This window comes from Dokdonella sp. (assembly GCF_035511235.1).
GTDB lineage: Bacteria > Pseudomonadota > Gammaproteobacteria > Xanthomonadales > Rhodanobacteraceae > Dokdonella.
In genome coordinates this window covers 1-115,343 of record NZ_DATKFQ010000025.1, presented here as the reverse complement: position 1 = coordinate 115,343, position 115,343 = coordinate 1, and the positions used below count along the sequence as shown (strand labels likewise).

General features: G+C 70.5%; 75 protein-coding genes, 1 tRNA gene and 2 pseudogenes (1 of these 78 running past the window's edge). 50 read left to right on the top strand and 28 right to left on the bottom strand.

What is annotated here, in order from left to right:
• Positions 1-390: the 3' end of a protein translocase subunit SecF gene (secF, locus tag VMR06_RS11305; protein WP_325376315.1), read on the top strand. Its footprint begins 585 nt before the window's first position; 390 of the gene's 975 nt are visible here — the last part of the coding sequence; the start codon falls outside the window, past its left edge; the stop codon is at positions 388-390.
• A 130-nt stretch (positions 391-520) separates the two neighbouring features.
• Here secF and VMR06_RS11300 read toward each other — a convergent pair whose 3' ends face one another.
• The 4 genes from VMR06_RS11300 to VMR06_RS11285 form a co-directional block, all read right to left on the bottom strand.
• Positions 521-937 (bottom strand): plastocyanin/azurin family copper-binding protein, encoded by a 417-nt coding sequence (locus VMR06_RS11300; RefSeq protein WP_325376313.1) that lies wholly within the window; start codon positions 935-937, stop codon positions 521-523.
• Between the two features lie 226 nt (positions 938-1,163).
• Positions 1,164-2,516 carry a S8 family peptidase gene (locus tag VMR06_RS11295; protein ID WP_325376312.1) on the bottom strand — a complete coding sequence of 451 codons (1,353 nt, stop codon included), beginning with the start codon at positions 2,514-2,516 and terminating at the stop codon, positions 1,164-1,166.
• Positions 2,516-3,175 (bottom strand): zf-HC2 domain-containing protein, encoded by a 660-nt coding sequence (locus VMR06_RS11290; protein ID WP_325376310.1) that lies wholly within the window; start codon positions 3,173-3,175, stop codon positions 2,516-2,518. The genes VMR06_RS11295 and VMR06_RS11290 overlap by 1 nt, the downstream gene beginning before the upstream one ends.
• Positions 3,176-3,179: 4 nt before the next feature.
• Positions 3,180-3,791, bottom strand: a complete 612-nt coding sequence (locus tag VMR06_RS11285; RefSeq protein ID WP_325376308.1) for an RNA polymerase sigma factor — start codon at positions 3,789-3,791, stop codon at positions 3,180-3,182.
• 38 nt (positions 3,792-3,829) lie between these two features.
• Here VMR06_RS11285 and VMR06_RS11280 point away from each other — a divergent pair, with 38 nt between their 5' ends.
• Positions 3,830-4,630, top strand: a complete 801-nt coding sequence (locus tag VMR06_RS11280; RefSeq protein ID WP_325376306.1) for a hypothetical protein — start codon at positions 3,830-3,832, stop codon at positions 4,628-4,630.
• Between the two features lie 483 nt (positions 4,631-5,113).
• The gene (locus tag VMR06_RS11275) at positions 5,114-7,732 is read left to right on the top strand and encodes a S8 family serine peptidase (protein ID WP_325376304.1); all 2,619 of its coding nucleotides are present in this window, start codon (positions 5,114-5,116) and stop codon (positions 7,730-7,732) included.
• A 162-nt stretch (positions 7,733-7,894) separates the two neighbouring features.
• Here the strand turns inward: VMR06_RS11275 and VMR06_RS11270 are convergent.
• The 13 genes and pseudogenes from VMR06_RS11270 to VMR06_RS11220 all read right to left on the bottom strand — a co-directional run bounded on the left by VMR06_RS11270 (position 7,895) and on the right by VMR06_RS11220 (position 32,614).
• Positions 7,895-7,969 (bottom strand) — tRNA-Lys (locus VMR06_RS11270).
• A 10-nt stretch (positions 7,970-7,979) separates the two neighbouring features.
• Positions 7,980-8,270, bottom strand: coding sequence for a tyrosine-type recombinase/integrase (locus tag VMR06_RS18200; protein WP_414648116.1), 291 nt, complete (start codon positions 8,268-8,270; stop codon positions 7,980-7,982).
• A protein-coding gene (locus VMR06_RS11265) for an IS3 family transposase (protein ID WP_325376302.1) occupies positions 8,271-9,310 on the bottom strand; the annotation gives its coding sequence in 2 pieces (ribosomal slippage) (positions 8,271-9,121 and positions 9,121-9,310; 1,041 coding nt in all).
• A gap of 171 nt (positions 9,311-9,481) precedes the next feature.
• Positions 9,482-11,614, bottom strand: coding sequence for a hypothetical protein (locus tag VMR06_RS11260; RefSeq protein WP_325376300.1), 2,133 nt, complete (start codon positions 11,612-11,614; stop codon positions 9,482-9,484).
• A 158-nt stretch (positions 11,615-11,772) separates the two neighbouring features.
• Complete coding sequence (locus VMR06_RS11255) at positions 11,773-13,806, bottom strand: hypothetical protein (protein ID WP_325376298.1); 2,034 nt, start codon at positions 13,804-13,806, stop codon at positions 11,773-11,775.
• The gene (locus VMR06_RS11250; protein ID WP_325376296.1) at positions 13,803-14,501 is read right to left on the bottom strand and encodes a hypothetical protein; all 699 of its coding nucleotides are present in this window, start codon (positions 14,499-14,501) and stop codon (positions 13,803-13,805) included. Before VMR06_RS11250 ends, VMR06_RS11255 begins: the two co-directional genes overlap by 4 nt.
• 151 nt (positions 14,502-14,652) lie before the next feature.
• Entirely contained in the window at positions 14,653-17,049 is a 2,397-nt protein-coding gene (locus VMR06_RS11245; protein ID WP_325376294.1) for a winged helix-turn-helix domain-containing protein, read from the bottom strand.
• Positions 17,050-17,293: 244 nt separating this feature from the next.
• Positions 17,294-19,432, bottom strand: coding sequence for a hypothetical protein (locus VMR06_RS11240; protein ID WP_325376292.1), 2,139 nt, complete (start codon positions 19,430-19,432; stop codon positions 17,294-17,296).
• Positions 19,433-19,772: 340 nt separating this feature from the next.
• Positions 19,773-20,183 (bottom strand): DDE-type integrase/transposase/recombinase, encoded by a 411-nt coding sequence (locus tag VMR06_RS11235; RefSeq protein ID WP_325376576.1) that lies wholly within the window; start codon positions 20,181-20,183, stop codon positions 19,773-19,775.
• 167 nt (positions 20,184-20,350) lie between these two features.
• Positions 20,351-20,797 (bottom strand): annotated as a pseudogene (locus VMR06_RS18195) (IS3 family transposase); the annotation flags it as partial.
• 35 nt (positions 20,798-20,832) lie between these two features.
• Positions 20,833-22,989: a VCBS repeat-containing protein gene (locus VMR06_RS11230; RefSeq protein WP_325376290.1), complete on the bottom strand. Its 2,157-nt coding sequence runs from the start codon at positions 22,987-22,989 to the stop codon at positions 20,833-20,835.
• Between the two features lie 184 nt (positions 22,990-23,173).
• Positions 23,174-29,515, bottom strand: a complete 6,342-nt coding sequence (locus VMR06_RS11225; protein ID WP_325376288.1) for a S8 family serine peptidase — start codon at positions 29,513-29,515, stop codon at positions 23,174-23,176.
• 699 nt (positions 29,516-30,214) lie between these two features.
• Complete coding sequence (locus VMR06_RS11220; protein ID WP_325376286.1) at positions 30,215-32,614, bottom strand: winged helix-turn-helix domain-containing protein; 2,400 nt, start codon at positions 32,612-32,614, stop codon at positions 30,215-30,217.
• Positions 32,615-32,861: 247 nt separating this feature from the next.
• Between VMR06_RS11220 and VMR06_RS11215 the strand changes: the two genes are divergently transcribed.
• Positions 32,862-33,416: an ECF-type sigma factor gene (locus VMR06_RS11215; protein ID WP_325376284.1), complete on the top strand. Its 555-nt coding sequence runs from the start codon at positions 32,862-32,864 to the stop codon at positions 33,414-33,416.
• 39 nt (positions 33,417-33,455) lie between these two features.
• On the opposite strand, the gene VMR06_RS11210 is transcribed toward VMR06_RS11215, so the two are convergent.
• The gene (locus VMR06_RS11210) at positions 33,456-35,252 is read right to left on the bottom strand and encodes a hypothetical protein (RefSeq protein ID WP_325376282.1); all 1,797 of its coding nucleotides are present in this window, start codon (positions 35,250-35,252) and stop codon (positions 33,456-33,458) included.
• 236 nt (positions 35,253-35,488) lie between these two features.
• Here VMR06_RS11210 and VMR06_RS11205 point away from each other — a divergent pair, with 236 nt between their 5' ends.
• From VMR06_RS11205 to VMR06_RS11180, 6 genes are all read left to right on the top strand, one after another.
• Positions 35,489-38,059, top strand: a complete 2,571-nt coding sequence (locus tag VMR06_RS11205; RefSeq protein WP_325376280.1) for a serine/threonine-protein kinase — start codon at positions 35,489-35,491, stop codon at positions 38,057-38,059.
• 447 nt (positions 38,060-38,506) lie between these two features.
• Positions 38,507-38,917: a GntR family transcriptional regulator gene (locus tag VMR06_RS11200; RefSeq protein ID WP_325376278.1), complete on the top strand. Its 411-nt coding sequence runs from the start codon at positions 38,507-38,509 to the stop codon at positions 38,915-38,917.
• Positions 38,918-38,948: 31 nt separating this feature from the next.
• On the top strand, positions 38,949-39,860 hold the full coding sequence (locus VMR06_RS11195) for an ATP-binding cassette domain-containing protein (RefSeq protein ID WP_325376276.1): 912 nt from the start codon (positions 38,949-38,951) through the stop codon (positions 39,858-39,860).
• Positions 39,861-39,887: 27 nt separating this feature from the next.
• Complete coding sequence (locus tag VMR06_RS11190; RefSeq protein WP_325376274.1) at positions 39,888-41,732, top strand: hypothetical protein; 1,845 nt, start codon at positions 39,888-39,890, stop codon at positions 41,730-41,732.
• Between the two features lie 75 nt (positions 41,733-41,807).
• On the top strand, positions 41,808-43,868 hold the full coding sequence (locus VMR06_RS11185; RefSeq protein WP_325376272.1) for an alpha/beta hydrolase family protein: 2,061 nt from the start codon (positions 41,808-41,810) through the stop codon (positions 43,866-43,868).
• Between the two features lie 81 nt (positions 43,869-43,949).
• On the top strand, positions 43,950-44,321 hold the full coding sequence (locus tag VMR06_RS11180) for a hypothetical protein (RefSeq protein ID WP_325376270.1): 372 nt from the start codon (positions 43,950-43,952) through the stop codon (positions 44,319-44,321).
• A 66-nt stretch (positions 44,322-44,387) separates the two neighbouring features.
• Here the strand turns inward: VMR06_RS11180 and VMR06_RS11175 are convergent, their stop codons facing one another.
• Entirely contained in the window at positions 44,388-44,615 is a 228-nt protein-coding gene (locus tag VMR06_RS11175) for a hypothetical protein (RefSeq protein ID WP_325376267.1), read from the bottom strand.
• Between the two features lie 319 nt (positions 44,616-44,934).
• On the opposite strand from VMR06_RS11175, the gene VMR06_RS11170 reads away from it, so the two are divergent.
• Positions 44,935-45,276, top strand: a complete 342-nt coding sequence (locus VMR06_RS11170; RefSeq protein ID WP_325376265.1) for a hypothetical protein — start codon at positions 44,935-44,937, stop codon at positions 45,274-45,276.
• A gap of 407 nt (positions 45,277-45,683) precedes the next feature.
• Here the strand turns inward: VMR06_RS11170 and VMR06_RS11165 are convergent, their stop codons facing one another.
• The 3 genes from VMR06_RS11165 to VMR06_RS11155 all read right to left on the bottom strand — a co-directional run bounded on the left by VMR06_RS11165 (position 45,684) and on the right by VMR06_RS11155 (position 50,852).
• Positions 45,684-47,798, bottom strand: coding sequence for a discoidin domain-containing protein (locus VMR06_RS11165; RefSeq protein WP_325376263.1), 2,115 nt, complete (start codon positions 47,796-47,798; stop codon positions 45,684-45,686).
• A gap of 1,040 nt (positions 47,799-48,838) precedes the next feature.
• Positions 48,839-50,413 (bottom strand): choice-of-anchor Q domain-containing protein, encoded by a 1,575-nt coding sequence (locus tag VMR06_RS11160; RefSeq protein WP_325376261.1) that lies wholly within the window; start codon positions 50,411-50,413, stop codon positions 48,839-48,841.
• Positions 50,414-50,567: 154 nt separating this feature from the next.
• Positions 50,568-50,852: an EF-hand domain-containing protein gene (locus VMR06_RS11155; protein ID WP_325376259.1), complete on the bottom strand. Its 285-nt coding sequence runs from the start codon at positions 50,850-50,852 to the stop codon at positions 50,568-50,570.
• A 358-nt stretch (positions 50,853-51,210) separates the two neighbouring features.
• On the opposite strand from VMR06_RS11155, the gene VMR06_RS11150 reads away from it, so the two are divergent.
• From VMR06_RS11150 to VMR06_RS11135, 4 genes are all read left to right on the top strand, one after another.
• A complete protein-coding gene (locus VMR06_RS11150) occupies positions 51,211-51,363 on the top strand; it encodes a DUF3309 family protein (RefSeq protein WP_325376574.1) in 153 nt (50 codons plus the stop codon).
• 134 nt (positions 51,364-51,497) lie between these two features.
• Positions 51,498-51,854 (top strand): SdpI family protein, encoded by a 357-nt coding sequence (locus VMR06_RS11145; protein ID WP_325376257.1) that lies wholly within the window; start codon positions 51,498-51,500, stop codon positions 51,852-51,854.
• A 65-nt stretch (positions 51,855-51,919) separates the two neighbouring features.
• A complete protein-coding gene (locus tag VMR06_RS11140) occupies positions 51,920-54,340 on the top strand; it encodes a winged helix-turn-helix domain-containing protein (RefSeq protein WP_325376255.1) in 2,421 nt (806 codons plus the stop codon).
• Positions 54,341-54,605: 265 nt separating this feature from the next.
• A complete protein-coding gene (locus tag VMR06_RS11135; protein WP_325376253.1) occupies positions 54,606-56,078 on the top strand; it encodes a choice-of-anchor J domain-containing protein in 1,473 nt (490 codons plus the stop codon).
• 310 nt (positions 56,079-56,388) lie between these two features.
• Here the strand turns inward: VMR06_RS11135 and VMR06_RS11130 are convergent, their stop codons facing one another.
• On the bottom strand, positions 56,389-56,928 hold the full coding sequence (locus VMR06_RS11130) for a hypothetical protein (protein ID WP_325376250.1): 540 nt from the start codon (positions 56,926-56,928) through the stop codon (positions 56,389-56,391).
• 736 nt (positions 56,929-57,664) lie between these two features.
• Between VMR06_RS11130 and VMR06_RS11125 the strand changes: the two genes are divergently transcribed.
• The 5 genes from VMR06_RS11125 to VMR06_RS11105 all read left to right on the top strand — a co-directional run bounded on the left by VMR06_RS11125 (position 57,665) and on the right by VMR06_RS11105 (position 68,456).
• Positions 57,665-62,956, top strand: a complete 5,292-nt coding sequence (locus VMR06_RS11125; RefSeq protein ID WP_325376248.1) for a proprotein convertase P-domain-containing protein — start codon at positions 57,665-57,667, stop codon at positions 62,954-62,956.
• A gap of 258 nt (positions 62,957-63,214) precedes the next feature.
• Positions 63,215-64,507: an MFS transporter gene (locus tag VMR06_RS11120; RefSeq protein ID WP_325376246.1), complete on the top strand. Its 1,293-nt coding sequence runs from the start codon at positions 63,215-63,217 to the stop codon at positions 64,505-64,507.
• Positions 64,508-64,575: 68 nt separating this feature from the next.
• The gene (locus VMR06_RS11115; protein WP_325376244.1) at positions 64,576-65,409 is read left to right on the top strand and encodes a DUF72 domain-containing protein; all 834 of its coding nucleotides are present in this window, start codon (positions 64,576-64,578) and stop codon (positions 65,407-65,409) included.
• A gap of 187 nt (positions 65,410-65,596) precedes the next feature.
• The gene (locus VMR06_RS11110; RefSeq protein WP_325376242.1) at positions 65,597-65,875 is read left to right on the top strand and encodes a SymE family type I addiction module toxin; all 279 of its coding nucleotides are present in this window, start codon (positions 65,597-65,599) and stop codon (positions 65,873-65,875) included.
• 916 nt (positions 65,876-66,791) lie between these two features.
• Positions 66,792-68,456: a hypothetical protein gene (locus VMR06_RS11105; protein ID WP_325376240.1), complete on the top strand. Its 1,665-nt coding sequence runs from the start codon at positions 66,792-66,794 to the stop codon at positions 68,454-68,456.
• A gap of 368 nt (positions 68,457-68,824) precedes the next feature.
• On the opposite strand, the gene VMR06_RS11100 is transcribed toward VMR06_RS11105, so the two are convergent.
• Positions 68,825-69,979 carry a Kelch repeat-containing protein gene (locus VMR06_RS11100; protein WP_325376237.1) on the bottom strand — a complete coding sequence of 385 codons (1,155 nt, stop codon included), beginning with the start codon at positions 69,977-69,979 and terminating at the stop codon, positions 68,825-68,827.
• A 245-nt stretch (positions 69,980-70,224) separates the two neighbouring features.
• Positions 70,225-72,666, bottom strand: coding sequence for a winged helix-turn-helix domain-containing protein (locus VMR06_RS11095; protein WP_325376235.1), 2,442 nt, complete (start codon positions 72,664-72,666; stop codon positions 70,225-70,227).
• Positions 72,667-73,411: 745 nt separating this feature from the next.
• Here VMR06_RS11095 and prpE point away from each other — a divergent pair.
• The 23 genes and pseudogenes from prpE (at position 73,412) to VMR06_RS10980 (ending at position 98,926) form a co-directional block, all read left to right on the top strand.
• Complete coding sequence (gene prpE, locus VMR06_RS11090) at positions 73,412-75,328, top strand: propionate--CoA ligase (protein ID WP_325376572.1); 1,917 nt, start codon at positions 73,412-73,414, stop codon at positions 75,326-75,328.
• Between the two features lie 122 nt (positions 75,329-75,450).
• Positions 75,451-76,659, top strand: coding sequence for an NAD(P)/FAD-dependent oxidoreductase (locus VMR06_RS11085; protein WP_325376233.1), 1,209 nt, complete (start codon positions 75,451-75,453; stop codon positions 76,657-76,659).
• A 31-nt stretch (positions 76,660-76,690) separates the two neighbouring features.
• Positions 76,691-78,001: an aromatic ring-hydroxylating dioxygenase subunit alpha gene (locus VMR06_RS11080; RefSeq protein WP_325376231.1), complete on the top strand. Its 1,311-nt coding sequence runs from the start codon at positions 76,691-76,693 to the stop codon at positions 77,999-78,001.
• A 76-nt stretch (positions 78,002-78,077) separates the two neighbouring features.
• Positions 78,078-78,554 carry an aromatic-ring-hydroxylating dioxygenase subunit beta gene (locus tag VMR06_RS11075; RefSeq protein WP_325376228.1) on the top strand — a complete coding sequence of 159 codons (477 nt, stop codon included), beginning with the start codon at positions 78,078-78,080 and terminating at the stop codon, positions 78,552-78,554.
• Positions 78,555-78,564: 10 nt separating this feature from the next.
• On the top strand, positions 78,565-79,536 hold the full coding sequence (locus tag VMR06_RS11070; RefSeq protein WP_325376570.1) for a VOC family protein: 972 nt from the start codon (positions 78,565-78,567) through the stop codon (positions 79,534-79,536).
• Positions 79,533-80,312, top strand: a complete 780-nt coding sequence (locus VMR06_RS11065; protein WP_325376226.1) for an SDR family oxidoreductase — start codon at positions 79,533-79,535, stop codon at positions 80,310-80,312. The genes VMR06_RS11070 and VMR06_RS11065 overlap by 4 nt, the downstream gene beginning before the upstream one ends.
• A gap of 8 nt (positions 80,313-80,320) precedes the next feature.
• Positions 80,321-80,653 carry a non-heme iron oxygenase ferredoxin subunit gene (locus VMR06_RS11060; RefSeq protein WP_325376224.1) on the top strand — a complete coding sequence of 111 codons (333 nt, stop codon included), beginning with the start codon at positions 80,321-80,323 and terminating at the stop codon, positions 80,651-80,653.
• Positions 80,650-81,384, top strand: a complete 735-nt coding sequence (locus tag VMR06_RS11055; RefSeq protein ID WP_325376222.1) for a class II aldolase/adducin family protein — start codon at positions 80,650-80,652, stop codon at positions 81,382-81,384. The genes VMR06_RS11060 and VMR06_RS11055 overlap by 4 nt, the downstream gene beginning before the upstream one ends.
• 81 nt (positions 81,385-81,465) lie before the next feature.
• A complete protein-coding gene (locus tag VMR06_RS11050; RefSeq protein ID WP_325376220.1) occupies positions 81,466-82,125 on the top strand; it encodes a TetR/AcrR family transcriptional regulator in 660 nt (219 codons plus the stop codon).
• A 103-nt stretch (positions 82,126-82,228) separates the two neighbouring features.
• On the top strand, positions 82,229-83,095 hold the full coding sequence (locus tag VMR06_RS11045) for an alpha/beta fold hydrolase (RefSeq protein ID WP_325376218.1): 867 nt from the start codon (positions 82,229-82,231) through the stop codon (positions 83,093-83,095).
• Positions 83,096-83,104: 9 nt separating this feature from the next.
• On the top strand, positions 83,105-83,908 hold the full coding sequence (locus tag VMR06_RS11040; protein ID WP_325376217.1) for a fumarylacetoacetate hydrolase family protein: 804 nt from the start codon (positions 83,105-83,107) through the stop codon (positions 83,906-83,908).
• Positions 83,905-84,858, top strand: coding sequence for an acetaldehyde dehydrogenase (acetylating) (locus tag VMR06_RS11035; RefSeq protein WP_325376215.1), 954 nt, complete (start codon positions 83,905-83,907; stop codon positions 84,856-84,858). Before VMR06_RS11040 ends, VMR06_RS11035 begins: the two co-directional genes overlap by 4 nt.
• A complete protein-coding gene (gene dmpG / locus VMR06_RS11030; protein WP_325376213.1) occupies positions 84,855-85,910 on the top strand; it encodes a 4-hydroxy-2-oxovalerate aldolase in 1,056 nt (351 codons plus the stop codon). Before VMR06_RS11035 ends, dmpG begins: the two co-directional genes overlap by 4 nt.
• A gap of 53 nt (positions 85,911-85,963) precedes the next feature.
• The gene (locus tag VMR06_RS11025) at positions 85,964-86,608 is read left to right on the top strand and encodes a nucleotidyltransferase family protein (protein ID WP_325376211.1); all 645 of its coding nucleotides are present in this window, start codon (positions 85,964-85,966) and stop codon (positions 86,606-86,608) included.
• A 236-nt stretch (positions 86,609-86,844) separates the two neighbouring features.
• Positions 86,845-88,716, top strand: a complete 1,872-nt coding sequence (locus VMR06_RS11020) for a DUF1302 domain-containing protein (RefSeq protein ID WP_325376209.1) — start codon at positions 86,845-86,847, stop codon at positions 88,714-88,716.
• A 22-nt stretch (positions 88,717-88,738) separates the two neighbouring features.
• On the top strand, positions 88,739-90,094 hold the full coding sequence (locus VMR06_RS11015; protein WP_325376207.1) for a DUF1329 domain-containing protein: 1,356 nt from the start codon (positions 88,739-88,741) through the stop codon (positions 90,092-90,094).
• 105 nt (positions 90,095-90,199) lie between these two features.
• Positions 90,200-91,348, top strand: coding sequence for a WD40/YVTN/BNR-like repeat-containing protein (locus VMR06_RS11010; RefSeq protein WP_325376205.1), 1,149 nt, complete (start codon positions 90,200-90,202; stop codon positions 91,346-91,348).
• The gene (locus VMR06_RS11005; RefSeq protein ID WP_325376203.1) at positions 91,345-93,750 is read left to right on the top strand and encodes an efflux RND transporter permease subunit; all 2,406 of its coding nucleotides are present in this window, start codon (positions 91,345-91,347) and stop codon (positions 93,748-93,750) included. The genes VMR06_RS11010 and VMR06_RS11005 overlap by 4 nt, the downstream gene beginning before the upstream one ends.
• Before the next feature lie 44 nt (positions 93,751-93,794).
• Complete coding sequence (locus tag VMR06_RS11000) at positions 93,795-95,138, top strand: MFS transporter (protein ID WP_325376202.1); 1,344 nt, start codon at positions 93,795-93,797, stop codon at positions 95,136-95,138.
• The gene (locus tag VMR06_RS10995) at positions 95,135-96,325 is read left to right on the top strand and encodes an FAD-dependent oxidoreductase (protein WP_325376201.1); all 1,191 of its coding nucleotides are present in this window, start codon (positions 95,135-95,137) and stop codon (positions 96,323-96,325) included. The genes VMR06_RS11000 and VMR06_RS10995 overlap by 4 nt, the downstream gene beginning before the upstream one ends.
• Positions 96,326-96,517: 192 nt before the next feature.
• Positions 96,518-96,838, top strand: a pseudogene (locus VMR06_RS10990) (HigA family addiction module antitoxin).
• A gap of 88 nt (positions 96,839-96,926) precedes the next feature.
• Positions 96,927-97,610 carry a DUF2461 domain-containing protein gene (locus VMR06_RS10985; RefSeq protein WP_325376197.1) on the top strand — a complete coding sequence of 228 codons (684 nt, stop codon included), beginning with the start codon at positions 96,927-96,929 and terminating at the stop codon, positions 97,608-97,610.
• Positions 97,611-97,930: 320 nt separating this feature from the next.
• Positions 97,931-98,926 (top strand): DNA methyltransferase, encoded by a 996-nt coding sequence (locus VMR06_RS10980; RefSeq protein WP_325376193.1) that lies wholly within the window; start codon positions 97,931-97,933, stop codon positions 98,924-98,926.
• On the opposite strand, the gene VMR06_RS10975 is transcribed toward VMR06_RS10980, so the two are convergent.
• From VMR06_RS10975 to VMR06_RS10965, 3 genes are all read right to left on the bottom strand, one after another.
• Positions 98,923-99,843, bottom strand: a complete 921-nt coding sequence (locus VMR06_RS10975; protein WP_325376190.1) for a hypothetical protein — start codon at positions 99,841-99,843, stop codon at positions 98,923-98,925. The genes VMR06_RS10980 and VMR06_RS10975 overlap by 4 nt on opposite strands.
• The gene (locus VMR06_RS10970) at positions 99,840-100,082 is read right to left on the bottom strand and encodes a helix-turn-helix transcriptional regulator (RefSeq protein ID WP_325376188.1); all 243 of its coding nucleotides are present in this window, start codon (positions 100,080-100,082) and stop codon (positions 99,840-99,842) included. Before VMR06_RS10970 ends, VMR06_RS10975 begins: the two co-directional genes overlap by 4 nt.
• A gap of 379 nt (positions 100,083-100,461) precedes the next feature.
• The gene (locus tag VMR06_RS10965; protein ID WP_325376186.1) at positions 100,462-101,748 is read right to left on the bottom strand and encodes a hypothetical protein; all 1,287 of its coding nucleotides are present in this window, start codon (positions 101,746-101,748) and stop codon (positions 100,462-100,464) included.
• Positions 101,749-102,159: 411 nt separating this feature from the next.
• Between VMR06_RS10965 and VMR06_RS10960 the strand changes: the two genes are divergently transcribed.
• The 7 genes from VMR06_RS10960 to VMR06_RS10930 all read left to right on the top strand — a co-directional run.
• Positions 102,160-103,413 (top strand): efflux RND transporter periplasmic adaptor subunit, encoded by a 1,254-nt coding sequence (locus VMR06_RS10960; protein WP_325376184.1) that lies wholly within the window; start codon positions 102,160-102,162, stop codon positions 103,411-103,413.
• Positions 103,414-103,480: 67 nt separating this feature from the next.
• Positions 103,481-104,269, top strand: a complete 789-nt coding sequence (locus VMR06_RS10955) for an ABC transporter ATP-binding protein (RefSeq protein ID WP_325376182.1) — start codon at positions 103,481-103,483, stop codon at positions 104,267-104,269.
• A 26-nt stretch (positions 104,270-104,295) separates the two neighbouring features.
• Positions 104,296-106,698, top strand: a complete 2,403-nt coding sequence (locus VMR06_RS10950; protein ID WP_325376180.1) for an ABC transporter permease — start codon at positions 104,296-104,298, stop codon at positions 106,696-106,698.
• Positions 106,695-109,172: an ABC transporter permease gene (locus VMR06_RS10945; protein WP_325376178.1), complete on the top strand. Its 2,478-nt coding sequence runs from the start codon at positions 106,695-106,697 to the stop codon at positions 109,170-109,172. The genes VMR06_RS10950 and VMR06_RS10945 overlap by 4 nt, the downstream gene beginning before the upstream one ends.
• A 96-nt stretch (positions 109,173-109,268) precedes the next feature.
• Complete coding sequence (locus VMR06_RS10940) at positions 109,269-111,767, top strand: ABC transporter permease (protein WP_325376176.1); 2,499 nt, start codon at positions 109,269-109,271, stop codon at positions 111,765-111,767.
• A 96-nt stretch (positions 111,768-111,863) separates the two neighbouring features.
• Complete coding sequence (locus VMR06_RS10935) at positions 111,864-114,263, top strand: ADOP family duplicated permease (protein WP_325376174.1); 2,400 nt, start codon at positions 111,864-111,866, stop codon at positions 114,261-114,263.
• Positions 114,264-114,306: 43 nt separating this feature from the next.
• Positions 114,307-115,343, top strand: a 1,037-nt coding sequence (locus VMR06_RS10930) for an ABC transporter permease (protein WP_325376172.1), incomplete at its 3' end; no start/stop codon positions are given.

The following is a 115,343-nucleotide window of genomic DNA, read 5'->3' as shown; positions in this document are numbered from 1 at the left end:
CAGCGCGAGTTCGACCTGCCGGCGCTGGCCGCGGTGCTGTCGGTGGTCGGCTATTCGATCAACGACAAGATCGTCGTCTTCGACCGTGTCCGCGAGATCTTCCGCTCCACGCGCAAGGCCGAGCCGATCGAGGTGTTGAACCGGTCGATCAACTCGACGATGTCGCGCACGATCATGACCGGCGTCACCACGGGTCTGGCGGTCGGCACGCTGTACTTCCTCGGTGGTCCGGTGCTCGAGAACTTCGGCCTGATCATGCTGATCGGCATCTTCATCGGCATCCTGTCCTCGATCTTCTTCGCCAACCCGATCCTGCTGCTGCTCGGCGTGTCGAAGAAGGACCTGATGCCGGTGACGCGCGAGGATCCGGAGCTGGCGCGGCGTCCTTGATCTGGCCGTGCATGGATAAGAAAAACGCCCCGAAAGGGGCGTTTTTCTTTGGGGGGCGGATCGAAAGCGAGGCCGGTATCGCAACGGCAACCGGGCGCCGTCGTTCGCGGGCGACCGGGACGTACCGGTCTCAGGCGCCCGGCGGATTCTCGAAATCGCTCGCGAAGATCACGTCGGACCCCTCGACGATGATGATGCCGGCCATGCCGACGCCGCCGGGGCCGCCGTGCTGGCTGCAGAAGTAGCGTGCCGTTCCGGCGTCGGGAAACGTCACGGTCGCCTGCCAGATCGCGCTGCTCGGATCGCCGATCGGGCTCGCGCCGCAGGCCGTGGAGCAATGGAAGGGTGTCACTGCATCCGGATCGGATTCGACGTTGTGAAAGCCGCCAGCGTTGACGAAGGTGACCGTGTCGCCGGGCGCGATCGTCAGCGATGGCGGGTCGAAGGTCATGTTCGGTCGTGCCGTCACCGTATGGTCGGCGGCGAACGCGGTGACGGTGGTGGCGAGCGCGAAGGCGCCGGTCATGAGCAAGGCGTAGCGACGCATCGATGATCTCCTGAAGGACGAAGGTCCATGCTCTGAGTACCGCCGGAGGGCCGGCGGGTTGCCTCGACGAACCGCGCAGGCAGGCGACCCTTCGCCGACCGGTCCAGCGCACGGCCCTTCGAGGTCTGGTGGAGGGTGACGGCCGTGGTTGCGCATGGTCGATATCGGCCCGGACCGCTCGTGGTCAGCCGGCTGCACCCATCGCGCCGTTATGTGACGGGTGCCGTCAGCGCCGGGCGTGCTGCGGCAGGCCCGGCTCTGCGCTCTGGCAGCGCTCTTCGGACCCCTGCAAGGCCTGGGCGGCGGCACAGACGTCGATCGATGCCGCCGCACCGCCCACCTTGCCGAGGAGCCGGATGGCGTCGGATCCCCGCAGACGCGGGTTGAGCTGCAGCAGCAACGCGATCGCGCCACTGACGTGGGCTGCCGCCAGCGAGCTGCCCGAGGCGTAGTCGTAGCGGCCGCCGGGTTCGAGTGTCAGGATCTCGCGACCCGGCGCGCCCAGCGTCCGTTCCGAGGTCGGCGGAGCGTCGGTGTCGGCGACCGCTATGACGCCGGGGACGTTCAGCGGAAAACCGTCCAGTCGCCCGCTGCCCGGCAAGGCGCCGATCACGATCGCGCCTCGATCGATGGCCTGGCGCACCAGCTGCTCGAGCAGCGGATCGGCCGGGCCGCCGAGACTGAGATTGATGATCCGTGCGTCGACGTCAATCGCCGCATCCAGCGCTAGGGCCAGCGTGAAGGAGTTGCAGCGCGCCGTCGTGCTGTCGGCCATGCTCCAACATGCGCGATACGCGTACAGCCGTGCGCCCGGTGCGATACCGGCGATGCCGATACGGTTGTTGGCGACCGCGGCGATCACGCCGGCCACCTGGGTTCCGTGCCGGTCTTCCGCGGCGACGGCCTGATTGGCACCGACGAAGTCGCGCGTCAGTGCGATCCGGCCGCGCAGGTCCGGATGCGCGACGTCGACGCCGCTGTCGATCAGCGCGACGCGCACGCCCGAACCGCTGCTCCAGCGCTGCGCCTGGTCCGCCCCGATCGCGGTGAACCCGCGCTGCAGGCCGATGTAAGGATCGTTGTAGCGCGTGGCGGTCGCTGCCGCTGCCGGGTCCGGTATCGCGTCCACCGCCGGGGTGGTCAAGGTGTCGAAGCTCTGCAACGGCTGCACCAGGCGCACACGATCGTCGCGGCGCAGCCGTGTGAGCATTTCTTCGTGGTCGGCCTTGGAAGGGAGCTCGTAGAGCATGCAGCGCAGTCGCAGCGACTTGATCGTCCAGGCCGAGACCTCGCGCAGGCCGTAGTCCTTGGCCAGCCGCGCCGCGCCGGCGATGCTGCGAAGGCTGCCGTTGTAGTTTGGCAGTCCGCCATAGCCGCGCGGGGTCGAGCCGACGATCGGCGGCGGGTCGGGTTTTTCGGCGATCGCGACGATCAGCAGGCGCTCGGGCTCGAGCTGGTTCTGTGGCGTGGCCGCCGGCGCCGAGGCGGCGGCGACCAGCAGGGGGAGGAGGCACAGGAGGAGGCCCCGGCCACGAAGCCGTCCCCAGCCTGTCGACGAACGGGTGCGCAGTTGGTCCATCAGCGTGACGCGGCGCTGCCGATCGGCTCGGCTAGAAGGACGCCGCGATACGCACGCAGGCGTTCGACGGTACGTGTGGCGTCCGCGGCGCCGCCGGACTCGAACGCCAGACCGTAGATCGATCCCCCGGCGTTGCTCTCGACGATCCGCAGGTCTTCGGCGCCGAGCATGGCCTGCAGTTCGGCGAGCGTCAGCGTCGGCGCGGGTACCAGTCGGATCACCGCGCTGGAGGGTTGCGTGGGCGTGCTGGTCAGGGTCCGGTATTCGGTGCGCGGATCTTCACGTTGCAACAGCAGCGGGGCCAGCACGGCCAAGCCGATTCCCTGCACGAGGACGGCCGCGATCAGCACGCGTTGGAGCAGGTGCTGCCTGCGCGGCGCACGTGCACCGGTCCGGTCGGACCGATCGGTGTCGCTCTCCAGATCGATGCGTGCGAGCAGTCGGCGCAAACCGTCCTGGGCCTGGCGTTCGTCGCCGTCCACGCCGTCCTCCGCGATGCCGGCCCGCAGCCGGCTCTGGAACGCGTACTCGTCGCGGCAGTCGGCGCACTGTCGCAGGTGATCTTCGACGGTCTGCCGCTCGGCGGTCCCGGCGCTGCCGTTGACGAACCAGGGGATCAGTTCCCAGATCTGGCGGTGGGGCAGGGTGGAGGTATTCATCGCTTCATCCTCGCGCCGCATCGGCATGTACGGAATCCTCGCCGCCCAGGGCCGGCAGTGTATTGCGCAAGCGCAGGCGAGCGTGAAACAGGCGCGCCTTCACGGTACCGACGGCGACATCCATGATCGCGGCGATCTCTTCGCAGGACTGGCCGAGGTAATAGGCCAGCTCCATCGTCATCCGCTGCTCGGGTGGCAACGCGAGCAGGCCGCGGCGCACCCAGTCGCTCCGCTCGACCTGTTCGGCGTCGTCGCTCGTGCCCTCGCTCAGGGCGGTGCTCGGTTCCGACGCAACGGGGCGGTCGCGCAGCGTCTTCATCAGGCAGCGATAGGCGATGCCGAATATCCAGGTTGCGACTTTGGCATCGCCGCGGAACTGGTTGGCGTCGCGCCAGACCACCCACATGGTCTCGTTCACGATCTCGTCGACCAGGTCGCGTCGTGCGGTATGCCGTGCCAGGAAGCGTGCAAGCCGGTGATAATGGTGAAGATACAGCCGCTCGAAAGCGGCACGGTCGCCCTGGCCGGCGCGGCGCAGCCATTGCAGGTCACGCGCGGCGGGCTCCTTGCCGCCTTCCACGTCGGGCTCGGTATCGGGGCGACCTTCGCGCGGCACCTTCGCGCCTCCATTCGTCGATTCGGGGTCTTGGCCGTATGTACCACGAGAGAGCCGGAAGGTTGTATGGCGCCGCGATCGCGCCGCCGCGCCCGCTGGGCAGCCTGCCGCTATGCTGCGCCGCGCTGTGCGCAGCCTGCGGCGCGCTCGCCTCGGCGCCGGTCCAGGGACAGGCCTGGAGCGGCTCGATCGGTGCAGCCAGCAACAACCTCTATCGCGGCTTGAGCCTCAGCAGCGACCGGCCGGCCTGGCTGGCGGATGTGCGTTACCAGTTCGGCGGCGAATGGACCGTCGGCCTGGGTGTCGGCGGCACGCTCGGCGAGCGGCGTCAGGGATACGATTCGGCGGTGGAGCAGGTCGTGCTGCGCGTCGATCGTCATTGGCAGATCGATGCGGACTGGGCCGCGCAGCTCGGCATTGCGCACTACGAAGAGCCGTGGAGCTTCTGGCACAGCCAGCTGCGCTACGACGAGATCAGCGCCGCAATCGGCTACCGGGGGCGCTGGAGCGTGAGCGTGGCGCTGGCGCCGGACCGCACGGCTGTCTATGCCTGGTCGCGTTACGAAAGCAGTGGCATCGCCACCTGGGCCGAAGCCTCGTTCCGGCAGCCGCTGTTCGATCGGCTCGCCGCCGACGTCGGCCTGGGTTACGCCGGACTCTCCCACAGCGGAGATCGCGACTACGGCTACATCAGCGCCGGGTTGAGCTATGGTATCGACGATGTCGATCTGTACCTGTCACGCGTCTGGACCAACACCACGGCACCCCACTACTGGTGGGACGAGGATGGTCGCCCGGAGCGCTCGCGCTGGCTGGCCTCGCTGATCTGGAACTTCTAGGGCATGGCATCGAAGAGCGCACGAGGGCGCCGGCGGTGTGGCTCCGCGGAGGCAGCTGCCGATCGTGCGGGGTGTCCGGCCAGGACCGCGTCACCGCGCCGCGTCCCCGATGCATCCGGGCTCGCCGGTTGAGTCATTTCCAGGATTTGTACAGGTGACGCGTCCCGCTGAAAGGCCTAGTCTGCATCGCCGCCATCTCGAACGGCACGCGCGGGGGAGGGGGCGCGGCACCCTGCGGTTTCGGTAAGCCATGCGTCGCCCAACGCCGATCGCACGGGGCACTTTGCGTCGGCGCACGGCGGCATTGCCGCATGCCCCGTCCTGGCCGGCGCGTATGGGAGTGACGTCGCTGCCTGTTTCGTTTTTTCCCGACTGCCCTGACCGGCAGTCCCGACACGCCGGCCGCGCCGGGACCGCGCGGCGTGGATACCTTCATCAGCGGCCCGATCGCCCTTGGCCGCCTCATTTCCAGGAGTCCGTTTCATGCTGACTTTGCCATCGCGCACCGCGCTCGCGGCCGCACTTGCTCTCGCACTGGCCGGCGCCACGAGTGCACAGGCCACCTCTTCCACGGTCGCGGCCGAGCGTCCGGCGATCGCCGCGCTCGACCGTGCACGGACCGATCCGGCCCTGCTGATCCTGCAGGTCGGCATCTTCGATCCGGCCGTGCAGCAGCTCGACGCGAGCGCGGCCGGCGCAGCGAGGACGCAGACCAGCGCGTATGCGATCGTGCAGTTCGAGGCCGGCCGTCTCGGCGAGCGCAAGGCGCTGGCGGCGCGTGGCGTCGAGTTTCTCGGCTACCTGCCGAACAACGCCTACTACGTGCGCCTGCAGGGCATCGCGCTGGACCAGCTCAATGCACAGCCCGGCGTGCGCTGGGCCGGCGCACTGCAGCCGGCGATGAAGCTCGATCCGCAGCTGTGGACCGCCTCGCGCCGCGATTCGGCCGCGCGCCGCGACGACGGACGCTACGAGATCCTCGTGCGCGGCTTCGCCGGCGTGTCGTCCGTCCACATCGCCGACGCGCTGCGCCAGGCAGTGCCGGACGCGAACGTGACCGAGCGCAGCGTGCGCGCCGACGCCGAGCCGTACCTGCGCGTCGAGATCGATGCGACGCAACTGGATGCGCTGCTGGTCGCGGCGACCGCGATCGAAGGCGTCAGCTACGTCACGCCGTGGATTCCGCCGCAGTGGGCCAACAGCGGCTCGGTCGGCGCGATCCAGGGCAATGCGATGGGGGCGTGCACCGGCTCGGGCACGGTCTGCGGGCCGGCGCCGCTCTGGGATCACGGCCTGCTCGGCAGCGGTCAGATCGTCGCCGTGGCCGACTCGGGCACCACGCCGAACATGGCCTGGTTCGCGACGCTCGACAAGGGCGAGGGTCCGCATACCGCGGTCACGTTCGCCGAGCAGCCGGCACTGCCGAACGTCGGCACGCTGCATCCGGACAACAAGATCATCGGCTACTGGACCCAGCCCGGCGCGATCGACTACGACTTCACGATCGGCCACGGCACGCACGTGACCGGTACCGTGGTCGGCGACGTCGCCGGTACGTTCGGGAAGACCACCTATCTGGCCTCGACGCCGCTGCTGCCGAACCACGATCTCGCCGACGGCATGGCGCCCAACGCGCAGCTGCTGATGCAGGACAACGGCAACAACAACAGCCCGGTCGTGCAGGATTTCGCCGGCACGCTCGAGCAGGCCTATGCCGGCGGCGCGCGCGTGCACAGCAACAGCTGGGGCGCGCCGACCGGCGGTCAGTACAACGGCAACGATGCGGCGGTCGACGCGACCACGCGCCGCAACGAAGGCCTGCTGGTGCTCGTCGCGGCCGGCAACGACCGTTCCGGTCCGAGCCAGACCAATTCCCCCGGCAACGCCAAGAACGCGATCAGCGTCGGCGCGCTCGGTCATGCCGGCAGCACGCAGCACGCCGGTTATTCGAACCTGGGCCCGGCCGCCGACGGCCGCGTCAAACCCGACATCGCCGCGCCCGGCAGCAGCATCGTCTCGGCATCGGTGGTCGGCTCGCAGGTCACCGACACGATCACCGCGCCGCAGACGCGCAGCCTCTCGGGCACGTCGATGGCGACGCCGACGCTGGCCGGCAATGCGGTACTGCTGCGCCAGTTCTTCGCCGACGGCTTCTACCCGCGTGGCGAGAAGACCGCTTCGGATGTGCTGCATCCGACCGGCGCGATGATGAAGGCGGTGCTGTTGAACGGCACGCACCCGCTGACCGCCGAAGCCAACGGCCACCTGTGGCCGACCACCGCCGACGGCTGGGGCCGGGCCTGGCTCGACGGCAATCTGTGGTTCAAGGACACGCTGCCCGGCGGCGACGACAGCCGCCGCCTGCGCCTGTTCGAGCGGACCAATCCGGCCGGCCTCGAGACCGGCGACGTCAACACCTACACGATCGAGAACGTCGCCGCCGGCATCGAGCTGCGCGCGACGCTGACCTGGTTCGACGTCGAGGCCGCACCGTCCGCCGCTTCGGTCCTGGTCAACAATCTCGATCTCGAGGTCGAAGGCCCGGAGGGCAGCGTCTTCCTCGGCAGCGCCAGCATTCCCGGCGGCGTCTCCGCGCCGGGCGGCACCGCCGATGCGAAGGACACCGTCGAGCAGGTGCGGCTGACGACGCCGGTAGCCGGCCGCTACACGTTCCGCGTCAAGGCGACCGCGGTGCCCGGCAACGGCAGCGACGGCAGCGACCGCCAGGGCTATGCGCTGGCGGTATCGGGCGCGTTCGCGCTGCCGGACACGGCCGCGCTGCCGGCGCCGACCGAACTGGCCGAGGTCGAGGTCGCCGGCATGCGCGACGGCATTGCGATCGGATTCTCCGGTGCCGACGAGGCGCAGGGCTACCAGCTCTATCGCGCCGACGGCAGCTGCGCGGAAGCCGCACCGGGCGATTTCCATCTGGTCGCCACCGGCACCGAGTCACCGCTGGTCGACGCACGCGCATCGGCCGGTGGCCGCTACGCCTACACGCTGCGCGGCATCCACAACGACGTCGAAGGCGAAGTGTCCGCCTGCCTGAGCCTCGACGAGATCTTCACCGACGGCTTCGAGGCGCCCGAAACCGACGACTGAGGTTTGCTGCGATCGGCCCCGAAGGGCGGCGTCGCAAGGCGCCGCCCTTCGTCGTCGATGCATATGGGAAATCATGACGGACGCTGCACGAATGGAGCATGCGCGCGCGATCGCCTTCCGAGCCGATGCGTTTCGATCGGCGACGCAGGACAGCGTCGGAGATGGTGGGCCGTGATGGGATCGAACCATCGACCAATGGATTAAAAGTCCACTGCTCTACCGCTGAGCTAACGGCCCAATCAAAGACTTACGTGCGTTTCTCGGGAGGCCGTTGCAATTCTGGTGCAATCGTGCGGCCCTGCAGACGCGATTGGACGGCCTCCATCGCTGTCGCCAGCCTGGCCGCATGCGTGTATCGCTCGGCCATAGCGCGGGTCTTCCAGCCGCCCAAGCCCTGAATTGTAGCCGCATCGAGCCCTGCATGGGCAGCGTTGCTCGCCATCGTGTGGCGCAATGTGTGGGGCGTGATCGACCGCGGGAGCCCGGCGCGATCGGCGACGCGGCGGAAGATTGACCTGCGTGCGAATTTTGTAGCCAATCAGGCGGTGAGTCCGGATTGAATGGTATCGGGTTCCTGCCACGCCTGGCGAACACTGGCCGGAGTCTTGTAGCGATGCGTGCTGTGCGGTCGCTGCTCGTTGTAGAACTGCCGCCAGCGCTCGATCAGCACCTTCGCCTCGGTGCGGCTGCGGAACCATTCGCGATTGAGCAGCTCGTCGCGCAGCTTGCCGTTGAAGCTTTCGACGAAACCGTTCTGCCAAGGGCTGCCCGGCGCGATGAAGGCCGGGCCGATCGCCGCGTCGCGCAGCCAGCGCATGACTCTGGCCGCAGTGAACTCGGCACCGTTATCCGAGCGCACGAACGCCGGCTTGCCGTAGAGCCGCATCAGCCGCGACAGCGTCAGGATCACGTCCTGCGCCCGCAGACTGGCGCCGACCTCGATCGCCAAGCACTCGCGCGTGTACTCGTCGATCACGCACAGCAGCTTCAACGCGCGGCCGTCGACCATCGGGTCGTGCACGAAATCGTAGCTCCAGACCGCGTTGGGTCGCACGGCGCCCGGCAGCCGGATGTCGCTGCCCGAACGCCGACGACGCGGCCGGCGCCGCGGGATGTTCAGACCCAACGCGCGCCATTGCCGAAGCACGCGAGCCTCGCCGAGCGCCAGCCATGCCGCCATCCGCCGATACCCGAACCGCGGCACCTGCGGCGAGGCCGTCAGCAGCTTCTCGGCCACGGCCCGGTCCTTCTCGGGCTGCGTCGGCTCATAGCTGCTGATGCGCCGGCTCAGGCCCAGATACCGGCACGCCTTGCGCTCCGAAACTCCCCGACGGACCAGCACCTGGACCGACTCGCGCCGCGTCGTCGGGGTCGTCATTTTTTTCGGACGATCTCCTTCATCCCGTCGATCACCAGCATCTGTTCGGCGACCAAGCGTTTGAGCCGACTGTTCTCGGACTCGAGATCCTTGAGCCGCCGCGCGTCCGGCACGTCCATACCGCCAAACTTGTTGCGCCAGCGGAAAAAGGTCTGCTCGGTCAGGTTGTGCTTCTTGCACAGCACCTTGATGGGCATCACGCCGGCCTAGGCCTCGCGCAGGATGTCGATGATCTGCTCGTCGCTGAAACGCTTCTTCATGAGTTCTCCTTGCCTGTTGAGGGTAGAGAACTCACCATCCGCATGGCTACAAGATTCGTCTCAGGTCAGTGCATCTCACGCTGTATGAGACTGCCTGACCATCCTCGGGCGTCAATGATCGAAACCGTCGTCGAACAGCACGTCCGAGAGCTCCAGACGATGACGATACAGCGCCAACGTCGTTCCACTGGCGACTTGCCAGGCACCATCACCGAGCGGAACGACCGACAGATATGTACCGGTTTCCGGAAAGTCGTCGAGCGATTGCGGCACAGTCAGAAGAGAGCCCGTTGAACCATCGATCAACATGAGCTGGTTCTGAGTCGCGATCAACGACTGCCGCAGGTCGCCACCCACCGCATGGAGCGCGCGTGGCGCTCCCGGCAGCGCGAATCGGCGCAACTCGACACGTGTCGCCAGATCGTAAAAGTGCGTCTCACCGGTAGAAGAGAACACAGCGAGCTCGGCGCCCGATACACCGGAAGCGATGTGGCTGATCCCGGTATTGGGTATCGGAATCACCCAATCGAGCAGGCCGGTCGCTCGATTGTACGCGCGTACGCTGTCGCTGAGCGCGGCAACCAGCAGGCCCTTTCCGGGCGTCGTCGGATCCTCGATGGAAACGACTTGGTAAATCGCCGCCGTATGGTCTCCCATCGCGGGGGAGCGCCACAAAGGCGCTCCACTCGTCCCGGAGAGGACCAGTAGAGCGGCGCTCTGATGCGAAGTGTCGTACACGGCGAGCGCGAAATCCTCGACGCCGTCGCCGTCGTAGTGCACCAGGGCGATGTCCTTGATCACCAGGTTGTTCAAAGCGGGGGTCGAGAACGAAAAGAGATTGAGCCCGACCTCCTTGGTTACGCCGTCGAGAACGAGGATGCGGCCCATTCCCCTGTCTTCCCCGGCCAGGACGATGTCCATGCCGTTTCCGCTGGCTTGCGCACGCAGTACGGCCTTGCTGCGCGACATGCGCCAGACGCCGGACGCGGCTGCCGACTCGAACCAGCGGCTGTCCCAGGTGCGCTGCCCATCGGACAGATCGAACATTGCCAGCGTGGCGATGTTCGATCTGTCCGATGCATCGACTGCGACCAGCTCTATGCGCCCGTCGCCGTCAACGTCTCCATAGCCGGTTCCCAGGAAGGGACCCGCGGACATGCGGATGCGCGCGCGCGTTTGCCCGTCCACGCCCGACGCAATGGTGATCATCGAACTGCCGCCGTTGAATGCCAGCTCGGCTGCCTGGTCCGCGTCGAGATCCGCCGTGACGATCGAGTTGACGCTGGGCTCGATATTCTGCACGGCGAATCGCTCTTCACCGGATGCGCCGTCAATCACATGCACCGAACCCCACTGCGCGTCCCCAATCAGGACCATGTCGTGAGCGGAACCCGGCAGCTGACCCGCTGCCACCGCGCCGATGTCATGAGTGCTCTTGCCGCTCCACAGCGGAGACCACGGCGCGCCGCGAAACACCGTATAGGAATACCACCTCTGGGCTCCTACCCACTGGTGGGAGGCGGCTTCGCCGAAGCGGCCGGCGGCCAGCTGGATTCCGAAGCCGTCGATATAGCTCCAGTCCGTGGCATGGGTGGCACCGTCGAGTACGAGGCCCGGCATGCACGCCAGGACGATCTCCAGCGCCGGATCGGCGTCGAGTGGCGCGAGTGCCAGATCGGAGCAGTCGGAGACGGCATACGTGTTCACGAGTCTGCCATCGGACAGCGCGTACATATGCAATCCGGTGGCGGTTAGCACGACGACGTCCTCGTGCCCGTCCGCGTCGACGTCGCCGATCGCCGCAGTTTGAGCACCGGCGGCGATCGGAAAAGCGTTGACCTGTTCGAAATCCCAGCCCCGATACTCGCGCAGCATCCCTTCGTGGTCGACGACTACGACGTGATCCACACCGTCGACACGATGCGCGAGCAGGCGTGCTGTCGGCGCAAAAGCGCTCAATACGCGGGCCGGTGCGACGTCATAGCCGGCAGCCGTATGTCTGAGCGTGGCGAGGACGGCCGGGCCTCCCGTTGGAAGAGCCGCCGGCCAGGGCGATCCGTCCAGTATCAGCTCGCTGACGCCGTCGCCGTCCAGGTCGGCTGCGAGCAGCTGACCGTTGCCGGGCTGCGGCATGAAATCCATGCGCCGATCGATCGGCTCGAGTCGTGGAAACGCGGCTTCGGCGCACGCGGCCAGCCCCATCAGCAGCCACGAAACATGGCGTAATCTGCTCAATCGTCCCATCGCGTGCGCTCCGAAGGCGGGAGCGAACGTCGAAGCGGAGCCCCCATGCCGCGCGCATTTTACCGGATGCGTCGTACGGACAGGGTATCGACGTTCTCCTCCGGCTGTTCGCCGAACTCGAGCGCGCCGTCACTCCGGCGCGCTCGAGTTCGGGAGAGTCAGCGCGCGCGGCCGACGATCAGATTGTCGAACACGCCCCAGGCGTAATCACCGTCGGGCAGGGCCACCGGCGCGGCGATCGTCAGGCGGCGGATCGGCCGCGTCGCGACGAAGCCGCGGAAGTCGCGCTGGCTCGTCGCGGTGAACGTCTCGACGCTGCCGTCGTCGAGCGTCAGCACGATCGGCGTCGGCAGCTGCAGGTTCTCCTCGATGCTGGTCGAGACGAAGAACAGCTGGCCCCAGAAGTGGCCGCCGAGCGCGGTCACCGGCGCGCCGGTGAAGTCGATCGTCAGCCGGCTGTCCGGACCCGGCCCCATCGGCGCGAGCATGCCGGCACCGGCGAACAGGAACAGATTGCCGAAGAAGCCGGGCGGCGAGCCGGTGACCTGATACGTGTAGGCGCCGTCGCCGAACGCGAGCGGACCGTGCACGTAGCCGCTGCGCAGGCCGGTGAACGTATTGCGATCAGCGCCGGGCGCGACCGCGGCGCGAAACGCCTCGGCGTCGTCGTAGGTGCGCAGCGCAGCGCCGCAGACGCCGTCGCTCGCGTCGTCGAAGCCGTTCGCGAACAGACGGTCGGCCGCGGTGCACGGCTCGGCGCCGACCTGCAGCTGCAGCGCGATCGCGCGCAGCGCGTCGGTATCGTTGCCGGCCACGCACAGTTGCGCGGTGTAGTCGCCGGCGGTGAGGCCGGATGCATCGATCGTCAGCTCGACCGCTTCCTGCGCGCCGCCGGCGATCTGGCCGCTGACGTTGCCGAGCTGCAGCCACGACGGGCCGCCCGGTGCTGCGCAGTCGTCATCGGCGGCCGTCACCGCATAGCCGAGCAGGCCGCCGCCGGCATTGCCGATCGCCAGCGTCCGGGTGTGCGTCGCATCGGCGCCGACCGAGACCGCGAGCCGCACCGGCGCCGCGACGCGCGGCATCGTATCGCTGATGCGCACGTCGTCGATCCACCAGCCGCCGGCGCCGTCGACCGTCCCGGCACAGTCGGTCGCCAGGCGCCAGCGCAGCTGCACGCTGCGGCCGGCGGCGGCCATCGGCAATGCGACGGCCACCGGCGCGAATGCCGCCTGCGTGCCGCTCCAGGCCATCCGGCCGGCCAGCGGATGCGCGCTGCCGCCGCAGACCGGTGCGGCCGCGAGCATGCCGGTGTAGCCGCCGGTCGTGAACTGGCCGCCGGCCGCGATCACGTCGGCGAACGCGCCGCCGTCGATCGCGATCTCGAGCACGCCGCCGTCGGCACCGGCCTCGGTCGCCAGGCGCTGGCGGAACTGCACCTCGCCGCCGGCGGATGGCACCGCGATCGGCGCGCTGGTCAGGGTCGCCTCGCCGGACGCACCCGGCGCCGGCGTGTGCACGGCATTGGGCGAGGTATCGGCGGCCTCGGTCTGCGTGACCCACGGCGATCCGGCGCCGCTGGCGCTCGTCGTCCAGCCGGCCGGCAGCGCCGGCGCGGTCAGCGCGTCGAAGTGCCAGGCCTGCGCGGCGCTGCCGTCGTCGGCGAGGTTCAGCGTGATGCTGGCCTCGTTCGGCGGCTTGCCGGTGCCGTCGCCGATCAGATGGATCTCCAGCGGCAGATCACCGGCATAGTCGGCCGGCACGTCCAGATCGACGATGACGACCTGCAGCTCGCCCGGCGCCGGGGAGCCGGACAGGCTGCCGCAGCCGGCCGGCTGCGGATAGCCGCGCTGATACCAGCCGCCTTCGCGCGTGCCCATGCCGAGCACGAGCACGTCGACGTCGCTGCACCAGGTGAAGGTGTTGCGCTCGCGGATCGCCGACAGCGTCACGCCCTCGGGCACGCGGAAGATCGTCGTGTCGGCGCCGGCGTAGGCCTCGGAGATCAGACGCAGATCGATCACGTAGCTGTTGATCTGGCCGCGCGTATAGGTGGTCGGGCTGGCGCTTGCGGTCAGCGCGATGTCGGCCTGCGCGAGCGGCGCGGCGAGGAGCGCTGCGAGCAGTGCGAACGGGCGTACGAGAGCTGCGCTCGATGCGCTGCGGCGGCTTCGGATGGAGGGAACGCTCACTGCACACCTCCGACGACCAGGTTGTCGAGCGTCGGCCAGCGGTCCGGCGTGGTGCCGGCCGGCGGATCGACGATGTCCGGTGCCTCGATCAGCAGATAGGCGATCGGCTCGCCGTGGCTGACGAAGCCGACGAAGCTGTCCGGGTCGGCCGCCTCGAGGATCGCGGTGGCGCCGAGCGTGCCATCCTGCAGGATCACGTCGACGCCGATCCGGCCGTCGGTCGGCCGCAGCGAGAAATCCGACGGCCAGACCTGGCCGCCGATCGCGCCGATCGGCCGGTCCTCGAGCGTGGTCCAGACCATCAGCGGCTCGTCGACCTGGTCGGTCGAGACGAAGCCGGGGCCGTTGTAGAGGCCGTGATGCGTGCCGGGCGGTGTGAACAGCCACAGACTGAAACCCTGATCGGTGTAGTGCAGCGGCGGGCTGTGGCCGGGCATGACCTCGTCGAACGCCAGCTCGACCCGGCCGGGTGCGAGCGCGGCCAGAAACGCGGCGCGGTCGGTGTAGACGCTCACGCTGCTGCCGCGGCGGTCGAATGCGTCGGCGAAGACCGGATCGGCCGTGGCGATGCGTGTCGCGCTGCCGCTGCCGGCGGCGCCCGAGCGCGTCGTCGGCGTGGCGTAGGCCGGCGCGGCGGCGAGCGCGAGCGCGAGCAGGGCGGCGCTCGGTGGGAGGAAGGCGGATCGTCTGGTCATGGGCTCGTCGTGCACGGATGAAGAGAGGGCGGCGCGGCGGACGCGAAGCGCGCGCCGGCCGGATGCCGCGCAGACTGTGATGACGGCCGCTGGCGCCGGTCCATTCCAGCGGCCTTACGACCGCCTTACGAACGTCTTCACACCTTTGCGATCAAGGACGTAAAGCGGCCGGCGGGACTGTCAGCGCGGCCGGCAGGCGGCGCTCGCCGGCGCAGCGCCGGGCCGCGTCCAGCGCCGCCTGCCAGGCCGGTGCTGCGCCGAGTACGTGCGCGACGCGCAGCCGGACCACGGCGCTGTCGTAGTCCTCCTCGGCCCAGGTGCCGACGCGTCCGGCCAGCTCGGCGGCCTCGGCGATGCGTCCGGCCTCGAGCAGGAACGGCACGTACGAGGCGACGACCGCGGCGATCGTCGACGGCAGTCCGATCGCGTCGGCCTCGGCCAGTGCCCGCCGGTACGCGGCGTCGGCCGCGCCGGCATCGCCGCGATGGGCGGCGCGTTCGGCCTCGGCCAGCCGTCGGTACGGCGAGGCATGGCGGCTGCCGGGGCTGTCGTCGGTGATCTCGGGACTCGCCGCGCCGTCGCCGCCGAGTGCGCGCTGGCGCGTCAGCGCCGACCGCGCGCGCAGCACGTCGTCGCCGCCGCCGGCCAGTGGTTCGGCCGGCAGCGCCAGGGCGGCCTGTCGCGCCGCGTCGCTGCGGTCCTCGGCCAGCGCCAGCTCGACCTCGAGCAGGCGCAGCCGCTCCTCGTCGCGCGAGGCGGCCAGATAGTCCAGATTGCCGGCCGCCAGCATCTGCAGCAGGTCGTGCAGCTCGCGCAGGCGGCCGACCGCGAACAGGCTGCGCGCGCGCTGCAGGCCGAGCACGCGGCGCAGCAGCGGATCGCCGCTGGCCGTCGTGATCGACCAGGCGCGCTCGTTGGTCGCCATCGCCGCGCGCAGTTCGAGCAGGTCGAGCTGGACGTCCTGCAGACCGATCAGTGCGCTCTTCAACGGCCGCTGTGCGCCGAGCGCCTCGAACGCGCGCGCGGCCCGTTCGAAACGCGGCCCGGCCTCGGCGAACGCGCCGCGGCCGGCGTCGAGCACGGCCCAGCTGAGGTCGACGCGCGCCACGCCGAGCGCGTCGCCGCTCTGATCGAGCAGCACGCGCGCGCGGCCGAGATCGGCCAGCGCCGCGGCGGTGTCGGCGCGCATCGACGCGGTGATGCCGCGGCCGAGAGTGGCCTCGCCGAGCGTATGCGGAAACGTCGCCGCGCCCGGCACCGCCAGCGCGGCGTCGAAATCGGCGCGCGCCGGCCCGGCCTGGTCGAGCGGAATGCGCGCGGCGCCGCGCGTGATCAGGATGCGCATGCGCAAGTACGGATCGTCCGCGCCGGAAGCCCGATCGAGCAGCTGCGTCGCGCGCTCGATCGCGGCCTCGAAACGGCCCAGGCGCGCCTCGACGCGCGCGGCCAGCAGGCCGGTCTCCGGATCGTCGCGCAGCGCCGGCGGCGCGGCCTCGAGCAACGCCTGTGCGCGCGGCGCATCGTCCTCGAGCAGGGCGGCGCGCGCCTGCTGCAGCAGGCCGGCCAGATCGGCGCCGAGGCTGCGGTCCGGCGGCGCGCGGCCGAGCGCGGTCAGCAATCGGTCGCCGGCCTGCTGCAGCGCAGTCATGGCGTCGGCATCGGTCGCGACGATGCGGATCGGCGCCGTGGCCGACGGCGTCGCGGTCAGCGTCACCGCCCAGGCCGATTCCTGCCGCGCGACCGCGCCCTCGACGACGGTGTCGATGCCATCGGCGCGCAGCCGCCGCGGTGCATCGGCGTTCGCGGCGACCAGGCCGAGCGTGACCTCGGCCGGCTGCACATGGAGACCGGCGCGGGTCAGGCGGTCGGCGAGCAGATCCATGCCGCCGAGCCGCACCCAGGCCAGGCCGTCGGCGGTCTCGACCGCGAACGGCAGCACCGCGTAGCGACGCTGGCTGGCCGTCGGCGCCGGCGGATCGTTCGCGCGTTGCGAGGTGCCGGGCCGGTGCACGTAGCCGACGATGCCGGCCGTCAGCACCAGCGCGGCCAGCGCGCCGAACGCGGCGATAGGCAGCAGCCGCCGGCGTCTCGGGCCTGGAACCGGAGTGGATACGACAGCGTGGGCCGCTGGGCGCTTTACGACCGGCGTGTCCGTCCGTGCGGGGGCGATCGTCTCCGCCGGCGCGCCGATCGGCTCCGGCGTCGCTGGCGGCCGCGCTGCGTCATCGCGCTCGACCCCGGTCTCCGCGACCCAGCGATAGCCGTAGCCGACGATCGTGCGGATGCAGCGCTGCTGTTCGGCATCGTCGTCGATCACGCGGCGCGCGCGCAGGATCAGCTGGAACAGCTGCGTCTCCGAGACGTTGTCGCGGCGCCACACGGCCGCGATCAGCTCGGCGCGCGTCACCGCGCGCTCGCGCTGCTCGATCAGGTGGACCAGCCCGGCGAACACGCGCGGCGGCACCTCGATCAGCGCATCGCCGCGCCGCAGCTCGCGGCGCGCGGGATCGAGTCGGAACGCGCCGAAGCGGTAGACGGAGCCGGTCATCCGCGCACTATGGGTGATCGCGCGGGGGAGTCAACGGCGCTTGGTCAGGGGGATTGCCGGCCTCGGAGCGAATCTCGCGCGTTCGCGCCGGCTCGGTCCCGCACGTCCATCCGCGGGAATGCCACCCTCTCGATCAGCGTCACCGTCGTGCAACGGCGCGGGAGATGAGGTTCGCACCGTTCGGCCGCGATCGCGATGCCGTGGCGGAATGCGCATGCTGCGGAAATGGCGCCGCACCGTTCGGTCAGGGTATCTCGAAACCGTCTTCGAAGATTGCCTCGGTCAAGATCAGCTTGTAGCGATACGTCGTCACCTTCGTGGCAGGCGCGAGGTGCCAGACGCCGCCGCCTTGATAGGAAACGCCGACCTGCAATATGTCCGTGTCGAATGGGCCCAGATATGGCGTGGAGGCGCGGACGATCCCGGTCCGGCCGTCGAGCAACAGCAGACGGTCGCTCGACACCGCTAGCAGGGCATCCGCCCTGCCAAGCGGGATCACGTCGAGCAGCGTCAGTCCCGTCGCGAAGGTTCGCACTGGTGCCTGCGTGGCCGCAGCGAAGAATTGCAGCTCGCCCGTGCGCGTGAACGAGACGATTTCCGCACCGGCGACGCCCTCGGCCAGATAAGCGGCGCCGTCATTGGCCACGGTCAGCTGCCAGACCGCAGCGCTGGACGGAGGCCGGAACGCGAAGAGTCCGGTGCTCGTCGCGGTAATGAAGAGGTCGTCTGCCGACGTGGCGCCGGGAGCGACGAACACGCGCTTGATGGCCGCGAACGGACCGCCCAGATCGCCGGATGTCCACAGCACGGTACCGTCAAGCAGGGAAAGCACGCGCAGGCGCGGCCAGTACACGCCCGAGGTGGTCCTGGTCTCGGCCGAGATCAAGTCGTCGTTGCCGTCGTGGTCGAAGTCATACGGTACCGCGTGAAGTATTCCGCCGAAAGAATCTTGCGGCATGCCGCCGATCGTCAGAGACGGCGCCATTTCGGGAGGATCGGTGACCACGATCCGACCCATACCGTGCACCATCGTGGTCCTGGCCGTGCCCGACAGGACGACACGCAGCCGGTCGTCGGAATTCCGTTGCGCCAGACCGATGGTGCGCGTCTCGATGCGGAACGCGTCGCCCAGCGATCCGGAGCTGCCTGGAGACGTCCAGCGGACCGTTCCGGTCGCTGAGTCGGTCATCGTCACCGCACCTGGACTCATCGTGTTGGCCGCCGACAGCAGTTCTTCTCGACCGTCGTCGTCGACGTCGGCGATGGAAGTCATCGAGTAGGGCAGTTGGGTGGGACTGAAAGACCAGCGGGTCGCGCCGCTCTGTCCGTCGGCGACCAGCAGGGCCACACCCGAGCCTTGTGTCGCCGTGAGCACGATCTCGGCTGTGCCGTCACCATCGATGTCCGCCGTCGTCACGGCCTCGACTTTCGAATTTCCGTTGGTAAGCCCGAATCGTTCCGACTGCGTCGCCGTATCGAAAACCGTGACGCTTCCATCGACGCTACCGATCAGGAGCAGGTTCGCTGCCGAACCGGTATCCGCCGCCATCGCGATCGAAGCGATCGACCGGTCGGTCGGTCGATGCCAGTTCTGCTGCCAGGGTTGAGAACCGAACAGGTCGAAACCGGTGCTGCCCGCCGCGGCACTGGCCCAGTTCTGGACGCCGCCCATCGGGCTCGGGCCGACGGCCAGAAGCGAGCCGAAGCCGCCCGGATACGACCAATCCGTCGCGAACGTCGTGCCGTCGAGCACGAGGCCGGGCGCGGAGCCGCCCAGGATGATCTCCAGGGCCGGATCGCCGTCCAGTTGCGCCAAGGCGACGGCCGTACTCCCAGGCGTTGCGTGCTCGCGCAGCAGATTTCCGGTCGCGAGGGAGTAAATCTGAAATCCGTTCGGGTCGGCAATGATCAGCTCGGCGACACCGTCGTTGTCGATGTCGCCGATGTCGCCACTGTTCACGGTGTCGCGCGTGGAGAAATGCCGCAGCTCCCGTAGGGGCCATTGCCCGTAGATGCGCGCCATTCCGTTGTGGCCGATCGTGACGATGCGCGCCTCACCGTTCTCGGACCAGGCAAGGACACGAACTAGGCCGCTGCCTCGAGGCCAGTTTCCGGCATCGTCGGGGACGATACTTTGCTGTTTGAAGCGCAGGGCGCCATCGGCATCGCGGCCGAGCGCAAGGAGCAGCGAATCCTCGCGAAAGGCGCCGAACACGACGTCCTGGACACCGTCCGCGTCGACATCGGCGACGGCGAATCCCCCTACACCGGTCTTTCCGAAACTATAGACGTAACGGTTGAGTTCAACGAAATCTGCGGCGTTCGCAGCGCAGACGAAGGCGAGCGATCCCAACATGAAGCTCAACTTGCGAAACGGATTCACGGTTACCTCGACCGGTGCGTAGGGGCCGCTTAGAAGTGACCCTTGGAGACTGGTTCATCATCACCCCGGTACGAATTGCGGGCAAGTGCTGGGCCGATCCGGCAAAGCGACGTGCTGGCCCGGTTTAGCCCCGGTCTCAAGGGAATGCTTCGAAGCAGTCGAGGAAAATGGCATCGGTCGACACGAACTGGTCGCGATAGGTCCCACGTCGGTCGCAACGGCGATGTGGCATGTCCCCTTCCCTGACAGGTGGCGCCGATCTGGGTGGTTTGAAAAGCGCCCGCTTGACCGGCGATCAACTGAACCTGCTTCCCAGGAACGGACGCCAAGAAATGCCGTTCTAGCCGGCTTGCTTCAACTTCTTGGCATAGTCGTTGGGCGACACGTAGCCGAGCGAAGAATGCAGGCGGGTAGGATTGTAGAAGCCGTGTATGTAGCCAGCGATGGCGGCATGTGCGGCCGCCTTGGTGGCGTACACGCCGATAGCCTCTTCGTTCTTGAGCGTGGCAAAGAAGCTCTCAGCCACCGCGTTGTCCCAATAGTTGCCCTTGCGGCTCATGCTCGGCACGAAGCCATGCGCGGCCAGCGTTTTGCTGAATTCGCCGCTGGCATATTGGCCACCGCGATCGGAGCGAAACAGTACGCCAGGCCCCGCCGGCGAAGCCGACCAGGCATTGAGAAACGCTTGCCGCACCAGGTCCTCGGGCATTCGATCGGACAGGCTGTAACCCAGCACTTGTCGGGTGCGCAGGTCATCACTGCGGCCAGATACAGCCAGTCCTCGCGCGTTGGCAAATAGGTGATATCCCCGACCCAGACCGGTAGCGAATGATCCACTGCGAACTGCCGATCCAGGCGATTATCGGCCACCGCCCGGCCATGCCGGCTGTCAGTGGTGCGCGGCTTGAAGCGGCCCTTGACCTTGCCCCGCAAGCCTTCTTGGCGCATCAGTGGGGCCACTGGCTTGTGTCCCACGGTATGGGCACGGTCTCGAAGCGCCTGGGCCAGACGCGGACGGCCATAGGTGCCGCGACTGTCCGCGTGAAGCGAGCGCAGTGCGACACGCACGGCTGCCTCCGGATCAGGACGACCTTGGCGATGCAGCCAGTCGTGGAAGCCGGAAACCGAAGCCGACAGTACGCGGCACAGCACCCGGAGCGGATAGTGAGCCCGTTCACGCGCGACAAAGGCGTACCTCACTTGGACTCCTTGGCGAAGAACGCCGTCGCAAGGGTGGAGGGGCGATTGCGGCTCGGTGCGCGTACGACCAGCCGATCCTCCGCATTGCCGCCTCCACCGGCTGAGGTCTAGGCTCGGAGAAGGTGCGCAGGCTCTGCTTGCGCCGTTCGCTTGAGGGTGTTGCATCAAGAACGGGCAGGAGCCCGTTTTTCGACACCCTGCTAGAGGCCGTCGAAGCCGTCGCCGAAGATGGCTTCCCGCAGTTCCAGACGGTGTCGATAGAGGGCGACCTGGGTGCCACTGGCGATCTGCCATGAACCGTCTCCCTGCGAGTGGACCGCCAGCCGCCCACCGGTTTCCGGGAAAGGAGTGAGCGAATCGGACGTCACGCGCGTCAGGCCGGTGGTTCCGTCGAACACCCTCAGCGCGCCTCCGGAAGCTGCCAGCATCGAGCGGGCGTCGTCGTCGAGCAGGGTCATCGCACGCAGCGGCGACGGCAGTGAATACTGGCGCAATGGGGCGAGCGTCGCCGCGCTGAAGAATTGCAGGTATCCGCCGCTCGAAAAAACCGCGATCTCCGGGCCTTCGACTCCCGACGGGACATACAGGGCACCGTCGCTGTAGACGGGAAGGATCCAGTTCAACAGGCCAGTGGAAGCGCTGAAACTGCGCAGGCTGTTCGACATGACCGCGACCAACTGCGTATCCGCACCGGCCGACGTGCCGTCAATGAAAAAAACGCCGATCAGCGCGCTGGTGCCGCCGCTCCCCATGGCGGCGGACGTCCACAACGTACTTCCATCCACGCCAGACAAGACCGTCAAGGCGCCGGTGTTTCCCTGCAAGGCCAACAGGAAATCGGCTGTTCCGTCCTGATCGTAGTCGAGCAGGGCCATGTCCCGGATGGCGCGTGATTGCAGCGTGCCGCCCAGATAGCCGGAGACATCCAGGCGAACCTCCTTCGTCTTGCCGTCGACGACCAGAAGCTTGCCGCTGTGGTACAGCGATCCCGCCAATACGATGTCCATCCCGCCCATCGAGGGGCGAGCAACCAGCTCGATCCGAGATGTCGATATCGCAAGTGGATAACCGGGCGGAAGCTGGCCTTCTGCGGTACGCCACTTTCGCTGCCCTGTCTCGGCGTCGAAGATCGAGATCGCCCCCGTGCCGCCACCGTCGTGACGCGCGGCGGCGACCAGCTCGATGCGGCCGTCGCCGTCGACGTCACCAAGTGCAGTAGACGTATAGGGGGTCTCGTTTGGATAGAACGTCCAGCGAAGGCTGCCGGTCTGACCATCGGCTACCGCCAGTGCGTGATTGAATCCGGAAACGTAGCTTGCCGCGAAGACGATGTCGTCCAGGCCGTCGCGATCGAAATCGACGCCCGCAACCGCCCCGACGCCGCCGCCGCCGTTGGAGATCTGAAGCCGCTCTTGTTGGTCGACGCCGTCGAATGCGCGGAGCGAACCCCAACTCGCGTCGCCGATCAGCAGCCAGTCGCGACCGCTGGCATCGAGGGTGGCGGCGCCTACGGTGTCGATACTTTGTGCCAAGGTTTTGCTCCACAGAGTCGACCAGGGCGACGAACCGAACAGCGTGAAACTGGAGGGGGCCTGGGTGCCCACCCACTGGTCGGCGGGATCTGCGCCGAAGCGGCCAACTGCCAAGTGATAACCGAAGCCGTCGGCGTACTGCCAGTCGATCGCATGGGTTGCTCCATCCAGAATCAGACCCGGTGTGCCTCCGCCCAGAATGATCTCGAGTGCAGGATCCGCGTCCAACTGGGCCAGCGCCACCGCCTCGTTGCCGGAGACGGCCAGACTGCGCAGCAACTGGCCGCTGGCCAGCGCGTAGGTATGGAGGCCTGTCTGGGTTACGACGACCAGATCATCGTTGCCGTCCGCATCGACGTCGCCGATGGCGGCGGAGAACGCATTTTCGACAATGGGGAACGTCCGTCGCTCGCGAAGCGGAACATCGGCGTACTCGCCAACGATACCGCCCGCGTCGACGGCGATGATTCGCGGATCGCCGGCCTGCGACCAAGCCAGCATCCGGACAGTTCGGGTCGGCGATTCGAGGATCGTCTCGTTGTCGAGTATGCCGAAGGAGCCGTCCGGTTGGCGTTTGAGAATCGCGATGACCGACTTTTGGCTCGGAAAAGGAGAAAAACCGACATAGCCCTGAAACACCACTTCCTGGACGCCGTCCCCGTCCAGGTCCGTGATGGCGAGATGCCCTGCTCCGAGCTGAGAGATCGTGTCGACACGGTGCCCTTGCTCGATGAGGCGAGGTTGTGTGGCGGAGACCGCGAACGCCGTTGTCCCCCACATCAGGTTCAACAGCGCGGTGGTGCCGAGCAGTCTTGCTGCCGTCATCTGGATGGTCCGATGTTTCCTGGCGGACCATTATGCCGTAGCGGTGCAGGCCAACGCAGAAAGCCGCGGCATCGGCCCGTACCTGGCAGAGACCACAGCGAACGACGCGCCACCTTCGCGCGTCAATTCGATAAGCTCCGCATGCCGCGACAAGGGGTGATGCGCGGGGCATCGCTCGGCCTTCTCACCGCGCGCTATCGCCACGCATCGATTGCGCTTGCCCATTCGCTTCCGTGCCCGCCTCGAACCCATCCGCAAACACCCGCTCGCCGTCTGCGTAGTCGAGCATCAGCCGCAGCGTCGCGCGATCGTTGGCCGGATTCGGATCGTCCTGCGCGGATGTCACCTCCAGCAGCGTCTCGACCGGGCCCGGCCGTGTGTCGCCGCGGACGCGGACCTCGACGTCGAGCATCGCCGCGAAGGCATGCACCGGCAGGCTCGCGCCGCTCAGCATGCAGCGCACCGTGCTGCCGGTCGGCGTGCACGCCCAGTCGCCGGCGCCGCGCGGCACGCCGTCGATCCAGCGGCCGGCGACGAAGCCGAGCACCGGCGGCAGCTCGAACGTGACCGTGGCGGCCTCGGCCGCGTCGGGTCCGAAGTTGCCGACCGTGGCGAGCAAGTGCGCGCTGCCGCCGATCTCCGCGCTTGGCGGCAGGGCCAGGCCGCTCAGGCCGAGATCGGCGCTGCCGCTGCTGCAGCCGGCGCAGCGCAGGTCGAGCGTCAGCGGCAGCGCCGGCAGCGTCAGCGGTCCGGCCAGCCGGACCGAGGCGGTGTAGCGGCCCGGCTCGGTGAGCTCGGCGCTGTCGATGCGCACCGTGAAGGACGCACTGCCACCGGCCGGCACGGACAGCTGTGCCGGCGTCACGCTGGCCCAGCCGGCGCCGTAGCCGGCGGCGCTGCCGGCGATCAGGTTTACCCACAGCTCGGCCGCGTCGGGCAGGCCGTCGCCGTCGAGGTCGGCACTGTGGCTGCCGTCGTTGAAACCCTTGAGCACGCTGCGGCCGTCGTTGCCGATCAGCAATGCCGCTTCGCCGGCGGCGGCGCCGGACGCCGTGTAGCCGGCGACCGCGGCGACGCCCGGTGCCGCCGTGAAGCGGTAGCCGTTGATCGCGTAGATGCCGCCGGCCGGCGCGAGCAGGGCCGGCACGCTCTGCGGCCGGTTGAACACGCCGTGGGTCGGCTCCCACCAGTGCACCGCGGCCGGCGGGTCGTAGATCGTCGTGAAGTCGGCGACGCCGAGCGTGGTCCACAGCGGCGCGGCATCGATGCCGTTGGAGTGGATCACCAGCCGGCCGCCGCCGCGCACGTAGGCGTCGAGCGCGACCGGCACGTTCGGCGCCAGCGGCATCGTCTCGTGCCCGACCAGGACCAGATCCCAGGGCTGGCCGGTCAGTGCCGCGACGAAGCCCGGGAAGTCGCCGTCGTAGTGCGCGGTATAGCCCCAGCCGAGCAGGCGCAGCGCACGGTCGAGGTAGGTGTCGGGTGCGCGGTGGACGACGTCGTCGGCATAGATCAGCACGCGCGGCGCGCCGTCCGGCTGCGCTTGCGGCGTCCAGCGGTACGCGCCCGGGTACATCCTCGCCGTGCCGTTGGGCGCCGGCATGCCGTGCGCGTCGCGGTACCGCCATTCGCCGTGGCCGGCAGCCGCTTCGGTCGCCATCGTCGAGGTCGCGAGCGGGCCGGCATAGCCGCCGACCGAGAGCGCGAGCGCCAGCGGCTCGGTGCCGGTATTGGTCACGGTGACCGTGCGCTCGTCGGCGGCGCCGGCCGGCAGCGAGGCGTCGATCGCCGTCGGCGTGTAGCTGGCAGTGCTGGTCCGGCGCAGCAGCGCGAAGTCGGTCACCACCTCGGCACCGGCGGAGAGCGTGACCGTGGCGGTCGCATCGGCGTAGCCGGGTGCGGCGACGTCGAGCCGGTACGGACCGGCCGGCCGATCGAGGGCGTAGTCGCTGCCGGTGACCGCGGTCGCGCTGCCGCCGGCCGGCGTCGCGCGCAGGCTGGCGACGACCGGGCCGCCGCTCTCGGCGTCGCGGATCGTGCCGCTGAGGCGGCCGCAGCTCGAACAGGCCAGCTGCATCGTCACCGGCAGCGGCGCCACCGGCTCGGCGGCATTGCTGATGAAGCGCAGCTGCGCCGTATAGGTGCCGGGTTGCTGCAGGTGGCGCGCATCGAATGCCAGCGTCAGCGGCATCGATTCGCCGGCGCCGAGCAGGTGCTCGCGCTCGTCGACGCGCAGCCATGGCGTCTCGGCGAAACAGGCTTCGGCCGGCCGGTAGCGGTTGGCGCTCAGGAAGGCCAGTCCGGCGTCGACGCCGCCGACCGCCCAGACCTCGCCACCGCTCACGGCCTGCGTGCAGTAGCCGCCGCCGAACGCGGTCAGCGGCGTCAGCGGCGTGCCGAGATCGCGCCACTCGCCGAGCGGCCAGGCAAGGTGGTCGAGCGACTCGACGCGACCGCTCGGCTCGTACAGGTCGCCACCGCTGCCGTCGCCGCCGATCGCGTAGAGCCGCGTCGCGGTCGCCGCCAGCGCGAAGTCGGCGCGTGCCGACACGAACGCCGGTCCGGTCTCCCAGGTGCCGGTCACGAGATCGTAGCGCTGCGTGCGGTCGATGTTGGCCGCCGGCGAGCCGACGCCCCAGCCGCCGACGACGTAGAGATGGCGGCCGACCTGCGCGTAACCGGCTGCGGCCGTGCCGACCGGCATCGGCGTGCCGCTGCTCCAGCTGCCCGATGCGATGTCGAAGACCTCGACCGCGCGGCTGACGTCGCCGAATGCGAAGCCCGGTGCACCGCCGGCGACGTGGATGCGGCCGTCGTAGGCGCCGATCGCGGCACCCCAGACACCGCGCGGCAGCGCCGGGCCGGCGCTCCAGGCGTCGGCGGCGATGTCGTAGATCAGGAAGCGGTTGGTGCCGTCGCCGCCGGCCGCATACAGATAGCCGTCGTGACAGGTCACCGCGATGCCTTCGCCGCCGCCGGCCTGCGACGGCAGCGGCGCCAGCGTGGTCCAGGCGTCGGTGGCGGCGTCGTAGCGGCGCACGGCGCGGCTGTAGTCGCCGTTCTCGATGCCGCCGACGACGTAGTAGCGGTCCGGATCGCCGGGGCATTGCGCATGGCCGTAGCGTGCGAGGCCGGCCGGCAGCGCGGTCGCGGCGAGCCAGCCGCCGGCGGCCGCGGCCGCGGCCGCCGTGCCGGCACCGAGCAGCGATGCCGGGCCGATGGCGGCCGGCGCGCTGAACGCCGCGGTGTCGACCGCTTGCATCGGCGGCACGCGGCGCGGCCCTTCGAGCGCGCCGACGCGCGCACGAAACTGCAGCGGCACCGTCCCGGCGTTGCGGACCTCGACGATCGCCTCGCCCTGCTGGCCGATGTCGAGCGGCTGCACGATCTGGGCCGGGTCGTACGCGAGCAATGCCTCCTCGCGCAGCAGCGCGAAGTCGGCGACGACCGCGCCGCCGGCGGCCACCGCGACCGTGCGCGTCTGCGTGAAATAGCCCGGCGCGGCGACGCTCGCCGTGTAGCTGCCGGCCGGCAGATCGATCGCGAACGTGCTGCCGGTGCTCTCGAACACGGTCTGGCCGTCGTCGAGCCGGATCGTCGCGGTCACCGCGAAACCCTGGCGCGCATCGGTCACCTGGCCGCCGGCGTGGCCGCAGGCCTCGCAGCCGATCCGCATCGTCAGCGGCAGCGGCGCCGGTCCGGCGGCGAACGCGCCGCCGACCTCGAGCACGGCCGTGTACGGGCCGGGCGGATCGGCCAGACGCGCGTCGAAGCGCAGCTCGACCGTGGCGCTGCCGCCGGCCGGCACCTGGCCGCGCGGCGGATGCGCCGTTACCCAGGGGCCGGCGCCGTCGTTCTCGAACGCGAGCACGCCGACCAGCACGTCGTCGGGAAATGCACCGATCGGCGCGCTGGCGCCGGTCGTCGTGTCGATCACGCGCAGCTGGCCGCCGCCGCCGACATAGGCGGCCCAGTACAGCACGCCGCTGGCGTGGTGGAACGCGATGCCCTGCGAGAAGTTGGCATCGACGCCGAGTGCGCCGACCCAGGTCGCCTCCGCGGTCGCCGGGTCGAGCGTGTACAGCGCATCGCTGACGATGTCCACCGCATACAGCGTGCCGTCCGGCGCGAATGCGATGTCGATGATGGCCAGGGCGGCACGCGTGTTGCCGATACGCGTCGCCGCCGCGGTGAGCGGATCGATCGTGTACAGCGTCGATTCGAAGCCGTGCGCGCCGGTGCCGGTCGATACCGCGTAGAGCCGCCCGTCCGGCGTGCTCGACAGGCCGGTCCAGTTGCCGAGCGGCGTCGCCACGCCGATCGTCGTGCGCGCGCCGGTCGCGACGTCGATCGTGCGCAGCGCGTTGTCGTTGTAGTCCAGCGTGTACAGGCGCGTGAAGTCGTGGCCGCGGAAGTCGCCCGCGTACGGCGCGCCGGTCAGGTTGGCGAGGACGTTCCACTGGCCGGGACGGTCGATGTCCGGGATCTCGACCAGGCGCTGCTGCGGATAGACGTTGAGTCCGATCGCGCGCGCGCCGGTCGGCGGCCAGTCGAAGGCGGCTTCGGCGGCGCCGGCGGCCGGCCGCGTACCCGGCGGCGGTGCGGCGGTCGATGGCGCCTCGGACGACGGCGCGAGCGTGCCGGTGTAGCGCGGGATCGACACGCCGGCGGTGCGCGGCGCGCCGTGGCCGTCGATGCGGATCGCGAACTCGGCCGGCGCCGGGCCGGCATTGGTCAGCGTCAGCGATCGCCTTGCGATCGTGCCCGGCGCGACGGTCGCGTCGAACGCCGCGGGACTGGCGCTCAGCTGCGCACCGTCGAGCGCGAAGTCGAGCGTCGTCGTCGCATCGGCGGCCACGTTCGCGTCCTCCACGGTCTGCGCCGCATAGCCGGTGCGCGTCGCCGTGGCCGCGTAGACGCCGGCGTTCGGCGTCAGACGATAGGCGCCGCTGTCGTCGGTACGGACGACGAACGGGCCGAGCGCGATCGAGGCCTGCGCCAGCGGCGCACCCGACGCGGCATCGCGCACCGTGCCCTGCAGCGTGCCGGTCGGTCCGCCGATCGCGATCGCGGCCTGCACCGCGGCCAGCGCGTCGAGCGTGCCGTGTCCCCAGTCGTGGTTCGGGCCGGTGCCGTAGTCGCCGCCGCAGCTCGAGCCGGTCTGGCCGGTCAGCGGCACCGCGGTCGCGTAGATCAGCTGCTCGGTCCGCGCGACATCGCCGCGCAGGGCCGGCTGCGCCTGCCACATCAGACCGGCCGCGGCGCTGACGTGCGGGCCGGCCATGCTGGTGCCGCTCAGACGCGTATAGCTGCCGCCCGGAATCGCCGAGCGGATCGCCTCGCCGGGCGCCATCACGCCGGGCCGGTAGACGCCGGCGGCCAGCGCCGACGGACCGCGGCTGCTGCCGCGCGTCAGCAGGCCCGGCAGGCCGGCGCCGAGCCCGACCGAACCGGTCGTCAGCACGTCCGGGTAGTCGCCGGGCGATCCGAGCGAGCCGCAGTTGGGGCCGTCGTTGCCGGCCGAGACCTCGACCAGGATGCCGGCTGCGCGCAATGCGGAGACCGCCTGCCGGAACAGCGGCTGTTGGCCGCCGGGATAGCCCCAGGAGTTGTTGAGGATGTCCGGCGCCAGGTCCGGGCGCGGATCGGCACCGGCGAGATTCCACGGTGCCAGCATGAACTCGAAACAGGTCAGGAACGCCAGATCGCTGCCGCTGCCGGCGTCGCTCATGCCCTTGCAATGGATCGTGCGTGCCTGCGGCGCGACGCCGATGCGGTCGCCGCGGCCGTCGTCGCCGACCAGGGTGCCGGTGGTATGCGTGCCGTGGCCATGGCCGTCGCCGGGCGCGGCCGGATAGGTGCCGGTCGCGTCCCACCAGTGGTGGGCGTGATCGGCACTGACGCCGTTCCAGCCGCGATACTGCTGAAGGATCGCCGGATGCTGCCAGTCCAGGCCGGTGTCGATGCTGCCGATCACGATGCCGTCGCCCTCGACGCCGAGCGCCCAGGCCTGATCGGCATGAACGAAGGCGAGGTTCGAGGCGATGCCGCGCGGTGCCTCGGCGGCGTCCGCCGCGTCGACCGGCGGCTCGTCCAGATGCATCGTGCCGTTCGGCAGCAGCGCGGCCACGCCGGCGCTGGCGGCCAGCCGTTCGGCCAGCGCGCGATCGCCGCGCGCGACGTAGATCGCGTTGGCGATGTGGAACGGCCGGTACTCGACGCCGGCGGCCGAGAGCTGCGCGCGCAGCGCCTGCTGGCTCGCGTCGGCGCGCCGTCGCAGCGCCTCAAGCACGTAGCGTCCCTTGGCGGCCTTGGTGGTCTGCCGCGCGGCCGCGCCGAGATCGGCCTGCTCGGCCAGCACGACGAAGAAGTCGGTGCTGCCGTCGCGATCGAGACGCTCGGCCAGCCATGGATCGATCGATGCGCCGTTCGCGCTGCCGGCGGCGATCGCCAGCGCCGCCAGCAGCCGCGCCGGCCGGCCGGCGCGCCGGCGCGGCGCCGGTGCCTTGTGTTCGAGATCGTTCATACGGATTCCAGACGGGAGGAAACGGGTGCTGCGCCGCGAGGCACCGCGCGCGGCGGGGCAGGCGTGCACGACGGGGGTCGCGGCGCAGCGGCCCCTGTTGTGCCCGGTGGCCGCCGGCGGACTCATGTCCGATCGCTTATCGACGGCTTTGGAAGGTCTGAACGCGCGATCTGACCGCGCGATGTATGCCGCGTGCCGGCCTGTCGCGCCGGGAAGCGGCTGGCTCGGCGGGGACGCGCGCCTGCGCGCGACCGCTCCGGCACGGGCGCGGCCGCCGCGAACGACGATGCGGGCACGCGCCGCGCGCAGGTCCGCTCCCGCCGCGAGCGGCAGCGCAAGCGGCAAGCTGCGGCCCGGCCCCGTGCTCGTTTCCCGGTTGCGGGCGCAGGCGCGCTCCGCCGCGCCACGAGGTCGGCGGGGTCGCCAGGGAAGTGAGCACGGGCCGCCATGGAATCGACGACGGCCGACGCGCCGATGCGGCCAGGGTCGGGAGGCGCCTGCGCAGGCCGTATCCGCCGACGATGCCGTAGCGAAGGCCGCCGGCCGCTGCGCGGGACGATCGGTCCCGGCGTGATCCTGTCGCGCGCGACCGTGCCGGTCGCCGCTGTAGGCCTTTCGCATCGCGCACGCCGCAGGATGTGCGCCGCCCGTCGTTGCGCGGCCGCACGGGCCGGCTTCCGCCGCGTGGTGCGGCGCGCGTCAGCGCCCGGCCAGTGCCTCGCCCGGTGCCGCCAGCAGTTCCGCCGGGATCGTGCGCTCGCCGGCCAGGGCCAGCGCGCGCGTCCGCGCCAGCCGCCAGGCGCCGGCGTCGGCCAGTGCGTGATAGAGGCGCAGCTGCAGCAGCGAGGCCTCGTAGGACTGCAGAGCCCAGCCGGCGCTGCGCCCGGCCACGGCGGCCGCGCGATCGAGGTCGCCGCGTGCGATCAGCTGGTCGGCATGCGCGGCCGACGCGCGCAGGATCAGCGCCGGCACGCGGCCGCGCTCGGCGCGGCTCAATGCCTGTTCGAACGCGACGTCGGCGCGCGCCTCGTCGCCGTCGAGCGCAGCCTGCTCGGCCGCGATCAGCAGCGGCAGCACCGCGACCTCGGGCGCGGCCTCGGCGTCGGCCGGCCAGCGCGCAGCGGCTGCGGCGATCGCGGCGGCCGCGCTGCGATCGCCGCGGCGGCGCTCGGCCGTGAACAGCACGTACTGGCCCCAGGCGTACTGGTTCGGTGCGGTCGTCCGCAACGCGTCGGTCAGCGCCGGCGCCGCGAGCGCCGCGGCCTGCGCCGGCCGGTCGGCTTCGAGCGCGTGCGCGGCCGCGACGATGCGCATCCAGGCGTCCAGCGCCGCGCTGCGGCCTTCGGCCGGCTGCGCGCGCAGGTCCTCGAGCAGCGCACCGGCCTCGCGCAGGCGGCCGTTCGCGGTCAGCACCTGCACGCGATTGGCATTGACCAGCTCGCGCGTGCCGGCATGGCCGACCTGCTCGAGCAGGGTCGCGATGCGCGGCTCCTGCGCCAGCGCGGCGGCCGGCTCGAGCAGGCCGAGCAGGCTGCCGGCGATGTTGATGCGCGCGCCGAGCTCGGGCTGCAGCGCGTGGAATGCGGCGGCGCGCTCGGCGGCGCGGCGGAAGTACGGCAGCGCCTCGGCCGGCCGGCCGCGCAGCTCGTCGAGCACGCCGAGGTTGTTGTCGAGCTGGGCCAGCGCGAGCTGATCGCCGCTGCTCTCGAGCGCGATGCGCGCGCGCACGTAGTCGGCCTCGGCCTCGCCGTAGCGGCGCAGCCAGGCGCGCGCCTGGCCGCGTCCGCTCAACGCCACGCCGAGCTGGTTGCGCGCTTCGCCGCCGGCGACGCCGTCGAGGCCGCGCACCGCGGCGTCGAAATGCCGCTCGGCGGCTTCGAAATCGGTCAGGCGCACGCAGGTGTAGCCGAGCCCGTGCCGAACCTTGGCGTGCAGCACCGGGTCGAGCGCGAGCCGCGGCTCGGCCAGCAGCGCCTCGAACGCCGCCTGCGCACGGTGCGCATGGCCGGCCAGGTGATCGATCTCGGCATGCCAGTAGCGCACCTCGAGTGCCGCGCCGTGCCGCGCCGCCGCGGCCTGCAGCAGGGTGCGCGCCTGGTCGTGCTGCTCGGCCCAGGCCGCTGCCTTGACCTGCTGCAGCAGGCGCGCGCGGTCGTGCGCTTCGCTGCCGGTGGCGGGCGCCGGCGGCGCCAGCGCGAGCCGGCGCGCCAGATCGTCGGCGGCCAGATAGGCCGCCGCGAGCGGATCGGCCGCACTGCCGTGGCCGGCCGGACGCGGCTCGGGGCCGTGCAGGCCGTGCACGCGCACGGTCCAGCCCTGATCACCCGGCTCGGCGCGCACGCCGAAGATCCACGACGGCGCGACCGCGGCCGCCAGCGCGTCGGCGACCGCCGCCTCGGCGATGTCGTCGGGGTCGTAGCGGCGTGCCAGCGCGACCACGTTGTCGCTCGGCAGCACCGGCAGACCGGCCGCGCGCAGCCGCTCGGCGATCGCGTCCATCAGGCCGAGCCGCATCCAGGCCTGGCCGTGGCCGGGCGCGAACTGCACCGGCAGCACGATCGCCTTCGGCCCGACCGCCGGATGCGCCGGCGGCGGCAGCGGCGTGGCGCCGCCGATCAGCAGGCCCAGGCTCGCCAGCAGCGCGACCGGCCAGCGCGGCCTGCGGCCCGGCGCGGCGATCCGGCGCAGCGCCTGTACGAGCGGCGCGGCCGCGGCGCGGCGCGGCGGTGCTGCCGCAATCGCGGATGGCCGCGCCGCGCCGCCGGCCCTCGCGCGCGACGGCGCCGCCGGGGCACTGACCTCGGCGATCCAGGCATAGCCGAAGCGCGGCACCGTGCGGATCGCGTAGCGCTGCGGCCCGGTATCGCCGATCGCGCGGCGGCAGCGCAGGATGATCTGGTCGACCAGGTTGTCGGTCGCGTCGACGCGGCCCCAGACCGCGGCGATCAGCTCGTCGCGGCCGATCGCGCGGCCGCGCTGTTCGATCAGGTAGGCCAGGCAGTCGAACGCGCGCGGCGGCAGCGCCACGCGCTCGTCGCGATGCCACAGTTCGCGCAGCGCGGGGTCGAGCTGGTAGTCGCCGAAGCGGATCGTCTCCATGGCCCTTCGATACCTGTCGCGGCGAGGCTGCGCTCCGGCAGGCCTCCCGCGTCACTGTGCCGTCAGCGGCGCAGCGATGCAAGTATCGGTTTCATGAAAGTGAAAATAAAGGTTTCATCGAGCCGCCGGCGGCAGCGTGCGGGCCGCAGGATCGCGGCCGCGCGACGCATGCGCTGCGACGCGTTCGGCGCAGCTCGCCGCGGCGGGTTGCTATGCTGCCGGGCCGGTACGCGCGTTCGATCGATCGATGTCCCAGCCCCTCTCGGAAGACAGCATTGGCGATCTGCTCGCCCGCAGCGGCGATGCCGGCACGGCCGAGCGCATCACGCCGCTGATCTACGCCGAGCTCAAGACGCTGGCCGCGCGCGCGCTGCGCGGCGAGCGCGCCGACCATACGCTGCAGACCACGGCCCTGGTCAACGAGGCCTGCCTGCGTCTGCTCGGCCAGCGCAACGTCGATCCGGGCAACCGCGCGCAGCTGGCCGCGCTGGCGGCGCAGGCGATGCGGCGCGTGCTGGTCGACTATGCGCGGATGCGCCAGGCCGGCAAGCGGCCGCCGTCCGAGCAGCGTCTGCAGATCGACGAGATCGACCTGCCGGCGGCCGAGGCCGATCTGATCGGCCTCGATGCGGCGCTGGAGCGGCTGGCCACGCTGAGTCCGCGCCAGGCGCGCGTGGTCGACCTCAAGTTCTTCGCCGGGCTCGAACTCGACGAGATCGCCGCGGTTCTGGCGGTCGCGCGGCCCACGGTCGTGCGCGACTGGCGCATGGCGCGCGCCTGGCTGCAGCGCGAACTGGGCTGAGCGCGGGGTTCGCCGCGCACTGCCGCGCGGGCAGGGCGCTCACTCGAAGTCGTCGGCGAACAAGCGGTCGTCGCCGATCACCGTGAAGCTGACGCGCTGCGCGTGGTAGCCGACGATGCCGATCGACGGCGCCGCGATCACCTTCGCGAAGCGTCCGCTGACGCTCGCGGCCGTCGCGATCGTGCAGGTGGCGCCGAGCATCGGCTTGCCGTCGAACCGCACCTCGAGCGTGCCGCCGAGCGCGAGCGTGCCGGATACGGCGACGGCCGCGCAGGCGCCGCCGCCGTCGCTGCCGATCGCCAGCACCGCGGCCGGCGGCAATGCGACGTCGCCGCGGACGGCCAGCGTGCCGAGCGGGTCCGCGTCGTCGCCCGGGGCCAGCGTGCCGCCGGCGTCGACCGCGACCGTGCCGACCGCGCCGGTACCGGCCAGCGCCGCGCCGGCGCGTACCGCGACCGATCCGGTCGCCCCCGGGCCGCTGACGGCCGGCAGCGCATTGGCGACCAGCACGCCGTCCTCGACGGTCCAGTGCTGCGCCACGCCCCAGGCAGCGCCGAGCGCCGAACCGGTCAGCGTCCAGCGGCCCGTCCCCTGCTTGGCGAACGCACCGAAGCCGCGGAACGGTGCCGTGCTGCGCGGATCGAGCGCGCTCAGCAGGCCGACATCGAAGGTGGCACCGCCGTCGCCGCCGAGTGCCAGCACGTCCGGCGTCGAGCCGGCGACCGCGATCACGTCTCCATCGAAGCGCGCGTCCGCTTCGATCACCAGCCGGTTGCCGCCGCCGAAGAACTCGACCGCCGCCGAGACGCGCGGCGTGCCGCTGGACGGCGCCTGCACGCCCGGCGCGATGCGGCCGGAGGTGACGACCGTGGCGTCGCCGATCGCGACCACGCCGGCACCGCCGGCACCGGCCTGCTCGGGCCGCCGGCCGCCGCTACCGTCGCCGCCGGCGATCTCGCCGCGGTTGATCAGCGTCGCGCCGGCGAGGACCACGCCGGCACCGCCGCCACCGCCGCCGCCGTCGGAGAGGCGATAGATCGAGGTATCGAGGCCCGGCTGGCCACCGGCGCCGCCGCTGAGCGTGCTGGTGTGGATCAGCGTGGCGCCGCCGTACGCGACGACGCCTGCACCGCCCCCGCCGCCACCCCCGCCGCCGGTGATGTACGGACCGGTCGCGCCGCCGTCGCCGCCGCGACCGCCGGCGACCGGCGTGTCCAGCACGGTGTCGACGTCGATCACCCGGCCCGGCGCGCCGCCGCCCCCGCCACCGCCGCCGCCGCCGCCGGCGTCGAGTCCGCCGCCCCCGCCGCTGCCGCCGCCGCCCCCACCTCCGCCGATGCCGTCGTTGTAGCCGCCGCCGCCAGCGCCGCCGCCGCCGCCGGCGCCGCTCCACAGGCCGGAGTTGCCGATGTCCGGCCCGGCCCCGCCACGTCCGGCGTGCTCGCCGGGCGATGGCGCATTGACGCCGCCGGCGCCGCCGCGCGCCAGCGTGCCGGGTACCGTGGTCGTGCTGGTATTGACGCCGCCGCCGCCGCCGGCACTGACGACCGTCGCGCTTGGATTGCCGCCGGCCGTGCCGGGCTGGCCGGGCGTGTTCGGCACGTTGCCTGCGCTGCCGCCGGCACCGCCGCCGTTGGGGCGCGTGGCGCTGCCGGCGAGTCCGCCTTCACCGCCCGTATGGCGGTCGGTCGACGGCACCCCGCCGTCGCCGCCATCGGCGCCGCAGACGCTGCCGGCCGCGCAGGCATGGGCCGGCGCCGGCGCGGCCGCCGCCAGCATCAGCAGCAGCGCGCCGGTCACGGCGGCTGCGCGTCGATCGGAATGCCGTGCGCTCATGTCCACCTCGTCGATCGTGCCGTCCAGCGGCGTGTGTCTCTTACGCGGCGAGTCGCCGCGGCGCGGATCATCGACGCGCCGTTCGCCGCCGCGCCCTGCGTGGACGCGGCATGCAGGCGGCTGCTGCCGGACCGCTGCTATGCTCGCCGCGTGCGCTCCGATTCGTGTTGCCAGCCGTTCGCCGCGCGTGCGCGGCCGTCGCCGTCGCGCCGTCGCCGCAGGCCGGGGCCGTCGCGATGAGCGAGGCTGCTGCCGAGCGCTACCGGCGCGCGCAGGCGATCGCCCACGATCTGCTCGACCGGCCGCCGGCCGAGCGCGCCGGTCGTCTGGCCGCAGCCTGCGGCGCCGACGCGGCGCTGCGGCGCGAGGTCGACTGGCTGATCGCGGCGGCCGAGGACGAGGACGCCGGCGAGGCGCTGGCCGGTCTCGATGATCCGGCGCGTGCGCTGTTCGCGCAGGCGCGCATCGAATCGGCCGCGCCGCGCCGCTACCGGCTGATCGAGCGGCTCGGCAGCGGCGGCATGGGCCAGGTCTGGCTGGCCGAGCGCGACGACGGCGGTCCGCCGCAGCGCGTCGCGCTCAAGCGCCTGCGGACCGTGGACGCACCGAGCAGTGGCGAGCTGGCGCGCTTTCTCGCCGAGGGGCGCATTCTGGCCGCGCTGCAGCACCCGAACATCGCCCATCTGATCGATGCCGGCGTCGACGCCGACGGTCATCCGTTCCTGGCGATGGAAGCCGTCGACGGCCAGCCGCTGGACCGCTGGAGCGGCGCGCGCGAGCGCTCGATGCGCGAACGCGTCGAGCTGTTCGTGCGGATCTGCGGCGCGGTCGAGTACGCCCACGCGCAGCTGGTGATCCATCGCGACCTGAAGCCGGCCAACGTGCTGGTCGGTGCCGACGGCGTGCCGAAGCTGCTCGATTTCGGCATCGCGCGCCTGCTCGACCGCGATGCGGCCGTCGCGCCGGCGACGACCGCGCAGCGCGCGATGACGCCGGCCTACGCGAGTCCCGAGCAGATCCAGGGCCAGCCGCTCGGCACCGCGACCGACGTCTACTCGCTCGGCGTCGTGCTGTACGAGCTGATCGCCGGCGTGCGGCCGTTCGATCATCTGGACACCGAGCTCTCGCGCGCCAACGCGATCGTCGCCGGCACGTTTCCGCCGCCGTCGCGCGCGCCGGGCGCGCGGCCGCGGCTGCCGGCCGATCTGGAGGCGATCGTGCTCAAGGCGATGCGGCGCGAGCCGGCGCAGCGCTACGCCTCGGTCGCCGAACTGGCCGAGGACCTGCGCCGCCATCTGGCCGCGCGGCCGGTGCTCGCGCGGCGCGGCCAATGGGGCTATCGCGCGCAACGCTATCTGGCGCGCAACCGCTGGGCGATCGCGGCTGCGGCGATCGCGGCCGCCGCGGCGATCGGCTTCACCGCGCGCACGCTGCAGGCCGAACGCGAGGCGCGCCTGCAGGCGCAGATCTCCGATCGCGTCGCCGAATTCCTGGTCTCGGTGTTCGCCGCGGCCGATTCCAATCTCCACGTCGGCCTGCGCGCCGACCTGAGCGCGCGCGACGTGCTCGACGCCGGCACCGCGCGCATCGCGACCGAGCTGGCCGACCAGCCGCGCATCCGCGCGCGCCTGCTCGAGGCGGTCGGCAACGCCTATCGCCACATGAACGCCAATGCCACCGCCGCCGCGCTGATGCGCGAGGCGGCCGACCTCAACCTCGACCCCGCGGTCGATCAGCCGCTGGCGGCCGCGCGCGCGCTGTCGGCGCTCGCCAACATCATGGCCAACGGCGAGTTCCCGGCGCGCGAGGCCGAGCGTGCGGCGCGCGACTCGCTGGCGCTGGCCGAGCGGCTGACGCCGCCCGGCTCGCAGGCGATCGCCAATGCCTGGATGGTGCTGTCGCTGGCGCTCAACCGCAGCGGTCAGCTGGCGGCCGCCGAGCAGGCCGCGCAGACCGCGCTGGCGATGAACCAGGCCCTGCCGCGCGGCGGCGACAACCGGATCGGTGCGGCGTTCCACAATCTGTGCTTCATCCGCGCCGCGCGCGGCGAAGCGGCGGCCGCGCTGGCCGACTGCGAGGCCGGCATCGCCGAGCTGCCGCCGGGCGATTCGCTGTCACGCACGCAGCGGATGAGCCGCTACGCGCAGGTGCTCGGCCAGGCCGGCGAACCTGCGCGCGCGATCGCGGTCGCCGAGGCGGGCCTGGCGATGGCCGAGCGGCTCGAAGGCGGACAGGGCCTGTTCGCGTCTCTGTACCGGCTGCGCCTCGCGCCGATCCTCGACGATGCCGGCCGCCATGCCGAGGCATGGCAGCGCCTGGATGCGGCGCGCGAGGCGCAGGCGCGCCTCAACGGCCGCGACAGCGGCGAGTACGCCGCGGTGCTGCTGGCGATCGGCGAGCACGAGGCGCGCGTCGGCCGCCACGAGGCGGCACGCGCATCGCTGCGCGAGGCGCACGACGCGATCGCGGCGCACTACGAGGCCGACGATCCGCGCGTGCTGCAGGCCAAGACCGCGCTCGCGCAGAATCTGATCGACCGCGGCGAGGCCGGCGCCGAGGCGCGCGCCTTGCTCGACGCCGCCGCTGCCGGCTGGGCCGCCAAGGACGATCCGGGCCTGCTGCAGGCGCCGTATACGGCGCTCGCGCTGGCCGACTGGTATCGGCGCAACGGCGATCGCGCCGCCGCGGCCGCCTGGCTCGACCGCGTCGACGGTCCCGATGCGCGCACCGACGCGCGGCAGCGCGCGCGCGCCGCGGCGCTGCGCGCGGCGCTCGCGGAGCCGATGGACGCTACCGCGGCGCCCTGACCGCATCGCGGGCCCGCCTGCCGGCGCGTCCTGCTGGAACGATGGCGCGATCGTCGGGCCCGCAGCAGGACCGCACCCGGTTCGCGGGTCCGCATCCGCGGCCGGATGACGTCCGTTTCGGTGGTCAGGCTTTCGCGGCAATCGCTTCGCCTGGTGCGTGCCGGCGAGCGGCAGCAGCGGGCATCGCGCCGCTGCGGCAGCGCTCGGCCGGCCGGCAGCGCGGCCTCCTGCCGGCGCTGGGGCCGACGCCGGCCGCGGCGAAGTCGAACGCACCGCCGCATCGCGCGCGATGGTCCAGCCCGTGGCCGGCCGCGTCCTCGAGCGGACGGAAGCGCAGCCCGGCCGCGCGCGTCTTGGCATGACGCATCGTCTGTCCGCGTGCCGTTGACATCTGCCGTACCATCTGTACCATGTCAACTAGTACAGTTGATCGAACGAGGCGACACGATGGCCCGGACCCGCGCATTGATGATCCAGATCGCCACCGGCGATCCGCGTCCGATCGGCCGCCAGATCGTCGAGGCGGTGCGCATGAAGATCGCGACCGGCGAGCTCGAACCCGGCGACCAGCTGCCGAGCGTGCGCGGCCTGGCCCAGCAGCTGACCATCAACCCGAACACGGTCGCCAAGGCCTATGCCGAGCTGACCGCCGAGGGCTGGCTCGAGGCGCGCCAGGGACTGGGCCTGTACGTCGCGCCGCCGCGCCAGCGCCTCAGCGACGCCGAGCGCGCGCGGCGCCTGGACGAGGCGGTCGACCGCTTCGTGCACGAGGTCGTTCCGCTCGACTACCCCGCCGAGACGATCCAGGCGCGCCTGCTGCGTGCGCTCGGCGCGCTGGTGCCGCGCAAGCGCGCCTGATCCACCCCCTTTTTCAGACGGAGCGATCGGCATGGCCGAATCCGAATACGTGATCGAGACCGTCGCGCTCAGCAAGCGCTACGGACGCAAGTGGGCGCTGGACGGCCTGGATCTGGCGATCCCGCGCGGGCGCATCCACGCCATCGTCGGCGCCAACGGCGCCGGCAAGTCGACGCTGTTCCGCGTGCTGCTCGGCTTCACGCCGCCGACCGCCGGCAGCGCGCGCATCCTCGGCCGCGACAGCCGGTGCCTGACGCCGGCCGACCGCGGCCGCGTCGGCTTCGTCAACGAAGAACACACGCTGCCCGGATGGGTGCGCGTCGAGGCGGTCGTGCGCATGCAGCGCCGGCTCTACGCGCGCTGGAACGAGGGCGCGTTCGCCGAGGTGATCGGTCACTATCACGTGCTGCCCGAACAGAAGATCGGCCAGCTCTCGCGCGGCGAGCGCGCCGGCCTCAATCTGGCGCTGGCCCTGGCACAATCGCCGGAGCTGCTGGTGCTCGACGAGCCGACGCTCGGCCTCGACGTGGTCGCCAAGCGCGCGTTCCTCGAGTCGCTGATGTATTCGAGCGCCGCCGCGCGCTGCACGGTGATCTACTGCTCGCACCAGATGGAGGAGATCGAGCGCGTCGCCGACAACCTCGTGATCCTCGAGCGCGGCCGCCTCGCCCACATGTCGGCGCCGGAGGACTTCTGCGCGCGCGTCAGCCACTGGGTCGCCGACGTGCCGTTCAAGGGGCCGCAGCCGAACAGCGTGCCCGGCTTGCTGCAGCTGCAGCGTCTGGACGGCCTGCACCACTACCTGGTGCTCGATCAGGACGAGCGCTTCGCCGATTTCCTGCGTGGCTGCGGCGCACGTTCGGTGCAGTGCATGCCGGTCAGCCTCGACCGCGCGGTCAACGGCTTCCTCGCCAAGAACCATGCCGCGCCGGCCGCCGCCTGAGCGGCCCGCGCAACGGAGACAGTCATCATGTGGGATCTGTTCAAGGCCGAGCTGGTGCGCCTGCGCTGGTGGACCGCCGCGTATGCGCTGGCGCATCTGGGTGTGCTGACGTTCCTGGCGCGCCTGGTCGATCTGGCGCAGCAGCCGCTGATCGTCTATCGCGCGTTCGGCGGTGTCTATGCGCTCAGCGGCCTGCTGCTGGGCCTCTACCAGATGGCGACCTACCGGCGGCCGGCAACCTGGCTGCAGCTGCTGCACCGGCCGCTGGCGCCGTGGCGGATCGCCCTGGCCCTGCATGGTGCCGGCGCGGTGCTGGTGCTGGCCGGCATCGGTCTGCCGACGCTGCTGACCGCGTTCGGCCAGGCGCTGCTGACCGCGCGCGTGGTCGACCTCCGCCACTGGCTGCTGCCGGTGTCGGCGTCGCTGATCGCGTTCGGGCTGTATCTGGCCGGCTCGTACGCGATGCTGGGCCTGCGCCGCGCCGCGCTGGCCGCGCTCGTGCTGCCGCTGATCTGGGTGGTCGGCCAGGCCAGCGGTGCGGCGGCGATCGCGATGCAGGGCCTGATCGTCGCCTGGCTGGCGGCGATGGTGCTGATCGCGTTCAAGCCTGATCTGGAGGCGCCGCCGCGCCGGCCGCTGGCGGTCGCCGCCCTCGCGTTGCCGCTGCAGTTCGGCGTCTACGTGGCGTTCCTGGTGCTGTGCTTCGCGGTCGAGATGCTGTGGATCGTGCAGGGCTCGCATCCGCTCAATGCGTCGACGGCGCCGGCCGGCGGCGCGATCGAGACCGACCGCATGGACGGCCGCCAGCGGATGCTGGCCGGCCTCGCCGCCAGCGACGACGCGCAGGCGGCGCTCTGGCGCGAGCAGGTCGCGCTCGCCGACGTGCTCTCGGTCGGCGCCCGGATCGACCGCGTGCTGCCGCGGCAGGCGCTGACCAATCGCGCGCCGATGGAATTCGATGATGCCGAGCGCCGCGTGCGCTGGGTATTCAGCCATGACCGCATGCGCCTGGAAGGCTATCGGCTGACCGACGGCGGCCGCGTCGGCGAGCTCGGCATCGGCGCCGACCACGCCGCCTTCGCGGCGCCGGCCCTGCCGGCCGGTGCGCTGCCGGGGCTGCCGCGCGGCGACGCCCTGCTGATCGCCGGCGACACGCTGTATCAGTACGGCAGCGAGACCGGCCGGGTGTCGCCGCGGCTGCGCCTGGATGCGGGCGAGCCGCTGGCCGGCGTGCAGCCGCTCGGCGAGGCGGTCGCCGCGCTCGGCGCGCGCCATCTGTACGTCTACGACGGCCGCGACGCTGCCGACGCCACGATCGTGCTGACGCCGCGTCTGCGCATCGCGCTGCCGGGCGCCTATGGCGACCTCGGCGCGATCGACGTGGTCGAGCGCGTCGACGGCTATCTCATCTCGTTCGCGTTCACGGCGCAGCAGAGCCGTCCGCGCGGCGCGTTGCCGTATCAGGTCGTGCTGGCTGTCGACGACGACGGCAGCGCCCGCACGGTCGCGCGTCGCACGATCGCGCCGGATTTCCCGGCGCTGTATCGCTACCGCAGCTGGTGGATCTCGCCGGCGCTCCATGCGCTGCGTACGGCGGCGACCGAGGGCCTGACCGTGCCGGATCCGCTCCAGGCCACCGAGGCCGCGCCGGTGCCGCGCGCGATCGTCGCGCTGGCCGGCGCGCTCGCCGTGCTGTCCGCGCTCGCCGGCTGGGTGCTGATGCGCGATCGCCTCTCCTCGCCGGCGGCCCGCGCCGGCTGGCTGCTCGCCTGCGCGCTGATCGGCGTGCCGGCGCTGGCCGCGCTCTGGCTGCTGTACCGGCCGCGCGAGCGGTCCGATCCGGCAGTGGCGCCGCGTGCTGCGCCGGCCTGATCGCAGCGCTGCCGGCGCATCGATGCACGCCGTGTGCCGATGCGTTCGCGCCCGCCCCTCGTCCTCGGAGGTCTCATGCATCGTGTCAGTCTGATCCTGGCCGGCGTCCTGGCGCTGGTCGCTGCGCCGTCCGCCGTCGCAGTCACGGCCGAAACGGCCGACGCCGCGCTGCGCGCCGCGGCGGCACGGCCGCGCGTGCAGGCGGCGCCCCGGCCGCGTAGCGATTTCCTGCTGCGCTCGCGGCTGCGCAGCGTCACGCTCGCGCCGAACGGTCGTCACGTCGCCTGGCTGCTCGACGACGGCCGCACGCGCAGCGTCTGGCTGCTGCCGGCCGACGCGGCCGCGCCGACGCGCTTGCTGCCGGCGACCGACGCCGACCGCCTGCTGTGGACGCGCGACGGCCATCTGCTGCTGGTCGCCGAGCGCACGCTGTTCGTGCTGTCGACCGATGGCGCCGGCCGCTTGATGACGCCGCTCGGTGGCTCCGACGAGCGCAGCCTGCTTGCGGTCGATCCGGTCCATCCCGCGGCCGTCCTGGTGGTCGAGCGCAGTCCGGCGGCCGCCGCCGCGCCGCGCGGATGGCGCCTGCTGCGCGTGGACGGGCAGGGCAGGCGCACGGTGCTGCACGAAGACGCGCAGCAGGTGACCGATGCCGCGTTCGCGGCCGACGGCACGCTGGCCTATCTGCAGCGCGTCGAGGGCGAGCGTCTGGCGATCCTGCACGCCGAGGGCCGCGCCTGGCGCGAGGTCATGCGCTGCGAACCTCTGCAGCGCTGCACGCTGCTGCCGCGCGTCGGCGCCGACGGCACGCTGTGGATCCGCGGCGACCCCGGTATCGACCGGGTCGGCCTGATCGCGCTGTCGCCCGACGGCACGCGCCGGCTGATCCACGAGGATCCGCTCGGCGAGGCCGACCTCGACGCGCTCAGCCTCGATCCGGACGACGGCCGTCCGCTGATCGCGAGCTACCGCAGCGCGGCGCCGGCCGACTACGCGGTCGCAAGCGCCGTCGAGGCGCCGCTCGCGGCGCTGCACGACCGGCTGCCGCAGCGCGAGCTTGCCGTCACGATCGGATCGGCGCTCTGGCTGGTCGGCGAACGCGCCAGCACGCTGCCCGACACGCGCTGGCATCTGTACGACCCGGCCAGCGGTGCGCTGCGTCGCATCCTCGACGAGGCGCCGCGTCCGGCGCGTGGCGGAGGCGGCGCCGCAGCCGCGCAGTGGCCGGCCGAAGACACGCTGGCGGCGAAGATCCCGATCGACTGGATCGCCTCGGACGGCCTGCGCCTGCACGGCTTCCTGACGCTGCCGGCCGGTATCGATGCGGCGCGCGCGCCGCTGCTGGTGCATCCGCACGGCGGGCCGTGGAGCCGCAGCCGGCCCGACTACAGCGGCTTCGTCCAGTTCCTCGCCGATCGCGGCTACGCGGTGTTCGAACCGAACTTCCGCGGTTCGACCGGCTACGGGCGCGGCTATCTGCTCGCCGCGCGCGGCGACTTCGGCGATGGCCGCGTCCAGCAGGACGTCGTCGAAGGCACGCGTGCGCTGCTCGCGCGCGGCATCGGCGATCCGGCCCGCGTCGGCATCGTCGGCGCCTCGTTCGGCGGCTATACGGCCCTGCTCGGCGTGACCGGCGCGCCGGACCTGTTCCGCGTCGCGATCGCCGGCGTGCCGCCGCCGGACTTCGGCTGGACGCTGCGCTGGACCGCGCGCAGCCGCGAGGTGCACGCGTTGGCGCATTTCATCGGCTTCGAGGCGTGGCTGCGGCAGGTCGATCTGGATCTTGCCGACGAGGCGCTGCTGCAGCGTCTGTCCGATCAGTCGCCGCTGGCGAACGCCGCGCGCCTGACCCGGCCGGTGCTGCTGTTCGCCGGCGGCGAGGACCGCCGCGTCGCGCTGCGCGGCGTCGTCGAATACGCCGCGCGGCTGAAGCAGCTCGGCAAGGACGTGGCGCTCTACGTCGATCCCGACGCCGGCCACGCGCTCGAGGACCCGGTCGCGCGCGAGGCCTGGCTGTACCTCGTCGAGGAGATGCTGCACCGGCATCTGGACGGCCCCGCGCCGGCGCCGCCCGATGCCGAGGTCGCGCGCTATCTCGCGCGCAGCGCGCGGATCGGCATGGGTGGTGCGCCGTAGCCCGGACGGTAAGCGAAGCGTGATGGGCGTCGGCGGCAGCGGACGCTAGACTGCTCGCCGATCCGCCACGGAGGACAGCCGATGCCGATGACCTGGATGCTGACGGCCGCGCTCGCGGCCATGCCGGCCGGCGCACCGGCCGATACGGCTGCCGCCGAGCCCCCGATGACCTGCGTGGCGGCGACCTTGCGCGCCGACGGCAAGTTCGCGAAGCGGCGCGTCGAGGTCGGCTCCGGCGACAAGGCCGCCGATCGGCGCGCGCTGGCGTATCTGGGCATGCTCGACCTGTCGCGATCGGTTCCGGATTTCGAGCCGGTGCGCCAGAGCGGCTACATCGTCGTCAGGCAGACGCGGCCCAATGCCTTCTCGCTGGCCTTCAGCGACGGGCGCGGCCTGCATGCCTCGTGCGAGGCCGCCTACGCGGCGATCGCGGCGGCCGTCGAGGCGGATTAGAAGCGGGCATCGCGCCGCGTGGGCCTGGGCGTACACGCGCCATACCGTCCATACGCCACCATCCGCTCAGGGCTCGCGCTCGTCGGCGTCCGAAAGGACCGCGGCGAGATCGGCCGTCGTCGCATGCAGATGATCGCAGCCGCCGTGGCCGCAGCCGCAGCGGTCGTCGACCGCCGCAAGCGGACTGTTCGCCGCCGCATTCGCGCAATGCGGACTGCAGTAGGTCTGACCGCCGTCGACCAGACAGCCGCAGCCATTGCGTCCGCAGCGGCTCTCGGCATCCGACTCCGTCATCGTCCTGCTCCGCCGTTGCCCGAGGGGCGAAGATCGCGCATCGCCCCCTGCTCGCGCATGACTGCCGCAAGGCCTTGCGTGACGGATGTCGCACAACGTGAGCGCGGTCACGTATTGCGGGCGTTCCGGTAACGGAAATTTACGGCCCCGGGCGCATGCTGGCCGCAGCTTCTCGCCTGTCTCGCGCGTTACGAGCAACCCTCCCCCACGATCAGGACGGTTGCCCGCTTCGGGGCCTGGTTCACCGGCTACTACTCGTACGCGGCAGCGACTATTTCCCCCGAACGTGATCTTTCGGGTCAATCGGAAGAAGGCGATGATGATCCCGACCCCTGCGTTGTGGCGATGTATGGCCGTCGTCGAAGTCTGCGACCAAGTCAAAGGCCTCGACGACCTGATCCGCGAAGAGAGCCTCAATTACCGGTGGGAGGTCGCCGCCAACTCGCCCAAGGGCTTCGTGTGGTACGAGCTGCACGTGGACAGCGGCGGCAGCGAGCATCGCGCCGCACGGACTGCATGGGCGATCCTATGGTCGCTCAAGCGCCTGTCCGAGGAAGGCGGACTGCCCGACTTCCGCATCGTGTCCGGCGGCGAATGGCTCAACATACCGCCATCCGAGCTGCAGCAGCCGGACGAGGGCGCCCGCCTGTCGTCGACGTGATCCGGACGCGTCGCGCGCTGCGCCGACCTGCAAGGGGCTGCGCGCAGGTCGGCCGGCGACGCCGCCCGCGACCGGCTCATGCGCAGTCTTTCCGCATGGATCCGATCCGTGTATTCGAACACTGAGCCTGATCGACCACATCGTTGAACGGGCGTTGGCGCGCAGTGCGCCGGTCACGGTGGACAGCGTATCGAACTGGGCAGCTGCTGACCAAGCGGGTGGACGCAGCGGGGGTGAAACGCGACGCTTGAGGTCGTCGATTCGAACATCGACGCGCGGCCGACGGCCGCGAGGGCGCTAGCGCCTGGGAACGAGGTACGATGCCGGCACATCGTGAGCAGGGTGACATCGAGCCTAATGCAGGCTTGGATCGAATCGGTTTCGATACCACGGTGCGAATGGCGCGCCTACTGGATTCCTATTCGGACTTCCGCTGCGCTGACGAAACCGTTGTAGCCATCCGATGCTTCCAGTCGGACATAACGAGCCGGCGTCTCGGTGATGATGATCGTCTTATGGGCCATGTCGACCGGCCAGTTGCCGGACGCCGCGGTCGTGTAGGTCAATCCGTCCTTGCTCAGACGGAGAATGTAGGACTTGATCACGCCATTCCTGCCGGCCAAGTCGGTTATCTGATCCTGCCGAGGAACATAGGTTAACGATCTCACTGTCTTGACCGATCCAAGGTCCAGGGTGACATATTGTGGATACATCCATTGCTCCGATACCGATGAGTGCCACATGGTTGCTAGATTCCCATCGATTGCCCTCGGTGCCTCAAAGCCCGCCATATACACCGAGCTTGCGGAAGCAGAGACAGGGAGTGCCAAGCTGCCGGTCGAGGGACCGAGGTGGTCGGCCGAAAGTTCGGCGGCCGAGGCGAATCCGTTGAATCCTGAAAGCGCGACGAGCCTAACGAACCGAGCTTGGCGAGCCGGAAAGAATGCATATTTCTCGGTCGTGTCGATTGGCCACGAGCCGCTTGCAACACCTACCCAGTCGCCGCTCGCTGTTCGTGTTTCTATCCGATAGTCGGTAACGACGCCGTTCTTTCCTCCGATCGGATCCGATAGTTGATCTTGACGAGGCAGATATCTGACTTGGTTGACGATGCTGTTCGCACCGAGATCCATGAGCAGATACTGTGGAAAGTAGTGCCGGTCGTCCCAGGATGAGTGCCAGATCGTCGCGGGGTTGCCGTCCATCGCCCTTGACGCCTCGAAACCGGCGGCGATGACCGATGTGGCGGCATAAAGGCGGGACGAGCCGGTGCCGGTCAACTTGATCATCATGCTGCCATGCGACGGAATCGACGGTGAGGTGTAGCTGTTGACGAAGGTCCCCAGATCTGCGTGGGCATACAGATCGCGAACGGTCGCCGGTCCAGCGGCTACGCCGATGTCGGACCAGTTTGCTGTGATTGTAGCGGCTGTGGCGCCGCGATTGAGTAGCAGGACGGCGCGTTCACCGGCCTCGGCTAGCGGCTTGGCATAGACTTCCAAGTCACCGAGCTTCGCCACCAAGACGCCTTGCATGTAGGCGGTATCCTGGTTGACCGCAATGACTTCCGGGTTGCCGACGATCGCCTTCGTTGCCGGGGATATGCCGCGGATATCGGCTGCCAGGATCAGCGGTGCGGCAGAAATGGCCCACATGCCGAAGTAAGACTGTTCCTCGGTAGCGGACAAACCGCTGCCAAACTGCGGGCCGATGATCAGGAAGTCCGGATCGTTGAAAGCACCGGGTCCCGAAGAGCCAGGATGGTAGTTGGAGTCGAAGTTGAACAGGACGTCGTTCCAGGCGAAAGGAGAGCTGAACCAGATGTCCCGACCCGAACGCCAGGACTGGCCGAGACCGGGCCCCCACGTCCACGGCGATTCCTCCCCCCAATTGCAAATGTTCAGCGTGATGGGGCGACCGCTGAGGCTGATCGCGTCGCGCCAAGCTAGGTAAGACTGTTCGGTGGTGCGCCCGCTGATGTTCCCTCCGCAGTGGTCGACCTTCAGATGGTCGATGCCCCAATTGGCGAAAAGGGCTGCATCTTGGACTTCGAAACCGCCGCTTCCGTTGTGCCCTACACACCCGTAAGAACCCGTGTCGGTATAGATTCCAATGGTGAGGCCTTTACTGTGCACATAGTCAGCCAAGCCCTTCATCGTGGTGAAACTCGTCCCGGTGAAGAAGCCGGGGTTGACGATGATGTCGTTGTTGGCGTCGCGGGCCGGTCCGGTCTTTGCCATCCACCAGCCGGCGTCGATACCCACCTGCGTGTAGCCGAGGTCTCTCAGGCCGCTCGTGACCAATGCGTCCGCCATGTCGGCAATGAGCTGCGCATCGATATCGATATTGACGCTGTACCAGGTATTCCATCCCATCGCCGGCGCCAGTGAGCGTGATGGCGGCACGTATGCTTCGACCGTGCCGGCTGTGAAAACGGCCGCCAAGCAAGCGAGCGCGTTGACAACTTTCGATCCCAAAAAAACGGCCGGTCCCGCGGAGACCGGCTTGACTGAGTGGTTCATCGTTGGCTTGCCCCCAGTGTTGCCGGTGGTACACAGAGAAGCCGACCTTACCAGATCGAATCGTACGCCGACCGTGACAGCCCGATCAGTCGCCGAGTCTCGACGATGTGCGCTCTCGCGCGGTACGTGTTATTCAACTTATTCAACGCGAGAGCGGGGCGGGTCGGTCCGCATGAGAGCCTTGCACTACCTCTCGGGCGGCTCGTCGCTGGCCGAATTTCTCTAGCTGGGGAAGCACCTGAAATTATCGGCAATTGCATCGATCGAGTGGCCTGATCGCCGCATCATCGGGCGCACCACCGCGCAAGCAGACCTGAAGAGGTTCAAGAGTCGGTGCCTTGCGGCGATGGCGCGCCGGCGCATATCACCGGGCCGGCCATCCGCAAGCAGGCCCGAAGCTAGGGACGATGGCCGGCCGAGAAGTTGGGGCATGTGCAGGGCCGCAAGTATTCCTGTTCTGGCATCCGCCGGACGCCAGCTGCAGGCGGGACCGCAATTGCGTTACGGCGCCTAGGCGCTGGCCGGCGCCGGACTGCAGGCCGCGTGGCCGCAGCCGCAGGCCTCACCGACCTCGTGCTCATGCTGGCGGCAGTGATCGGAGCAGTACTGGGTGTCGGCTGGAACTTCGCAGCGGCACGGGGCATGCGCGCACTTGTGATGCTGTTCGATCGGCATGGCGGTTTCTCCGGTTGGGCGTCATGCGTTTTATGCGCCCGTCGTGCTGAATCGTGCCGGCCTGTCCGGGTCGTCCGAACGGGCCGTGCAGCGTGCAGTCACCTCGATGCGCGCGCGTCGTCGCAGGCGAGGCCGCGCGCCATGGAATGCCACTCGCCGGCTGCGCCATGCGGCGCCCAGCGATCGGGTCCGCGGCGCCGATGGGTACGCTGCGCTCGGCGGATCCTGGTTGCGATCCGGGTCGTCATCCCTCGGCGCGGTCCTGATGCCGGCCGCCGGATCCGGCGCGGGATCGTCACGCGACCTCGTGTCGGGACGGAGAGATACCGTCTCGAACGTCCGGTCGCCGACGTCGGGTTCCGCGACTAACCGGTCGCGTCGCTGCCGTCCGCGTAGATCAGGTCGGACACCGAATCGAACTCGGCCGCGCCGCTGTCGCAGCCCTGGCCGGCCGGCCGTACGAAGCGGCGCTGGTCCACGCGCGAGAAGATCGCGCCGGCGACGTTGCACCAGATCGTCGCGCCGTGGTCCACCGCGGGGCTGTAGCGGGTCGGCAGGAACGTCCGCGTGAAGCCGCCGTTGTCGGTCAATGGGCCGAGGAACAGCTCCATCGGTGCGACCGAGACGCTGTTGCCGGCCGCCGGCAGCTGACAGGTGTCGCCGGGCGATTCGAGGTTGCCCTCGGCCTGGAACATCGCCGCGCCGCTCGCGAATGCGCAGTTGCCGTGCAGGATGCCGTTGAAGACGCGCACGTTGGCGTTGGCGCCGCGCACCGCGATCAGCGAGGCGACCGCATTGGACGGCACCGCCGGACCGATCCGCAGCGTCGCGTTGAACAGCCACAGGATCGCGGTCTCGCCCGCGGTGTCGACGCCGATCGCGTGACCGACGCCGTTGACCACGCCGCTGCGGAAGGTCTCGTCGTAGAACGTGACGTCACTCATCGTGACGTTGCCCCCGGCCAGCACGCGCAGGCTCGAGCCGATCCGGTCCGGGGCCGATCCGCCGCCGCCGCGGTTGCCGGTGAACAGCGCGCGCGAGATGCGCCAGGCGGTATCGTCCTGCGCCAGCAGCACCGCCGGCAGACCATCGGCGAGCGCATCGTCGCCGACCACGTTGTCGCGGAACTCGGCGTCCTCGATCCAGACCATGCCGTCGCGGCTGCCGTGGAGCGGGCCGGTGTTGCCGATGAAGCGCGTGCGGCGGATGCGCACGTCGCCGCCGGCGCCGTCCAGCACCAGCGGCACGGCCTGATCGCGAATCGTGCTGTCGCGGATCGTCGCGGTGCCGCTGCTGGTGAACGCGATGCCGTACGGCACGCTGGCCGGTCCGGCCAGCTCGACGCGGTCGAGCACGAGATCGGCGCTGCCGTTGAAGACCAGCACGCTGTCGAGCACGCTGTCGCTGGCCTGCACCGAGCCGGCGCCGCACTCGCAGGCGAGCGCGCCGCCGAGCGCGGCGTGCTCGACGCGCACCGAGGCCGGGCCGCTGCCGGCCGCACCGGAAACGGCACCGCCGCCGGTCGGTACCTCGACGAAGCGCAGCACGACCGATCCGCTGTCGAACACGACCGCCTGTCGCTGCGAGGACAGCGTCATCCCCTCCAGCGTCAGCGCGCCGAGCGGCGTGAGCGCGAGCAGGTCGAAGTCGCCGCTGCCGACGATGCGCGTCGCGGCCGCGCTCTGGCCCTGGATCAGCACCGTGCCGTAGACCGCCAGCGCGCCGCGCGTGACCGTGTACTGGCCGGCGCCGAGCACGATCGTGTCCTCGCCGGGTGTCGCGACGGCGGCGTCCAGCGCTTCGCGCAGCGAGCAGTCGGCGGCCGCACAGGCGCCCGGTGCCGGATCGTCGCCGCGGGTGACGACGAGCGTCGCGGCGCACGCATCGGCCATCGATGCGAGCAGGAAACACAGTACCGATACGCGCAACGGAACGGACATGAGGATCTCCCAGGACTGCTCCGTACACGTAGGCTGCTGCGGCCAGGTGCCACCGGCCCGGTCGGGCTGGGCCGTACAAAAAAAGAAGCGACCGTATCGGTCGCTTCGAAGATTCCCGGGGGGAGGGGAATGGAGATGGGGAAGCTGATCCGGATCAGTCGTCGCGGGCCGGCTTGCCGGCGTCGACCCAGTCGGCGTATTCGGCTTGCGAGATCTTGCCGTCGCGGTCGGTGTCGATCACTTCGAACTGCTTGAGCACGCTCGGGAACGGCACCAGCTCTTCCTTGGTCAGGAAGCCGTCGCGATCGGTATCGGTCCGGGTCCATTCGGGAGCGAGCTCGCCGGAGTTCGGGCGCGGCGTCTGCGCGAAGGCAGCGAGCGAGACGGCGGCGAGCGAGACGGCGAACAGCGGATTGCGGATACGCGGCAACTTCATCATCGCGGGGTCCTCTGGGCTGGACTCGCACGCGGCGAGTCGGTGACGAGGGAGCCTAGGCAGCGTGCGCGGACCGCACGATGAACCGCGCGCCGCTCGCACGCGGGCGTTCAGGCCGCGGATAGGCGGCCGTTCTCCGGGCTCACCGGCAGGTGAACCGCGGCGCGCGACGAGCGCGCATCCCGGCCGGATACAGGGCCGATTCACCGCCGCGCCGCTACTTGTCGAAGCCGGTATTTCCGATGCACGTGTGAACTGTGCGCGATCGGCGACATCGACCGTCGCGCTGATGTCGCGCTCGCCGGAAACCGGTTCCGCTCCTTCGGGAGCCTTCGCAGGTACAGGAGAGAACGCCGTGGCTTTGTCGACCATTCTGCTGATCGTGCTGATCGTGCTGCTCATCGGTGCCCTGCCTTCGTGGCCCTACAGCCGCGGCTGGGGCTACGGGCCCAGCGGCGGCCTCGGCCTCGTCGTGGTGATCCTGATCGTCCTGCTGCTGATGGGACGCATCTGACGCCTGACGCGGCGGCCGGCCTCTGCGCCGGCTGGCCGCCGCGTCGGCATTTGCTGACTTTGCGTGCCGGCGGCCGCGTCGTAACATCAGCCGACGGGCGGTGATCGGCAGGGTTTAGGGGAGCCCACGCACGCATGAATTCGCCGGCATTACTGGGGCTGACCGGCCTCGCATTGAGTGCGCTCGTGATCGGCGTTTCGGTCCCGATGATCCGTGGCCGCGTGCCGATGAATCACAGCTTCGGCGTGCGCTATGCGGCAGCCTTCCGCTCCGATCGCAACTGGTACGAACTCAACACCTACGGCGGCTGGGTGCTGTGCGCGTGGACCGTGCCGCTGATCGCGATCTCGCTGTACGGATTCTTCGTTGCACCGGTCGACGTCGAGGGCTACGAGCACGCCTGGCTGGTGGTGACCTTGCTGTTCGGACCGCTGGCCTGCCTGCAGAACTGGCTGAAGGCCCGCGCGATGGATCGGCGCGACCGGCGCTGACGGCGCCGCGGGCCGTTCGCACGCGGCGCGACGGCGGCGGAGCGAGCCGCTACCCTTGACGGACGATGTCACGTCCCGTCTACCGTTTCGGACCCTACCGCCTCCATCCTGCCGCGCGCGAACTGCGCTGCGACGGCGAGCGCGTGGCGGCGACGCAGAAGGTCATCGACAGCCTGGTCTGGCTGATCGAGCACCGCGACCGCGCGGTCGGCCGCGACGAGCTGATCGCGGCGGTGTGGGGGCGCGTCGACGTCAGCGACACGCACCTGGGCAAGACGATGTTCCAGGTGCGCCGCGCGATCGGCGACAGCGGCGACGACCAGGGCATGATCCTGACGGTTCCGCGTTTCGGCTATCGCTGGATCGCGCCGCTGGTCGTGGAGGGCGAGTCCGATGCGGCCACGGTCGCGGCGACAGGTGCTGCGCCCGGCCCGACGCCACCGCCGGCTGCGATCGCCGCGCCCGCGCCTGCACGGCCCGAGCCGGCGCCCGATCCGACCGGCGCTGCCGCCGGGAATCAGCCGCGCGGCCGTCACGGTCCGATCGCCGCCGCCGTCGCGCTGCTCGCGGTACTGGCGCTGCTGGCCTGGGCCGTGATGCGGCATCGGCAGGCGCCGGTGCCGCCGGATGCGATCGCCGCGCAGCCGTCCGGCGCGGTTGCGGTGCTGCCGGTCGACGTCCACGCCGAAGGCGAATGGACTTGGCTGCGCCTGGGCCTGATGGACCTGATCGCCCAGCGCCTGCGCGGTGCGGGCCTGATCGTCGTGCCGAGCGAGTCGATCGTCGCACTGACGCGCGATGCGCCGATCGGCGTCCGCTCCGACGCGGCCGCCGAGATCGTCGGCCGTGCCACCGGTGCCGATCGCCTGCTGCGCGCCAGCGCGGTGCTCGCCGGTACCCAGTGGACGGTGCGCCTGAGCGTGGACGGTCGCGACGGGCCCGCACAGTCGGCAGAGGCCGACGGCGAGGACGTGATCGCGGCGGCCCGGCTCGCCAGCGACCGGCTGCTGGCGGCGTTCGGGCGGGTCGCCGCGGCCGAGCCCGGTGCGGTCCCGTCGCTGGAAACGCTGCGGCACCAGGTGCAGGCCGCCCTGCTGGCCGGCACGCCGGCGGCTGCGCGCGAGGCCTGGGAGCGGCTGCCGCCCGCCTTGCGCGATGCGCCCGAAGCGCGTCTGCAGCACGCGCGCATCGACATCGCCGAGGGCCGGCTCGACGCGGCGCGCATGGCGCTCGCCGACCTGCTCGCGCAGGTTTCGGCCGAGGACGATCCGCTGCTGCGCGTGCGCGTGCTGTTCGAGGCCGGACACGCCGAATTCTTCCGCGCCGGCGCGCCGGCGCCGGTCGCGTTCTACGACGAGGCGCTGACCCTGCTCGGCGACCGGCCGCTGCCGGTGCTGCGCGCGGCCGCGCACGCCTGGCGTGGCATCGCCTATGCGAAGGCCGGCGCGGCCGGCGCCGCCCGCGGCGATTTCGCGCTGGCGCGCGTCGTCCTGCAGCAGGCCGGCGATGCGCTCGGCCTGGCCCGGATCGACGTCAACGAAGGCCTACTCGATCTGGCCGACGGCCGCCCCGCCGATGCGCTGCCGCTGCTGCGGCGCGCGGCGGCGACGTTCGAGCGCTTCGGCCAGTCCGACAATCTCGCACGCGCCTGGGTCGCCGAGGCCGGCGCCGAGCTCGCGCAGGCGCGGCCGGATCGCGCGCTCGCCGTCGCCACGCGCGCCGCCGCGCTCGCCGAGCGCATCGACACGCCGCTGGCGCGCAGCCAGCTGCTCGGCACCCAGGCCGCGGTGCTCGCCGCCAACGGCCGGATCGCCGAAGCACGCCGGTCACTCGCGGCGGCCCGGGCCGCCGCGGTCGAGGCCGGAGAGCGCTCGCTGGAACGCGTCCTCGGTGCGGCGGCGGCGGAGCTCGATCTGGACGCCGGCGCGAACGAGGCCGCGCAGGCGGCGGCCGCGGCCGCCGTGACCGAGCTGCAGAGCCCCGACCAGGCCGCCGAACGGGCGCGGGCGTGGCTGACGCTGACGCGCGCGCTGCGCCGGCTCGGCCGGGCCGACGAGGCGGCCGCCGCGTCCCGGGCGCTCGCGGCCTGGGCCGCGGCCAGCGACCGGCCGCCGGTGCAGGTATCGGCCGCCTTGGCCGAGGCCGAGCAGGCCGATGCCGACGGCGATTCGGCGCGCGCGCGCGACCGCTACGAGACCGCCCTGGAGGCGGCGCGCCGCAGCGGTCCGCCGGCACGGATCATCGAGGTCGCCGATGCCTACGGCGGCCGGCTGCTGGCCGAGGGCGACCCGGCGCGCGCGGCGGCGGTGATCGCGCAGGTCGAGCGCTGGGCCGCCTGGGACTTCACGGCGGCGGTGCTGCAGGCGCGGCTGCAGCAGACGCTCGGCCAGGACGCCGCGGCGCGGCGCGCATGGACGCATGCGCGGGCGCTGGCCGGCGAACGGCCCCTGGAGCGCCTCGCGGCAACGCCGGATCGCGCGCGGTAACGAAACGGTAAGGCTCCCGGAAAGGGCCGGTAACGCCGGACCGGCGCGCCGGGCGCACGGTAGCGGCGCCATTCGTGCGCCGGAACGTCCGGCGTCCGTCACCGCCGGCCGCGAGATGCAGCCCGGCGGTGCGATCCGGAGAGGATCGCTCGAGGACCGGTCGCCCGCGATCGCTGCTCGAACCAGGTGCGCAGGTCTTGCCTGCGCCGTCCGATCGGGACGCGGCCGGAGCCCGTTGCCCGACATCCTGCTGGGGAGCCACCGAGTGAAGTCGTACGTGTACCGATGTATCCAGGCCGGCCTGTGGCTGGCACCCGCGCTCGCATTCGGCGCGAGCGCCGGCAGCGAGTTCCGCGCCGGCGATCTGACCGGGCGCGGCGCGCCGCAGGCAGCCTGTGTCGAGCCGTTCGAGGACATCGCCTCGCTCTATGCCGAGAACGGCTGGCTGCGCTTCAACACCAGCGGCGGCAGCACGATGCCGGCGGCCGCGCCGCAGCTCCTGTGGTGGGCGCTCGGAGCCGGCGATCTGCCCGACGGCAGCTGGTCCAACATCACGTTCGGCGCGCAGTCCGGTTCGCCGCTGTCGCGGGCGATGTCGGCCGGCTTCACGAACGCCGCCTTCGGCGAGTTCACCAGTACCTGGCTGGTCACGCCGCCGATCGATTTCGCGCCCGGCGCGACGCTGAGCTTCTGGACGCGCGCGACCACCGACAACGTCGGCAGCGGACCGGAGCGCCTGATCGTGCGCGCCTGCACCGACGGCGACTGCGCCGACGTCGGCGCCACTGCGCAGGACGTCGGCGCGTTCACCACGCCGCTGCTGACGATCAACGAGGCGCTGGCGCTGAGCCAGCCGTGCCATCAGGCCGACCCGGCCGAGTGCGTAGGCTACCCGTACAACTGGCGCCGCTATACCGTGACGCTGCCCGAGAGCGGCCGCGGCCGCATCGCGTTCCACAACCACTACCCGGATACCGCGCTGCCGTGGATCGGCAATGGCCTGGCGGTCGCGATCGACACGGTCGAGCTGACCGGCTCGCCGTCCTGCCCGCTGCGCCACAACCGGATGTTCCAGAGCGGTTTCGACGCGCAGCCCGGCGACGGCTACATCACGCAGAGCCGCGATACGACCTCGGTCCAGTGGGGCCGCGCGGTGGCCTGCCACTACAGCGACGGCGAGCATCCGTTCTACCGCCGCAACGCCTGGCTGCGCCGCTTCGATCTGGCCGCCGCGCACGGCTTGAGCGGCCGCGTCGCGATCGAGAGCCTGGACATCGGCATCGACGCCGCACTCGGCAGCCAGTACGTGCCGGTGCGTCTCTATGCGATCGAGCGCGGTGCGGAACTGGCCTACGCGAACATGACCCTGGTCGGCCAGGCCGAGCTGCCGGTCTACAGCGCCGACCAGGCGACGATCCGCAATCTGCCGATCACGGGCACGATCGCCGATGCCGACACCCAGGACCTGGTCGTGGAGATCAGCTCGGAATACGGCGAGGCGTTCACCGGCTTCCTGCCCGGCCTCAACCGCGCCGGCCAGACCGCGCCGACCTACTACTCCGGCGCGTGCAGTTCGCCGGCGGCCGGCGGCGCGGTGCTCGACGCGATCGTCGATCAGACCACGCTGATCTCGACCGTCGACAACCAGCCGTTCTACGACGCCGACGACGCGCTGCTGCTGGTCGTCCACGCCGCCGCGCGGCCGAGCGGCGGCCAGGCGCCGGCACCGGCCGAGTGAGCCGGCGCTGCCGCGCCCCCGGCGGGCGCGGCAGCGAACCGGCACGGCAAGACAGGACCGCGCCGGCCGATCCGGATGCGCGCAGCGCGCTGCGGCGGTGGGCCGAGCCGGACGATGCGCAGACGGAAGGCCGCGCGATCGTCGTGGTCGACGGCGACCGGGCGCGCGCAGGACCAGCCGGCGCCGTGGAGCGGCGATCGGTGCGGACGTCCGGCTGACGGCGCGGCCGCCCGGGGCACGGCCTCGCAACCGATCCGCGCGAACGAGTCCGTCCAGGAACCCAGGTGACCGCCGCGGGTCCGGCCCAGGCTCAGGTGCTCTTGAACCAGAGCGCGTCCACGCCGACGACCACGGTGACGACGACGGACGCGGCGAGATAGCAGACCAGCTGTTCCCGGACCCCGATTCGCATCCGGCGACTGGCGAGAACGACCAGTACGAACAATGCGGCAACGGCCAACGCCGGCAGCGTCCAGAGTCCAAGTCCCAGCGCGAGGCTGATCCGGGCTTCGTCGTTGGGATGGAACATGCTGACGCCCATGGCGACCAGTCGCATGAAAAACGCCATGTAGACCAGAGCGAAGCCGGCCAGAGACGATCGCCTCGTCACCAGCCAATAACCGACGGCCGCCTGGGCATAGGTCGCCAGCGGTCCGGCGGCGGACATGATCGACTCGTGCAGGGGCAGCATGGGCGTCGTCGAGTGCGCCTGGTTCGGTGTCATGCGCATCGGATAGCCGAGCAGGGTTCCGGCCAGCCAATGCGCGAACTCGTGGACGATGAAGGTGAGGATGCCCACCAGGAGCAGGGTCGAGGCCAGCGGCAGCACACGCGCATTCTTCGAATTCATTGACGCTCCGGTGTAAGAGCCTGGCCGGGTCGAGCCGTGCCGCGAGGCGGCGTCGGATCGGTCACATCCGTGCGCGGACCGAACCGACGGGTTCGGTTGCGCGCCGCCGGTCCGGCCCGGGCAGGCGCGGGCCGGCGGCAGATCACCGCGATCACGGTGGATTCGTATCGGCGGCGATTGGTTGAAACGGCTCGACACACGCGCGCTGCGGTATGGCCCTGCTGCGACGCCCCGGCATTCGCAGCGGCGTCAGCGGCGTGTCCGGCGCGAAAGCGGGAATGGTGATGCACGCGCCATCGCTGGGCCGGGTCCGAACATGGCGCCGCCGGTCATCGCCGCCTCGCCCGCACGTCGCGCGCTGAAGCGAAGGCGCAGCTAGCAGAGGCGGCACTGTCGGATTGTTCGTTGGTAGATAGACGTAACGATTTGGGTTTGATGATGAGATGGAATTGAGACTTCTGTGAACGGCGCGATCAGAATGCCTTTTCAACGGCTGCGATAGCTGTGGCCCAACTGCAAAGAACTCGCGTGACCTCGGGCGAGGATGGGCGGCAGGCCACCCACAGCTTGCGGCTCCTCTCGCAATCTTGTGGACGCTTTCACAAAATTGGGCGTATCGTGCGCCTGCGGTGGGGGGACCGAGGGCACAGGGCCGGCGGCCGCTGCGGGGAACGAAGCCGGACGGACACCGCACCGTCCCGGTGGGGATCCGAAGATGAAGATGCAGAGCCGGGCCATGCGCGTGGCCGTCTTGCTGTGCGTGATGGGTATCGCCTTGCTGGCCGGCGCGCTGGGGGCGCAGCCGGCGAGCAGTGAACTGCAGTTCTCGCCGCTGCCGGCGTCGACGCCGTTCGTCGAGAGCAAGGCGCTGCCGGCGCGGCCGCGCGGCACGACGCCGATGTCGACGCGCGTGTTCTCGAGCGAGTTCCCGAGCGAGATCGAGCCCAACGGCGCGGCCGCCACCGCTACGCCGCTCGGCGGTCCCGGCTACGTGCGCATGCAAGGCACGATCTTTCCGGCCGGGGACGTCGACTACTACAGCTTCGCCGCGCTGGCCGGCGATCGCGTCTACGCGGCCGTCGTCACCTCGGCCGATACCAGCAGTTCGTCCAACAGCCAGTTGCGCCTGATTGGCAGCGACGGCACCACGGCACTGGAATTCGACGAAGACGACGGCTCGCTCCTGGCGACGTCCTCGAGCATCGCCGGTACCTTGATCCCTGCGGACGGCACCTACTATCTGCGCGTCAACCATTCCAGTGCCGCGCAGACGCTGCGCCCGTACGAGCTGCACTTCCGCCTCCAGCGCGGCGCGCCGACGCCCGAGGTCGAATCCAACGATACGCCGGCCACCGCCAATCCGCTGCCGGCCAACGGCTGGGTCAGCGGTGCGCGCAGCCCGGCCGCGGCGACCGAGCAGGACTGGTACAGCTTCACCGCGAACGCCGGCGACACGGTGTTCCTGAGCCTGGACGCCGATCCGGAACGCGACGCCGTGCAATGGAACGCGCGTCTGGGCATCGCGCTGTTCGGCGACGCCGGCAACCAGATCCTGGTGATCGACGACGCCAGCACCGGCTCGGCCGCCAATCCGCTGTCCGAGGCGCTGGTCTTCTCGATCAAGACGGCCGGCACCTACTTCGCATTCGTCGATTCGGCCAGCGCGGCCACCGGTGGTCCGACCGCGACCTATCACCTCAGCGTCAGCGTGGCGTCGCCGCCGATGCCGCTGGCGGCCTGCACCGTCTACACCAGCACCGACGTGCCGAGGACGATCGGCCCGGCGAACGGGCTGGTCAGCTCGACGATCACGGTGCCCGGCAATCCGCGCATCGGCGATCTCGACGTCGAGATCGTGCTCAACCACGCGCTGATGGCTGACGTCGACGCGCATCTGCGCTCGCCGGGCGGCAACGACATCGGCCTGTTCACCGACATCGGTGCGGGCGCGACCGGCGGCCAGCAGCAGATGGACGTGGTCTTCGACGACGAGGCGGCGATCCCGCCGACGTTCACGGTATTGCGCGGCGTGCGGCTCAAGCCCGAGCCCCTCTACCGGCTGGCGTGGTTCGACGGCGAAAACGCCGGCGGCACCTGGACGCTGGATCTGCGCGACGACGGCAACAACGCCAACGGCGGCACGCTGACCGGTTGGAGCCTGCGCATCTGCGAACCGCCGCCGCCGCCGACCTGCGGTCCGGGTTTCGTGCCGACGACGGTGTACGCAACCGACTTCGAGAGCGGCGCCGCCGGCTTCACGCACAGCGGCACGCAGGACGAGTGGGAGCTCGGCCTGCCGGCGACCGCAGCGACCGCGACGACCAATCCGGTCGCGGCGTTCAACAGCTGCGCCAGCGGCGTCAATTGCTGGAAGACCGATCTCGACAGCACCTACAACGTGTCGAGCAATCAGAACCTGACCTCGCCGGCGATCAATCTGGCCGGGCTGTCTGCGCCGGTCGTCGTGCGCTGGTCGCACCAGTACCAGATGGAGTCCGCGAGCTTCGACCTCTACAGCGTCGATCTGCGTCAGGTCGGCGGTGCCGGTCCGGTGCGTCTGTTCGAGTGGCTCGATGCGACGATGGTCGACGCGGTCGGCAATCCGACCGTCAACATTCCGGCGCGTGCCGGCTGGAGCCAGGTCGTCGCGCGTGCCGACGCGCTGGCCGGCCAGAACGTCGAGCTCAATTTCAATCTGAGCAGCGACGACTCGGTCAACTTCGCCGGCGTCGCGGTCGACGACATCAGCATCACCGCCTGCCGCGCCGCGACCGCGGACCTGGCGATCACCAAGACCGACGGCGTCACCACCGCGACGCCGGGCGGCAGCGTGACCTACACGATCACCGCGAGCAACGCCGGACCGGATGCCGACCCTGCCGCGACCGTGACCGATACGTTCCCGGCCGCGCAGACCTGCACCTGGACCTGCGTCGGTGCCGGCGGCGGCACCTGCACGGCGGCCGGCAGCGGCAATATCGCCGATACGGTCGTCCTGCCGTCCGGCGGCAGCGTCACCTACACGGCCAGCTGCGCGATCAGCGCAGCCGCGACCGGCATGCTGGCCAACACCGCGACGGTGACCGCCAGCGTGACCGACCCGACGCCCGCCAACAACAGCGCGACCGACACCGACACGCTGACGCCGCAGGCCGATCTGTCGATCACCAAGACCGACGGCGTGACCAGCGTGACGCCGGGCGGTCCGGTGACCTACACGATCGTCGCCAGCAATGCCGGCCCGAGCGACGCACCACAAGCGCTCGTCACGGATGTCATTCCGCCCTTCCTCTTCTGTGAGTGGACATGCGCCGGTGCGGCTGGAGGCTCGTGCACGGCTACGGGCAGCGGCAACATAAACGATATCGTCGCACTGCCAGTCAACAGTAGCGTTACCTATACCGCTGCGTGCACATTGGCCGCCAATGCGACCGGTATGCTCGTCAACACCGCGACAGTTACTCAGCTCAGCGGTGTGGATCCGGATGGCAGCAATAATAGCGCCACCGACACCGATACGATCATCGCTCTTGGTGCCGAGATCAGCGCGATAAAAGTAGTCAGTGGTAGCTTCGTGCCCGGCACAACGGTTACCTACATCGCGTCGTTGACCAATAGCGGTGGCGAGCAGGCGGACAACCCGGGTGACGAGTTCATCGACGTGCTGCCGCCTCAGCTCACTCTCGTGTCGGCATCCTCAAACGGCGGTACCACCGTCGCCAACGTCGCTACGAATACGGTGACCTGGAACGGGGCGATCGAAGGACATGTGGGCGGCGTTTCGGTCGTGATCGAAGCGCTGCTGTCGCCGTCCGCTACAGGAATCGTCACCAACCAGGGCAGCTTCGCCTACGACGCCGACGCGGACGGCAACAACGAATCAAGCGGCGTCACCGACGATCCGACTCTACCCGGCGCTGCCGATCCGACTTCGTTCACGGTGGCAGGCGCGATCGCACATCTGTCGATCACCAAGACCAACGGTGTGACCACCGTGGCGCCGGGGAGCAACACGATCTATACGATCACTGCTTCGAATGCCGGTCCGAGTGCCGTCACCGGTGCAGTGGTCAGCGACGTATTCGCGCCGATACTGACCTGCACATGGACCTGTCTCGGCTCAAGCGGGAGCACTTGCACGTCCTCCGGAAGCGGCAACATCGCCGATGCGGCCAGTCTGCTGGCGGGCGGGAGCGTGACGTATACGGCCAACTGCGCAGTCGATGCAGATGCCGGCGGCAATCTGATCAATACGGCGACCATTACGGCACCAGCTGGTGTCGACGACCCCAGCCCGGGCGACAACAGCGCGATGGACGCTGACTTCCTGGTTGCCGAAGCCGATCTGGCGATCACCAAGACCGATGGGGTCGGCAGCGTGACGCCGGGTGGATCGACGACCTATACGATCGTCGCTTCGAATGCCGGACCCAGCGACATAACAGGTGCATTGGTGACCGACGAGTTCCCGGCCACGCTGGCCTGTACCTGGACCTGCGCAGGCTCGAGCGGGGGAACGTGCGCGTCCGGCGGCAGCAGCCATATCGCCGATCTGGTCAATCTGCCGGCAGGCTCCAGTGTCGTTTATACGGTGGCATGCGCGATCGATGCCGGCGCCAGCGGCAGCCTTGTCAATACAGCTCGCATCAATGTGCCAGCTGGCGCGTCGGATCCCAACCTGGGCAACAACAGCGCGACCGACACCGACACGCTCGGCGCGTCGGCGGACCTGTCGATCACCAAGACCGACGGCGTGGCGAGCGCGACGCCGGGCGGCTCGACGACTTACACGATCGTCGCTGCCAATGCCGGACCGAGTGCGGTGGCCGGCGCGGTCGTGACCGACACGTTCGCCTCGACGCTGAGCTGCACCTGGATCTGCGCCGGCAGCGGCGGCGGCAGCTGCACGCCGAGCGGCAGCGGCAACATCGCCGATCCGGCGAACCTGCCGTCCGGTGCGAGCGTGACCTATACGGCGGTCTGCGCGATCGACGCCGGCGCCAGCGGCAGCCTCGTCAACACCGCGACGATCGCCGCGCCGGCCGGCGTGACCGATCCGACGCCCGGCAACAACAGTGCGACCGATACCGACACGCTCAGCGCCAGCGCGGACCTGTCGATCACCAAGACCGACGGCGTCGCGACGGTGGCCGCCGGCGGCACGCTGATCTATACGATCGTCGCGTCCAATGCCGGTCCGCAGGCCGTGACCGGTGCGACCGTGACCGATACGTTCCCGGCGTCCTGCCTCGCGCCGACCTGGACCTGTGCGGCTGCCGGCGGCGCCGGCTGCCCGGCCTCGGGCAGCGGCACGATCGCCGCGAGCGTCGATCTGCCGTCGGGCGCCAGCGTGACGTTCACGGCGACCTGTCCGGTCGATCCGAGCGCGGCCGCGGGCAGCACGATCAGCAACACCGCGACGATCGCCGCGCCGGCCGGTACCACCGACCCGGATCCGTCCAGCGACAGCGCCACCGACACGACCACGGTGCAGGTGCCGGTCGCCGGCGCCGAGGTATCGGTGCGCAAGAGCGTCAGCGGCAGCTTCGTGCCCGGCGGTGCGATCCGCTACACGATCGTGCTCGCCAATGCCGGCGGTGCGCAGGCCGACAACCCCGGCGACGAGCTGGTCGACGTGCTGCCGCCGCAGCTGGCGCTGATCGCGGCCAGTGCGAGCAGCGGCACGGCGACCGCGAACGTCGGCGCCAATACGGTGACCTGGAACGGTCCGATCGCGGCTGGCGGCAGCGTGACGATCCTGATCGACGCGGCGATCCGCGCCGGCGCCACCGGCTCGGTCAGCAACCAGGCCCAGGCCGCCTACGACGGCGACGGCGACGGCAGCAACGAGGCCGCCGCGCTCAGCGACGATCCGGGCGCCCCAGGCGCGACCGATCCGACCGTGTTCATGGTCGGTACGCCGGTCGAGGCGGTCGCAGTGCCGACGCTCGGCGGGCTGGCCGCGCTGCTGCTGGCGCTCGGCCTGGCCGGGCTGGCGATCGCGGCACCGCGGCGCCGCCTGCGTTGACGATGGCGGGCCACCCGCCATCTGCGGGCGGCCCGGGGTGATGCCCGGCGGCTGCGGCCGCCGGCGCCTCGAGCGCCTCGTCGATGCCGATGACGGCATGATCCGGCACCGCTGTCGGCAGCCCTGCCGCGGCGGCGTCCGGCGAACCGGTCCTGGACGCGTCGATGCAGGTCCGCGGGCGCCTCGCCCGAAAGCGCCATTCCCGCAGCCGAATACACAGTGCTATACCTGCGCGCCGTTTCGCCGCGCGAGCCGCCGATGACCGATGCCGACCCCCGCGCCCTGACCCGACGCGATCTGCGCACGCTGAGCCTGGCCGCGCTCGGCGGCGCGCTGGAGTTCTACGACTTCATCATCTTCGTGTTCTTCACGGCGGTGCTGGCGCAGCTGTTCTTTCCGCCCGACCTCCCGGAATGGATGCGCCAGCTGCAGGCGCTGGGCATCTTCGCGGCCGGCTATCTGGCGCGGCCGCTCGGCGGCATCGTGATGGCGCATTTCGGCGATCGCGTCGGACGCAAGCGCATCTTCGTACTGAGCGTGCTGCTGATGGCGGTGCCGACGCTGCTGATGGGTCTGCTGCCGACCTATGCCGAGATCGGCCTGGCTGCACCGCTGCTGCTGCTGACACTGCGTCTGGTGCAGGGCGCGGCGGTCGGCGGCGAGGTGCCCGGCGCCTGGGTGTTCGTCTCCGAGCACGTGCCGCCCGCCCGCATCGGCCTGGCCTGCGGCACGCTGACCGCAGGGCTCACGTTCGGCATCCTGCTCGGATCGCTGGTCGCCAGCGCGGTCAACGCGTGGTGGAGTCCACAGGCCGTGCTCGCGGGCGCCTGGCGCTGGCCGTTCGTGCTCGGCGGCGTGTTCGGCCTGGGCGCGATGTGGCTGCGCCGCTTCCTGCACGAGACGCCGGTGTTCGAGTCGCTGCGCGCGCGCCGTGCGCTCAGCGAGGGCCTGCCGCTGCGCGAGGTGCTGCATGGCCACGGCCGCGCCGTCGTGGTGTCGATGCTGCTGACCTGGATGCTGACGGCCGGCATCGTCGTGGTAATCCTGATGACGCCGACGCTGCTGCAGACGCTGCTGGCGATCCCGGCCGCCGAGGCGGCCCGCGCCAACAGCGCGGCGACGCTGGCGCTGTGCGTGGGCTGCATCGTCTACGGCCTGGCCGCCGACCGCTACGGCGTGCGCGCGGTGCTGATCGTCGGCGCGCTGGTGCTGATCGCGGCCACCGCGATGCTCTATGCCGGCGCGCGCGCGATGCCGCAGCACCTGATCGCGCTGTACGCGGTGACCGGCTTGTGCGTCGGCGTGGTCGGTGCCGTGCCGAGCGCGATGGTGCAGGCGTTTCCGGCGCCGATCCGCTACTCGGGCATCTCGTTCGCGTACAACGGCGCCTACGCGATCGCCGGCGGACTGACGCCGCTGGCGGTCGCGCTCTGGCTGCGCAGCGAGCCGCAGGCCGCGGTCTATTACGTCGCCGCTGCGGCGCTGGGCGGCCTCGCCGCGGCCGTGTGGGGCGTTCCCGGCCGGCGCGATGCCGCCTCCGCGATGCGATAGCGCAGCCGTCTGCGTGCCGCGCCGCATCGGGTGACAATGGCAGCCGATCCATGCCGACGAGGACGCCGATGCATCCGGACCTGTTCGCAGCCAAGCCCGCCGCTGGGGCCGACGTTCGCGTCGGCATCGGCGGCTGGACGTTCGCGCCGTGGCGCGAGACGTTCTATCCGGCCAAGCTCGCGCACAAGCGCGAACTGACGTACGCGGCGAGCCAGCTGCGCACGATCGAGGTCAACGGCACGTTCTACGGGGCGCAGAAGCCGGCCACCTATGCGCGCTGGGCCGCCGAGACGCCGGCCGGATTCCGGTTCTCGCTGAAGGCGCCGCGCTACTGCACCGAGGCGCGTCAGCTGGCCGGCGTCGGCAAGGCCGTGGACGGTTTCGTGTTTGGCGGCCTGTCCGAACTCGGCGACCGCCTCGGTCCGATCCTCTGGCAGTTCCGCCCGCAGCGCCGCTTCGACCGCGACGACGTCGCGGCCTTCCTGGACCTGCTGCCGCGCGATCTCGACGGCGTGCCGCTGCAGCACGTGCTGGAAGTGCGTCATCCCAGCTTCGCGTGCGCGGACTACCTGGCGCTGATGCGCTCGCACGGCCTGCCGAGCGTGTTCACCGATTCGCCGGACTATCCCTCGTTCGCCGATCTGACCGGCGAGATCGTCTATGCGCGGCTGATGCGCAGCCGCGAGGACGAGCCGTCCGGCTACACCGCGGCCGAGCTCGACGCCTGGGCCGATCGCGCGCGGATCTGGGCGGAGGGCCGCGCGCCGGCCGATCTGCCGACCATCGAAGCGGCCGATGCCGCGCCGGTCCGTCCGCGCACGGTCTACGTCTACTTCATCAGCGCGGCCAAGGTCCGCAATCCGGCGGCCGCGATGGCCTTGCAGGCGCGTCTGGTGCGCTGAGCGGCGCGCCGTCGCGCCGCAGACCGCATCGGCCAGCCCGCGGCGCCGGCGTCGCGGCTGTTGAGACGCCCGCGCCGCAGACTGGCCTCACCGCAACGCGTCGAGCGCCGCATCGCGCCCGATCCGGGACGCAGCTCCGGCACGTCGCGACTGCGGTGATGTCCTCCCCCGTCCAAGGAACGCGACCATGACCCATCTCTCGATCCAACCGACCGGCCCGCAGCGGGCCTTCAAGCCGAGCCAGGTGACGATCGGCTACGACCACTACCGGCCGCTGCAGGGCCAGTGGCTGACACGCGTGGTGCCCGCGCTCAAGCTCGGCGGCCAATGGCTGGCCGAGGCCGGCTTTGCGATCGGCGACAAGGCCGAAGTCATCGTCGCCAACGGCGAACTGGTGATCCGCGTGATTCCCCCGGCGCCCGAGCCCGAGACACCGCCGCCGCGCCGGTCGCGCAAGACCGCCTGACGGCAGCGCCGAAAGCGCGCACGCCGCGGCGATCGCGCGCGCTCGGTCATGCCGGTCGGATGCCGGCTGCCAACACCGGGGGCAGCCCGTGCCCGCCTGCCCCTCGGCAGGCGGGCCTGCCGGCCGCGTCGCAATCGAGCTGCGGCCGGGCCGTCCGGCCGGCGCGGGCTGCGGTCAGCCATCCGCCCGCGGCGGTGTCAGCCGTGAGCGGCTTGCTGCGTAGGAGATTTCTTACGCGGCTGTAGGAGATTGGCCCGGAGACGCGTACGACGCGCGATACGCCGCAGCGGCGCGGAGTGCGGGCGGCTGGCGGGCAATGGCCCGATGCGATCGGGCGGACCTGCATGGCCGACCGTCCGGACCGGCCCGGCGTTTCCGGAACGGCCCTCCGAATGCGTCGCTCCCGGGCGTAGGAAATCTCTTACGGCGCCGTCAGCAATCGACCCGGGCGCCCGGTCGCCTGGCGGCCTCGGCGGCCCGTGGCAGCGGCGACGCCGGGGTCGACCGAGGCCAGCCGACGCCGGTCGACGCAAAGCGGTGCCGCGCTGGCTGCCCGACGGCCGGCCTCGGGCGCCGCCCACTGATCCGGCCGCCGCCTCGTGGGAAAAGCTTCGGAAATGCTGAGGATCGGCCTGCCGGAGGCGATCGCCGCATTCGCTCCGGGCCGGGACGCGGCAAGATCGGACCCGAATGGCGGTCGTCGGCGATCCGACGCTGCGGCGCGGCGCCGCCTCTCCGGCGCTGCGGCGCTGGCGCGCCGTGCATCGCGCGGGCGTCGCGCTCCGGGGCCGGCCGAGGCCCCGCCGTGCCGGCCCCGGCCCGCCGGCGCCCGCTGCCTTCGGATCGTCCGGCGGCCCGTTGCGTCGCGCCGGGTCCCGGACTGACGAACCTACAACCGACGGAGGGAGACACACCGATGATGCCGCGATCCTGGCTCCTGCTGCTGCCGGTCCTGCTGGTGCTGCCGCTGGCCGGCTGCGATGCGCCGCCGAAGCCGGCCGGCGACGCCGCGCCCGCCGTGGTGCCGCTGTTCGACACGTTCGGCGATCTGCATCGCGACGTCGCCACGCGCGTGCCGGCGGCACAGCGCTACTTCGACCAGGGCCTGCGCCTGACCTACGGCTTCAATCACGAGGCCGCCGCGCGCGCGTTCGCCGAGGCCGCGCGGCTCGATCCGCGCTGCGCGATGTGCGTCTGGGGCCAGGCGCTGGTGCTCGGGCCCAATATCAACCTGGCGATGGATCCGGCCTCGGCGCAGGTTGCGACCGCGCTGGCCGCGCAGGCGCTGCGCCTCGCCGCCGATGCGCGGCCGGCCGATCGCGCGCTGATCGAGGCGCTGCAGGCCCGCTACGCCGACCCGCCACCTGCCGACCGGCGGCCGCTGGACCAGGCCTATGCCGAGGCGATGGCGCGCGTCGTCGCGCAGTTCCCCGGCGACGACGATGCCGCCACGCTCTACGCCGAAGCCCTGATGGATCTCTCGCCGTGGGCGTACTGGGGACCGGACGGCGCGCCGGCCGAGTTCACGTCGCGCATCATCGGCGAGCTCGAGCGCGTGCTGGCGCGCAATCCGCGTCACATCGGCGCGATGCACTACTACATCCATGCCACCGAAGCCTCGCCCGATCCGAAACGCGCCGAGCCCTATGCCGACGCGCTGGCCGCGCTGGCGCCCGGCTCGGGTCATCTCGTGCACATGCCGGCGCATACCTACGTGCGGATCGGCCGCTATCACGACGCGACGCTGACCAATTTCGCCGCGACCACGGCCGACCAGGCGTTCCTCGCGGTCTGCCGCGGCAGCAACGGCGTCTATCCGCTCGGCTACGTGCCGCACAACTGGCATTTCGTGACGATGACCACCGGCCTGACCGGCTCGCGCTCGATGGCGCTGCAGGCCGCGGCGCAGACCGCGCAGCGCGCGGACCGCGATGCCATGGGCCAGCCGGCGATGGCGTTCATGCAGCAGTTCGTCGTCGCGCCGGTGCTGACCCGGGTCCGCTTCGGCGACTGGGACGCGATCCTTGCCGACACCGCACTGCCGGCGCTGCCGTATCCGGCCGCGATCGGGCATTTCGCGCGCGGCATGGCGCACGCGCGCCGCGGCGCATTCGCCGATGCCGCACAGGAGGCCGAGGCTCTGCAGACGATCATGCGCGATCCGGCGATGGCGAACGTCAGCTTCTTCGACATCAATCGCGCCGATGCCGTGCTGCGCGTCGCCGACGCCCTGCTGCGCGGCGAACGGCTGCGCGCGCAGGGCCAACACGCGCAGGCGATCGCCGCGCTGCGCGAAGCGGCTGCCGCGGAAGACGCGCTGGCCTACAACGAACCGCCGGACTGGCCGCTGCCGGTGCGGCCGTATCTGGGCGCCGCGCTGCTCGAGGCCGGCGATGCGCAAGGCGCCGCGGACGCGTTCGCCGCGGATCTGCTGGCCTATCCCGAGAACGGCTGGTCGCTGTACGGCCTGGCGCAGGCGCAGCGCGCGCTCGGCCAGGCCGACGCCGCGGACGAGACGCTGCGCCGGCAGGCGCTGGCCTGGCAGTGGGCCGATGCGCCGCTGACGGCGGCGCGCTACTGAGCATGACCGCGCCGGGTTGGTCGCGCACGCGACGGCGCGAGGCCTGAGTCGCCGCTGCGCTGCTGTGGTTCCAGCCGGCGCATGGCGGCCGCTGCGCAGCGAATCAGGCGTCGACGCGTGCGCGTCGATCAGCTCCATCGCGAGCTATCGCGCACCCTGCGCCCTGGCACGGCCGTCGAGGATCATCGCGATGTCCGAGTGGCAAGGCTGACCCGCCCGCCATCGCCGTCGATGTCGCTCCGCGCGGCCCGATTCGCGGCGTCGCTTCGGCGCCGGATGTCGGCCACCTCGCCGCCGCGACGATAGCGTTCGGTGCCGCTGCGCGCCGGCCCGCAGCGGAGGCAGACCGGTCGCCGCGTAGGGCGCGGTCAGCCCTCGAAGCCGTCGGCGAAGATCGTCTCGGTCATCGGCACGAACAGCTCCGAGTCGCCGGTCGGGTTCTGGCCGTCGCCGAACCAGCCGCCCATGTACAGCACGCGGCCGTCGCCGAGGCGCTCGGCGCGGCCGCCCGAGCGCGCGGTGATCATCGCGCCGGTCTCGCCGAAGGTCTCGCTCGCCGGGTCCCAGATTTCGGCGCGCGGTTCGTAGAGGTCCGAGCCGCCGGTCGTGCTGCCGCCGGCGACCAGCACGCGGCCGTCGGCGAGCAGGGTCGCATGCGCATTCGCGCGCGGATAGGTCATGCGGCCGGCGGTGCGGAACTGGCCGGTGGCCGGATCCCACAGATAGGCGTCCATCGCGTAGTTCCAGTCACTGCCGAAACCGCCGAGCACCAGCACGCGGCCGTCGGCCAGCACCAGCGCGCAGTGGTCGCCGCGTGCGTCGGGCATGTCGCCGGTCAGCGCGAACGTGCCGGCCGCAGGATCGTAGATCTCGACGGTCGCCAGCGGGCCGTCGTCGTTGTAGCCGCCGACGATCATGATCCGCCCGTCGGCCAGTGTCAGCGCATGGCCGTAGGTATCGCGCGGATGGACCAGGCTGCCGGTTGGCGTCGCGGTCTGCGCCGCCGGATCGTAGATCTCCGAGCTGCCGAGCGTGCCGTCGCTGAAGTTGAAGCCGCCGGTCAGCAGCACCTTGCCGTCGGGCAGGCGCGCGACGATGCCGACGTAGCGTGGCGTCGACACCGAGCCGGCGGGTCCGAACGTGCCGGTGGCCGGGTCGTAGATCTCGACCGCGGTCGGAATGATCGAGCCGTCCTTGCCGCTGCGTCCGCCGGTGACCAGCACGCGGCCGTCGGCGAGGCCGACCGTGGTCGGACGCATGCGCGCGTCGGCGGCAGCGCCGGCCGCCGCATAGGTATCGGTCAGCGGATCGTAGAGCTCGGCACTGGCCAGGATGTCGCCCATCGCCGAGATGCCGCCGTACTGGAACACGCGTCCGTCCGCCAGCACGACCGATCCCTGGTGCGCGCGCGGCGTCGTCATCGCCGCGGTCGGCACGAACGTGCCCTGAGCTTCCGCCACGCCGGCGCCGCCGGCACCGGTCGCCGCGATCAGGACGGCCACGCACTGCTTGAACACGTTCATCGAATCGAATCCTCCCAGCGGCCGGCGCCGGACGCGCCGGATCTCACCGCCAACGGTGCGGCGACGCCCGCCAATGCGCATGCCGATTGCATGAGCGAACCGTTTGTACGCGATGAGCGCGGCGTTCGCGGCGGACTGGAGACCGGCCTGCCGCGCGGCGGCGCGAGGCCGTTCCCCGGCATTCGGCAACCGCTGCCGATGCGGCTCTCGCCCTGCGCCGGGCGCCGCCGCCGGCATGCCGGCGCTCAACGCGCGGCCACCGCCCGTGGCGTGGCCTCGGCCCGGACCACATGGCCGCCATCGGCATCCGGTGCGGTCCGGCCCGGCGGCGGCACCAGCAGATCCGGCGGGATCGCGCGCTCGCCGGCCAGTGACCGGCTGGCCGCGAGCGCGGCGCGCCAGGCGCCGGTCTGGCCGACCGCGCGGTACAGCGCGACCTGCAGCAGCGCGGCCTCGAAGTCCGAAGGCGCCCAGGCCGCGATGCGTCCGGCGACGACGCTGGCTTGCGCCAGATCGCCGCGTTCGATCAGGTGGTCGGTATAGGCGCGCGCGACCTGCAGCAGATCGGCCGGCACGCGCCAGGCGTCGGCCTCGGCGAGCGCACGGGCGTAGGCGGTCTGCGCCGCCGGCTCGTCGCCGCGCCCGGCCGCGGCGCCGGCCTCGATCAGCGCCAGGCGGATCCGCGCGCCGGCGTGATCTCGCGCACCGTTCCAGGCCGCCGCGTCGCGCGCCCAGCCGGCGGCTTCGCCGGTCCGCCCGGCGCGCTGCAGCGCGCGCCAGCCGAGCCAGTAGGCGGTCGAGCGGTCGTGCGCATCGCCGGCGTCGGTGACCGCGATCGCGCCGGCCGCCTCGTCGACCGCGTCGGCCGGGTCGTCGCGCATCAGCGCGAGCTGGCCGGCGACCAGCGGCAGCCAGCTGCGGGTCTGCGCGAGCAGCTCGGCCGGATGCGCGACAGCCGTCGTGCCGAGCGCGTCGACGATCGCCTGTGCCTCGGCAAGGCGGCCGGTCGCGGCCAGGCTGCGCGCGCGGGCCAGGTCGGCGTAGTGGCGCCGGCGCGGATCGCCGACGCGCTCGCCGAGTTCGAGCAGGCGCGCGTTCTGCGCCAGCGCCTGCGCCGGCTGCAGCAGCGCCAGCTGCGCATAGACCACGCCGACGCGCGTGTGCAGCTCCTCGATCAGCGCGCCGAACGCCTGCAGCCGTTCGGCCGCGTCGGCGAGCACCGGCAGGGCGTCGCCGGGGCGGCCGCGCGCGAAGTCGAGCAGGCCCTGATAGGCATCCACGCGCGCCAGCGCGAGCCGGTCGCCGGCGGCCGCGAACGCGACGCGCGCCTGCGCGTAGTCGGCCAGCGCCTCGTCGTAGCGGCGCTGCGCGCCGTGGCCGCTGGCCAGGCCGATCAGCGCGCGCCCGAGTTCGTACGGCGCGTGCTGGCCCTCCAGCGCACGCACCGCGGCCTCGGCCTGCGCGATCACGGTCGGGTGGTCCTCGCGCACATAGGCCAGATTGGCCAGGCCGTTGTGGATGCGCGCGCGCAGCACCGGGGCATCGGCGATCGACACGCGCGTCAGCAGCGCGGTCCAGGCCATCTCGGCCTGGCCGAGCCGGCCCTGCAGGAAATCGATCTGCGCGCGCTGGTGCGCGAGCTCGGCGCGGCCCTGCTGATCCGGCGTAGCCGCGTCCAGCCGCTGCCGCGCGGCGTCGAGCCGGCCGGCCAGCAGCTCCGCATCGACCTGCTGGATCAGCGTCGCGAACGCCTGCTCGGCATCACCGGTCGCGCTCGGCGCCGGCGTGAACCCGGTGACGCGCGCAAACTGGTCGGCCGCCTGGCGCGCCGCGTCGAGCACGTCCGGTGCCTGGCCGACCGCGGCCGCCGGTACGCCCTCGGTGCTGGCGAGGCTGACCACCCAGCCCTCGGCGCCGGCCTCGGCGGTGACCGTGACCGCGCGCGCCGCGCCGGTCACGCGCAGCAGCTCGGCGACGAAGGCCGGATCGGCTTCGCCGCCGCCGCGGCGCTGTGCCAGCGCGACCACGTTGTCGCTCGGCACCACGGTCTGGCCGGATGCGCGCAGCCGGCCGGCGACCAGGTCCATCACGCCGAGCCGCATCCAGCCATGCTCGGGATCGGCGTCGACCCGGGCCGGCAGCACCAGGGCGTCGCGCATGGCAGCGGCCGGCTGCGCGTGCGCGCGATCCGGCGGACCGGGCCGCAGCCGGTCGAACACCGCCAGCGCGACCACGGCCAGCAGCGCCGCGGCGATCGCCCAGTGCGAGCGGTTTCGCCACATCGGCATTGTCGCGGCCCGGATCGTCTCGGGTACCGGTGCGGCGGGCATCGCGACCGATGGCGCCGGCGCCGGCTCAGGCTGCGTCGCTTCGCCGGGCTCGGACAGCAGCGGCAACTGCCAGTGGTAGCCGTAGCGCGGCACGGTGCGGATCGCCTCGGCGTGCGCGCCGAGCGCGCGCCGCGCCTGCAGGATCGCCTGGCCGAGCGCGTTGTCGCTGATGTCGACCTTGCCCCAGACCGCGGCGATCAGCTCGTCGCGGCCGACCGCGCGCTCGCGGTGCTCGATCAGATAGCCGATGCAGTCCAGCGCCTTGGGCGGCACCGGCACCGGCGCGTCGCCGCGCCAGAGCGTGCGCGTCGCCGGGTCCAGGCGCAGATCGGCGAATCGGTGGATGGACGCATTCATGACCGCCAGTTTATGCGGCCGCGCCGAACCGGCTGTCAACTCGGCGTGGCGGTGCGGTTGCCCTTGTTTCCGGCCACACGATCGATCGATTTGGACGGCCAAATGCGCCGATACCGGACGCCACGCATCGCGATCGTCGGTCAGATCCGGGCGAGCCATCGACCACCGCATCGGCACCCGTCCTCGAACTCGCGCCGCCCGGACGTGCGCCTGCGGCGCCGGGCGAGGGCGCAGGTGCGACGGCGTTTCCAAGAACACCGGCTTCCAGCCTGCCGATATCCCGGTCACCGCGGCGTCTCGCCTCGCCGTGGCGCGGCGGGCGGTTCTTTATCGCGCGACAGTTGGTGCGACGCACAAGCTGCTCCGGCGTCCTGAATCGCTCGCGCATAGGCTTTTTTTTCCGTCAATTCTTGTGCGATGCACAGCGTCCAGTCGAAAAACGTGCATTGACGATGACGTCGGCGTAGACCAAGATCGGTCAACATACAAACAGACTGGTTCGTCTGTATCGTGATCGAGTGAAGCGTGAAACTCAGCCGAGACGTTGCGATGCCAGGGGATTCCCGATTGCCCAAGACGATGTTCGCTCGCCGAGCATCCTCGCCACGTGCCGAGGCGGCGCGCTCCTCGCCTGCCGCCTGCGCGTCGCGTCTCCCGGACTCGGTTCCGGTGAATCGGCAGTCGACGCCGTGCGGAGCGATCCATGACCGATAAGGCGATCCCCGGACTCGCGGCAGCACGCGTCATGCTCGCGGGCGGCTATCGGAAGGCCTACGAACGATCGATCGAGGATCCGGAAGGATTCTGGGCGGCGCAGGCCGGGCGAATCGACTGGCACGTCGCGCCGGAATCGATCCTGGACTGCTCGAGCCTGCCGTTCCGGCGGTGGTTCGCCGGCGGGTACACCAACCTCTGCTACAACGCCGTGGACCGCCACGTCGAACAGCGCGGCGAGCAGCTGGCGCTGGTGGCGGTATCGACCGAAACGGGCATCACCCGCGAGGTCACGTATCGCGAGCTGCATCGCGAGGTCAACCGGTTCGCGGCCATCCTCAAGCGGCTTGGCGTCGCGCGCGGCGAGCGCGTCATCATCTACATGCCCAATATCGCCGAAGCCGCGTTCGCGATGCTCGCGTGCGCCCGCGTCGGTGCCGTCCACTCGGTCGTATTCGGCGGCTTCGCGGCCTCCAATCTCGCCGTCCGCATCGACGACTCGCGTCCGCGCCTGCTGATCACCGCCGATGCGGGTATGCGTGGCGGCCGCCTGATCCGCTACAAGCCGCTGGTCGACGAAGCGCTGAGCCGCGCGGAGCACGCGCCCGCCAAGGTTCTGGTGGTCTCGCGCGGGCTCGATCCGGACCTGCCGATGACATCCGGCCGCGACGAGGACTACGCGCGCCTGTGCGAAGAAGTCGGAATGGCGCAGGAGCCGGTGGTGTGGCTGGAGTCCAACGAGCCGAGCTACCTGCTCTACACCTCGGGGACGACCGGAAGGCCCAAGGGCGTGCAGCGCGACATCGGCGGCTACGCGGTCGCACTGGCGCTCTCGATGGAGACCGTCTTCGATGTCGGCCCGGGCCAGACGATGTTCTCGACCTCCGACGTCGGCTGGGCCGTGGGCCATTCGTACAACGTCTACGGTGCGCTTCTGGTCGGCGCGACCTCGCTGCTCTACGAAGGGCTTCCGTTCACGCCGGACGCCGGCATCTGGTGGTCGCTGTGCGAGAAATACCGCGTGCGGACGATGTTCACCTCGCCCACCGCGATCCGCATCCTCAAGAAGCACGACAGCGCGCACATCACGCGTCATGACCTGACCGGCCTGAAGTACCTCTTCCTGGCCGGCGAGCCGCTCGACGTCCCCACCGCGCAATGGATCAGCGAAGCGCTCGGGAAGCCGGTCGTCGACAACTACTGGCAGACCGAAACCGGTTGGCCCGCGATCACGCTCCAGCCCGGGCTGGACCTGCATCGGGTGAAGTTCGGATCGCCCGGTCTGCCCAATCTCGGCTACCGCATCCGTGTCGTGGACGAGCACACCGGAGCGACGCTGCCGCCGAACCGCAAAGGCGTCCTGGTGTTCGACCAGCCCCTGCCTCCGGGCTTCATGACCACGATCTGGAACGACGATCATCGATTCTGCAAAAGCTACTTCTCGGCATTCGGCAAGCAGACCTATACCTCGCTGGACTGGGCGATCCAGGACGAGGACGGCTACACCTACATCCTCGGCCGCACGGACGACGTCATCAACGTCGCCGGCCATCGGCTCGGCACGCGCGAGATCGAGGAGGCCTGCACCGGATGCGCGGCCATCGCCGAGGCCGCGGTCATCGGCGTTCCCGATGTCGTCAAGGGCCAGGTGCCGGTGGTGTTCGCGACGCTGCGCAAGGCCGATGGCGACAGCGCGGGGCGCGCCGCCGCCGCTGCCGACCTGCTACGGACGATCGAATCCAGGCTCGGCGCGGTCGCACGTCCGGCCAGGGCGTACATCGTCGACGCCCTGCCGAAGACCCGATCCGGAAAGCTGCTGCGGCGCGTGATCACCGCGCTCGCCGCGGGCGAAGCGCCGGGCGATCTGTCGACCATCGAGGATCCGGAAGCGCTGAACGACATCCATGCCGCGCTCGGCCGGGGCGCCGACGCCGGCGCCGGCGCCTGACCTCGCGATCGATCTACGAAGCAGCCGATTCCAGCCATGAACATCCCACCTCCCGAACCGCTTCTTTCGAGGCCGGCCCCGATCGGTGCCGGCACGGCCGCGACCGCATGGAGGGCGTCGCCGTGAACGATGCCGTGAAGACCATCGTGATTCTCGGCGCCGGCCAGGCGGGCGCGACGGTCGCACTGGGCCTGCGCCGCTCGGGATTCGACGGATCGATCACGCTCGTCGGAGAAGAAGCGCATCTTCCGTACGAGCGCCCGCAGCTCTCCAAGGAGCTGCTGTTCGAGAACGATCGGCCACCGCGTCCGATCAAGTCCGAGGACGACTATCGCAGCCAGTCGATCACGCTCGAGCTGGGACGACAGGCGGCGAGCGTCGATGCGGCCTCGAAGCGGGTTCGCCTCGACGACGGACGGCAACTGCCGTTCGATCGTCTCGTCATCGCCACCGGAACGCGCGCGAAACGGCTGCCGGCCGTCCTCGACGGACGCAGCGGCGTCATCGCGCTGCGTACGATCGAGGACGCCTGCGCGCTGCGCGCGGCGCTCGTTCCCGGCCGATCGCTGGTGATCGTGGGCGGTGGCGTCATCGGGCTCGAAGTCGCGTGCGCTGCCCGCTCGCGCGGCTGCGAGGTCACCATCGTCGAGGCCGGAGACCGCCTGATGTCGCGAAGCGTGGACGCGACGGTCTCGCGGTTTCTGGACAGGATGCATCGCAATGCGGGCGTCGACATCCGGTACCGTTCGACGCTCGACGCATGCCTCGGCGAACGGCGGCTGCGGCTGTCCGGCGGGGACGTGCTCGAGGCCGATCAAGTTCTCGTCGGCATCGGCGTGGAGCCCAACACCCGGGGCTTCGAACCGCTGGGCATCGCCGATGAGTCCGGCATTCGCGTGGACGCATGGGGCCGTACCGCGATCGAGTCGATCTTCGCGACGGGAGACGTCGCGTCGCAGCCGATCGGCGATCGGCACGGCCGTATCGAGACCTGGGCCAATGCGCAGAACCACGCGGCCGCCGTGGCCGCCAATCTGCTCGGCCAGCAGACGCGATACGAGGCGCCGGCCTGGTTCTGGTCCGATCAGGGGGCGACCAACATCCAGGTCGTGGGCGACGCATGCGCCGGTCGCGCGGTCGCGCGGGGCGATGTCGACGGCGATGTGTTCAGCGTGTTCCGCCTCGCCGATACCGGTCACGTCGCCGGCGCCACCACCGTCAATTCGTCGCGGGACATGGCGATCGCCCGCCGCTGGGTCGCTCAGCGCGTGCGCGTCGATCCGGCACGTCTGGCCGACCCCGACGTGCCCTTGCGCGACTGCGCCGTCTAAGAACAGAACCGAACTGCGAGGAGAACGAGCAATGTCACCTGACAGACCGATGGTCGCCGTCGATCGCGAGAACCTGACCTTCCGCGTCGCCCGCGAGGCGTTCGTGAGCGAGGCGATCCTCGCGCGCGAGTACGAGGCGATCTTCGATACGTGCTGGCTGTACGTTGGACACGACTCGGAGTTCTCCAAGCCGGGCGACTTCGTCAGCCGCTCGGTGGCCCGTCGCAACCTGCTGGTCACGATGGGCACCGATCGCACCATCAAGGCCTTCTTCAACACCTGCCCGCACCGCGGCGCCACCGTCTGCCGCGAGCGTTCCGGCAACGCGAAGAACTTCCAGTGCTTCTACCACGGCTGGGTGTTCGGCTGCGACGGCAACCTCAAGAGCCAGCCGGGCAAGGAGCACTACAGCGAAGGGTTCGCCCGAAGCAGCCACGGCAACCTCGTACCGGTGCCGAGGCTCGACAGCTATGCAGGGTTCCACTTCGTCAGCTTCAACGCCGACGTGGAGCCGCTGGCGGATTACCTCGCCGGGGCGAAGGAATACCTGGACCTGATCTCCGGCTACTCGGAGAGCGGCATGGCGATCAGCAGCGGATCGCAGGAGTACGCGATCCGCGCGAACTGGAAGCTGCTCGTCGAGAACAGCGTCGACGGCTACCACGCCGTCAGCACGCACGCCAGCTACCTGGACTATCTCAAGAACACCAACGGCGGCCTGTCGAGCACCAAGCTCGAAGGCATCAGCCGCGACCTCGGCAACGGCCACGCCGTACTCGAGTACAGCGCCCCCTGGGGACGGCCGATCGCGCACTGGATTCCGCTGTGGGGCGAGGAAGGAAAGCGCGAGATCGATGCCATCCGCACGCGGCTGGTCGAAAGGCACGGCGAGGAGCGCGCGCAGCGCATGGCGCAGAAGAACCGCAACCTGCTGATCTTTCCCAACCTGGTGATCAACGACATCATGGCGATCACCGTCAGGACGTTCTACCCGCAATCGCCCGACTACATGCTCGTCAACGGCTGGTCGCTGGCACCGCGCGAGGAATCGGACTGGGCACGCAAGTTCCGGCTCAGCAATTTCCTGGAGTTCCTCGGCCCGGGCGGATTCGCGACCCCTGACGACATCGAGGCATTGGAGTCCTGCCAGAACGGCTTCAGGAATTTCCGTCTGGCGCCCTGGAGCGACATCTCCAAGGGCATGGGCAAGGACGTGCCCAGTTACGACGACGAGCTGCAGATGCGGGCGTTCTGGACGCAGTGGAACCGGCGCGTCAGCGAGCGGGGCACCACCGCGGCGGTCGCCTCGCGCAGCATCGCTGCGACCGTGACCGCGGCTTGAGGACGCGACCATGAACGCCGTGGCCACGTCCCCATCCGCACCGACCGTTCCGTCCTCGGCCCGGTTCGCCGCCTTCGTGACGCGCACCGAGGTGGAAGACCTGCTCTTTCACGAGGCCGAGCTCCTCGACACCTGGCAGCTGCACGAATGGCTCACCCTCTTCACCGAGGACGGCTGCTACTACGTGCCGTCCACCGACTTGCCGCGCACGGCCAGCGCGGACGACAGCCTCTTCTACATCGCCGATGACCCGGTGCGGCTGCGCGAACGCGTCGTGCGGCTGATGAAGAAGACGGCTCACGCCGAATACCCGCGCTCGCGCACGAGGCACCTGGTCGGCAACGTCAGGATCCTCGACGCCAATGCCGAGGAGGTGCGCGTCGCCGCCGCCTTCATCACCTACCGCATGAAGTTCGGCAGCAATGACGCCTTCGTCGGCAGCACGCACTACCGCCTGCGCCGCATCGAGGGCCAGCTCCGGATCGTCGAGAAGCGCTGCTTCCTCGATCTCGAAGCGCTGCGTCCGCACGGCCGCGTCAGCATTCTGCTCTGAAGGGAAGACCATGCACGCCACCCTGCCGTTCCGGTACAAGAAGCTCGGCTATGCCGCCATCAACGTCACCGATCTCGACCGGTCGGTAGGCTTCTATCGCGACATCGTCGGCCTGGACGTGGTCGGCATCGACGGCGATGCGGCCTATCTGCGCTGCAGCCGCGACCATCACAACGTCGTCTTGTATCGATCGGCGCAGCACGGCCTGAAGCGCGTCGGCTTCGAAATGGAGCAGGAGAGCGACGTGCGGTCCGCGTTCGCGCATTTCGACGCGCTCGGCATGCATCCGCAATGGGTCGCGGTGGAAGAGGCACGCCGGCTCAGGCAGGGGCCGGGGTTCCGCGTGCGCGAGCGCCACAGCGGACTCCTGTTCGAGCTGTTCGCCGGCAACATGCATCTGGGACGCGATTACGTGCCCACGGTGGCGAAGATCGCGCGTGTCGGACACATCGTGATCGGCAGCGGCGATTTCGAGGCGACGCGCGATTCGCTCGTGAACGACTTCGGCTTCCGCATCTCCGACCTCATCGAAGGGCGGATCGTGTTCATGCGATGCCATCCCAATCCGTTCCATCACACCTTCGCGGTCGGTCCGGCGAGCAGGAGCCACTTCCACCACATCAACTTCATGGTCACCGACATCGACGACATCGGCAAGGCCATCTACCGCATCAAGAAGAACGGCATCAAGGTCGTCTTCGGTCCCGGACGGCATCCCCCTTCGGACAGCATCTTCTTCTACTTCCTCGATCCGGACGGCATGACGGTCGAGTACAGCTTCGGCATGGAGGAGTTCTCCGAGCACAGCCCCCGGCCCGCGCGCTACATGGAGCCGGTTCCGGAATCCCTCGACATCTGGGGCGCCGTTCCCGACGGCCAGTTCGGCCGGAGCGGCCCGATCGAAGGCGCGCACGCCGCTCCGGCCGCGGGCGACGAGCCGGCCTCGTTGTCGGACCACCTGCCGGCGGGGACCGTGGCGTGAGCGCCGCAACGGGTTTCCGCAGCAATCTCCACGGCCATGTCGCGGTGGTGACCGGCGCCGCGCACGGCATCGGGCTCGCCATCGTCGAGACGCTGCTTCGCCTCGGCGCACGGGTGGTCGCCGCCGACCTGGACCGCGACCGGCTGGCCGCGAATCTGGCCTCGATCGACGGCGTATCCGGCCGCGACGTGGCCAGTCACGGCGCCGATCTTTCCGAGGAGGCCGGTGCGCTCTCGTTGCGCGACGCCGCCCGGCGCGCGTTCGGTCCGGCCGCCATTCTCGTCAACTGTGCCGGCGGCGGCGTCATTCGGCCGTTCCTCGAGCACACGCCCGAGACGCTGAAGGCGACCATCGATCGCAACCTGTGGACCGCCCTGTGGTGCACGCGTGCGTTCCTCCCCGACATGGTCGACGCCCGGTACGGACGGATCATCAACATCGGCGCCGACTCGGTGCGCAGCGGGCTCGTCGACCACGCCGCCTACAACGCGGCCAAGGGCGGCATGCACGGACTGACCACGGGGCTGGCGCGCGAGTTCGCGCGCTCCGGCATCACCGTCAACACGGTCGCCCCCTGCGTCGTCAGGACCGAGGCTTACGACAAGGTCGCGCAGAGCAATCCCGAGCTGGCCAGGCGGTTCGTCGAGGTCGTTCCGCTGGGCCGTCCCGGCGAAGTCGACGAAGTAGCGTCCCTGGTCGGCTATCTCGCGCTGCCGGAAGCCGCCTTCGTCACCGGACAGGTGATCGGCGTGAACGGCGGGAGCACGATGCCATGAACCCCGCGATGAGCGCGAAACTGGTCGACCTGATCGCGGCCGCCGACGTGCCCGAGGGCGAAATCCGGCGCGGACGGCTTCCGTGCGGACACGCCGTGGCGATCTACCACGTCGACGGCGAGTTCTTCGTGACCGACGACGTGTGTTCGCACGGCGAAGCGTCCCTGTCCGAGGACGGATCGCTCGACGGCTTCGAGGTGGAGTGCAGCTGGCATTTCGGCCGCTTCGACGTGCGCAGCGGCGCCCCGTGTGCGATGCCGTGCGAAGTACCGCTGCGGACCTGGCCCGTGAAGATCGAGGACGGCCGCGTCTTCGTCGATCCGGAGGCGCATACGCTGTGAGCGCACGCGATCTCGAGCCGCTGGACCGCCGTGTCCGGGTCGCCGCACGAACGCTGGCCAGGCACGCGCTCGTGCAGGCGTGGGGACATTGCAGCGCACGCATCGGCGAGGATGCCTTCGTGGTCTGTGCGTCGCGGCCGATGTCCCGCATCGGCGTGGGCGAGGCGGGCACGGTGGTGCGAATCGACGCACCGCTGCCGGCCGGCGTCCTCGGCGAGGTGCGCATCCACCAGCAGATCTATCGCCTGCGTCCCGACGTGGGCGGCGTGTGCCGCGTGATGCCGCCGGTCACCACGGCGCTGTCCACGCTCGGCGTCGTACCCGTGCCGCGTCATGGCGTCGGTGCCTTCAATGCGGCGTGCCGCTTCTGGGAGGATCCCCGGCTGCTCCGCGACGACGCGCTCGCGGCACGCCTCGCGCAGCATCTCGGTGACGCGCCGGCCGTGGTCATGCGCGGCAACGGTGCGGTCACCGTCGGCGCCAGCGTCGAGCTCGCGGCCTGCTTCGCCTGGTGTCTGGAGGATGCCGCGCGTATCGAGCATCTGGTGAGATCGGCCGCGGACGCCCCGGCCGTCGCCGCCGCCCGGCTGACGGCGGAAGAGACGATCGCACGCCAGGTCAGCACCGGCGCCGTGTTCGAACGGCTTTGGGAGCACCTCTCGGCCGACGATCCGGAAGCCTGCACGGACGGTGTCGACTTTCCGCCGGTCGAGTGGGGGAGCCGTCCTTGATCACGACGACCTGCGTGTATCCACGCCATCGCTGCAGCGGCGTTCAGGCATCTTCTTGCGACGCCGTCTGCGCGGAAGGTAGTGTTGCCGGCGCTCCATCACCCGAGAAGGAAGACAATGGCCACGGCTCCCGTCCGCAGACGTACCCAGGAAGAGCGGCGCGCCGAGACGCGGGCGCGCATCGTCCGAGCCGCGGTCAGCGAGTTGAGAACCAAGGGCTACACGGGGTTCCGTGTCGACAAGGTGGCGATCGCGGCCAAGGTGTCGCGCGGCGCGCAGACGCACCACTTCCCGACCAAGGAATCGCTGGTGCTGGCGGCGCTGGAAAGCCTCTACGACACCTCCACCGCGATCAGCCTGAAGCGTGCCGGCTCCGCGCATGCGGGCGGCGACGTGCTGTCCGCGCTGATGGAGGACGCGGGCCGGTTCTACATGAGCTCGCACTTCACGATCGCGTTGTCGATGCTCAATCTCGGCGACCACGAGTCGGAGCTGCGCAGGAAGGTGCAGGCGATGTCTCGCAAGTACCGCTTCCCGGTCGAGGAGGCCTGGCAATCCGCCCTGGTCGCCTCCGGTGTCGCTCCGGACGTCGCCAAGATCGTGATGGATCTCACCTTCAACGTGTTTCGCGGCCTGGTGATACGCCGTTTCCTGCGCAAGGACGGCGACTACATCCGGCAAACCCTCGAGCACTGGTCGCGGACCGCACGCGCCATTCTCGACGGGTTCGTCAAACCCTGATCGCCGCCGCTGCGGCGGCCTTCCTTCGCCCAGCCCCGATTGCGGCGTGCCTGCCCGGCGCGCGGCAGGCGCGGGCCTGCGCGCCCATTACAGGAAATCGCACATGAGTCTGTGGCAGGACATGCTCGGAACGGAAATCCGTTTCGTCCAGACGCCGAGCTTCGGCCGGATCCGCATCGCGGAAGCGGGACGCGGCAACGGCGACACGATCCTCTTCCAGCATGGTCTCAACGGCCATCTGGAGGCCTACGCGAAAAACATCGTGCCGCTGTCGAAGGACTTCCACGTCGTGGCCTTCGACTACGTGGGGCACGGACTCTCGGACAAGCCGGTCCGGCCGTACACGCCGCACCTGCTCGCCGACCAGGTCGGCGAACTGATGGACGCGCTCCGCATCGAGCGCGCGCACCTGTCCGGCGAGTCGCTCGGCGGCTGGGTGTCGGCGCACTTCGCGGCCAGCCGTCCCGAGCGCGTCGGCCGGCTGATGCTCAATACCGCCGGTGGCATCCCGATCGTGACCGAGTCCGGCCGGCGCGACCTGCAGACCTTCATCGGACTCAACAAGCGCAACATCGACCACACGCCGACCTACGAGTCCGTGCAGGCCCGCATGCACTGGCTCATGCATCCGAACAACCGCCATCTCGTCGACGACGAACTCGTCGCGCTGCGTCTGGGCATCTACCTCCAGCCGGAGAGCAAGGCCGTCCTCGGCAAGCTCAACGAGATCGTCGAGTTCCACGACGACTATCTGATCCCGCTCGAGAAGCTGCCGGCCGGCACGCTGTTCCTGTGGACGCACGACAACCCGATCCACGACACCGAGTCGGTGAAGGCGGCGCATGCCCGGGTACCGGGCAGCCTGCTCCATTTCATGAAGGGCGACTCGGCGCACTGGCCGCAGTACGAGGCGCCCGACGAGTTCAACGCATTGGCAGCCCGGTTCTTCAAGACCGGCCAGGTCGACTGAGGGCACGCCATGAGCCGAGCAGAATCCATCGCGGCGGTCCTCCGCGACGCCCAGGCCACGCGCACGCCGTGCGCCCCGGTACGCGAGCATTTCCAGGGAATCGACGAGCCCTCGCAGGCGCAACTGGCGTACGCGGTGCAACAGATCAACGTCCAGCGCGAACTGGACGCCGGTCGGCGCATCGTCGGCCGTAAGATCGGCCTGACCTCTGTGGCGGTCCAGAAGCAGCTCGGCGTCGACCGGCCGGACTTCGGAACCCTGCTCGACGACATGTCGATCGTCGACGGCGAGGCGATCGGGGCCGGTCGCCTGCTGCAGCCCAAGGTCGAGGCCGAGATCGCCCTGGTCCTGGACCGCGATCTTTCCCATGAGCGCCACACCGTGGCCGATCTGGTCAATGCCACCGCCTACGCGCTCGCCGCGATCGAGGTCGTCGCCAGCCGCGTCGCGGGATGGAACATCCGCTTCGTCGACACCGTGGCCGACAACGCCTCGTCGGGCCTGTTCGTGCTCGGCACCCAGCCGGTGCCGCTGCGCCGGCTCGACCTGGCGGGCGTGTCGATGCGCATGACGCGCGCCGACGAGCTCGTCTCGTCCGGGCGCGGCGCGGCCTGCCTCGGCAATCCGCTCAATGCCGCGCGCTGGCTCGCCGACACGCTGGTCCGCGTGGGCACGCCGCTGCGCGCCGGCGACATCGTGCTCACGGGCGCGCTCGGCCCGATGGTGCAGGCCGCCGCCGGGCAGACCTATCGCGCCGAGATCGAGGGATTCGCGCCGGTCCACGCCGTGTTCGCCGCGGAGACCGGGGCATGAGCGCCGATGTGAAGCACGCCGTCGCGATCATCGGTTCGGGCAACATCGGCACCGATCTGATGGTGAAGATCCTGCGCCACGGCAAGCGTCTGGGCATGGGTCTGTTCGTCGGCATCGATCCGGCCTCAGATGGACTGCAGCGAGCCCGGCGCATGGGTGTGGCGACCGTCGATACCGGCATCGACGGACTGCTCGAGCATCCCGATTTCGGTTCGATCCGGCTGGTCTTCGACGCCACCAGCGCAGGCGCCCACGCGCGGCACGAGGCGCTGCTGCGTCCGCACGGCATCCGCGTCGTCGATCTCACGCCGGCCGCGCTGGGACCGTTCGTGGTGCCAGCGGTGAACCTCGACGAGCACCTCGCGGCGGCGAACGTCAACATGGTCACCTGCGGCGGGCAGGCCACGATTCCGATCGTCGCCGCGGTCGCGGGCGTGGCCCCGGTGAAGTACGCCGAGATCGTCGCCTCGATCTCGAGCCGCTCGGCCGGTCCCGGTACGCGCGCCAACATCGACGAGTTCACCGAGACCACCTCGCGGGCCCTGGTGCGTGTCGGCGGTGCCGAGCGCGGCAAGGCGATCATCATCCTCAATCCGGCCGAGCCGCCGCTGCTGATGCGCGACACGGTCTACTGCCTCGTGGGCCGCGACAGCGACCGCGACGCCATCGCGAGCGCGATCCAGGCGATGGTCGCGCGCGTGGCGCAGTACGTGCCGGGCTACCGCCTCAAACAGGCGGTGCAGTTCGACGCCTTCGACGGCCGGATGCCCGAGGAGGCACACGCCCCGGTCCAAGGCCGCCTGAAGGTGTCGGTGTTCCTCGAGGTCGAGGGCGCCGGCCACTACCTGCCGAGCTACGCCGGCAACCTCGACATCATGACCAGCGCCGCGCTGGCGACCGGCGAGCGCATCGCCGCAGCGATCGACGCGCGCGATGGAGAAGCCGCATGAGCGACACCGCCAAGAAGATCTACGTGTCGGACGTGACGCTGCGCGACGGCATGCACGCGATCCGTCATCGCTACAGGCTGGACGCGGTCGCCGCGATCGCTCGCGCACTGGACGACGCCGGCGTGGACAGCATCGAGGTCGCCCACGGCGACGGCTTGCGCGGCTCGTCGTTCAACTACGGCTTCGGCGCGCACACCGACCTGGAATGGATCGAGTGCGTCGCCGCTTCGGTGCAGCGGGCCAGGATCGCGACCCTGCTGTTGCCGGGCATCGGCACGGTGCATGACCTGGAGGCCGCGCACGGCGCCGGCGCCAGCGTCGTGCGCGTCGCCACGCACTGCACCGAGGCGGACATCTCGCGCCAGCACATCGAACATGCGCGCAAGCTGGGCATGGACACCGTCGGCTTCCTGATGATGAGCCATATGACCACGCCGGCGGCGCTGGCCGGCGAGGCGAAGAAGATGGAACGCTACGGCGCGCAGTGCGTGTACGTCGTCGATTCCGGCGGCGCGATGAACATGTACGACATCGCCGACCGGTTCAAGGCGTTCAAGGACACCCTGGACGCGGCGACCCAGACCGGCATGCACGCCCATCACAACCTCAGCCTCGGCGTCGCCAACTCGATCGTCGCGCTGGAGCACGGCTGCGATCGCATCGATGCCAGCCTGACCGGCATGGGCGCCGGCGCCGGCAACGCGCCGCTGGAAGTGTTCATCGCCGCGGTCGATCGCATGGGCCTCCACCACGGCTGCGACGTACGCAAGCTGATCGACGCCGCCGAAGACATCGTGCGTCCGCTCCAGGAGCGGCCCGTCAGGGTCGACCGCGAGACGCTCGCGCTCGGCTACGCCGGCGTCTATTCGAGCTTCCTCCGGCATGCCGAGGCGGCCGCCAGCCGGTACGGCATCGACGCCTTCGACATTCTCGTCGAGCTCGGGCGCCGACGGATGGTCGGCGGGCAGGAAGACATGATCGTCGACGTCGCGCTCGACCTCGTGAACGCCGCCGCCGGTGGCGGGGCTCAGGTCCAGGCACAGCGGGGATGAACGTGCTCCTCTACCAGCCGCGTGCGCCGGCGATGGCATCTCGCTGGTCCGGCGTGCTGCCGGAACCGCCGCTGCTCGAGATCGCCGGCAAACCGCTGCTGTCGTGGCATCTGGAGAAGCTGGCCAACGCCGGCGTGCGGCGGGTGATGACGAGCCTGCCCGACCCCACGGGCGAGATCTCGCGCCTGCTCGGCGACGGCCGCCGCTTCGGTCTGCGGATCGAGCCGTTGGACGCCGCGGGCGAGCCGGTCACGGGACCGCAGGCGATCGTCGCGGCGCTGGCGCAGCGGCGCGGGGAACCGGTAGCCGCGATCAGCGCGGACCTGTGGACGCACTACGATTTCGCGCGCCTGCCGCGCCGCCCGCGCGCCTCGGCGCACCTGGTGCTGGTCGACAACACGGCCCTGCACCCGCATGGCGATCTTGCGCTGCTCGCGGACGGCCAGGTCCGCGAGGGCCACGGCATGAAGCTGACCTTTTCCGGCATCGGCGTGTATGCCCCGCACCTGCTGGAGGCTCATGCGCGGCCTGCCGATTCGCCGAGTGCGCGTCACCGCACTGCGCTGACGGACGTTCTTGCGCTGCTGGGCTGGGCAATGGCGCGAGGCGAGGTGCACGGCGAGCACTACACGGGACCTTGGACGCATCTGACGTCACCGGACCGGCTCTGGGAGCTGGACGGCGTCGTGGAGCTGTGAGCGAAAGGCGCGAGGGATGCCGTCAGGTTGACGCCTCGTTCGCGGTCGGATCCGCGGCGCGGCGAATGCAGCAATCGACAAGAAGGGCACCGTCCGCACTCGGCGGGCGGTGAATCGAGGAGGGGGCCGCGACGCCTCCCGCGCCGGACGCGGCCGATCGGCAGATGCCGACGCCGCGGTTCCCGACGAAGGGCGGGTCCGTTCGCGGTACGAAGCCGAAACGAGGAGGGTTTGCAGTGAAGAACAACAACCGCGGGCGACCGCTCGCAAGCATCGATACGGTGCGCCGTTCCCGGCTGCTCAGCCGCGCGATCGCATGCGCCCTGGCAGGCGTGGCCGGCGCCGCGATACAGCCGGCGACGGCCGGCCAGTTCGTGCTCGACAACGGCGTCGAGGGCACCTGGGGCCTCAACGTCTCGCTGGGCACCAGCGTGCGCACCACCGATCCGGACCGGCAGTTGATCATGATCGGCAACGGTGGAACCGGCGGATCGAGCCATGACGACGGCAATCTGAACTACGACGACGGCGACGCGTTCTCGACGCTCGCCAAGGTCATCGGCGAGCTGACGCTCAAGCGCGACAACCTCGGTGTGATGGTGCGCGCGAAGGGCTGGTACGACTTCACGCTGGAGAACCATGGCGTGGACCACGGACATTCGGCCAACGGGTTCCGCGCCGGCGCCGATCTGAACGACGGCGATTTCGATGCGCTGTCGAAGTTCTCCGGCGTCGCGCTGCTCGACGCGTACGTCTTCGGCGACTTCTCGCTCGGCGACCATCCGCTCGCGGTCAAGCTCGGCGACCATGTGGTGAACTGGGGCGAGAGCCTGTTCATCCCCGGCATCAACCAGTTCGGCGCCTTCGACGTCTCGGCGTCGCGGCGGCCCGGCGCGCAGGTCAAGGAAATCCTGCTGCCGATCCCGCAGATTTCCGCCAATGCCGGACTGTCGGACAACCTCAGCCTGGAGGCGTTCTACCAGTTCCGCTGGCGCAAGAACGTCCTCGACGGCTGCGGCACCTACTGGTCGATCTCCGACGTCTACAACTGCTCCGACCAGGGCGTCGTGATTCCGGCCGGTCCGCTCGGCACCCGTACCGATTTCGAGAACTACAACGGCCTGCAGACCGGTCTAGGACCGTTTCCCGCCGGCATCGATGCGGTGATGGCCAACGGCGGCGATCGCGAGCCCTCCGACGGTGGCCAGTGGGGCCTCGCATCGCGCTGGTTCGCGCAAGGCATCTCCACCGAATTCGGCCTCTACTACGTCAACTACCACCAGCGTTCGCCGGTGATCAGCATCCTGCTCGACGGCAGCCCGCCGGGATCGGTCTTCGCGATCGGCAACAACCGGATGCAGTACAGCTGGGACTGGTCCGCCGAGGACATCAAGGTACTCGGCGCGAGCTTCTCGACCACGCTGGGCGGATGGTCGGTGTTCGGCGAGGTCAGCCGCACGCGTGATCTGCCGCTGCAGTTGAACGGTCTGGATCTGCTGCGTGGCGCCTCTTCCGGCGCCGGCCCTCTGGGGTTTCTGGTCGACGTACCGCGTGACGAAGGCATCCTGTACACCGGCTACGACCGCAAGGACAAGACGCAGCTGCAGTTGTCGACGCTGAAGATCTTCTCGCGCGTGCTCGGCGCCGAATCGCTGCAGCTGATGGGCGAGATCGGCTATCAGCGCTGGTCCGGCATCGGCGATCCGATGACCTCGCGGCGCTACGGTCGCGCGTTCCTGTACGGACAGGCCGTCACCCGCACCCTGGACTGCGCCGGAACCGGCAACGTCGAACAGGACTTCTGCGAGGCGAAGGGGTTCGCCACGACGACGGCGTGGGGCTATCGCGGCCAGGCCACGCTGAGCTATCCGCGCCTGTTCGGTTCGGTCAACGTCAAGCCGCGCCTGTTCTGGCAGCACGACGTCAAGGGCTATTCCGGCGACATGACCTTCGTCGAGGACCGCAAGATCCTCGGGCTCGGCGCCGCATTCGACTATCTCGGCAAGTACTACGCCGACCTCAGCTACAGCCGTTTCAACTCCGACGCCAAATACGACACGTTCCGTGACCGGGACTTCGTGTCGATCGTCGCCGGGATGAACTTCTGAAACGCCATCTGGAGAACACACCATGACCTCTCTTCCGAAGCAGGCCCGGCGCCTGCTCGCCACGATCCTTGCGGGATCCCTCGCCTGCCAGGCGTACGCCCAGCCCGCAGCCGCCGACATCGCGCGCCTCGACAAGGACCTCACGCCGGTCGGCGCCGAACGCGCCGGCAACGCCGACGGCAGCATCCCGGCGTGGACCGGCGGCATCACGACGCCGCCGGAAGGATTCGACGCGCAGAAGGGCTACGCCGATCCGTTCAAGTCCGACCAGATCCGCTTCACCATCACCGGCGAGAACGCCGCCGAGCATCGCGACCGGCTGACCGAAGGTCAGCTCGAGATGCTCAAGCGCTATCCGGGCTACCGGCTCAACGTCTATCCGACCCGCCGTACGGCCGCGCTGCCGCAGTCCGTGTATGACGCGATCAAGGCGGAGGCCGGCAAGATCAGTCTCGCCGACGGCGGCAACGGTATCCTCGGGATGGAGCGCAGCACCGTTCCGTTTCCGGTTCCCAAGAGCGGCGTGGAAGTGCAATGGAACCACCAGGCCCGCTACTTCGGCGGTATCTGGACGCGCTACAGCGCGGAGTTCCCGGTGCAGAGCAGCGGGGCATTCACACCGGTCACGCGAGTGGAGACGTTCGCGGCGCCCAGTGCCCTGGATCGTTCCGATCCGAACCGGCTCTACTATTTCCGCGCGCGCCTGACCGGCCCCTCCAACGTCGCCGGAGAAGGCATCCTGGTCCACGAGCCGATCGACCAGGTCAAGGAACCGCGCATGGCCTGGCTCTACAACCCCGGCACGCGCCGCGTCCTTCGCGCGCCCGAGTTCGCGTACGACTCGCCGGGGCAGGGCTCGGACGGACTGCGCACGATCGACGATCACGTCGGCTACAACGGCTCGCCGGACCGCTACGAATGGAAGCTCGTCGGCAAGAAGGAAATCTACATCCCGTACAACAACTTCGCGCTCAGCGACCGCAGCCTCAAGTACAAGGACATCATCCAGGCCAACAACCTCAAGCCCGAGCTGACCCGGTACGAGCTGCATCGCGTATGGGTGGTGGAGGCGACCCTCAAGCCCGGTTTCCGCCACATCTATCCGCGCCGCGTCTTCTACTTCGACGAGGACTCCTGGTCGATCGCGTACGCCGACCAGTACGACGGCCGCGGCGAGCTCTGGCGCGTCCGTGAGTCGTTCCTGATGCCGTTCTACGATCAGCCGATGACCTGGGCCGTGGCCGACGCCCTGCACGATCTGCAGGCGCGTCGCTATCTGATCTCCGGCATGGGCAACGAGGAGCGCCCGATGACGTTCGGCGGAAAGGCCAGTCTGGCCGATTTCTCCACGGCATCCCTGCGTCGACAGGGCAACTGACGCCTTCTCCGGCCGGCCGCGCCGTCCAGGCGCGGCCGTCGCTGCACGCGGCGACCGCCCGAACGGGCTCGCCGCGTGCCCGACCCCTCTGCGGAACCGTTCGACATGCAACTCAAACAGCTGAAGCTGGGGCTCGTCGCGCTGTTCGCGACGATGGCCGCGGTGCCCGCGGCCGCCGATCCGGGCTCGCGAAAGATCGACGGCATGGATCTGCTGGAGGTGCCCGCGCTCCGCTCCGAGCAGGCATCCACCAGCCTGCTGCTGGGCCTCGCCGGCGCCGGTGCGCGGCTGGTGGCGGTCGGCGAGCGCGGCATCGTGGTGTACACCGACGATGGCGGAAAGACCTGGTCACAGGCCGACGTCCCGGTCTCGGTGACGCTGACGCGCGTGGTGTTTCCGTCGCCGCGGACCGGCTGGGCAGTCGGACACGACGGCGTCATCCTGAAGAGCGAGGACGCCGGTCTCAGCTGGCGCCGCGTCATCGACGGCAACACCGTCAACGCGCTGGTGATCGCCGATCTCACCGAGCGGGCGGCGGCATTCGAGGCCGGCATGACGGCCGGCGACGAGGAGGCCGCCGAGCAGCTCGACCTGCTCGCGCTCAGTCTCGAAGACGCCCAGTCCGGCGCCCATTTCGGCCCGACCCGGCCGCTGCTCGATCTGTGGTTCGACGACGACACGACCGGATACGTCGCTGGCGCCTTCGGACAGCTGCTGAAGACGCGTGACGGGGGTGGCAGCTGGCAGTCGCTCACCGGTCGCGTGCCCAACCCCGACAACCTGCATTTCAACGCGATCGGCAAGATCGCCGGTATCGGCCTCTTCGTGGTCGGCGAGCGCGGATCATTGTGGAAGTCCGCCGATGACGGCGAGAGCTGGACGGCTTCGGACACCGGCTATCAAGGCCATCTTTACGGCGTCTTCTCCCCCGGCGGAACGACGCTGCTGGCCTACGGATTTGCCGGCACCCTGTACCGCTCGGACGACGGCGGGCTCTCCTGGACGGAACGTCCGCGCGTGACGACCAAGGCACTGGTCGGACACGTCGACGAAGGAGGCGGCAGATTCGATCTGATCTCGCGTGACGGCTACGCGTTCCCGAGTACCGACGGCGGTGCCTCGTTCGGGGCTCCGGTGCGCCTGCCGCTGCGTGCCGTTGCAGCGGCCATCCCGTGGCCGGACGGCCAGATCGCGATCGCCGGCGCCGGTGGCGTGGCCATCGTCGCCTCGCCTGCCGGGAGGGCCGGTCCATGAGCGAGATCGACACCCGCAACCTGCCGGCGTCGCCGAGCGGACCGGCTTTGGTGAAACGTATCGAGCATGCGTTCGAGGACCGCTTCGAATCCCTGCGCCTGCCGGTCCTGGTCGGCTTCCTGCTGGTATCGGCCTTCCTGCTCTACCAGGCGCTGCATCTGCGTCCGGACGCGAGCTTCGAGAAGATGATTCCGGGCGCGCATCCGTACATCCAGAACTTCCTCGAATACGAGAACGAGCTGCGGCCGCTCGGCAACGTCGTGCGGGTGGCCGTCGAGGCCCGAGAGGGCGACATCTACACGCCGCAGTTCCTGGACACCTTGCGCAAGGTCACCGACGAGGTGTTCTACATTCCGGGCATCGATCGCGGCGCGATGAAATCGATATGGACGCCGAACGTGACCTGGAACGAGGTCACCGAGGACGGCTTCGTCGCCGGCCAGATCATTCCGCAGACCTACGACGGCAGTGCCCGGGCGATCGAGGAGGTGCGCACGAACGTGGCGCGCGCAGGCATCGTCGGTTCGCTCGTCGCCAACGACCACAAGTCGGCCGTCGTGATCGCGCCGCTGCAGGAGGTCAATCCCGAGACCGGCGAGAAGCTGGACTACGCCGACCTCTCGCGCGAGCTGGAGACCCTCGTTCGCGACAAGTACGCCGGCGAAGGCGTCCGCATCCACATCGTCGGCTTCGCCAAGATCGTCGGCGACCTGATCGAGGGGGCCGAGGCCATCGCGCTGTTCTTCGCGATCACCTTCCTCCTTACCGTCCTCGTGCTGTGGCTGTACACCCGCTGCTGGCGCATCACCTTCGCCACCGTGTTCTGCTGCAGCCTTGCCGTGATCTGGCAGCTGGGCACGGTCAGGCTGCTGGGGCTGGGCCTCGATCCGTACTCGATCCTGGTGCCGTTCCTCACGTTCGCGATCGGCGTCAGTCATGCGGTCCAGAACGTCAGCGCGATGTCGGCGGGGCGGGTCAGCGGCCTGTCGGACATCGACGCGGCCAAGGCCACGTTCCGGACGTTGTTCATTCCCGGGACGATCGCCCTGTTGTGCAACGCGGTCGGCTTCTCGACACTGCTGCTGATCGACATCGGCGTGATCCGCGAACTGGCCATCAGTGCCAGCGTCGGCGTCGCGGTGATCGTGTTCACCAAGATGTTCCTGCTGCCGGTCCTGATGTCCTACCTCGGCATCAGCCCGCGCGGACTGGCCCACCAGCGCCGGCGCATGCAGGGCCGCTATCGCTGGGCACGTGTCCTGGCCAGCGTCGCCGGCCGCCGTCGCGCATGGCTGGTCGTGTGCGCCGCAGCGGGCATCGTCCTCCTCGGACACCTCGCCAGTCGGGGGCTGAAGATCGGCGACCTCGATCCGGGTGCGCCCGAGCTTCGCGTGGATTCGCGCTACAACACCGACAATGCCTTCATGGTCGAGCACTACTCGACCAGTTCCGACGTGTTCGTCGTCATGGTCACTACGCCCACCGGCGAGTGCGGATCCTATCCGGTCGCCGCGGCGGTCGATCAGTTGCAATGGCGCCTGGACAACCTGCCGGGCGTGGAGGCCACATCGTCGCTGTTCTCGGCGATGAAGAAGGTGCTGTCGGGCCAGAACAGCGGCGACCTGCGCTGGCAGAGCCTCACCCGCAACCGCTACAGCAGCAACGCCGCCCATCGCCTGCTGCCGTCGGAGCTCTACACCAGCGATTGCACCATGGTGCCGCTGCTGGTCTTCCTCGAGGACCACAAGGCCGAGACCCTCGCCCGCGTGGGAGACGCCGTGCTCGAGTTCGCGAAGGCGCACGCGACGGCCGACATCCACTTCAAGCTGGCCGCCGGCAATGCCGGCATCGAGGCCGCCACCAACGACGTGATCAAGCGGTCCAAGCCGCTGATGCTGGGGCTGGAATACCTGATCGTCGCCTTGCTGGTGCTGTGGGAGTTCAAGTCCTGGCGCGTCATGCTGTGCATCATGATCCCGCTCTACATCACCTCGGTGCTGTGCGAGGGCGTCATGGCCACGCTGGGGCTGGGCGTCAAGGTGGCGACCCTGCCGGTGATCGCGCTCGGCGTCGGCATCGGCGTCGACTACGGCATCTACATCTACAACAAGCTCGAGCACTTCCTGGAAAAGGGGCTGGACCTGCGCGACGCCTATTTCGAGACGCTCAAGACGACCGGCATGGCCGTCGCGCTGACCGGCGTGATGCTCGCGCTCGGCGTGGCGACGTGGATCTTCTCGGACATCAAGTTCCAGGCCGACATGGGCTTGCTGCTGACCTTCATGTTCATCTGGAACATGCTCGGCGCCGTCGTGATGATTCCGGCCCTCGCCGCGCTGCTGCGGCCGCACCGCGCGCGTCGGGCAGCGCCGGCGGCACAGCCCCTGACGATGAGGCCGTGATGTCGCCCCGGACCGTGCACGAGGAACCCCGCAGGACGCGGCGCGTGCTGCTCGCCGGCTGGCTCGGGACCACGATCGAGTTCTACGACTTTTTCATCTACGGCATGGCCGCCGCCCTGGTCTTTCCGAAGCTGTTCTTCCCCCAGCTGGGCGCAGCGGCCGGCGCGACCGCCTCGTTCGCGACCTTCGCCGTCGCCTTCGTGGCCAGACCGCTCGGTGGGATCGTCTTCGGCCACATCGGCGACCGCGCCGGGCGCAAGACGACGCTGGTGGCAACCCTGCTGCTGATGGGTATCGCCACCGTGGCGATCGGCCTCTTGCCCAGCGGGCAGATCATCGGGATCTGGGCGCCGATCCTCCTGATCGTGTTCCGCTTCCTGCAGGGGCTTGCGGTCGGCGGGGAATGGGCCAGCGCGGCGTTGTTCGTCGGTGAGTACGCGCCCGACGACAAGCGCGCCGTCTATGCACTGTCGCCGAGCCTCGGCACCTGCTCGGGACTGCTGCTGGCGACGCTGACGTTCCTGGCGAGCGGCGCGCTGCTGAGTGCCGAGGCGTTCGAGAGCTGGGGCTGGCGCGTGCCGTTTCTGTTCAGCATCGTCCTGGTGATCGTCGGGCTCTTCGTCCGCCTCGGCATCGCCGAGACGCCCGTGTTCAAGGATGCGGCGGCCCGTGCCGATCGCAGCCGTTCGACCAAGCCGCCGCTGGTGCAACTGTTCCGTCATCAGTGGCGTGAAGTGGTGCTGGCCGCGGGGGCCAGCGCGATGTGGCTCGCGTTCTTCTATCTCGGAGCGGTCTATCTCACCCACTACGGCACGGCGGTCCTGGGGTTGAGCCGCAGCCGGATGCTCGGCGTGAATCTGGTCGCCGTCGTCCTGTGCATCGCCGCGACGATCGGCGGCGCGGTGCTCGCCGACCGGTTCGGGCGTCGCAAGGTGATGCTGGCGGTCAACGCCCTGGCCGTGCCGTGGGCCTTCGTTCTGTTTCCTCTCGTCGACACCGGCGAGGTGATGCTCGTGGGCGTGGCGACGAGCGTGACGCTGATTCTCGTCGGCTTCGCCAGCGGCACCACCACGGCGTGGCTGCCGGAGATCTTCCGGACCGCCTACCGGTCCACCGGGACCGGCGTCGCGTTCAATCTCGGGAGCATGGTCGCCGGCGCGATTCCGCCGATCCTCGCCGCGCCGATCCTCGCCGCCTACGGCAGCGCCGGGCTCGGCGCGATGATGGCGCTGATCGCGGCGGTGGCCACCGCCTCGGTTCTGTGCATGCGCGAAACCGTGGGGACGAGCCTGGACGCCCCGGCGGGTTCCGCTACGGATCACCGCGCACGCTCGCTTCCGGCTTCCGCGAAAGGGCGGACGCCTCAACTGCAGGAAGGTGAACCATGAACAGATCCACCGTCGTCGTCGTCGGAGCCGGTCCGGTCGGCATGCTCACGGCGCTCGGCCTTGCCCAGGCCGGCGTCGAGGTGACCCTGGTCGAGGCGAATGCCGGCATCGTCGCCGAGCCGCGGGCGATGACCTATCACTGGGCCGTGCACGACGGCATGGAGCGGCTGGGCCTGCTCGAGGACATGATCGATGAGGGCTTCAAGCTGCGCGAGATGTGCTATCGCGTCCTGTCGACCGGCGAGGTCATCCGTTTCGACATCGATGCGGTCAGCGAGCTGACCCGCCATCCGTATGCCGTGGTGCTGGGCCAGGACCAGCTCGAAGGCATCATTCTGCGCCGACTGGCCGCGATGTCGAACGTGCGTATCGACTGGCGGACCCGCGTGACGGGGCTCGAGCAGGATGAGACCGGCGTGACCGTGCTCGCCGAGCGGGACGCGGAGCACGTCCGCTATCGGGCCGGCTGGGTCGTCGGTGCCGACGGTGCCCGCAGCATCGTGCGCAAGCTGTCCGGCGCGAGCTTCGACGGCATGACCTGGCCCGAGCGCTTCGTCGCGACCAATGTCGAATGCGACCTCGAAGCCCACGGCTGGGATCCGTGCAACTACGTCGTCGATGCGAAGGACGGCGCCGTCGTCGCCAAGGTCACCCGCGCCGGCATATGGCGCGTCACTTTCGCCGAAGACGTGTCCTTGCCGCTGGACGGCGTGGAGGAGCGCATCCATGCGTACTACGCACGCGTCCTGCCGGCGGACATGCCTTATCGGCTGGTGCTGCACTCGGCCTACAACATGCATCAGCGCTGGGTCGACCGCATGCGCATCGGACGGGTGCTGCTCGCCGGCGACGCGGCGCACGTCACCAATCCGACGAACGGCTTCGGCCTGGTCTCGGGCATGCTCGACGCCCAGGTCCTGATCGACGCGCTGGCCGCGGTGATCGGCGGCACGGCGCCGCCCTCGGTGCTCGACCGCTACGCGGAGGAACGCCGGCGCGTGTTCGAACAGGTCGCCTCGCCGTCCTCGGTGGAGACCAAACGGCTGGTCTTCCATTCCGACGATGCCGAGCGTCTGTCGCAGGATCTGGCGCGCCTGCGCGAGATCGCCGCGAACCGCGACCTGCTGCGCGAGCGGTTCCTGGTCGGCCACAGGCTGCGCACGCCGTCCGTCGTCGGGGCGGCATGAGCCTGTCATGGGCGGGTGGATGCCTCGTCGCCGGCGCAGACGAACGCGGTGACGTCCTCGATGCAGACCCGGATGCCGAACGAGGACAGGGCGGGCAGGCGGGTTGCGCCGCGGCGATCAGCACGCTGGGCAGGGCAGCGGGATGAGGGGGCATGGCGGAATCGTTGGCGGTCACTGATACGCCGCGAGCCCATGAAGCCGCTTCCCAATGTTCATCCCGGCGGCATCCTGCTCGAGGCGTTCCTCAAGCCGCCGGGCATCAGCCGGAACGCGCCGGCGCGCGGCCGACGGCGCCGCGCCGCATCAACGAGATCGTGCTCGGCAAGCGCGGCGACGGCCGATACGGCCGTTCGTCTCGCGGCGGCACCCGGTACCAGCGAGCGGTTCCGGCTCGGCCTGCAGGCCGGCTACGCCCTCGAAGAAGCGCACCGGCGCTCGGCAAGGCGATCGAGCGGATTGCGGCCTGGACCGGTCGCGGATCGGCGGATCGGTCTGCTCGATCGCGACAGATAAGCGCTCTGCCCGAGCGCTCCCCGGACTTTCCCGATCTGCCACCGGCTGACCGGTATGATGCCCGGTCCCCGCCGAGCGCCGCTGGTCCATGTCCCGCTATTTCAGTCCCGCCACGTTCCGCTTCTTCCGCGATCTGGCCGCGAACAATTCGCGTCCGTGGTTCGCCGAGCACAAGGCCGAGTACGAGGCGCACGTGCGCGAGCCGTTCCTGCAGCTGATCGCCGATCTGCAGGCGCCGATGGCGAAGATCAGTCCGCATTTCGTCGCCGATCCGCGCAAGCAGGGCGGCTCGCTGTTCCGCATCCATCGCGATACGCGCTTCGCCAACGACAAGACGCCGTACAAGACCTGGTCCGGCGCGCGCGTTGCGCACGAACGCGCGCGCCAGGTGCCGGCGCCCTCGTTCTATCTGCACATCCAGCCCGGCGACTGCTTCGCCGGCGGCGGCATCTGGCATCCGGAGCCGCCGACGCTGAAGAAGCTGCGCGAATTCCTCGCCGACAATCCGGCGGCCTGGAAGAAGGCGACGCGCTCGCGCGCGTTCGCCGAGCGCTTCACGTTCTGGGGCGAGAGCCTGACGCGGCCGCCGCGCGGCTTCGATCCCGCGCACGAGCTGATCGAGGACCTGAAGCGCAAGAACTTCGCCGCCGGCACCGGCTTCACGCAGGCCGTGGCCTGCTCGGACGAGCTGCTGCCGACCCTGGTCGACATCTTCCGCCGCATCGCGCCGATGAACGACTATCTCTGCGCGGCGCTGGATCTGGAGTTCTGAAGGCGCCTGGCGTCGCGAACAGGCGGAATCGTACGTCGGCCGTAGTTTTCGGCGCCGCAGGGTCGCGATCCGCACCTTCGGATCGCGGACTGATTCCCAGGCTCCTGGCAACTCTCAGGGCTCGAACCCATGATTCCGCAATGAGCCCTTTTTTAGTCGCAGCGTGACGCTGTCGCAGCGTGTGCACCACTCACGAGCGAGCCTTAGGCCGCTATCCCGTTTTGGGGTAGGATGGCCGCGCAGCAGAAGAGGAACCGCCGTTGGATATGCCCGTGCGTAAGAAGCCCACTCCGACAAGCACTGTCGGGCGCGGGAAAGCTGTGAAACTCGCCGACGCTCCGACCGTGGGGACCTATGAGGACGACGCGGTCCACCTAGAGCTGGGCGACAGTCTCCAAGCCTACGAGCGGTGGCCGACGCCGACGGTCATTGTTTCCGACGGCGCTTACGGCGTGCTGGGCTTCGAGGGGGATACCTCCGACCATCTAGGCGTGCCGGATTGGTATGAGCCGCACGTGGAAGCCTGGAGCCGGAAGGCGACCGGGCAGACCACGCTGTGGTTCTGGAACTCAGAAATCGGGTGGGCCGTGGTTCACCCAGTGCTGGAGCGGCGCGGCTGGCGCTACGTGAACGCCAACGTCTGGAACAAGGGAAAGGCGCATATCGCCGGCAACGTCAACACGGCGAAGATCCGCCGGTTCCCGGTGGTGTCGGAAGTGTGCGTCCAGTACGTGTTTGAGCCCCGGTTGGACAGCCTCACGCTCCAGCGCTGGCTCTACCGCGAATGGAAGCGCTCGGGTTTGGCTTTCCGCCGGGCCAATGAGGCGTGCGGAGTGAAGGACGTGGCGGTCCGCAAGTATCTGGACCAAGGGCACCTCTGGTATTACCCGCCGCCGGAGATGTTCGAGAAGATGGCGCGCTACGCCAACGAGCACGGCGACCCGGCCGGGCGCCCCTATTTTTCCGAGGACGGTCGTGCGCCGATGTCGGCCGCGGACTGGGCGCGCTACCGCTCCAAGTTCAACTGCCCAATGGGCTACACGAACGTATGGGACCGCGGGCCGTTGCACGGGCGCGAGCGGGTCAAGGTGCCGCACCTGAGCGCGAAGGCCGCGCACCTCAACCAAAAGCCACTGGACCTCATGCGCCTCATCATCGAGGCGGCCAGCGACCCCGGTGACGTGGTTTGGGAGCCGTTCGGCGGGCTGTTCTCGGCGTCGCTGGCGGCGCGCCAAGTCGGCCGCCGCGCGTTCTCTTGCGAGTTGGACCCCACCTATTTCCACCTGGGCGTGGGGCGCTTCCAGACCGAAGGCTAGGGCTCCACCACGCTATCGCCGTCGCCCTCGCGGATGTCGAAGGCGTCGGCGAGTGCCAGCGCGACCGCTGTTTCACCGCCCCGCGACAGCAGTCGGTTCCACTCGCCGATGGTGCGGCCGTGAAGCACGGTGCCGTAGGTGCGTCGCTTGAACGCCTCAATCTCGGGGTGGGCGATGCGGTCTATCTTGGCAAAATTGGTGTCCAGCCGATAGGGAAAGCGTGCCATCAGTTCGGCCAGCCGTACTTGGTAGTCGTGCATTGGGAGGTAGGCGCGCCCTTGTGGACCCCACCCGGCGACCAGCGCTTCGGCCTTGGCGAACTGCGGCGCCGTGCCCTGGAACTTGTAGCCGGCGGTGTTCGTCTGCTGGAGGTTGACCGTACGCGCTGCCGTGTCGTTCGGCTCGATGACTAAATAGTCCGGCGGGTTGTGGTAGTGGTCGTCCCGCGCCTTCGCCACGGAAGCCCCGGACACCACGACGATGTCCGCCACATGCGGCTTGCCGAAAATCAGGAACTCCGGCAGCCACGCGAGCAGTGCCACGTAGGTGTTGTTGTCGGCGAAGTGGTTCTGGCTGTCCTTGAACCGCGCTGTGATTTCGGTGGCGAGCGGGAACCACGCCTTGATTTCAAACCCCGGCGTGGGCGTGACCTTCCCGCGGAACACCGTGTCCGGGAATCCCGGGTCCTGCCGGTGCCAATGGCCCCAGCCGCCAAATTCGGGGAACTCGTTGAGGTATTCGCAGGTGTTGAACTCGATGAGGTTGCCGACCAGGGGCGACAACTTGGAGACGATTTTTGCCAAGTTGATGGCCGCGGCCGGGGAGACCGGCTTGGCGACCTCCAGCACGTCGAACTCGTGGCCGCGCAACCCCTGCAGCTTGTTACTGGCGAGCGCGATGATCTCGGCCGTCCTCACCGCTTGCTCCGGCGCACCTGGCGCAACAAATCGGCTGGGTCCACGCCCAGGCAGTCGCACACCGCGATGAAGTCGACCACGTCCAGGCGGCGCTCGCCCAGCTCGTATTTGGAGACGAAGGACTGGACCCGGCGCAGGCGCTTAGCGACCTCGGCTTGGGTTAGTCCGGCTTCCTCGCGTGCCTCGATGAGCAACGCGCGCAACTGGGCGTAGACGGGGCTGTTCAAGGGGGCGGGCATGGACGCACACCCTAAAGCCCAAAACGGAATAACCCATTTTGGAATGGCGCGGAAGGGGCAAGCGCGCTCGGTGGCCGTCGTGCTGAGGTGAACCTGTCCTCCGAGAGAGGACGCCAAGAAGCATCGTTCAAGCATCAATAATTTGTTCAACCATCCCTATACGAAAATCGACTTCGTAAGGAACGTGTCGCTCCTTGCCGCCACGCGATATCTGGAAGAACGCCAAGGGTGGCTCTCTGCACAAGGAGAAGGTCGGCCGCTCTAACTACTACATCAACGTACCGCTCTATCAGATTCTCACGGCCACGACGTGAGCCAGTGGAAGGGCTCGGACCGATTCGCGCGCTCACACGCATCTTCCCGGGCGCGGTGTGCTCGCTCACTCGAACCCCCTGCGCACGATCACATCCGGCTGCATCAGCGCATAGGTTCCGCCCTGGGCGATCGTCGCGACGACGTAGCCGGTCTCCAGGTCGATCGAGGCCGGATATTCCTGCCAGCCGATGCCGGCCTGGCCGCAGCGCGCGGTCGCGCGGAAGAATCGGTAGCGCTCGGGCCGGACGCCCGGCGGCGGCGTGCGGCCGCCGAACGAATAGGCGACCGTCAGCGCGCCGGCGAAGGCCGGATCGGGCAGCGGCGCGTTCTCGCGATGGTCCGGATGGACCAGGTCGAACGCGAGCGAGAAGTCGACGAACGGCGCGGCCGGCAGGCAGCCGGGCTGCTCGAGCTTGACCGGCGTCGGCAGCGAGCCGACGCCGGTCAGCGAGAAGACGTCCTCGGGCATCGTCAGGTCGTACACGTAAAGCGGCGGGCTGGTACCGGCCGACATCGGCGCGTACGTAGTGCCGACCTCCTGTGCCCGATAGCCGAGGTCGAGGAACAGGGCGCGCGTGTCGGCGCCGAAGCGCAGATCGAACGACTCGCGCAGCTGCGCGACGCTGGTCGTCGGCCCGTGATAGCCGAGGCCGCCCTGGTAGAGCGTGTCGAGGCGCTGCATCGCGTAGCGGAAGTCGGCGTCGCCGGCGCCGAACTGGCGGCACAGCGCCGGGATCATCGGCGCCATGTAGGTGATCAGCGATTCGCTGCACGCGCCCTGCGGCAGCGGCACGGTGCCGCTGATCACGTAGGACCAGTAGCGCACGAAATCCTCGTACGAATAGCGGTGGCGCGTGAAGAACAGGCTGTGCGCGTACTCGTGGACGATCAGCGTCTGCGAGCTGGCGAGGCCGGCCGAGGTCGGCGTGAAATAGTCGATCTCGCCGGCCTGCTGGCGATCCCACAGGAACAGGCAGGCATAGGCGCGAACCGGCTGGCCGGCGCCGCTGCCGTACGGCTGGTAGGTCGACGCGTAGCCGGCCGCACCGGGCAGCGCCGGGCAGATCGAATTGCCCTCGAAGAAGATGTCGACCGGCGCCAGCGACGGCACCGTGTCGATGCCGGCCAGGTTCGCCAGCTGCGCCTTGGCCGCGATGAAGCCGTCGGCGGCCGCCTGCAGCGTCGCCAGCGGGATCGGGCAGGGGCTCTGGCACGAGAAGCGCCAGCCGTCGTGGCCGGGCTCGCGAAAGGTCGTGTACGGCGTACCGCGCAGCGTGTCGCTGCCGACGACCAGGGCAGCGCCGGCCGGCATCGCGCCGGCGATCGACGCGAGCAGGACGAGCGTCCGCACGAACCGGCCGAAAAGGCTCGGGCGGCGGGCAGGGCGGCTAGGCATGGCGGAATCCTCACGGCGCGCGCGGCTGCGCCTCTTGCCTGGGATACGCCGAACGCCGCGCCGGGCAGACATCGCCCCGAACCGCTGTTTCCACGACCGGGCGGGCTTGGCGGGCGCGGCGAACGCATCGTCAGCATCGACGGGCTGCACCAGCAGGCAGCGCGATCCATCATCGGTGCGCTCCCGTCAGCGCCGGTCCGAGCGGCAGCCAGCGCCACACCGGCTTCCATCCGGACCACTGAACGGTTTCGTCGCCGGCGCCGTCCGCTGCCGGACACCGCCGGTCGGGTTAGCCGTACAGGGCAAGACGAATCAAGGGTTTGCGATCGATTTCCGGGCTGGCACGGCTCCTGCTGTAACCCGTGCATGGACATCGCACGCCCCGAACTCAAACTCAAGAAACGCCGCCGTCAGATGCTGATCGGCGGCATCGTCCTCGCTCTCGTCACCGCGGCCGGCGTCGGCATCGCCAGCCTCGGGCCGGCCGTCGCCGGCGTCGAGCGCTCCAGCGTCCTGGTCGATACCGTCAAGCGCGGCGAGCTGCTGCGCGAGGTGCGCGGCCCGGGCACCCTGGTGCCGAAGGAGATCCGCTGGATCGCCGCGGAGACCTCGGCGCGCGTCGAGCGCATCGTCGTCAAGCCGGGCGCCGCCGTGCAGCCGGACACCGTGATCCTCGAGCTCAACAACCCCGAGGTCGACGACCAGCTGCTGGCCGCCAAGTCGGCGGTGACCGCGGCCGAGGCCGACCTCGCGGTGCGCCGCGCGACGCTGCAGTCGACCCTGCTCGACCAGAAGGCCAGCCTGGCCCAGGTCGAGGCCGAGTACGAGTCGGCGCGCCTGCTCGCCGAGGCCGAGGCGACGCTGACCGGCAAGGGCATCATTCCGGGCATCCAGTCCAAGCGCAGCGCGCTGTCGGCCGGCCAGCTCAAGACGCGCCTCGGCATCGAGCACGAGCGCATCGAGCAGTTCACGCAGAACATGCGCGCGCAGATCGCCGCCGACCAGGCGCGCCTGGACCAGCTGGTCGCCACGCGCGAACTGCGCCAGCGTCAGGCCGATGCCTTGCAGGTGCGCGCCGGCATCGCCGGCGTGCTGCAGCAGGTACCGGTCGAGGAAGGCCAGCAGGTCGCCGCCGGCGCGAACCTGGCGCGCGTGGCGCGGCCGGGCGAGCTGATGGCCGAGCTGCGCATCGCCGAGACGCAGGCCAAGGACATCGTGCTGAACCAGCCGGTGCGCGTGGACACGCGCAACGGCATCGTGCCGGGCAAGGTGCTGCGCGTCGATCCGGCCGTGCAGAACGGCACGGTCCAGGTCGACGTCGAGCTGACCGGCGATCTGCCGCCGGGCGCGCGGCCGGACCTGTCGGTCGACGGCACGATCGAGATCGAGCGCCTGCCCGACGTGCTCTACGTCGGCCGGCCGGCCTACGGCCAGCCCGATTCGGAAGTGCGCCTGTTCCGCATCGATCCGGCCTCGGGCATCGCCGAGCGCGTGCCGGTGCGGCTCGGCAAGGCCTCGGTCAATCTGATCGAGGTGCAGCAGGGCCTGGCCGTCGGCGACCGCGTCGTCCTCTCGGACACCAGCGCCTACGATCAGCACGACCGCATCCGCCTGAAGTGATGTCCGTTCCCGCATTCCACCTTTCGCTGCCGGTCGCCGCGCCGGCTCCCAACCCGAGACCGGAAACATGAGCAACGATTCGCTGATCCGCCTGGAAGGCATCAAGAAGGTGTTCTTCACCGACGAAGTCGAGACGCACGCGTTGTCGGGGGTGCACTTCGACATCGGCCGCGGCGAGTACGTGTCGATCTCCGGCCCGTCGGGCTGCGGCAAGTCGACCCTGCTGGCGATCCTCGGCCTGCTCGACACGCCGAGCGAAGGCACCTACACGCTCAACGGGCGGCAGGTCGCCGACATCGGCCCGAGCGAGCGTGCGCATATCCGCAACAAGGAGATCGGCTTCGTCTTCCAGGCGTTCAACCTGATCGGCGACCTGTCGGTGTTCGAGAACGTCGAGCTGCCGCTGACCTACCGCGACGGCGTGTCCAAGGCCGAGCGGCGCGACCGCGCGATCGCCGCGCTCGAGCGCGTCGGCATGGCCCATCGCGTCAAGCACTATCCGGCGCAGCTCTCGGGCGGTCAGCAGCAGCGCGTCGCGGTCGCGCGCGCCCTGGTCGGCCAGCCGTCGATCCTGCTCGCCGACGAGCCGACCGGCAACCTCGACTCCAAGAACGGCGAGGCCGTGATGGAACTGCTCGACGAGCTGCACAAGGCCGGCTCGACGATCTGCATGGTCACGCACGATCCGCGCTATGCCGACTTCGCCGACCGCAAGATCTTCATGTTCGACGGCCGCGTCGTCGACGAGGCGACGATGCACCGCCTGCGCCACGAGGAAGACCAGCGCCTGATGCGTCCGGCGCGCGCCGCTGCCGCTGCCGCTGCCGCCGCAGCGGCCGGCAACGGCGCGGCCTGAGCCGCCCGTACCTTGAGCGCCCGGCCATGAACACCTTGCGATTGGCGATCCGCCAGTTGGCCCGTACGCCCGGCTTCACGGTCGTGGCGGTGCTGACGCTCGCGCTTGGCATCGGCGCCTGCGCGGCGATGTTCGGCCTCCTCAACGCGGTGCTGCTCAAGCCGCTGCCGGTGCAGGCGCCGGAGCGCCTGGTCTTCGTCGAGGGCGGCGGCACCGATTCGGGCCTGTCGGCGCGCACGATGCAGGTGGAGACGCTGCGCGCCTGGCAGCGCGACAGCCGTGCGCTGGAGGCGGTCGGCGGCTATTTCGGCTTCTTCGACTACCAGCAGTACACGCTGGCCGGACCGGACGGGCCGGAGCGTGTGCGCGCGGTGCCGGTCACGCAGAACTTCCTCGATGTGCTCGGCGTGCGTCCGCAGCTGGGCCGCAATTTCGTCGAGTCCGAGGCGGGCGGCGACGTGCCGACCGCGCTGATCAGCGACCGCTTCTGGCGCCAGCGCCACGGCGCCGATCCGGCGATCGTCGGGCGCACGCTCGACATCAACGGCAAGCCGGCCACGATCGTCGGCGTGCTGCCGGCCAGCTTCGATTTCGGCTCGGTGTTCGCGCCGGGCAGCGACATCGATCTGCTGACGCCGTTTCCGCTGACCGAGGAGACGCAGCGCTGGGGCAATACGCTGTTCGCGGTCGGCCGCCTGGCTGCCGGCGCGACGGCGGCCTCGGCGCAGACCGACCTGGACACGATCAACGCGCGGCTGCGCGCCGAGCATCCCGAACGCGGCCGCATCGGCGCGGCCGTGAAGAGCCTGGAGACCCACGTGCGCGGCCCGTTCCGCGCCGCGTTCCTGATCCTGTTCGGCGCGGTGATCTGCCTGCTGCTGATCGCCTGCGCGAACCTCTCCAACCTGCTGCTGACGCGCGCGCAGGCGCGCCGCAAGGAAACCGCGGTGCGCGTCGCGCTCGGCGCGCGGCCGCTGCATCTGATCGGCCAGACGCTGACCGAGAGCGTGCTGCTGGCGCTCGCCGGCGGCACGCTCGGCGTCGCCGTCGCGGCGTTCGCGACACAGGCGCTGTCGGGCCTGCGCGCGTTCTCGATCCCGTTGCTCGATACCGCGCGCATCGATCTGCCGGCGCTCGGCTTCGCGTTCGCGGCGGCCTGCTTCGCCGGCGTGCTGTGCGGCGCCTGGCCGGCACTGGCGCTGTGGCGCGGCGATACGCAGACGGCGCTGCGCGCCGGCGGCGGCTCCGGCGACCTCGGTCCGGCCGCCGCGCGCACGCGGCGCGGCCTGGTCGTCGCGCAGGTCGCGCTGGCCTGCCTGCTGCTGACTGGCGCCAGCCTGCTGATCCGCAGCTTCGTCGCGGTCATGAACGTCGAGCTCGGCTTCCGGCCGCAGCACGCGATCGCCTGGCGCGTCGACGCGGTGCGCAGTTTCGAGACCGACGCCGAGCGCGCCGCCTACTACGAGGCACTGGTCGAACGCGTGCTGGCGGTGCCGGGCGTCGCCGCGGCCGGTCTGTCCGATACCCTGCCGCTCGGCCGCAACCGCAGCTGGGGTGCCGGTGCCGAGGGCGTGACCTACGAGCGCGGCCACTATCCGAGTGCCTCGCCGCGGCTGGTCGACCGCCGTTATCTGGAGACGCTCGGCGTGCCGCTGCGCGCCGGCCGCTACTTCGATGCGCGCGACGGCGCCGATGCCCCGAAGGCGGTGATCGTCAGCGAGACGATGGCGCGCCAGCTCTGGCCGGGCCGCGATCCGCTCGGCCAGCGCCTGATGGGTGCGCCCGACGGCCAGCCCCACGGCACCGTGATCGGCGTCGTCGGCGACGTGCCGCGCGCGATCGAGGAGGCGCCGACGCCGGAGATGTACTTCGATCTGCGCCAGAACGCCGACTACGGCTCGGTCGAGCTGCTGGTGCGCAGCGCCGGCGCGACCGACACGCTGGTGCCGGCCGTGCGCGCGGCGCTGCGCGCGTTCGATCCGACGCTGGCCAGCGGCGACTACACGACGCTCGAAGCGGTCGTCGGCCATGCGGCCGCGCCACGCCGGCTGACCAGCTCGATGCTCGGCGGCTTTTCGTCGCTGGCGCTGCTGCTGGCCGGCCTCGGCGTCTACGGCGTGATCGCCTATTCGGTCGGCCAGCGCTCGCGCGAGATCGCGGTGCGCCTGGCGGTCGGCAGCCGGCCGCGCGGCGTGGTCGGGCTGATCGTCGGCGAAGGGCTGCGCATCGCGCTGCTCGGTGCGGCGATCGGGCTGGTCGCGGCGCTGGCCGGCGCGCGTCTGCTGCAGAGTCTGCTGTTCGGCGTCAGCGCATTCGATCCGCTGGTCTTCGTGACCAATGCGGCGATCGTGCTCGGCGTCGCCGTGCTGGCCGCGCTGCTGCCGGCGCTGCGCGCGGCCGCCACCCATCCCGGCACGGCGCTGCGATGAGCGGCGCCGCACGGTTCGAACCGGGGCGGGCGATGCTCGGTGGCGCGCTGCGCGACCTGCATCAGGCGCTGCGCAGCCTGCGTGCGACGCCGGGCTTCGCGCTGGTGGCGGTGTTGACGCTCGCGATCGGCATCGGCAGCGTCGGGGCGGCCTACAGCGTCGTCGCCGGCACCCTGCTCGAGCCGCTGCCGTATCCGCAGGCCGAGCGCATCGTGCGCATCCATCGCGAGAACCGCGAGACGCCGGCATTCGGCGGTCCGGTGTCCAGACCGCTGCTGGAAGCCTGGCGCGACGGCACGCGCCAGGCCTTCACGGCGCTCGGCGCGTTCGCCGGCAGCACCGCCAATTTCCGCGCGGGCGACGCCCCGGCCGAGCGCCTGGCCGCCTATCGCGTGACGCCGGAGTTCTGGAACGTCATGGCGCTGGCGCCGCAGGCCGGTCGCTACTTCGGCGCCGCCGAGGAAGCCTCCGGCGAGGCCGTCGTCGTGCTCGGTCATGGCTTCTGGCAGACCCGCCTCGGCGGCCGCGAGGACATCGTCGGCCGCGACGTGCTGCTCAACGGCGTCGCCCATCGCGTCGTCGGCGTGACCCCGGCAGCGTTCCGCTATCCGGGCCAGGCCGACGTCTACGTGCCGACCCATCTGCCGGTCGCCGGTGCCGATGCCGACAGCAGCTACCTGTCGGTGATCGCGCGGCTCGCGCCCGGCGTCGACGCGGCCCAGGCGCACGCGGCGCTCGACCTCGTCGACACGCGCCTGCGCGAGGCCGACGCGGGCCGCTACGGCGGCCTCGACGCACGGCTGATGCCGCTCGGCGGCCTGCTGGTCGGCGACGTGCGCCAGCCGCTGCTGGTGCTGCTCGGTGCCTCGGCGCTGGTGCTGCTGATCGCCTGCGTGAACCTCGCCAACCTGCTGCTCGCGCGCGGCGCGGCGCGGCGCCGCGAGCTCGCGGTCCGTGCCGCGCTCGGCGCCGGCCGGGGGCGCCTGCTGCGCCTGGTGCTGGCCGAGAGCGTGCTGATCGGCCTCGCCGGCGGCGGGCTCGGCCTGGCCGGCGCGGCTACCACGGTCCCGCTGCTGCTGGCCGGCGCGCCGGACCTGCTGCCGAGCCACGCCGCGGTCGGCGTCGATGCCGGCGTCGTCGCGGTGAGCCTGGCCGTCGCGCTGGCGACGCTGCTGCTGTTCTCGCTGGTGCCGGCCTTGCGCGCCGCCGGCGTCGCGCCGGCCAGCGCGATGAACGCCGAGGGCCGCGACGGCAGCGGCGGCCGCGAGCGCAGCCGGCTGCGCGGCGTGCTCGTGGCCGGCGAGATCGCGCTGGCCCTGGTGCTGCTGACCGGCGCCGGCCTGCTGATCGAGAGCCTGCGCCAGGTCGGCCGTGCCGAGACCGGCGTGAACGTCGAGGGCGTGCTGACCGCCTCGTTCGTGATCCCGACCGCGCACGATCCGTTCGCCGGCGATTTCACCGAGAGCTACAAGCGCCATTCGAATCTGCTCGCGGGGCGCCTGGATGCGGTGATCGAGCGCGTCCAGGCGATACCGGGCGTCGAGGCCGTGGCCTTGTCCGACGCGCTGCCGCTGTCGGGCATCGACAACGTCAGCTCGGCGATCCAGATCGTCGGCGCCTCCGGTCCGGCGGCCGAGGCCGGCGCCAACTGGCGCTTCGTCAATCCGGATTTCGCGCGCGCGCTCGGCATCGGCATCGTCGCCGGCCGCAATCTCGGCGCCGCCGACGCGCGTCCCGGCGAGTTCCCGGCCTCGGTGCTGGTCAACCAGTCCTTCGCGCGGCGCTTCCTGCCCGAAGGCGATCCGGTCGGGCGCCAGATCACGTTCCTGGGCGGTCCCAAGACGATCGTCGGCGTGCTCGCCGACACGCGCACGCTCGGCTACGAGCACGCGCCGGTGCCCGAGGTCTACATGCATCACGTCCAGGCGATCCAGACCCAGTTCTCGCTGGCGCTCAGGACCGCCGCCGATCCGCAGGCGCTGGCCGAGCCGCTGCGCCGCGCGCTGGCCGAGATCGATCCGGCGATGCCGGTGTTCGGCCTGCGCACGCTGGCCGACATGGGCGCGGCCGGCCTGGCGATGCGCGCGTTCAATCTGCGCCTGATGGCCGCCTTCAGCGCGATCGCGCTGCTGCTCGCGGCGATCGGCATCTACGGCGTGATCGCCGCCGCGGTCGGCCAGCGCCGCCGCGAGATCGGCCTGCGTCAGGCGGTCGGCGCGCGCCGCGGCGACATCCACCGCCTCGTGCTCGGATCGGGCCTGCGTCTGATCGTGCCCGGCGTGATCGCCGGCGTGCTCGGCGCCCTCGCGCTCGGCCGCCTGCTCGCCTCGCAGCTCTACGGCGTCGGCAGCGCCGATCCGGCCGTGCTGGCCGCGGTCGTCGCGGTGCTGAGCGTGGTCGCGCTGGCGGCCTGCCTGATCCCGGCGCGTCGCGCCGCACGCGTCGCGCCGATGGAGGCGTTGCGCCATGACTGACCCGCGCGCCGTGACCGCCGCGCCGCTCGCGGCGACCGGAAAGCCCGCAACGCGTGCGTGCCGCAGCGGCGGCGCGACTGCCGGAGAGTTCCTGCCATGACCGTTTTCGACGACCTGCGCCAGGCGCTGCGCAGCTTGCTCGGCCGGCCGCTGTTCGCGCTGGTCGCGATCGCGACGCTCGCGCTCGGCATCGGCGCTAATACCGCGATCTACTCGCTCGCGCAGCAGTGGCTGTTCGAGCCGCTGCCAGTGACGGCACCGGAGCAGCTGGTCAATCTGTCGTGGGCGCGCGAGCGCAACGGCTGGACCAGCAGCAACAACGCCGGTTCCGGCGACGCGGTGTTCAGCTATCCGACGTTCCGCGACCTCGAACAGCGCCAGGACGGTTTCGGCCGCATCGCCGCGCATCGCTCGATCGGCGTCAATCTGGCGCTCGACGGCGAGACCGCGACCGCCGGCGGCCTGCTGGTGTCGGGCAGCTACTTCGGCGTGCTCGGCGTGCAGCCGGTGCTCGGCCGCCTGCTCGACGAGCGCGACGACGCGGTTGCGGGCGTGGCCGAGTCGGTCGTGCTCGGCTACGGCTACTGGCAGCACCGTCTCGGCGGCAAGGCCGACGTGATCGGCCGGACGCTGCGCGTCAACGGCGTGCCGCTGACGATCGTCGGCGTCGCGCCGCCCGGTTTCACCGGCACCACGCTCGGCACGCGGCCGGAAGTATTCGTGCCGATCACGCTGAGCTGGTCGCGCGAGCCCGACACGCTGCCCGAGCACGAGAGCCGCAAGGCCTACTGGGTCTATCTGTTCGCGCGGATGGCGCCGGGCCTGTCGATCGAGCAGGCCGAGGAGCGCATCAACGGGCCGTTCCACGCGCTCGTCGAGGAGGTCGAGGCACCGCTGCAGTCGCTGAGTGGCGCCGAGCTGGCGCAGTTCCGCGCGTCCAGGCTGACGCTGCAGCCGGGCGCGCGCGGACAGAGCCTGGTGCCGGCACAGGCGCAGCTCGGCCTCGGCCTGCTGTTCGGCGTGACCGCGCTGGTGCTGCTGATCGCCTGCGTCAATCTGGCCAATCTGATGCTGGCGCGCGGTGCCGCGCGCGGCGCCGAGATGGCCGTGCGCGCGGCGATCGGCGCCAGCCGCAGCCGCCTGCTGCGCCAGCTGCTGGCCGAGGCCGGCCTGATCGCGCTGGCCGGCGCGCTGGCCGCGCTGCCGGTCGCGCTGTTGGTGCTGCGCCTGCTCGGCGCGCTGTTCGCCGAGCGCCTCGGCACGCTCGAAGCGGCCGGTCTGGCGCCGGCGGCGGTGGTTTTCGCATTCGCGGCGGCCGCGCTGACCGCGCTGCTGTTCGGTCTGTATCCGGCGCTGGAGCTGGCGCGCACCGCGCCGATCGCGGCGATCCGCGGTCACGGCCCGGCCGGCGCCGGCCGGGCCTCGACGCGCCTGCGCGGCCAGCTCGCGATCGCGCAGATCGCGCTGTCGATGGCCCTGCTGGTGCTGGCCGGCCTGTTCAGCCGCAGCCTCTCGAATCTCGCCGACGTCGACCTCGGCCTGCGCACCGACGGCGTGCTGGTGTTCACGGTCGCGCCGCCGCGCAACGGCTACGACGCCGACCGCTCGCGCCAGGTGCTGACGCGGATCGAGGAGACGCTGGCCGGCGTGCCGGGCGTGACCTCGGTCGGCCAGTCGCTGGTGCGCCTGCTGTCCGACGACGATTTCGGCAACAACGTCAGCGTCGAGGGTTTCGAGGCGGCGCCCGACGCCGATACCCATGCGCTGCGCAACGAGGTCTCGCCGGGCTTCTTCGCGACGCTCGGCATTCCGTTGCTGGCCGGCCGTGACTTCACGGCCGGCGACGACGCGTCCGCCGCCAAGGTGGCCGTCGTCAACCGGCGCTTCGCCGAGCGGTTCGGGCTCGGTGAGGCGCCGGTCGGCAAACGCGTCTCGCTCGGCACGCGGGTGCCGGACATCGAGATCGTCGGCCTGGTCGAGACCGCTGCGTACTCGGGCGTCAAGGACGAGGCGACGCCGCAGCTGTTCCTGCCGGTCGCGCAGCATCCGGTGCCGCGTGCGACCCATTTCTACGTGCGCACCGCGCTGGCGCCCGAATCGCTGATGCGCACGGTCGAACAGGCGGTCGCGCGGGTCGATCCGAACCTGCCGGTCGCCGGCCTGCAGACGCTGCAGGCGCAGCGCATCGAGAACATCGCCGAGGACCGCCTGCTCGGTCATCTGTCGGCGGCGTTCGCGCTGCTGGCGACCGTGCTCGCCGCGACCGGCCTGTACGGCCTGCTCGCCTACACGATCGCACAGCGCACGCGCGAGCTCGGCCTGCGCCAGGCGCTCGGCGCGGCGCCGCAGCGGCTGCGCGCGATGGTGCTGGGGCAGGTCGCGCGCATGGGCCTGATCGGCGGCGCGATCGGTCTGGCCGTCGCGCTCGGCGCCGGCCATGCTGCGCAGTCGCTGCTGTTCGGCATGAGCGCGAACGATCCGGTCGTCTATCTGGCGGCGATCGCGCTGATGGCCGTGGTCGTGCTGGCCTCGGCCGGCGTGCCGGCCTGGCGCGCCGCGCGCGTCGCGCCGATGGAGGCGCTGCGCCATGACTGATCCGATGCCGACACGCATGCCCGGCCGCCGATGCACACAACGCCCAGGCGCCTTCGCGCATCCGATGCCTGACGCCCTTTTTTGTGGAGACCTGCCGTGACCCTGATCGACGACTTCCGCCACGCGTGGCACGGCCTGCGCGCGCATCCGGGCACGATGACGTTCGCGACGGTCACGCTGGCCTGCGGCCTCGCCGCCGCGCTGGCGATCCTCGCCGTGGTCGACGCGGTACTGCTGCGCGCACTGCCGTATCCGAATGCCGAGCGCATCGTCCAGATCAACGAGCTGGCCGAAGACGGCCATACGATGAATCTGGCCAAGCCCAACTATGACGATCTGGTCGCGAGCGTGCCGGCGATGCCGCAGGCCTCGTTCTATCAGGCGTTTCCGGCCACGGTCGGCATCGACCGCCAGGCCGTGCGCGCGCCGGTCGCGATCGCCGGCGGCGACTTCTTCCCGATCTTCGGCACGGCGCCGCTGGCCGGGCGTACCTTCGGCGCCGACGAGCGTGCGCCGGTCGCGGTGATCGGCGAGGCGTTCTGGCGCAGCCGCCTCGACGCGCGCGCCGACGTGCTCGGCAGCGTCATCGAGGTCGACGGCTCGCGCCATACCGTGATCGGCGTGATGCCGGAGGCCTTCGCGTTCCCGGCCGGCACCGGCGTGTGGCTGCCGATGACCGATACCGATTTCGGCATCTCGCGCACCGCGCACAACTGGCGCGGCATCGGTCTGCTGAGCGCGCCCGGCGCGCTGGCCGAGGCGAGGCTGGCAGCCAACGCGCTGGCGACGCGGCTGCATGACCAGTACGGCGACCAGGTCAACCTGCGTGCGTTCTCGCTGATGCCGCTCGGCGAGGCGATCGCCGCGCCGGTGCGCAGCGCGCTGCTGGTGCTGGCCGGCGGTACCGCGTTCCTGCTGCTGATCGCGGTCAGCAATGCGGTCAACCTGCTGCTTGCGCTCGGTGCGTCGCGCGCGCGCGAGTTCGCGGTGCGCCGCGCGCTCGGCGCCAGCCGCTGGCGCCTGGCGCGCCAGCATTTCATCGAGGCCTTGCTGATCGCCGCGGTCGCGGCATGCGCAGGCCTGGTGCTGGCGGCGTTCGCGATCGACGTGCTGGTGCATCTGGCCGGCCGCACGCTGCCGCGCGCCGCCGAGATCGGCATCGCGCCGTCGACGATCGGATTCGCCGCGCTCGGCGCGCTGCTGATCGCGCTGGCGCTGACCGCCGCACAGTCGATCGGCGGGGAGCGTGCGCCGCTGGCCGCGCTGCGCGAGGCTGGCCGCGGCACCACCGGCGGCCGCGGCCATCTGCGTGCGCGCACCTCGCTGCTGGTCGCGCAGACCGCGCTGACGACGGTGCTGCTGGTCGGCGCCGGCCTGCTCGGACGCAGCTTCCTCGCGCTGCTCGCGATCGATCCGGGTTTCTCGGCCGAAGGCGCGGTCTCGGTGCGCCTGTCGTATCCGGCCAGCCGCGATGCGGAAGCGCTGCGCACGATGACGCAGCGCTACGCGGCGATCGCCGATGCGCTGGCCGCGCTGCCGGGCGTCGCCGGGGTCGGCGGCGTCAATGCGCTGCCGCTGACCGGCGGCGGCGCCAACGGTGCGTTCTGGGACGGCACGATGACCGATTTCTCCGGAGCGATCCCGCCGCAGCTCGGCTATGCGGAATATCGCGCCGCCAGCACCGGCTATTTCGAGGCGGCCGGCATTCCGTTGGTCGCCGGCCGCAGCTTCGACGGCAGCGATCGCGCCGACGGCGCGCACGTCGCGGTGGTCAGCGAGACGGTCGCCAGGGAGACCTGGCCCGGCCGCGATCCGATCGGCCAGCGCATCCAGGTCGGCAACATGGACGGCGACCTGACCCCGGTCACCGTGATCGGCGTGGTCGGCGACGTCCACGAGCAGCGCCTCGAGCGCGCGCCGATGGGCGCCGTCTACGTCAACGTCGCGCAGCGGCCGGCCGTGGCGACCGAATTCAACCTGATCGTGCGCACCACGCTGCCGCTGGCCGCGATCGTGCCGACGCTGCGCGAGACCGTCGACCGGATCGCGCCCGATCTGCCGCACAGCCTGCAGCCGCTGGCCGAGCTGCGCGTGCAGGCGATGGCGCAGCGGCGCTTCAACCTGGTCCTGCTCGGCAGCTTCGGCGTGGTCGCGCTGCTGCTCGCCGGCAGCGGCCTGTACGGGCTGATGGCGTTCGCGGTCGCGCAGCGGCGTCCGGAATTCGCGCTGCGCCAGGCGCTCGGTTCGTCCAGCGGCGGCATCCTGCGGCTGGTGCTGCGCAGCGGCTTCCTGGTCGCCGCGCTCGGCATCGCGATCGGCATCGCCGCCGCGGTGGCCGGCTCGCGCCTCGTCGCCAGCCTGGTCTACGGCGTGCCGGCGACCGATCCGGTCACGCTGGCCGCGGTCGGCGCCGGCCTGCTCGCGGTGCTGCTGCTGGCCGGCCTGATCCCGGCGCGCCGCGCCTGCCGCGTGCTGCCGCGCGAGGCGCTGGCATGAGCGCGCCGCATTCCATTTTCCTGCGATCGAGGAACCCGTCCCGATGAACCTGACCGACGACCTGCGCATCGCCTGGCGCGCCCTGCGCGCGCAGCCGACCTTCCTCGCCGCGGCGGTGCTGACGCTGATGCTCGGCATCGGCGCGGTGACCGCGATCTTCACGGTCTACGACGCGGTGCTGCTCAAGCCGCTGCCGTTCAACGATCCGGAGCGCATCGTGCGCGTGATGCGTTCGCAGCCGCCGGTGGCCTACAGCCCGGTCTCGGCGCCGACGCTGCGCGACTGGATCGAGCGCAGCGGGCCGGCGTTCTCGGCGATCGGCGGCTACGTGCCGCAGACGCTGAACCTGACCGGCGACGGCGACGCCGAGCGCCTGTCCGGCTACCGCATCACGCCCGGCTACTGGGACGTGTTCGGCCAGCCGATCGCGCTCGGTCGCGCCTTCGGCGCGGCCGAGGACACCGCCAACGAGCGCGTCGTGGTGATCGGCGACGCGCTCTGGCGCGACCGCTTCGGCGCCTCGCCCGACGTGGTCGGCCGCGACGTCGATCTCAACGGCGAGCGCTGGCGCGTGATCGGCGTCGCCAAGCCGGGCTTCCGCTATCCGGCCGACGCGCAGCTGTGGCTGCCGGCGTTCCTGCCGGCCGACCAGGCCGGGCGCGGCAGCAATTCGTACGCGCCGGTGGCGCGGCTCGCCGACGGCGTCAGTCTCGACCAGGCGCGCAAGGTCATGGACGGCATCACGGCCTGGCAGGCCGAGACGTTTCCCGATTCCAGCGCCGGCCTGGTCGCGCAGGTGATGCCGCTGCGCGAGCTGATCGGCTCGCGGCTGCGCACGCCGCTGGCGGTGCTGCTGGCGGCGGCCGGCCTGGTGCTGCTGATCGCCTGCGCGAACCTGGCCAGCCTGATGCTGGCGCGCGGTCAGGCCCGTGCGCAGGAGCTGGCGCTGCGCAGCGCACTCGGCGCCGGCCGCGGCCGTCTGCTGCGCCAGGTATTGGCCGAGTCGCTGCTGATCGCGGCCGCCGGCGCCGCTGCGGCGCTGCTGGCCGCGCCGCCGGCGGTGCGCGCGCTGCTCGCGCT

What these genes read in the sequence shown, in the direction of transcription:
- VMR06_RS11105 (WP_325376240.1), top strand. Translation starts at nt 66,792, where the DNA reads ATGATGCCGCGATCCTGGCTCCTGCTGCTGCCGGTCCTGCTGGTGCTG.
- VMR06_RS10945 (WP_325376178.1), top strand. Translation starts at nt 106,695, where the DNA reads ATGAGCGGCGCCGCACGGTTCGAACCGGGGCGGGCGATGCTCGGTGGC.
- VMR06_RS11250 (WP_325376296.1), bottom strand. Translation starts at nt 14,501, where the DNA reads ATGACCAGACGATCCGCCTTCCTCCCACCGAGCGCCGCCCTGCTCGCG.
- VMR06_RS11080 (WP_325376231.1), top strand. Translation starts at nt 76,691, where the DNA reads ATGTCACCTGACAGACCGATGGTCGCCGTCGATCGCGAGAACCTGACC.
- VMR06_RS11295 (WP_325376312.1), bottom strand. Translation starts at nt 2,516, where the DNA reads ATGGACCAACTGCGCACCCGTTCGTCGACAGGCTGGGGACGGCTTCGT.
- VMR06_RS11230 (WP_325376290.1), bottom strand. Translation starts at nt 22,989, where the DNA reads ATGACGGCAGCAAGACTGCTCGGCACCACCGCGCTGTTGAACCTGATG.
- VMR06_RS11215 (WP_325376284.1), top strand. Translation starts at nt 32,862, where the DNA reads ATGTCCCAGCCCCTCTCGGAAGACAGCATTGGCGATCTGCTCGCCCGC.
- VMR06_RS11045 (WP_325376218.1), top strand. Translation starts at nt 82,229, where the DNA reads ATGAGTCTGTGGCAGGACATGCTCGGAACGGAAATCCGTTTCGTCCAG.
- VMR06_RS11070 (WP_325376570.1), top strand. Translation starts at nt 78,565, where the DNA reads ATGCACGCCACCCTGCCGTTCCGGTACAAGAAGCTCGGCTATGCCGCC.
- VMR06_RS11260 (WP_325376300.1), bottom strand. Translation starts at nt 11,614, where the DNA reads ATGGGACGATTGAGCAGATTACGCCATGTTTCGTGGCTGCTGATGGGG.
- VMR06_RS11160 (WP_325376261.1), bottom strand. Translation starts at nt 50,413, where the DNA reads ATGTCCGTTCCGTTGCGCGTATCGGTACTGTGTTTCCTGCTCGCATCG.
- VMR06_RS11275 (WP_325376304.1), top strand. Translation starts at nt 5,114, where the DNA reads ATGCTGACTTTGCCATCGCGCACCGCGCTCGCGGCCGCACTTGCTCTC.
- VMR06_RS11125 (WP_325376248.1), top strand. Translation starts at nt 57,665, where the DNA reads ATGCGCGTGGCCGTCTTGCTGTGCGTGATGGGTATCGCCTTGCTGGCC.
- VMR06_RS11005 (WP_325376203.1), top strand. Translation starts at nt 91,345, where the DNA reads ATGAGCGAGATCGACACCCGCAACCTGCCGGCGTCGCCGAGCGGACCG.
- dmpG (WP_325376213.1), top strand. Translation starts at nt 84,855, where the DNA reads ATGAGCGACACCGCCAAGAAGATCTACGTGTCGGACGTGACGCTGCGC.
- VMR06_RS11290 (WP_325376310.1), bottom strand. Translation starts at nt 3,175, where the DNA reads ATGAATACCTCCACCCTGCCCCACCGCCAGATCTGGGAACTGATCCCC.
- VMR06_RS11110 (WP_325376242.1), top strand. Translation starts at nt 65,597, where the DNA reads ATGACCCATCTCTCGATCCAACCGACCGGCCCGCAGCGGGCCTTCAAG.
- VMR06_RS11010 (WP_325376205.1), top strand. Translation starts at nt 90,200, where the DNA reads ATGCAACTCAAACAGCTGAAGCTGGGGCTCGTCGCGCTGTTCGCGACG.
- VMR06_RS10995 (WP_325376201.1), top strand. Translation starts at nt 95,135, where the DNA reads ATGAACAGATCCACCGTCGTCGTCGTCGGAGCCGGTCCGGTCGGCATG.
- VMR06_RS11170 (WP_325376265.1), top strand. Translation starts at nt 44,935, where the DNA reads ATGATCCCGACCCCTGCGTTGTGGCGATGTATGGCCGTCGTCGAAGTC.
- VMR06_RS11300 (WP_325376313.1), bottom strand. Translation starts at nt 937, where the DNA reads ATGCGTCGCTACGCCTTGCTCATGACCGGCGCCTTCGCGCTCGCCACC.
- VMR06_RS11175 (WP_325376267.1), bottom strand. Translation starts at nt 44,615, where the DNA reads ATGACGGAGTCGGATGCCGAGAGCCGCTGCGGACGCAATGGCTGCGGC.
- VMR06_RS11155 (WP_325376259.1), bottom strand. Translation starts at nt 50,852, where the DNA reads ATGATGAAGTTGCCGCGTATCCGCAATCCGCTGTTCGCCGTCTCGCTC.
- VMR06_RS11040 (WP_325376217.1), top strand. Translation starts at nt 83,105, where the DNA reads ATGAGCCGAGCAGAATCCATCGCGGCGGTCCTCCGCGACGCCCAGGCC.
- VMR06_RS11190 (WP_325376274.1), top strand. Translation starts at nt 39,888, where the DNA reads ATGTGGGATCTGTTCAAGGCCGAGCTGGTGCGCCTGCGCTGGTGGACC.
- VMR06_RS11210 (WP_325376282.1), bottom strand. Translation starts at nt 35,252, where the DNA reads ATGAGCGCACGGCATTCCGATCGACGCGCAGCCGCCGTGACCGGCGCG.
- VMR06_RS11060 (WP_325376224.1), top strand. Translation starts at nt 80,321, where the DNA reads ATGAGCGCGAAACTGGTCGACCTGATCGCGGCCGCCGACGTGCCCGAG.
- VMR06_RS11145 (WP_325376257.1), top strand. Translation starts at nt 51,498, where the DNA reads ATGAATTCGCCGGCATTACTGGGGCTGACCGGCCTCGCATTGAGTGCG.
- VMR06_RS11195 (WP_325376276.1), top strand. Translation starts at nt 38,949, where the DNA reads ATGGCCGAATCCGAATACGTGATCGAGACCGTCGCGCTCAGCAAGCGC.
- VMR06_RS11015 (WP_325376207.1), top strand. Translation starts at nt 88,739, where the DNA reads ATGACCTCTCTTCCGAAGCAGGCCCGGCGCCTGCTCGCCACGATCCTT.
- VMR06_RS11035 (WP_325376215.1), top strand. Translation starts at nt 83,905, where the DNA reads ATGAGCGCCGATGTGAAGCACGCCGTCGCGATCATCGGTTCGGGCAAC.
- VMR06_RS10955 (WP_325376182.1), top strand. Translation starts at nt 103,481, where the DNA reads ATGAGCAACGATTCGCTGATCCGCCTGGAAGGCATCAAGAAGGTGTTC.
- VMR06_RS11245 (WP_325376294.1), bottom strand. Translation starts at nt 17,049, where the DNA reads ATGACCGGCTCCGTCTACCGCTTCGGCGCGTTCCGACTCGATCCCGCG.
- VMR06_RS11200 (WP_325376278.1), top strand. Translation starts at nt 38,507, where the DNA reads ATGGCCCGGACCCGCGCATTGATGATCCAGATCGCCACCGGCGATCCG.
- prpE (WP_325376572.1), top strand. Translation starts at nt 73,412, where the DNA reads ATGCTCGCGGGCGGCTATCGGAAGGCCTACGAACGATCGATCGAGGAT.
- VMR06_RS11185 (WP_325376272.1), top strand. Translation starts at nt 41,808, where the DNA reads ATGCATCGTGTCAGTCTGATCCTGGCCGGCGTCCTGGCGCTGGTCGCT.
- VMR06_RS10970 (WP_325376188.1), bottom strand. Translation starts at nt 100,082, where the DNA reads ATGCCCGCCCCCTTGAACAGCCCCGTCTACGCCCAGTTGCGCGCGTTG.
- VMR06_RS11140 (WP_325376255.1), top strand. Translation starts at nt 51,920, where the DNA reads ATGTCACGTCCCGTCTACCGTTTCGGACCCTACCGCCTCCATCCTGCC.
- VMR06_RS11165 (WP_325376263.1), bottom strand. Translation starts at nt 47,798, where the DNA reads ATGAACCACTCAGTCAAGCCGGTCTCCGCGGGACCGGCCGTTTTTTTG.
- VMR06_RS11130 (WP_325376250.1), bottom strand. Translation starts at nt 56,928, where the DNA reads ATGAATTCGAAGAATGCGCGTGTGCTGCCGCTGGCCTCGACCCTGCTC.
- VMR06_RS11100 (WP_325376237.1), bottom strand. Translation starts at nt 69,979, where the DNA reads ATGAACGTGTTCAAGCAGTGCGTGGCCGTCCTGATCGCGGCGACCGGT.
- VMR06_RS10985 (WP_325376197.1), top strand. Translation starts at nt 96,927, where the DNA reads ATGTCCCGCTATTTCAGTCCCGCCACGTTCCGCTTCTTCCGCGATCTG.
- VMR06_RS11095 (WP_325376235.1), bottom strand. Translation starts at nt 72,666, where the DNA reads ATGAATGCGTCCATCCACCGATTCGCCGATCTGCGCCTGGACCCGGCG.
- VMR06_RS11280 (WP_325376306.1), top strand. Translation starts at nt 3,830, where the DNA reads ATGTACCACGAGAGAGCCGGAAGGTTGTATGGCGCCGCGATCGCGCCG.
- VMR06_RS11120 (WP_325376246.1), top strand. Translation starts at nt 63,215, where the DNA reads ATGACCGATGCCGACCCCCGCGCCCTGACCCGACGCGATCTGCGCACG.
- VMR06_RS11220 (WP_325376286.1), bottom strand. Translation starts at nt 32,614, where the DNA reads ATGGAGACGATCCGCTTCGGCGACTACCAGCTCGACCCCGCGCTGCGC.
- VMR06_RS10960 (WP_325376184.1), top strand. Translation starts at nt 102,160, where the DNA reads ATGGACATCGCACGCCCCGAACTCAAACTCAAGAAACGCCGCCGTCAG.
- VMR06_RS10950 (WP_325376180.1), top strand. Translation starts at nt 104,296, where the DNA reads ATGAACACCTTGCGATTGGCGATCCGCCAGTTGGCCCGTACGCCCGGC.
- VMR06_RS11180 (WP_325376270.1), top strand. Translation starts at nt 43,950, where the DNA reads ATGCCGATGACCTGGATGCTGACGGCCGCGCTCGCGGCCATGCCGGCC.
- VMR06_RS10940 (WP_325376176.1), top strand. Translation starts at nt 109,269, where the DNA reads ATGACCGTTTTCGACGACCTGCGCCAGGCGCTGCGCAGCTTGCTCGGC.
- VMR06_RS11115 (WP_325376244.1), top strand. Translation starts at nt 64,576, where the DNA reads ATGCATCCGGACCTGTTCGCAGCCAAGCCCGCCGCTGGGGCCGACGTT.
- VMR06_RS11205 (WP_325376280.1), top strand. Translation starts at nt 35,489, where the DNA reads ATGAGCGAGGCTGCTGCCGAGCGCTACCGGCGCGCGCAGGCGATCGCC.
- VMR06_RS11225 (WP_325376288.1), bottom strand. Translation starts at nt 29,515, where the DNA reads ATGAACGATCTCGAACACAAGGCACCGGCGCCGCGCCGGCGCGCCGGC.